The organism is Chromohalobacter sarecensis, from assembly GCF_023061135.1.
Lineage (GTDB): Bacteria > Pseudomonadota > Gammaproteobacteria > Pseudomonadales > Halomonadaceae > Chromohalobacter > Chromohalobacter sarecensis.
Map to the genome: position 1 here is coordinate 1 of NZ_JAKGAN010000005.1, position 112,946 is coordinate 112,946.

108 protein-coding genes (1 of these 108 running past the window's edge) are annotated in these 112,946 nt (G+C 61.5%); 57 read left to right on the forward strand and 51 right to left on the reverse strand.

The features are described 5' to 3' along the window. Positions 1–7,129 (reverse strand): Ig-like domain-containing protein (locus L1071_RS09110; protein ID WP_246973150.1); only part of this gene is annotated, 7,129 nt, incomplete at its 3' end. A 589-nt stretch (positions 7,130–7,718) separates the two neighbouring features. Between L1071_RS09110 and L1071_RS09115 the strand changes: the two genes are divergently transcribed. From L1071_RS09115 to ruvX, 4 genes are all read left to right on the forward strand, one after another. Next, positions 7,719–8,453: a CvfB family protein gene (locus L1071_RS09115; protein WP_246973154.1), complete on the forward strand. Its 735-nt coding sequence runs from the start codon at positions 7,719–7,721 to the stop codon at positions 8,451–8,453. Between the two features lie 78 nt (positions 8,454–8,531). Beyond that, complete coding sequence (gene gshB, locus L1071_RS09120; protein ID WP_246973158.1) at positions 8,532–9,485, forward strand: glutathione synthase; 954 nt, start codon at positions 8,532–8,534, stop codon at positions 9,483–9,485. A 117-nt stretch (positions 9,486–9,602) separates the two neighbouring features. After that, positions 9,603–10,160: a YqgE/AlgH family protein gene (locus L1071_RS09125; RefSeq protein ID WP_246973166.1), complete on the forward strand. Its 558-nt coding sequence runs from the start codon at positions 9,603–9,605 to the stop codon at positions 10,158–10,160. After that, positions 10,160–10,606 carry a Holliday junction resolvase RuvX gene (gene ruvX, locus L1071_RS09130; RefSeq protein ID WP_246973173.1) on the forward strand — a complete coding sequence of 149 codons (447 nt, stop codon included), beginning with the start codon at positions 10,160–10,162 and terminating at the stop codon, positions 10,604–10,606. Before L1071_RS09125 ends, ruvX begins: the two co-directional genes overlap by 1 nt. A gap of 56 nt (positions 10,607–10,662) precedes the next feature. Here the strand turns inward: ruvX and L1071_RS09135 are convergent, their stop codons facing one another. Both L1071_RS09135 and L1071_RS09140 read right to left on the reverse strand, forming a co-directional pair. Beyond that, positions 10,663–11,985, reverse strand: coding sequence for an APC family permease (locus L1071_RS09135; RefSeq protein ID WP_246973176.1), 1,323 nt, complete (start codon positions 11,983–11,985; stop codon positions 10,663–10,665). A 65-nt stretch (positions 11,986–12,050) separates the two neighbouring features. After that, a complete protein-coding gene (locus tag L1071_RS09140; RefSeq protein WP_246973179.1) occupies positions 12,051–12,860 on the reverse strand; it encodes a carbon-nitrogen hydrolase family protein in 810 nt (269 codons plus the stop codon). Positions 12,861–12,982: 122 nt separating this feature from the next. Between L1071_RS09140 and L1071_RS09145 the strand changes: the two genes are divergently transcribed. After that, complete coding sequence (locus L1071_RS09145) at positions 12,983–13,810, forward strand: helix-turn-helix transcriptional regulator (protein WP_246973181.1); 828 nt, start codon at positions 12,983–12,985, stop codon at positions 13,808–13,810. Between the two features lie 32 nt (positions 13,811–13,842). On the opposite strand, the gene pyrB is transcribed toward L1071_RS09145, so the two are convergent. After that, the gene (gene pyrB / locus L1071_RS09150; protein WP_246973189.1) at positions 13,843–14,874 is read right to left on the reverse strand and encodes an aspartate carbamoyltransferase; all 1,032 of its coding nucleotides are present in this window, start codon (positions 14,872–14,874) and stop codon (positions 13,843–13,845) included. A gap of 165 nt (positions 14,875–15,039) precedes the next feature. Here pyrB and L1071_RS09155 point away from each other — a divergent pair, with 165 nt between their 5' ends. Next, positions 15,040–15,894, forward strand: a complete 855-nt coding sequence (locus tag L1071_RS09155; RefSeq protein ID WP_246973193.1) for an SDR family oxidoreductase — start codon at positions 15,040–15,042, stop codon at positions 15,892–15,894. A gap of 38 nt (positions 15,895–15,932) precedes the next feature. On the opposite strand, the gene L1071_RS09160 is transcribed toward L1071_RS09155, so the two are convergent. Beyond that, entirely contained in the window at positions 15,933–17,381 is a 1,449-nt protein-coding gene (locus tag L1071_RS09160) for an aldehyde dehydrogenase family protein (protein ID WP_246973195.1), read from the reverse strand. A gap of 153 nt (positions 17,382–17,534) precedes the next feature. Between L1071_RS09160 and L1071_RS09165 the strand changes: the two genes are divergently transcribed. Together L1071_RS09165 and L1071_RS09170 are read left to right on the forward strand one after the other, a co-directional pair. After that, positions 17,535–18,716, forward strand: a complete 1,182-nt coding sequence (locus L1071_RS09165; protein ID WP_246973198.1) for an iron-containing alcohol dehydrogenase — start codon at positions 17,535–17,537, stop codon at positions 18,714–18,716. Continuing rightward, positions 18,703–19,692 (forward strand): glycine betaine ABC transporter substrate-binding protein, encoded by a 990-nt coding sequence (locus tag L1071_RS09170; RefSeq protein ID WP_246973200.1) that lies wholly within the window; start codon positions 18,703–18,705, stop codon positions 19,690–19,692. The genes L1071_RS09165 and L1071_RS09170 overlap by 14 nt, the downstream gene beginning before the upstream one ends. An 8-nt stretch (positions 19,693–19,700) precedes the next feature. Here the strand turns inward: L1071_RS09170 and betI are convergent, their stop codons facing one another. From betI to uraD, 3 genes are all read right to left on the reverse strand, one after another. Next, positions 19,701–20,312: a transcriptional regulator BetI gene (gene betI, locus L1071_RS09175; protein ID WP_343315732.1), complete on the reverse strand. Its 612-nt coding sequence runs from the start codon at positions 20,310–20,312 to the stop codon at positions 19,701–19,703. A gap of 78 nt (positions 20,313–20,390) precedes the next feature. Beyond that, complete coding sequence (locus L1071_RS09180; RefSeq protein ID WP_246973211.1) at positions 20,391–21,221, reverse strand: IclR family transcriptional regulator; 831 nt, start codon at positions 21,219–21,221, stop codon at positions 20,391–20,393. A 110-nt stretch (positions 21,222–21,331) separates the two neighbouring features. Continuing rightward, positions 21,332–21,856, reverse strand: a complete 525-nt coding sequence (uraD, locus tag L1071_RS09185) for a 2-oxo-4-hydroxy-4-carboxy-5-ureidoimidazoline decarboxylase (protein WP_246973227.1) — start codon at positions 21,854–21,856, stop codon at positions 21,332–21,334. 127 nt (positions 21,857–21,983) lie between these two features. Between uraD and uraH (L1071_RS09190) the strand changes: the two genes are divergently transcribed. Both uraH (L1071_RS09190) and L1071_RS09195 read left to right on the forward strand, forming a co-directional pair. Then, positions 21,984–22,340, forward strand: a complete 357-nt coding sequence (gene uraH, locus L1071_RS09190; protein WP_246899754.1) for a hydroxyisourate hydrolase — start codon at positions 21,984–21,986, stop codon at positions 22,338–22,340. Between the two features lie 50 nt (positions 22,341–22,390). Then, complete coding sequence (locus L1071_RS09195) at positions 22,391–23,134, forward strand: GntR family transcriptional regulator (RefSeq protein ID WP_246973229.1); 744 nt, start codon at positions 22,391–22,393, stop codon at positions 23,132–23,134. A 46-nt stretch (positions 23,135–23,180) separates the two neighbouring features. Here L1071_RS09195 and hepT read toward each other — a convergent pair whose 3' ends face one another. Both hepT and mntA read right to left on the reverse strand, forming a co-directional pair. After that, positions 23,181–23,588 carry a type VII toxin-antitoxin system HepT family RNase toxin gene (gene hepT, locus L1071_RS09200; protein ID WP_246973232.1) on the reverse strand — a complete coding sequence of 136 codons (408 nt, stop codon included), beginning with the start codon at positions 23,586–23,588 and terminating at the stop codon, positions 23,181–23,183. A 49-nt stretch (positions 23,589–23,637) separates the two neighbouring features. Then, positions 23,638–24,039 carry a type VII toxin-antitoxin system MntA family adenylyltransferase antitoxin gene (mntA, locus tag L1071_RS09205; protein WP_246973235.1) on the reverse strand — a complete coding sequence of 134 codons (402 nt, stop codon included), beginning with the start codon at positions 24,037–24,039 and terminating at the stop codon, positions 23,638–23,640. A gap of 212 nt (positions 24,040–24,251) precedes the next feature. Here mntA and L1071_RS16265 point away from each other — a divergent pair, with 212 nt between their 5' ends. After that, positions 24,252–27,713 carry a DEAD/DEAH box helicase gene (locus L1071_RS16265; RefSeq protein WP_246973238.1) on the forward strand — a complete coding sequence of 1,154 codons (3,462 nt, stop codon included), beginning with the start codon at positions 24,252–24,254 and terminating at the stop codon, positions 27,711–27,713. Between the two features lie 64 nt (positions 27,714–27,777). On the opposite strand, the gene L1071_RS09215 is transcribed toward L1071_RS16265, so the two are convergent. The 3 genes from L1071_RS09215 to L1071_RS09225 all read right to left on the reverse strand — a co-directional run bounded on the left by L1071_RS09215 (position 27,778) and on the right by L1071_RS09225 (position 31,545). Continuing rightward, complete coding sequence (locus L1071_RS09215) at positions 27,778–29,232, reverse strand: NCS1 family nucleobase:cation symporter-1 (protein WP_246973240.1); 1,455 nt, start codon at positions 29,230–29,232, stop codon at positions 27,778–27,780. 41 nt (positions 29,233–29,273) lie between these two features. Beyond that, entirely contained in the window at positions 29,274–30,644 is a 1,371-nt protein-coding gene (locus L1071_RS09220) for an NCS1 family transporter (RefSeq protein WP_246973243.1), read from the reverse strand. 169 nt (positions 30,645–30,813) lie between these two features. Further along, the gene (locus L1071_RS09225) at positions 30,814–31,545 is read right to left on the reverse strand and encodes an aspartate/glutamate racemase family protein (protein ID WP_246973256.1); all 732 of its coding nucleotides are present in this window, start codon (positions 31,543–31,545) and stop codon (positions 30,814–30,816) included. A 278-nt stretch (positions 31,546–31,823) separates the two neighbouring features. Between L1071_RS09225 and puuE the strand changes: the two genes are divergently transcribed. From puuE to chrA, 4 genes are all read left to right on the forward strand, one after another. Beyond that, positions 31,824–32,765, forward strand: a complete 942-nt coding sequence (gene puuE, locus L1071_RS09230) for an allantoinase PuuE (RefSeq protein WP_378110208.1) — start codon at positions 31,824–31,826, stop codon at positions 32,763–32,765. A 17-nt stretch (positions 32,766–32,782) separates the two neighbouring features. Further along, positions 32,783–33,628, forward strand: coding sequence for a bifunctional allantoicase/(S)-ureidoglycine aminohydrolase (locus tag L1071_RS09235; protein ID WP_246973272.1), 846 nt, complete (start codon positions 32,783–32,785; stop codon positions 33,626–33,628). Positions 33,629–33,652: 24 nt separating this feature from the next. Continuing rightward, entirely contained in the window at positions 33,653–34,138 is a 486-nt protein-coding gene (locus L1071_RS09240) for an ureidoglycolate lyase (protein WP_246973275.1), read from the forward strand. 91 nt (positions 34,139–34,229) lie between these two features. Next, positions 34,230–35,444, forward strand: a complete 1,215-nt coding sequence (chrA, locus tag L1071_RS09245) for a chromate efflux transporter (RefSeq protein ID WP_246973291.1) — start codon at positions 34,230–34,232, stop codon at positions 35,442–35,444. A gap of 63 nt (positions 35,445–35,507) precedes the next feature. On the opposite strand, the gene trhO is transcribed toward chrA, so the two are convergent. Beyond that, complete coding sequence (trhO, locus tag L1071_RS09250; RefSeq protein ID WP_246973293.1) at positions 35,508–36,470, reverse strand: oxygen-dependent tRNA uridine(34) hydroxylase TrhO; 963 nt, start codon at positions 36,468–36,470, stop codon at positions 35,508–35,510. Positions 36,471–36,733: 263 nt separating this feature from the next. Between trhO and L1071_RS09255 the strand changes: the two genes are divergently transcribed. Beyond that, positions 36,734–38,770, forward strand: a complete 2,037-nt coding sequence (locus L1071_RS09255) for a TonB-dependent receptor family protein (protein ID WP_246973295.1) — start codon at positions 36,734–36,736, stop codon at positions 38,768–38,770. Positions 38,771–38,850: 80 nt separating this feature from the next. Beyond that, complete coding sequence (locus L1071_RS09260; RefSeq protein WP_246973299.1) at positions 38,851–39,018, forward strand: hypothetical protein; 168 nt, start codon at positions 38,851–38,853, stop codon at positions 39,016–39,018. A 100-nt stretch (positions 39,019–39,118) separates the two neighbouring features. Here the strand turns inward: L1071_RS09260 and serA are convergent, their stop codons facing one another. After that, positions 39,119–40,369, reverse strand: coding sequence for a phosphoglycerate dehydrogenase (gene serA, locus L1071_RS09265; RefSeq protein WP_246973302.1), 1,251 nt, complete (start codon positions 40,367–40,369; stop codon positions 39,119–39,121). Positions 40,370–40,684: 315 nt separating this feature from the next. Here serA and L1071_RS09270 point away from each other — a divergent pair, with 315 nt between their 5' ends. Genes L1071_RS09270 through djlA form a run of 4 tightly spaced genes read left to right on the forward strand, consistent with a single transcriptional unit; the run spans position 40,685 to position 44,635 of the window. Then, the gene (locus L1071_RS09270; RefSeq protein ID WP_246973305.1) at positions 40,685–40,990 is read left to right on the forward strand and encodes an exodeoxyribonuclease VII small subunit; all 306 of its coding nucleotides are present in this window, start codon (positions 40,685–40,687) and stop codon (positions 40,988–40,990) included. Further along, positions 40,977–41,870, forward strand: a complete 894-nt coding sequence (gene ispA / locus L1071_RS09275) for a (2E,6E)-farnesyl diphosphate synthase (RefSeq protein ID WP_246973308.1) — start codon at positions 40,977–40,979, stop codon at positions 41,868–41,870. The genes L1071_RS09270 and ispA overlap by 14 nt, the downstream gene beginning before the upstream one ends. A 19-nt stretch (positions 41,871–41,889) precedes the next feature. Continuing rightward, complete coding sequence (dxs, locus tag L1071_RS09280; protein WP_246973325.1) at positions 41,890–43,833, forward strand: 1-deoxy-D-xylulose-5-phosphate synthase; 1,944 nt, start codon at positions 41,890–41,892, stop codon at positions 43,831–43,833. A 25-nt stretch (positions 43,834–43,858) separates the two neighbouring features. Beyond that, positions 43,859–44,635 carry a co-chaperone DjlA gene (djlA, locus tag L1071_RS09285; protein WP_246973343.1) on the forward strand — a complete coding sequence of 259 codons (777 nt, stop codon included), beginning with the start codon at positions 43,859–43,861 and terminating at the stop codon, positions 44,633–44,635. Positions 44,636–44,720: 85 nt separating this feature from the next. Here the strand turns inward: djlA and uraH (L1071_RS09290) are convergent, their stop codons facing one another. Beyond that, on the reverse strand, positions 44,721–45,128 hold the full coding sequence (gene uraH / locus L1071_RS09290) for a hydroxyisourate hydrolase (protein WP_246973356.1): 408 nt from the start codon (positions 45,126–45,128) through the stop codon (positions 44,721–44,723). 186 nt (positions 45,129–45,314) lie between these two features. On the opposite strand from uraH (L1071_RS09290), the gene L1071_RS09295 reads away from it, so the two are divergent. Genes L1071_RS09295 through L1071_RS09310 form a run of 4 tightly spaced genes read left to right on the forward strand, consistent with a single transcriptional unit; the run spans position 45,315 to position 49,036 of the window. Next, positions 45,315–45,986, forward strand: a complete 672-nt coding sequence (locus tag L1071_RS09295; RefSeq protein WP_246973359.1) for a heavy metal response regulator transcription factor — start codon at positions 45,315–45,317, stop codon at positions 45,984–45,986. Beyond that, positions 45,986–47,386, forward strand: coding sequence for a heavy metal sensor histidine kinase (locus tag L1071_RS09300; protein ID WP_246973362.1), 1,401 nt, complete (start codon positions 45,986–45,988; stop codon positions 47,384–47,386). Before L1071_RS09295 ends, L1071_RS09300 begins: the two co-directional genes overlap by 1 nt. 41 nt (positions 47,387–47,427) lie before the next feature. Then, the gene (locus tag L1071_RS09305) at positions 47,428–48,030 is read left to right on the forward strand and encodes a class I SAM-dependent methyltransferase (RefSeq protein WP_246973365.1); all 603 of its coding nucleotides are present in this window, start codon (positions 47,428–47,430) and stop codon (positions 48,028–48,030) included. 22 nt (positions 48,031–48,052) lie between these two features. Further along, entirely contained in the window at positions 48,053–49,036 is a 984-nt protein-coding gene (locus L1071_RS09310; protein WP_246973367.1) for an alpha/beta fold hydrolase, read from the forward strand. A 9-nt stretch (positions 49,037–49,045) separates the two neighbouring features. On the opposite strand, the gene L1071_RS09315 is transcribed toward L1071_RS09310, so the two are convergent. Further along, positions 49,046–49,624 carry a TetR/AcrR family transcriptional regulator gene (locus L1071_RS09315; protein ID WP_246973371.1) on the reverse strand — a complete coding sequence of 193 codons (579 nt, stop codon included), beginning with the start codon at positions 49,622–49,624 and terminating at the stop codon, positions 49,046–49,048. A gap of 168 nt (positions 49,625–49,792) precedes the next feature. On the opposite strand from L1071_RS09315, the gene L1071_RS09320 reads away from it, so the two are divergent. The 3 genes from L1071_RS09320 to L1071_RS09330 all read left to right on the forward strand — a co-directional run bounded on the left by L1071_RS09320 (position 49,793) and on the right by L1071_RS09330 (position 50,963). Further along, entirely contained in the window at positions 49,793–50,167 is a 375-nt protein-coding gene (locus L1071_RS09320; RefSeq protein ID WP_246973378.1) for a DMT family transporter, read from the forward strand. Continuing rightward, positions 50,164–50,484: a DMT family transporter gene (locus L1071_RS09325; protein ID WP_246973381.1), complete on the forward strand. Its 321-nt coding sequence runs from the start codon at positions 50,164–50,166 to the stop codon at positions 50,482–50,484. Before L1071_RS09320 ends, L1071_RS09325 begins: the two co-directional genes overlap by 4 nt. Positions 50,485–50,633: 149 nt before the next feature. Next, positions 50,634–50,963, forward strand: coding sequence for a hypothetical protein (locus tag L1071_RS09330; RefSeq protein ID WP_246973385.1), 330 nt, complete (start codon positions 50,634–50,636; stop codon positions 50,961–50,963). Between the two features lie 114 nt (positions 50,964–51,077). Here the strand turns inward: L1071_RS09330 and L1071_RS09335 are convergent, their stop codons facing one another. Beyond that, positions 51,078–51,932: an outer membrane protein OmpK gene (locus tag L1071_RS09335; protein ID WP_246973388.1), complete on the reverse strand. Its 855-nt coding sequence runs from the start codon at positions 51,930–51,932 to the stop codon at positions 51,078–51,080. Positions 51,933–52,044: 112 nt separating this feature from the next. Further along, positions 52,045–53,307, reverse strand: a complete 1,263-nt coding sequence (locus tag L1071_RS09340; RefSeq protein WP_246973391.1) for a NupC/NupG family nucleoside CNT transporter — start codon at positions 53,305–53,307, stop codon at positions 52,045–52,047. Between the two features lie 314 nt (positions 53,308–53,621). Here L1071_RS09340 and L1071_RS09345 point away from each other — a divergent pair, with 314 nt between their 5' ends. Next, positions 53,622–54,128 carry a DUF421 domain-containing protein gene (locus tag L1071_RS09345; protein WP_246973394.1) on the forward strand — a complete coding sequence of 169 codons (507 nt, stop codon included), beginning with the start codon at positions 53,622–53,624 and terminating at the stop codon, positions 54,126–54,128. Positions 54,129–54,137: 9 nt separating this feature from the next. Here the strand turns inward: L1071_RS09345 and L1071_RS09350 are convergent, their stop codons facing one another. The 3 genes from L1071_RS09350 to ribA all read right to left on the reverse strand — a co-directional run bounded on the left by L1071_RS09350 (position 54,138) and on the right by ribA (position 57,412). After that, positions 54,138–55,988 (reverse strand): ABC transporter ATP-binding protein, encoded by a 1,851-nt coding sequence (locus L1071_RS09350; RefSeq protein ID WP_246973404.1) that lies wholly within the window; start codon positions 55,986–55,988, stop codon positions 54,138–54,140. Between the two features lie 33 nt (positions 55,989–56,021). Further along, the gene (gene trhA, locus L1071_RS09355) at positions 56,022–56,705 is read right to left on the reverse strand and encodes a PAQR family membrane homeostasis protein TrhA (RefSeq protein ID WP_246973419.1); all 684 of its coding nucleotides are present in this window, start codon (positions 56,703–56,705) and stop codon (positions 56,022–56,024) included. 77 nt (positions 56,706–56,782) lie between these two features. After that, positions 56,783–57,412: a GTP cyclohydrolase II gene (gene ribA, locus L1071_RS09360; protein ID WP_246973421.1), complete on the reverse strand. Its 630-nt coding sequence runs from the start codon at positions 57,410–57,412 to the stop codon at positions 56,783–56,785. Positions 57,413–57,632: 220 nt separating this feature from the next. Here ribA and hemE point away from each other — a divergent pair, with 220 nt between their 5' ends. From hemE to L1071_RS09400, 8 genes are all read left to right on the forward strand, one after another. Beyond that, positions 57,633–58,694, forward strand: a complete 1,062-nt coding sequence (gene hemE / locus L1071_RS09365; RefSeq protein ID WP_246973425.1) for a uroporphyrinogen decarboxylase — start codon at positions 57,633–57,635, stop codon at positions 58,692–58,694. Further along, positions 58,666–59,154 carry a thiol-disulfide oxidoreductase DCC family protein gene (locus L1071_RS09370; protein ID WP_246973428.1) on the forward strand — a complete coding sequence of 163 codons (489 nt, stop codon included), beginning with the start codon at positions 58,666–58,668 and terminating at the stop codon, positions 59,152–59,154. Before hemE ends, L1071_RS09370 begins: the two co-directional genes overlap by 29 nt. Before the next feature lie 41 nt (positions 59,155–59,195). After that, positions 59,196–59,564 (forward strand): VanZ family protein, encoded by a 369-nt coding sequence (locus tag L1071_RS09375; RefSeq protein ID WP_246973432.1) that lies wholly within the window; start codon positions 59,196–59,198, stop codon positions 59,562–59,564. Positions 59,565–59,642: 78 nt separating this feature from the next. Then, the gene (gene speE, locus L1071_RS09380; protein WP_246973435.1) at positions 59,643–60,506 is read left to right on the forward strand and encodes a polyamine aminopropyltransferase; all 864 of its coding nucleotides are present in this window, start codon (positions 59,643–59,645) and stop codon (positions 60,504–60,506) included. Positions 60,507–60,631: 125 nt separating this feature from the next. Next, positions 60,632–61,660: an amino acid ABC transporter substrate-binding protein gene (locus tag L1071_RS09385; RefSeq protein ID WP_246973438.1), complete on the forward strand. Its 1,029-nt coding sequence runs from the start codon at positions 60,632–60,634 to the stop codon at positions 61,658–61,660. Positions 61,661–61,741: 81 nt separating this feature from the next. Continuing rightward, positions 61,742–62,920 carry an amino acid ABC transporter permease gene (locus L1071_RS09390; RefSeq protein ID WP_246973441.1) on the forward strand — a complete coding sequence of 393 codons (1,179 nt, stop codon included), beginning with the start codon at positions 61,742–61,744 and terminating at the stop codon, positions 62,918–62,920. 1 nt (position 62,921) lies between these two features. Next, positions 62,922–64,031 carry an amino acid ABC transporter permease gene (locus L1071_RS09395; protein ID WP_246973444.1) on the forward strand — a complete coding sequence of 370 codons (1,110 nt, stop codon included), beginning with the start codon at positions 62,922–62,924 and terminating at the stop codon, positions 64,029–64,031. Between the two features lie 98 nt (positions 64,032–64,129). After that, positions 64,130–64,858 (forward strand): amino acid ABC transporter ATP-binding protein, encoded by a 729-nt coding sequence (locus L1071_RS09400; RefSeq protein ID WP_246974479.1) that lies wholly within the window; start codon positions 64,130–64,132, stop codon positions 64,856–64,858. 21 nt (positions 64,859–64,879) lie between these two features. On the opposite strand, the gene L1071_RS09405 is transcribed toward L1071_RS09400, so the two are convergent. Further along, positions 64,880–65,344 (reverse strand): hypothetical protein, encoded by a 465-nt coding sequence (locus L1071_RS09405; protein WP_246973447.1) that lies wholly within the window; start codon positions 65,342–65,344, stop codon positions 64,880–64,882. A gap of 264 nt (positions 65,345–65,608) precedes the next feature. On the opposite strand from L1071_RS09405, the gene L1071_RS09410 reads away from it, so the two are divergent. Continuing rightward, complete coding sequence (locus tag L1071_RS09410; protein ID WP_246973450.1) at positions 65,609–66,043, forward strand: host attachment protein; 435 nt, start codon at positions 65,609–65,611, stop codon at positions 66,041–66,043. 100 nt (positions 66,044–66,143) lie between these two features. Next, positions 66,144–67,985 (forward strand): methyl-accepting chemotaxis protein, encoded by a 1,842-nt coding sequence (locus tag L1071_RS09415; protein WP_246973459.1) that lies wholly within the window; start codon positions 66,144–66,146, stop codon positions 67,983–67,985. A gap of 80 nt (positions 67,986–68,065) precedes the next feature. Here the strand turns inward: L1071_RS09415 and L1071_RS09420 are convergent, their stop codons facing one another. Further along, a complete protein-coding gene (locus L1071_RS09420; protein ID WP_246973462.1) occupies positions 68,066–68,992 on the reverse strand; it encodes a LysR family transcriptional regulator in 927 nt (308 codons plus the stop codon). Positions 68,993–69,151: 159 nt separating this feature from the next. Between L1071_RS09420 and L1071_RS09425 the strand changes: the two genes are divergently transcribed. After that, a complete protein-coding gene (locus L1071_RS09425; protein WP_246973465.1) occupies positions 69,152–69,928 on the forward strand; it encodes a ferredoxin--NADP reductase in 777 nt (258 codons plus the stop codon). A gap of 71 nt (positions 69,929–69,999) precedes the next feature. Here L1071_RS09425 and L1071_RS09430 read toward each other — a convergent pair whose 3' ends face one another. The 3 genes from L1071_RS09430 to L1071_RS09440 all read right to left on the reverse strand — a co-directional run bounded on the left by L1071_RS09430 (position 70,000) and on the right by L1071_RS09440 (position 71,692). Beyond that, positions 70,000–70,398 carry a YkvA family protein gene (locus tag L1071_RS09430; protein ID WP_246973467.1) on the reverse strand — a complete coding sequence of 133 codons (399 nt, stop codon included), beginning with the start codon at positions 70,396–70,398 and terminating at the stop codon, positions 70,000–70,002. Between the two features lie 147 nt (positions 70,399–70,545). Beyond that, positions 70,546–70,821, reverse strand: a complete 276-nt coding sequence (locus L1071_RS09435) for a hypothetical protein (protein WP_246973470.1) — start codon at positions 70,819–70,821, stop codon at positions 70,546–70,548. Between the two features lie 121 nt (positions 70,822–70,942). Beyond that, on the reverse strand, positions 70,943–71,692 hold the full coding sequence (locus L1071_RS09440) for an NAD(P)H-dependent oxidoreductase (RefSeq protein WP_246973473.1): 750 nt from the start codon (positions 71,690–71,692) through the stop codon (positions 70,943–70,945). Between the two features lie 87 nt (positions 71,693–71,779). On the opposite strand from L1071_RS09440, the gene L1071_RS09445 reads away from it, so the two are divergent. Continuing rightward, the gene (locus L1071_RS09445) at positions 71,780–72,724 is read left to right on the forward strand and encodes a LysR family transcriptional regulator (protein ID WP_246973475.1); all 945 of its coding nucleotides are present in this window, start codon (positions 71,780–71,782) and stop codon (positions 72,722–72,724) included. Here the strand turns inward: L1071_RS09445 and L1071_RS09450 are convergent. Beyond that, positions 72,668–73,543: an EamA family transporter gene (locus tag L1071_RS09450; protein ID WP_246973478.1), complete on the reverse strand. Its 876-nt coding sequence runs from the start codon at positions 73,541–73,543 to the stop codon at positions 72,668–72,670. The two genes, L1071_RS09445 and L1071_RS09450, sit on opposite strands and share 57 nt — an antisense overlap. A gap of 340 nt (positions 73,544–73,883) precedes the next feature. Here L1071_RS09450 and L1071_RS09455 point away from each other — a divergent pair, with 340 nt between their 5' ends. After that, the gene (locus tag L1071_RS09455; RefSeq protein WP_246973481.1) at positions 73,884–75,155 is read left to right on the forward strand and encodes a D-alanyl-D-alanine carboxypeptidase; all 1,272 of its coding nucleotides are present in this window, start codon (positions 73,884–73,886) and stop codon (positions 75,153–75,155) included. Positions 75,156–75,171: 16 nt separating this feature from the next. Here L1071_RS09455 and L1071_RS09460 read toward each other — a convergent pair whose 3' ends face one another. Then, a complete protein-coding gene (locus tag L1071_RS09460; RefSeq protein WP_246973484.1) occupies positions 75,172–75,885 on the reverse strand; it encodes a GntR family transcriptional regulator in 714 nt (237 codons plus the stop codon). A gap of 187 nt (positions 75,886–76,072) precedes the next feature. Here L1071_RS09460 and L1071_RS09465 point away from each other — a divergent pair, with 187 nt between their 5' ends. Next, the gene (locus tag L1071_RS09465; protein ID WP_246973487.1) at positions 76,073–77,488 is read left to right on the forward strand and encodes an amidase; all 1,416 of its coding nucleotides are present in this window, start codon (positions 76,073–76,075) and stop codon (positions 77,486–77,488) included. A gap of 31 nt (positions 77,489–77,519) precedes the next feature. Here L1071_RS09465 and L1071_RS09470 read toward each other — a convergent pair whose 3' ends face one another. The 4 genes from L1071_RS09470 to L1071_RS09485 form a co-directional block, all read right to left on the reverse strand. Beyond that, positions 77,520–78,308 (reverse strand): amino acid ABC transporter ATP-binding protein, encoded by a 789-nt coding sequence (locus L1071_RS09470; protein WP_246899682.1) that lies wholly within the window; start codon positions 78,306–78,308, stop codon positions 77,520–77,522. Continuing rightward, entirely contained in the window at positions 78,301–78,966 is a 666-nt protein-coding gene (locus L1071_RS09475) for an amino acid ABC transporter permease (RefSeq protein ID WP_246973490.1), read from the reverse strand. Before L1071_RS09475 ends, L1071_RS09470 begins: the two co-directional genes overlap by 8 nt. A gap of 24 nt (positions 78,967–78,990) precedes the next feature. Next, positions 78,991–79,632, reverse strand: a complete 642-nt coding sequence (locus tag L1071_RS09480) for an amino acid ABC transporter permease (protein WP_246973492.1) — start codon at positions 79,630–79,632, stop codon at positions 78,991–78,993. Between the two features lie 81 nt (positions 79,633–79,713). Beyond that, a complete protein-coding gene (locus L1071_RS09485) occupies positions 79,714–80,637 on the reverse strand; it encodes a transporter substrate-binding domain-containing protein (protein ID WP_246973494.1) in 924 nt (307 codons plus the stop codon). Positions 80,638–80,887: 250 nt separating this feature from the next. On the opposite strand from L1071_RS09485, the gene pdxR reads away from it, so the two are divergent. Next, complete coding sequence (gene pdxR / locus L1071_RS09490) at positions 80,888–82,348, forward strand: MocR-like pyridoxine biosynthesis transcription factor PdxR (protein ID WP_246973496.1); 1,461 nt, start codon at positions 80,888–80,890, stop codon at positions 82,346–82,348. Between the two features lie 83 nt (positions 82,349–82,431). On the opposite strand, the gene L1071_RS09495 is transcribed toward pdxR, so the two are convergent. Further along, on the reverse strand, positions 82,432–83,748 hold the full coding sequence (locus tag L1071_RS09495) for an aspartate aminotransferase family protein (RefSeq protein WP_246973498.1): 1,317 nt from the start codon (positions 83,746–83,748) through the stop codon (positions 82,432–82,434). Between the two features lie 318 nt (positions 83,749–84,066). Here L1071_RS09495 and katG point away from each other — a divergent pair, with 318 nt between their 5' ends. From katG to L1071_RS09510, 3 genes are all read left to right on the forward strand, one after another. Then, positions 84,067–86,220, forward strand: a complete 2,154-nt coding sequence (katG, locus tag L1071_RS09500) for a catalase/peroxidase HPI (RefSeq protein ID WP_246973516.1) — start codon at positions 84,067–84,069, stop codon at positions 86,218–86,220. Between the two features lie 372 nt (positions 86,221–86,592). Further along, positions 86,593–87,345 carry a sulfite exporter TauE/SafE family protein gene (locus tag L1071_RS09505; RefSeq protein WP_246973518.1) on the forward strand — a complete coding sequence of 251 codons (753 nt, stop codon included), beginning with the start codon at positions 86,593–86,595 and terminating at the stop codon, positions 87,343–87,345. A 39-nt stretch (positions 87,346–87,384) separates the two neighbouring features. Beyond that, the gene (locus L1071_RS09510; RefSeq protein ID WP_246973530.1) at positions 87,385–88,146 is read left to right on the forward strand and encodes an SDR family NAD(P)-dependent oxidoreductase; all 762 of its coding nucleotides are present in this window, start codon (positions 87,385–87,387) and stop codon (positions 88,144–88,146) included. An 85-nt stretch (positions 88,147–88,231) separates the two neighbouring features. Here the strand turns inward: L1071_RS09510 and L1071_RS09515 are convergent, their stop codons facing one another. Then, positions 88,232–89,482, reverse strand: a complete 1,251-nt coding sequence (locus L1071_RS09515; protein WP_246973545.1) for a GGDEF domain-containing protein — start codon at positions 89,480–89,482, stop codon at positions 88,232–88,234. A 539-nt stretch (positions 89,483–90,021) separates the two neighbouring features. Here L1071_RS09515 and L1071_RS09520 point away from each other — a divergent pair. After that, a complete protein-coding gene (locus L1071_RS09520; RefSeq protein ID WP_246973548.1) occupies positions 90,022–90,651 on the forward strand; it encodes a LysE family translocator in 630 nt (209 codons plus the stop codon). Positions 90,652–91,251: 600 nt separating this feature from the next. On the opposite strand, the gene L1071_RS09525 is transcribed toward L1071_RS09520, so the two are convergent. Then, the gene (locus L1071_RS09525; protein ID WP_246973552.1) at positions 91,252–91,785 is read right to left on the reverse strand and encodes a 2,4'-dihydroxyacetophenone dioxygenase family protein; all 534 of its coding nucleotides are present in this window, start codon (positions 91,783–91,785) and stop codon (positions 91,252–91,254) included. A 123-nt stretch (positions 91,786–91,908) separates the two neighbouring features. Continuing rightward, entirely contained in the window at positions 91,909–92,802 is an 894-nt protein-coding gene (locus L1071_RS09530; protein ID WP_246973566.1) for a LysR family transcriptional regulator, read from the reverse strand. 173 nt (positions 92,803–92,975) lie between these two features. On the opposite strand from L1071_RS09530, the gene L1071_RS09535 reads away from it, so the two are divergent. Continuing rightward, positions 92,976–93,476, forward strand: a complete 501-nt coding sequence (locus tag L1071_RS09535; protein WP_246973568.1) for a hypothetical protein — start codon at positions 92,976–92,978, stop codon at positions 93,474–93,476. Between the two features lie 85 nt (positions 93,477–93,561). On the opposite strand, the gene L1071_RS09540 is transcribed toward L1071_RS09535, so the two are convergent. Continuing rightward, positions 93,562–94,395, reverse strand: coding sequence for an oxidoreductase (locus L1071_RS09540; RefSeq protein ID WP_246973570.1), 834 nt, complete (start codon positions 94,393–94,395; stop codon positions 93,562–93,564). Between the two features lie 181 nt (positions 94,396–94,576). Between L1071_RS09540 and L1071_RS09545 the strand changes: the two genes are divergently transcribed. Beyond that, a complete protein-coding gene (locus tag L1071_RS09545; protein ID WP_246973573.1) occupies positions 94,577–95,527 on the forward strand; it encodes an AraC family transcriptional regulator in 951 nt (316 codons plus the stop codon). A 39-nt stretch (positions 95,528–95,566) separates the two neighbouring features. On the opposite strand, the gene L1071_RS09550 is transcribed toward L1071_RS09545, so the two are convergent. Then, a complete protein-coding gene (locus tag L1071_RS09550; protein ID WP_246973575.1) occupies positions 95,567–96,064 on the reverse strand; it encodes a TspO/MBR family protein in 498 nt (165 codons plus the stop codon). Between the two features lie 342 nt (positions 96,065–96,406). Here L1071_RS09550 and L1071_RS09555 point away from each other — a divergent pair, with 342 nt between their 5' ends. Next, a complete protein-coding gene (locus L1071_RS09555) occupies positions 96,407–96,997 on the forward strand; it encodes a manganese efflux pump MntP (RefSeq protein WP_246899647.1) in 591 nt (196 codons plus the stop codon). A gap of 150 nt (positions 96,998–97,147) precedes the next feature. On the opposite strand, the gene L1071_RS09560 is transcribed toward L1071_RS09555, so the two are convergent. Together L1071_RS09560 and L1071_RS09565 are read right to left on the reverse strand one after the other, a co-directional pair. Beyond that, on the reverse strand, positions 97,148–99,175 hold the full coding sequence (locus L1071_RS09560) for a pyrroloquinoline quinone-dependent dehydrogenase (protein WP_246973578.1): 2,028 nt from the start codon (positions 99,173–99,175) through the stop codon (positions 97,148–97,150). A gap of 11 nt (positions 99,176–99,186) precedes the next feature. Then, a complete protein-coding gene (locus L1071_RS09565; protein WP_246899644.1) occupies positions 99,187–99,552 on the reverse strand; it encodes a hypothetical protein in 366 nt (121 codons plus the stop codon). A gap of 339 nt (positions 99,553–99,891) precedes the next feature. On the opposite strand from L1071_RS09565, the gene L1071_RS09570 reads away from it, so the two are divergent. Together L1071_RS09570 and arfB are read left to right on the forward strand one after the other, a co-directional pair. Beyond that, on the forward strand, positions 99,892–100,065 hold the full coding sequence (locus L1071_RS09570; RefSeq protein WP_246899643.1) for a hypothetical protein: 174 nt from the start codon (positions 99,892–99,894) through the stop codon (positions 100,063–100,065). Between the two features lie 92 nt (positions 100,066–100,157). Further along, positions 100,158–100,571, forward strand: coding sequence for an alternative ribosome rescue aminoacyl-tRNA hydrolase ArfB (gene arfB, locus L1071_RS09575; RefSeq protein ID WP_246899641.1), 414 nt, complete (start codon positions 100,158–100,160; stop codon positions 100,569–100,571). A gap of 24 nt (positions 100,572–100,595) precedes the next feature. Here arfB and L1071_RS09580 read toward each other — a convergent pair whose 3' ends face one another. Further along, the gene (locus L1071_RS09580) at positions 100,596–101,180 is read right to left on the reverse strand and encodes a gamma-glutamylcyclotransferase (RefSeq protein ID WP_246899639.1); all 585 of its coding nucleotides are present in this window, start codon (positions 101,178–101,180) and stop codon (positions 100,596–100,598) included. A gap of 211 nt (positions 101,181–101,391) precedes the next feature. Between L1071_RS09580 and L1071_RS09585 the strand changes: the two genes are divergently transcribed. The 3 genes from L1071_RS09585 (at position 101,392) to L1071_RS09595 (ending at position 104,802) form a co-directional block, all read left to right on the forward strand. Continuing rightward, the gene (locus L1071_RS09585; RefSeq protein ID WP_246899638.1) at positions 101,392–102,267 is read left to right on the forward strand and encodes a DMT family transporter; all 876 of its coding nucleotides are present in this window, start codon (positions 101,392–101,394) and stop codon (positions 102,265–102,267) included. Positions 102,268–102,377: 110 nt separating this feature from the next. Continuing rightward, complete coding sequence (locus tag L1071_RS09590) at positions 102,378–103,673, forward strand: methyl-accepting chemotaxis protein (protein WP_246973600.1); 1,296 nt, start codon at positions 102,378–102,380, stop codon at positions 103,671–103,673. 85 nt (positions 103,674–103,758) lie between these two features. Continuing rightward, positions 103,759–104,802, forward strand: a complete 1,044-nt coding sequence (locus L1071_RS09595; RefSeq protein ID WP_246973603.1) for a histone deacetylase family protein — start codon at positions 103,759–103,761, stop codon at positions 104,800–104,802. A 455-nt stretch (positions 104,803–105,257) separates the two neighbouring features. On the opposite strand, the gene L1071_RS09600 is transcribed toward L1071_RS09595, so the two are convergent. The 7 genes from L1071_RS09600 to L1071_RS09630 form a co-directional block, all read right to left on the reverse strand. After that, positions 105,258–105,890, reverse strand: coding sequence for a peroxiredoxin (locus L1071_RS09600; RefSeq protein ID WP_246973606.1), 633 nt, complete (start codon positions 105,888–105,890; stop codon positions 105,258–105,260). A 188-nt stretch (positions 105,891–106,078) separates the two neighbouring features. Next, complete coding sequence (locus tag L1071_RS09605) at positions 106,079–106,381, reverse strand: DsrE family protein (protein WP_246973609.1); 303 nt, start codon at positions 106,379–106,381, stop codon at positions 106,079–106,081. Further along, positions 106,378–107,172 (reverse strand): ABC transporter ATP-binding protein, encoded by a 795-nt coding sequence (locus tag L1071_RS09610; protein WP_246973612.1) that lies wholly within the window; start codon positions 107,170–107,172, stop codon positions 106,378–106,380. The genes L1071_RS09605 and L1071_RS09610 overlap by 4 nt, the downstream gene beginning before the upstream one ends. Then, entirely contained in the window at positions 107,169–107,930 is a 762-nt protein-coding gene (locus L1071_RS09615) for an ABC transporter permease (RefSeq protein ID WP_246973615.1), read from the reverse strand. The genes L1071_RS09610 and L1071_RS09615 overlap by 4 nt, the downstream gene beginning before the upstream one ends. Further along, positions 107,927–108,964 (reverse strand): ABC transporter substrate-binding protein, encoded by a 1,038-nt coding sequence (locus tag L1071_RS09620; protein WP_246973617.1) that lies wholly within the window; start codon positions 108,962–108,964, stop codon positions 107,927–107,929. Before L1071_RS09620 ends, L1071_RS09615 begins: the two co-directional genes overlap by 4 nt. Positions 108,965–109,085: 121 nt before the next feature. Further along, the gene (locus L1071_RS09625; protein ID WP_246973627.1) at positions 109,086–109,616 is read right to left on the reverse strand and encodes an NlpC/P60 family protein; all 531 of its coding nucleotides are present in this window, start codon (positions 109,614–109,616) and stop codon (positions 109,086–109,088) included. 81 nt (positions 109,617–109,697) lie between these two features. Beyond that, the gene (locus L1071_RS09630; protein WP_246973637.1) at positions 109,698–110,594 is read right to left on the reverse strand and encodes a LysR substrate-binding domain-containing protein; all 897 of its coding nucleotides are present in this window, start codon (positions 110,592–110,594) and stop codon (positions 109,698–109,700) included. A 121-nt stretch (positions 110,595–110,715) separates the two neighbouring features. On the opposite strand from L1071_RS09630, the gene L1071_RS09635 reads away from it, so the two are divergent. Next, a complete protein-coding gene (locus L1071_RS09635; RefSeq protein WP_246973639.1) occupies positions 110,716–111,594 on the forward strand; it encodes a DMT family transporter in 879 nt (292 codons plus the stop codon). 66 nt (positions 111,595–111,660) lie between these two features. Here L1071_RS09635 and L1071_RS09640 read toward each other — a convergent pair whose 3' ends face one another. Both L1071_RS09640 and L1071_RS09645 read right to left on the reverse strand, forming a co-directional pair. Next, positions 111,661–112,365, reverse strand: coding sequence for a ZinT family metal-binding protein (locus tag L1071_RS09640; protein WP_246899620.1), 705 nt, complete (start codon positions 112,363–112,365; stop codon positions 111,661–111,663). 111 nt (positions 112,366–112,476) lie between these two features. Next, a protein-coding gene (locus tag L1071_RS09645) for a zinc ABC transporter substrate-binding protein (RefSeq protein ID WP_246973651.1) crosses the window boundary here: on the reverse strand, positions 112,477–112,946 show its 3' portion. It continues 508 nt past the right edge of the window; the window shows 470 of its 978 coding nt (coding positions 509–978); the start codon falls outside the window, past its right edge; its stop codon occupies positions 112,477–112,479.

Consider the following 112,946-nt stretch of genomic DNA (forward strand, 5'->3'; position numbering starts at 1 on the left):
TCACACCGTTATCACCGTCCGCGGGTGGCACGGCATCCACGATGGCGGTCACCGGATCGCTGGCATTGCCGGCCGGGTCGGTGGCAACGACGTCGATCGTGTCGCCATCGGCCAGCGGGGTGTCGGGGGTCACCGACCAGGTACCGTCGTCGCCGACGATGACCGGTTCGCCGATCGTATTGCCGTTACCGTCGGTGACGGTCACGGTGCTGCCGTTCTCACCCGTACCACTGATGGTGTCACCGTCGGTGGGATCGACCGTCGGTGCGTCCGGTGCCACGGTATCCAGGGTGAGAGTGTCACCGGAAATTGTGGTGGTATTGCCCGCGGCATCGGTGATCGTCAGCGAGCTGGTGATCTCGCCGTCGGCGAGCGCGCCCAGGTTGAGGGTAAAAGTACCGTCGTCGGCGACATCGGCGCTGGCCGAGTTGCCGTTCACATCGGTGAACGTGACTTCGCCGGTGGCGTCGGTATCGAGATCCTCGACGGTGAAGCTCACCGCTCCGGCCTCGTCGGCGTTGATCAGCCCGTCGTCGTCATTGATGACGAGGGAGGCGGTCGGATCGGCATCGGCGACCGTGTCCACAGTCTCGGTAGCCGGCTCGCTGGCGTTGCCAGCGGGATCGGTGGCCGTGGCCGTGACTTCATCGCCATCGGCCAGCGGGGTGTTGGGCGTCACGCTCCAGGTGCCGTCGTCGCCGACGAGGACCGGTTCGCCAACGACATCGCCATCAGCGTCGGTGAGGGTCACGGTGCTGCCGACCTCGGCGGTGCCGGTGATGTCGTCACCGTTGGTGGGATCGATGGTGGGAGCGTCCGGCGCCACGGTATCCAGAGTGGCGCTGTCGGTGAACTCGGCTGAGTTACCGGCAGCGTCTTCCACGGTCAGCGTGGCGGTGAGTTCGCCGTCGTTGAGGCCGGTGACATCGACATCGTCGAGACTAAAGCTACCGTCTGCGGCGATGGTGACCGTGGCCGGATCGACGGTCACACTGCCGCCGTCTCCGTCGCTGATCACCAGCGAAGCGATGCTCGCGCCGTCCTCGATCTGCCCGGTGAGGGTGACGTTGCCGGCTTCATCAAGCGAAAGCAGCTCGTCGTCACCGCTGACGATGGTCACACTGTTGTCGCCTTCAGCCGGCGGCAGCGCATCCACGGTCTCGGTAGCCGGATCGCTAGCGTTACCGGCGGGATCGGTGGCGGTGGCCGTGACGGTATCGCCATCGGCCAGCGGGGTCTCGGGCGTCACCGTCCAGGTGCCGTCGTCGCCGACGGTGACCGGTTCACCGATCGCGTTGCCGTCAGCGTCAGTGACGGTCACGGTGCTGCCGACTTCGGCGGTACCGGTGATGTCGTCGCCATCGGTCGGATCGATGGTGGGAGCGTCCGGCGCCACGGTATCCAGAGTGGCGCTGTCGGTGAACTCGGCTGAGTTACCGGCGGCATCCTCCACTGTCAGCGTGGCGGTGAGTTCGCCGTCGTTGAGGCCGGTGACATCGACATCGTCGAGACTGAAGCTACCATCTGCGGCAATCGTCACTGTCGCGGGATCGATCTCGAGCGGTACGCCGCCGTTGGTGCTGGTGATCACCAGCGAGGTGATGCTGGCGCCATCCTCGACCTGACCGGTGAGGGTGACGTTGCCGACTTCGTCGGCGTTATAGACGTTGTCGGCGAAAGTGACGTTGTTGTCGCCGACCGCGGGTGGCACGGCATCCACAGTCTCGGTCGCGGGCTCGCTGGCGTTGCCGGCGGGGTCGGTGGCCGTGGCAGTGACTTCATCGCCATCGGCCAGCGGGGTGTCGGGGGTCACCGTCCAGGTGCCGTCGTCGCCGACGATGACCGGTTCGCCGATCGTATTGCCGTCACCGTCGGTCACGGTCACGGTGCTGCCGGCTTCGGCGGTACCACTGATGGTGTCACCGTCGGTGGGATCGATCACGGGCGTATCCGGTGCCACGGTATCCAGGGTGGCGCTGTCGGTGAACTCGGCTGAGTTACCGACCGCATCTTCCACCGTCAGCGTGACGGTGAGTTCGCCGTCGTTGAGGTCGGTGACATCGATACTGTCGAGACTAAAGCTACCGTCTGCGGCGATCGACACTGTCGCGGGATCGATCTCGAGCGGTCCGCCGCCGTTGGCGCTGGTGATCACCAGCGATGCAATGCTGGCGCCATCCTCGACCTGACCGGTGAGGATGACGTTGCCGGCTTCGTCGGCGGAGAGCAGCTCATCGTCGCCGCTGACGATCGTCACGCTGTTGTCGCCTTCGGCCGGAGGAATGCCATCCACAGTCTCGGTGGCCGGCTCGCTGACGTTACCGGCAGGATCGGTAGCCACAGCGTTGACGCTGTCGCCATCGGCCAGCGGGGTGTTGGGCGTCACGCTCCAGATGCCGTCGTCACCCACAAGTATCGGCTCGCCAACGACATCGCCGTCAGCGTCGGTGAGGGTCACGGTGCTGCCGGCTTCGGCGGTACCGGTGATGGTGTCACCGTTGGCCGGATCGATCGTCGGCGCGTCCGGTGCCACGGTATCCAGGGTGAGGGTGTCCCCGGAAACTGTGGCGGTATTGCCCGCGGCATCGGTGATCGTCAGCGAACTGATGACCTCGCCGTCGGCGAGCGCGCCCAGGTTGATGGTAAAGGTACCGTCGGCGGCGACATCGGCGATGGCTGAGTTGCCGTTGACATCGGTGAACGTGACTTCGCCGCTGACGCCTTCATCCAGACCGGTCACGGTGAAGCTCACCGCCCCGGCTTCGTCGGAGTTGATCAGCCCGTCGTCGTCATTGATGACAAGCGTTGCCGTCGGATCGGCATCGGCGATCGTGTCCACAGTCTCGATGGCCGGATCGCTGACGTTACCCGCGGGATCGGTGGTCGTGGCCGTGACTTCATCGCCATCGGCCAGCGGGATGTCGGGCGTCACGCTCCAGATGCCGTCGTCACCCACAAGTACCGGCTCGCCAACGACATCGCCGTCAGCGTCGGTGAGGGTCACGGTGCTGCCGGCTTCGGCGGTACCGGTGATGGTGTCACCGTTGGTGGGATCGATGGTGGGTGCATCCGGTGCCAGGGTATCCAGGGTGGCGCTGTCGGTGAACTCGGCTGAGTTACCGGCCGCATCTTCCACCGTCATCGTGACGGTGAGTTCACCGTCGGGTAGGCCAAAAAGGTTAGTTGTGTACGAGAACGACCCGTCACTGTTGAGGGTGATCGTGTCGACATCGATAGTCATTGGCTCGTCGCCAGCATCACTAGAGATTTCGAGGGAGGCGATGCTCGCGCCGCTCTCGATCTGCCCGGTGAGGGTGGCGGTGTTGGCCTCGGCGGCGTTGTAGACGTCGTCGGCGAAAGTGACGCTGTTGTCTCCCACATTCGGCGCGGTGATATCCACGCTGATCGTATCGGTCACAGGGGTTGCCGGGTTACCGGCCGCGTCGGTGGCGGTCACTTCGATCGTGTTATCACCTTCGCTCAAGGTGACGCTGTCGGTAGGCACATTCCAGTTGCCGTCTGCATCGACGTCGGCCGTGATCGGCTCGCCGCCGTTGACGCTCACGCTGACCGTGGCGTCGGAATCATCCACCGTGCCGGTGAGTGCCGGGCTGGTGTCGTTGATCGGTTCGTCCAGGGCCTCGATCGTAACGACCGGCGCGGTCTGGTCGAGTGTTGCGGTATCGATGACCGTACCGCTGTTACCAGCGGCGTCTTCCACCGCCAGGGTGGCGGTCAGGTCGCCATCGGGCAGACCGGTAAGGTCGGCGGTATAGCTGAACGTGCCATCGCCGTTGAGCGTGATGCCCCCACCGGCAATGGTGAGCAGATCACCGCCGCCGGCACTGGTGATGGTCAGCGATTCGATGCTGGCGCCGTCCTCGATCTGCCCGGTGAGGGTGGCGGTATTGGCCTCGTCGGCGTTATAGACGTCTTCGGCGAAGTTGACGCTGTTGTCGCCGGCATCCGGCGCCGTAGTATCCACGCTGATTGTGTCGGAGACAGGAGTCGCAGAATTGCCGGCCGCGTCTGTGGCCGTGACGCTGAGGGTGTTATCGCCCTCGTCGAAAATGACGCTGCCTTCGGGCAGAGTCCAGTTGCCGTCTGCATCGACGTCGGCCGTGATCGGCTCGCCGCCGTTGACGCTCACGCTAACCGTGGCATCGGGATCATCGACGGTTCCGGTAATGGCCGGGGTGGTGTCGTTGATCGGCTCATCGAGCGCATCGATGGCCACTGTTGGCGCGGCCTGGTCGAGTGTTGCGGTATCGGTGACCGTACCGCTGTTACCGGCGGCGTCTTCCACCGTCAGGGTGGCGGTCAGGTCGCCGTCGGCCAGGCCGGAGAGATCGACGCCGGTGGCGGTCAGGTTGCCATCGGCATCGATGTCGAACTCGGTGACTTCGATACTGCCACCGGCGCCATCAATGATCGTCAATCCGGTAACGGTGGCATCGTCTTCGACGCGCCCGCTCAACGTGATGCTGCTAGCTTCATCGGCGCTGAGGAAATCGTCGCCACCGCTTTCGATCAGGATGCTGTTGCTGCCGTCATCGTTGGCAGGCGGGTTGTCATCCACCGTGGTCATGGCCGACGGGCTGTCGTTGCCGGCGTCATCCGTGGCAATGGCGTTGACCGTGTTGCCGTCGACGAGCGGATCGTCCGGCGTGAACGACCAGGTACCATCGGTGTTGACCGGAATATCCTCGGCGATGACGGTGTCGTCTCCGTCGGTCAGCGTTACCGTGCTGCCGGGTTCTGCGGTACCGGTGAGGGTGTCACCGTTGGTGGGCTCGATCGTCGGGATGTCAGGTGCAACGGTGTCGACGGTCAGATCGAATTGGTCGCTGGCATTGGATTCATTGCCAGCGGCATCAGTGGCTGTGGCGGTAAAGCGATAGTCGCCATCGCTTAGCGCATCTTCAGGCGTGAATGCCCAGTCACCTTGCTCGTCGGCGATTGCGGTGCCGATGGCTGAGCCGTTGGCAAGGATCGTGACCGTACTGCCTGATTCGGCGTTACCACGCAGTGCTGGTCGGTTGTCGTTGGTATCGGATCCGGTGGCCAGGTCGCCCGCTACAGGGTCGACATCGTCGATCGCAGTAGCGATCGTAGGTGCATCGGGAGGGGTGGTGTCGATGACGACTGCATAGGGTTGGCTGGCATCCGATTCCTGCCCGGTCGGGTCGATCGAGGTCGCCATGAAAGTCGTATTGCCATCTGCCAGGCGGCTGAAAATCCTGAAGCTCCAGTTGCCGACATTGTCGACCTGAGTTGTGCCGAGGATCTGCATCTCATTGCCGTCGTCCGCCCAGACCTGGACCGTGTTGGTCGCTTCTGCGGTACCCACCAATGTCGGGGTGGGGTCGTTGGTCATCTCTCCATCGTCGACGTTTCCGGTAACAGGTGCGGCCGTATCCAGCGACGTGATGATGATGGGTTCGGAAGGAGGTAGGGCATCTACCAGGTCTTCATCGACCGTGGCGGTCCCTGGTTCGCTGATGTTGCCAGCCGCGTCGGTGGCAGTGGCGGTAAAGACCGCCCCGTCCTCAAGTGGCGTCTCGGGGGCGTAGGACCAGTTGCCGTTTCTGTCCGCCGTTATTTCCGCGATGGTATCGCCATCGCTGTCGGTCAGCGTGACGGTGCTGTCGGGCTCGGCGCTGCCCGTCAATATCTCGCCATTAGTCGGGTCGACGGCTGGCGCGGCGGGCGGTTGGGTATCGACGATCAGGGTGAATGGGTCACTGGCGTCCGATACATTGCCGGCGGAGTCCGTAGCGGTGACAGTGAAGGCGTAGTCACCGTCGTCGAGGTCGTCGGTGGTGAATGTCCATTCGCCTTGCCCGTTGACCGTGGCGGTCCCAATCTCCTCGCCATCGGCGTAAACCGTGAGGGCGCTGCCCGCTTCGGCGCGTCCGCTCAGGGTCGGAGTGGTGTCGTTGGTGCTGGCTTCCCGGTCGACGGGTCCGGTCTGCGGATCGACATCGTCGCTCACCCCGGAAATCGTCGGCGTGGCCGGGGGCGTGGTGTCGTTCAGGTCGCCGTCGACGATGACGCTACCGGGTTCGCTGACATTGCCCGCGGCGTCGGTCGCGATCGCCTCGATCTCGGTGCCATCGACCAAAGGCTCTCCTGGCTGGAGCGACCAGTTGCCGTTGTCGTCCGTCGTGGTCTGGCCGATAGCGTTACCGTCGCCGTCGGTCAGCGTCACTTTGCTGCCGGGTTCCGCGGTGCCGATCAGCACGCTGCCATTGTTCGGATCGAGGGTCGGTGAATCCGGTGCTGATGTGTCGATCGTCAGCGCATAGTCGTCACTGCCATTCGAGACATTGCCAACGGCGTCGGTGGCGGTGACGCTGAACGTGTAGTCGCCGTCGTCGAGATCGCCGGGGGTAAATGCCCAGTTGCCTTGGTCATCGGCCGTCGTGGTGCCGGTTTGCTCGCCGTTGGCGAAGATCGTCACGGTGCTGCCGGCTTCGGCGCGCCCCGTCAGGCGCGGCGTGGTGTCGTTGGTGCTGTCGCCGCTGGCAAGATCGCCGGTCTGGGGGGCGGCGTCGTCCATGGCAGCAGTGATCGTGGGGGCGTCGGGCGGTGTCGTATCGCCTTCGCCGTTCTCTCCGTCGTCCGGCGGTGTGTTCCCGCCGTCATCATCGTCGCTACCGCCGCTACTTCCACCGCCCGCAGCGATCGCGCCGGCTGCCAGTGCGCCACCTCCAATCGCCGCCCAGCCTAGTGGCGTGACGGCAGCCCCTTCACTTTCTCCACCGGCAACGCTAACCGGTTCGAAGACGCCGAATTCGCCCTGAGGAATGTAGTCGGCGGCAATGACGCCATCACCCCCGGCAGGGCTAAGATCGACCCAGACCAACTCCTGATCGTCTCCGGTCAAATAAAGCTGACTGGCTGCCTCCTCGCTACCATAGAAGTTCTCGATGCGAATTACTTGGCCGTCGCTAGTCTGTACGAGAAGATCATTCCCATCGCGTGATAGAGACGCTACGTCATGCGGTGAAAGACTGAGAAGGATGTGACGTGATTGGGCAAGAGTGACGCTGCCATTATTGACCGCTACCGCGGGCATCTGGGCTATGTCTGCTTGGCGTGTAGCAATCTTGGCAGAAACGGTCATGGTTCCCCCTATGTGTACCGTGAGCAAGTTACGTGTCCGTCTTGCCGCATGACGTTATTAGTTGTCTTCATACCTAAAGCTTAATCTTTATTTTTGTGTTTTAAACAGTGAGTTTTTCGAATCCGTTCAGTGTTTTTTATTGGTCCTATATGACTGTAAGTGTTGTGTGATAATTCTTGTAAGCATTTTGCTATGCAGTTGTGGTTAAGATAGGACTCTATAGCCTGTGGTGTTTGCTGCGGTGTGTGATGTTGGTTTCCTCGTTTTGGCGCATAGTCCTTTTTGTGTAATATTTTTGTTTAAAAATTTAAGAGAATGCTTACATTAATTGTGTCCAATGTGCTGGTCGTAATGTGTTGGGTGTCTTGCATTAAGCCGAGAAAGGTAGATGTCAGATTCTGGATAATCAGTCTGAAAAGTTCTCCCTCGCTGACAGCCAAAATTCCTCCAGCAGCTCATCCCAGTCAGCTAAAGGTGCTACCCCTGACCACCGACCGCCGATTTATACGCCAACCCCCCGCCACGGCCTTTGCTCACGTTGCCGAGCGGCGTCATAATGAGGACATATCTCTCGTCAGTGGCCGCTATCATGTCCCGTTCCCAAGTTCCGTCTCCACGTTCATCCGCCACCGGGCAGCGTGCGTCGAGTGCGACGCGGCCGCCCCTGGGGCGTATTGGCGAGGTGGCGTATCTCAAGGTCGTGGCGGTCAACACGACCGGTGCCTTTCTCGATTGGGGCCAGCCCAAGGATGTGTTGCTGCCGTTCGCCGAGCAGCGCTTTCGTCCCGAGGTCGGCAAGCGGGTGCTGGTGATGCTCTACGAGGACGCTCAGGGGCGGCCGGTGGCGTCGATGCGCCTGGATCGCTTCCTGGCCGATGAGGCGCCGGGGATGACGCCCGGTGACCGGGTCGCGCTGGTGATCGCCGAGCGTACCGATCTCGGCTTCAAGGCGGTGGTCGATCACCGCTATTGGGGCTTGCTGTACGCCGATGACATTATCCATCCGCCTCGGCGCGGCCAGCGGCTGACCGGTTACATCAAGCGTGTGCGTGAAGACGGGCGCCTCGACCTGGCCATGCTGCCGCCCGGCGAGGCGGGGCTCGATGTGGTCGGCGACAAGGTGCTGGAGTTGCTGCGCTGCCACGGCGGGTATGTGGCGTTGGGCGACAAGACGCCCGCTGCCGAGATCAAGGCACGCATGGGCGTCAGCAAGAGCGCCTTCAAGCAGGCGGTGGGGCGGCTCTACAAGAAGCGACTCATCACCATCGAGGAAGACGGCATCCGCCTGACGCGCGAGGCGATAGACGCGCATCAGTCCGGCTGACGCGTCGCTGGCACCTTGGTCTTCCGTTGGTCGCTGCGGCATACTGCGCGCATTCATTCCTGACTTGGAAGACCGATCATGAGCGAGCGCGCCTTGAAGCTCGGCGTGGTGATGGACCCCATTGCCGATATCGCCTACAAGAAAGATACCACCCTGGCCATGCTGTGGGCCGCTCAGCAACGCGGCTGGTCGCTTTATTATCTCGAGCCGGAAGACCTGTACCTGGAAGGCGGGCGCGCCATGGGCCGCATGCGCGCATTGGAAGCGTATCGTGACCCCGAGGCATGGTATCGACTCGAGGCGGTGCAGGCCGCGCCGCTGGCGGAGCTCGACGTGATCCTGATGCGTCAGGACCCGCCGGTTGATGACCACTTCCTCAACGCCGTGCATTTGCTGGGCTTCGCCGAGCGCGAGGGCGTGCTGGTGGTCAATCCCACCCAGGCGCTTTTGACCAGCAATGAGAAACTCTTCGCCCAGCAGTTCCCGCACTGCATTCCGCCCTCCGTGGTCTCTTGCCACGATGCCGTCTTGCGTGACTTCCATGCCCAGCACGGCGATGTGATCTTCAAGCCGCTGGACGGCATGGGCGGTAACGGCATCTTTCATATCACGCCGGAGGGCCGCAACCTGGGCTCGGTCATCGAGCAGCTCACCGAGCGCGGCACGCGCCAGATCATGGCGCAGCGTTATCTGCCCGAGATCAAGGCCGGCGATACGCGCATCCTGCTGATCGACGGCGAACCCGTGCCCTATGGCCTGGCGCGTATTCCCAGCGCCGGCGAGACACGCGGCAACCTGGCGGCCGGCGGACGCGGCGAGGCCCGCGAACTCACCGACCGCGATTACTGGCTCATCGAGCAGGTCAAGCCGGCGATCCTCGACAAGGGTCTGATCTTCGTCGGGCTCGACGTGATTGGCGACTACATCACCGAGATCAACGTCACCAGCCCCACCTGCGTGCGCGAGATCGACGCCCAGCGCGGCACCGATATCGCTGGACTCTTGATGGACGCCATTGCCCGGCGCTTCTAAGCGCCGCTCGCCATCCCAGGAGGGCGAGGTTCGGCGAGTGGAATGATACAATCGCTGCGAAAAGCACCAATTTCGGCGTATGCGAGGGCGAAACGCGCCTCGACGCCCGGGAGGCTCATGCAAAGCTTGAAGCATCATTTTCTGCTGGCGATGCCGCATCTCGACGACCCCAACTTCAAGGGGACGTTGACCTATATCTGTGACCATGACGACAACGGCACTATGGGCGTGGTCGTCAATCGCCCCATGGAGCTGACGCTCGATGCCCTGCTCGAGCAGCTCGAACTGGATGCCTCGGAGTGCCTGCAGCGCGACTTGCCGGTTCACTATGGCGGCCCGGTCCACAAGGATCGCGGCTTCATTCTGCATCGTGGCTCGAACCTGCCCTGGGATTCCAGCCTGCAGGTCGCTGACGATCTGGCCCTGACGACCTCCATGGACATACTCAAGGCCATCGCCGAGGGCCGGGGGCCCGAAGACTTCATCGTCTGCCTGGGCTGCACCGCCTGGCAGGCCGGTCAGCTCGAGGACGAGCTCAAGCAGAATACTTGGCTGACGGTGGAAGGCGACGCTTCGATCCTCTTCGATGTCCACTCGGAGCAGCGCCTGAACGCCGCGGCGGGCATCTTGGGCGTCGATCTGAACCTGATGACGCGCGAGGCAGGACATTCCTGATGGCCGAGGCAGGGCAGCGGCTGGTACTGGCCTTCGATTACGGCACGCGGCGCATCGGCGTGGCGGTCGGCAACGAAATGCTGGGCAGTGCCACGGCCCTGGCGCCGTTGCCTGCGCGTAACGGGATTCCCGATTGGCAGCAGATCGAGGCGTTGCTCGAGGAATGGCAGCCGGATCTTCTGGTGGTGGGGCTGCCGCTCAACATGGACGGCACCGAGTCCGATATGAGTCAGCGCGCGCGCAAGTTCGGTAACCGCCTGCACGGGCGCTTTGGCAAGCCGGTGGAGGTGTTCGACGAGCGTGGTTCCACACGTGCCGCCAAGCGCATCGCCCGCGACGCCGGGCATCGGGGCAACTACCGCGACGATGGCGTGGACGGCATCGCCGCGCAGTTGATCCTGCAAAGCTTCTTCGCTGACGACACCTTCCTGCAACGCATGCCGTAAACGTCCGCGACCGGCCTGGGCCAGTCGCGGGTGGGATAGCTATTAGCCCTGAATGATTAACTCTCCATATTCAATTCCGGCGTCGGTCGGCTGAAGCCACGCGTCAGCCAGGTCAGCCACGCCAGGCCGCACAACAGCCACGCACTGCCCAGCATGATTGCCAGATGATCCAGGCTCGCCATCAACCACAGGATCGCGCCCAGGCCGATCAACGGGCAAATCAGGAACCACAGTGTGTCCAGCCCGCTGCGACGACGCTCCTTCAGGTAGTAGTGGAAGATCACCGATAGATTCACCAGGGCGAAGGCCAGGAAGGCGCCGAAGTTGATGAAGGACGCCGCCGAGAGCACGTCCATGGTCAGCGCCAGCAAGGCAACCAGACCACTGAATACCAGCCCGCCCAGCGGCGTACCGAAGCGGCTCAATCTGCCTAGCCAGCGCTTCGGCAGCACAGCGTCGCGGCCCATGGCATAGAGCAGGCGTGCGCCGCTGGCCTGGGCGGCGATGCCCGAGGCGAACTGGCCGACCACCAGCCCGATCAGGAAGATCGAGACGAAGATATCGCCGCCGATGTTGCGCGCGATCTCGTAGGCCGCGGCATCGGGGTTGGCGAAGTCATATCCCGGCGCGGCGAGCTGCACGAAATACGAGACCACGACGAAGATCAGCCCGCCGATCAGGGTGATCAAGAGGATGGCACGCGGCAGAGTGCGCTGCGGGTCCTTGGTTTCCTCGGTCAGCGTGGTGACGGCATCGAACCCCAAGAAGGAGTAGCACGCCACGGCGGCACCCGCCATCAGCACTGGCAGGGTCGCGGCCGAATCGGCGCCCAAAAACGGCGTCAGGCTCCAGAAGGGCTGGGTGGGATCGCCCAACACGTAATGCATGCTCAGCCCCACGAAGGCGATCAACACCAGGAGCTGCACCAGCATCATCACGCTATTGATCGCGCTGGCTAGCTTGAGGCCGAGGATGTTGATCGTGGTAGTGACGGCAATGAAGGCCAGCAGCCATAACGGCGTGGGAATCGCCGGGAAGGCCGAGTTCAGATAGGCGGCGCCGATCAGCCAGATCACCATGGGCAGGAACAGATAATCGAGCAGGATCGCCCAGCCAGCGATGAAACCCAGGCGGTCGTCGATGGCGTGGCGCACATAGGCATAGGCCGAGCCGGCCACCGGGTAAGCGCTGGCCATGCGCCCGTAGCTGTGCGCCGTGAACAGCATGGCGATCAGCGCTGCCAGATAGGCACCCGAGACGGCGCCCTGCGTGGTGACGGCGAGTACGCCGAAGGTGCCCAGCACGATGATGGGCGTCATGTAGGCCAAGCCGAACAGCACGACCTGGCTCAGTGAGAGGGTCTTCTTCATTTGGTTCATAGTCGCCTCCTGTTGTGGTTGTTGCGACTGTTACTTGGTGGCCGGGAGCCGGCCGGAACTCGGATTTAGAAGTGCCAGTAGCGGCCTCGCTCGGTGTCCTCGCGCTGGCCTTGCAGGCCGATACGGCAGTCTTTCAGGTAGTCGTAATCGCGCCGCGCGTCCGGTAAGCGCTGGGGATCGAGTTGCAGCGTGGTGACGCTTTCCTCGCGGCCGGCGCGAAACAGCGCCTCGCCGTCCGGGGCAACCAGCGAACTCTCGCCGGCGAAGGTCAGTCCCGCACCTTCACCCGCGCGGTTGGTCATGGCGACGAAGTAATGATTGTCCTGGGCACGCGCCTGGGCGGCGCGGGCATGCATGGGGCCATAGGGGTCCATGTTGCCGTTGGTGACCAGCAGCAGGTCGCAGCCGAGTTGTCCCAACGCGCGTGCGGGCTCAGGGAATTCCAGGTCGTAGCAGATCAACAAGCCAACCTGCAGGCCGCGCCATTCGATGCAACCCACGCGATCGCCGGGGGCGACGAGGTCGCGCTCATCGGGCCATAAATGCGCCTTGCGGTAGCGCAGCGCGATGCCGTCCTCCGGTGTGATCAAGACGGTGGTGTTGAAGACGTGCTCGCCATCGCGCTCAAGAAAGCCCAAGGCGAGCGCGGTGTCATGCTCACGGCTGGCGGCGATGAGCGTGGCGAGCTCATCGCCGTCGAGGGTCAGCGTGCGATCATCGACGTGGCCGGGTTCGGCGAAGCCGGTAAGGTGAGTTTCGGGAAAGACGATCAGCGACGTCTCGGGGGCGGCGTCGCGTAGACAGGCCAGGGTGCGCGAGAGATTGTAGGCGATGTCGCCCTCGCGGCCGGCCAGTTGTGCCAAAGCTATCTGCATGAAAGACTCCGAAGCGTCATTGTGGCTGTGCGGTCATTCGGATGCCTTTCAGTATCCGCGATCACACGGGGATGACCATTCCCCGGTGGGGTTACCCCATCAGGGTGAGCGAGGAGAGCGAGATGACGAGCGATGCAGACGATAGCGGGCAGGCGCCGGCACCCAGCGCCCTGGAAAGCGTGGCCTGGCATCGTGCCTTCGGGACCCTGGCGGACAAGCTGGATGGCGCCAATTTCTGGCTGGCCACGGTGCGCACCCTGGGGCGTCACGTCGACTTTGATACCTGGGTGGTGCTGATCTTCCATCATCGCCAGCCGCCGCGCATCCTCGCGGAAAGTGACGAGGACGACGGTGCCGACGAGGCGTTGTTCCAGGATTATCAGCGCGGTCTGTATCTGCTCGACCCGTTCTATATCGATGCCCGAGACCGCGCGCGTGCCGGGTTGTACACGCTGGCTGACGTGGCGCCGCAGTGCTTCCAGCATACCGAGTACTATCAGCGTTACTTCCAGCGCAACATCGTCGCCGACGAGGTGCAGTTCAACTGCCCCCTCGATGCCGAGCGCACGCTATGCCTATCGCTGGGCTCGACCCGTGCTTACACGCCCGAGGCGCTCGGCCTGCTGAGCCTGGTGCAGCCGTGGGTGCTGGCGCTGATGCGCCAGCGCATGCATTTCGAATTCGAGCACGAAGATGGCACGCCGCCGGGGCCGCATCCATGGCATCCGTCTCCCCAAGCACCGCGCGAGCTGGAATCCCACCAGACGCTGACCGAACGCGAGCGCGAGGTCAGCCAGCTCATGCTGGGTGGCAGCTCGACCAAGGAGATCGCCCGGCGCATGGCGATCTCGGTGGAAACCGTGCGCGCCCACAAGAAGCATCTGTACGCCAAGCTGGGCATCAACTCGCAGTCCGAGTTGTTTGCGTTGTTTTGGCAGGCGCGTCGCTGACCTGAGCACGTTTCAGGCAGACGCTCCCGGCCTTATAGCGTGCGGTCGTCCACCCCATAAGTCGGCGGCACGAACCAGCGCACATCCTGGGCATCACGCTCGATGTAATCCTCGACTTGCAGCAGGTTGGCGAAGATCGCCATGCGCACCGGAATGCCGTTGTCGGCCTGGCGGAAGATGGCCAGGCGCGGGTCGCCGTTGAGATCGACATTGAGATCATTGGCGCCAGGGCGGCTGTCACGCGGCAGGGGGTGCATGACCACCGTAGTCGGCGAGCAGCGCTGGTCGAGGAAGGCGCGGTCGACGATAAAGTCCTGAGAAATTCCCGCGAAGGCTTCCGACATCTCCTCGGTGAAGCGTTCCTTCTGGATGCGTGTGGTGTAGATCACGTCGAGATCGCTGAAGTCATTGGCCAGGCTTTCGCGTTGCTCGACGCGATGCCCGCGCGAGGTGACCAGGTCGATCAAATGACGCGGCATTTCCAGGCCCGGCGGTGAGACCAGCGTGATGCGCAGCGGCTCGAATAGCGACAGCAGCTTGATCAACGAGTGCACGGTGCGGCCGTGCTTGAGGTCGCCGGTGAGCAGGAAGTGCGCGCCTGCGAGGCGTTTGCCCAGGCGCGCGAATTCCTTCTCGATAGTGTATAGGTCGAGCAACGCCTGGCTGGGATGCTCGCCGGGGCCGTCGCCGCCGTTGATCACCGGCACGCGGGTGGCTTCGGCGAATTCTGCCACCGCGCCCTGGTCGGGATGGCGCAGCACGATGGCATCGACATAGCCGCCCATTACGCGGCTGGTGTCGTAGAGGGATTCACCCTTGGCCATCGACGAGAAAGTGAAACCGGTGGTGTCGCAGACACTACCGCCGAGACGCGAAAACGCTGCGTGAAAGCTGATGCGGGTACGCGTACTGGCTTCGAAGAATAGATTGCCGAGTACCGCGCCTTCGAGCACGCGGGTCACCTTGCGCCGCTGGGCGAAGGGCTCCATGCGGCCGGCGAGCTGCATCAGGTGCTCGACGTAATCGCGGGACAGGGAATCGACGGAAAGCAGGTGGGAACTCATCGGTAAGCCTCGCAAGTGGCGCAGGGGGTCGCTGCGCGTAGTGTACGCATACGCGTCGTTGGCTTCATCCGCTGCTTGCGTTGATCGGTGCGGTTCGCTTGGCCTGGGCGCTAGCGGCTTCTATGGTTATGAATGCCATATCCCACCATTCAAGGAGCGAATGCCATGGGCGAGCAACATTTCCCCGCGCAGGAACAGTCCGACCAACCCGGCGACGAGCACGTCATGCGTCCCGAGCCCGAGTACATCCGCGATAGTTATCGCGGCACCGGCAAGCTCGACGGCAAGGTCGCCATCATCACTGGAGGTGATAGCGGCATCGGCCGCGCCGTAGCGGTGCATTACGCCCGCGAGGGCGCCGATTGCGTCGTCGTCTATCTCAATGAAACGCGTGACGCCGAGGATACCCAAGCGCTGGTCGAAGCCGAGGAACGCGAGTGCGTCCTGATACAAGGCGACGTCGGTGACCCGGTGCTGTGTCGCCAGGTGGTCGATACGACGCTGGCGACCTTCGGCAAACTCAATATCCTGGTCAACAACGCCGCCGAGCAGCATGACTGGGACGATATCACGCAGATCCCCGATGACCAGTTGCAGCGCACCTTCCAGACCAACGTGTTCAGTCATTTCTACATGGCCAAGCATGCGCTGCCGCACATGCACGAAGGCGACACCATCATCGCCACCTCGTCGGTCAATGCGTTCAAGGGCAACGACACGCTGATCGATTACACGGCGACCAAGGGCGCCATCCAGGGCCTGGTCCGCTCGCTGGCGATGTCACTGGTCGACCGCGGCATTCGTGTCAATGCCGTGGCCCCCGGCCCGGTGTGGACGCCGCTGATTCCCGCCAGTTTCGACGAAGACAAAGTCGCCGGCTTCGGCGGCCAGGTTCCCATGGACCGCGCCGGACAACCAAGCGAAATGGGCCCCGCCTACGTCTACCTCGCCAGCGAGGAATCCTCCTACATGAACGGTCAGACGCTGCATCTCAACGGCGGTGTGATTCTCAATACCTAACGGTATGAACGCCCACGAGTAGCGTGGGCGCTCATGAGTCAGCGGCTGGGCGCCATGACCTGCTTCAATTCCTGATAGGCGGATAGGCCTTCGGGGCCGAGTTCACGACCAATTCCGCTTTTCTTTCCACCGCCCCAAGCCGCCTGGGGCGGTGCCAGTTGGTCCATGTTGGTCCAGATCGACCCTGCGGAGAGTTGGCGGGCAATATCGGCCGCCTTTTCATGGCTTCCGCTGACGATGCTGGCCGCTAGCCCGAAGTCGCTGTCATTGGCGATGGCAATAGCCTCGTCGTCGCTGGCGAACTGGCGTGCGCAGAGGACCGGGCCGAATATTTCTTCCTGCCAGAGGCGGCTTTCGACAGGGACATCGCGAAACACCGTGGGTGCCACGAAAAAGCCCTGGCGAGGAACCTCACGATGTGACGCCTCGCGCACGGGGATCAGTCCCTCATCTTTCGCAAATGCCAGGTAGCGGCTGACTGCGTCGCGCTGCTTGTCGCTGACGAGGGGGCCTAGCGTGGTTGCTTCGTCGAGCGGGTCTCCCATGACGAGGGCGTCGATATGCTGGCTCAATGCGGCGTACAGGTCCTCGGCTATGGCCTGGTGGACCAACAGCCGCGAGGTAGCTGAACATATCTGCCCCGCGTTGGCGAAAATACCGTTCATGACGAGATATGCCGCCTGCGCGATGTCCGCGTCTTCGGTCACGATGATCGGGGACTTGCCGCCCAGCTCGAGCGAGACATTGCGAACGCCGGTGGCCGCAGCGCGCATGACCGATTCGCCGGTCGGGTTGCTGCCGGTGAACGATATTTTGTCGACCCCTGTGTGTTGGGTCAGCGCCTCGCCAATGCTGGGCCCGTCGCCGTTGATTAGATTGAGGACGCCGGGCGGCAAGTCAATGGTTTGAGCAATGTCAGCAATCGCTTGCTCCGGCACCGGCACGACTTCCGAAGGCTTGAAAACCACGGTGCAGCCGGCCGCCAGGGCAGGCGCGATTTTCCAGGCCGCCGTCACCAGAGGAAAGTTCCAAGGGGTGATCAAGCCCACCACGCCGACGGGGTCGAAATAGCGCCGGACCTCGACGCCCGCGACCGATTGCGCGCTCGGCTCGCCCTGGCAGGCGTCCAGTTGCCTGGCGAGATGGGCGTAGTATCGGTAGCAAGCGATCGCATCGTCGACATCCAATTGGCTCTCTGCCAGCGGCTTGCCGCCGTTGAGACTGATTGTTCGGCACAACGCGGTATGTTGATCGGCCAAGCCATCGGCCAGTCCCTCCAGATATTGCCCACGGGCCTCGCCCGATAGTCGTCGCCAAGCGGGCAGTGCTTGCCTGGCGGCGCGCACCGACGCGTCGACGTCACGAGCGTCGCCCGCAGTCAGCTTGGCGATGACCGTTTCCCGGTAGGGATCGATCACATCCAAGCAACGTCCGCCGTAACTCGAACGCCAGTGGCCGTCGATGAACTGTTGGCAAATGTCTCGCATACGAACTCCTCAGGATCGATAATCTGGCCGCTATTGAAATATTTTTCAATAGCGGCCAGTATAAAGCCATCGACGCGTTTTTTGCTACTCGGCCATGACTGAGTCATTAACGTCAAAATCATGATATTCAGCTTTCTAGCGAATGGAGCACCCATGTCCTCAGGTTTTTCTGCACGCGATCATGTCGAATGGGAAATTTCCTACCGTGTCGAATCGGGGCCTGGGGCCATCGCTGCTTTAAATGCTTTTTTTACTCAGCGTCAGATAAAGCGGCCACTGATCGTGACCGACCCAGGCTTTGCAAAGCTCGATCACTTGAGTCGATTGAAAGCGCAGTTGGCCGAAGCAGACATTCTCTGTTCGCAGTACGATGCGATTCACGCCAATCCATCCGACGAAGATGCTCTTGCGGCCGCAAATAGCTACCGTGAGCATGGTGCCGACGCTATCATCGCCATCGGTGGCGGTAGCGCAATGGACGGCGCCAAGGGTGCTGCATTGATCGCTAAACAGAGTCGCTATTCGCTGTGGGATTTCGATTATAACTATGCGATGCCGGAGGATTTGACGCGTGAAGACTTTCCGCCATTGATTACCGTTCCGACAACGGCAGGGACCGGCGCTGAAGGTGACAGTACTGCTATGCTCATCGACACCCGGCGTGGCACTAAAGAGTGTATTCATCATCCGTTAGCACGCCCCGAGAAGATCATTCTCGACCCCAATTTCACGCTTGGATTGCCTGCAAATCTGACGGCATGGACGGGTCTGGATGCTCTGACACATGCGCTGGAATCTTATCTCGTGCCGATGTTCCACCCGATGTGCGATGGTGCAGCGCTTCAAGGGTTGGGATTGGTCTGGGAAAACCTCGAGGAGAGCGTCGAGAACGGTAGGAACCTAGAAGCACGCAGTAATATGTTAACGGGCTCTTTTTTGGCTGGAGTCGGTTTTCTAAAAGGGTTGGGATTGGTGCATGCCATCAGCCATATGGTCGGTGCCGCTTGCCATACGCATCATGGAATGACCAATGCCATCCTGTTGCCTATCATCATGCGCTTCAACCGGCCTGCCCTCGAGCAAAAGTTACCTTCGATCGCTCATGCGATGAGGCTCCGAGATTGCCAGTTCGAGACCTTTCACTCGGCCATCTGTTCGATGCTGGATAGGCTTGACATCCCCAAAGGCCTTTCCGGTATCGGGGTGTCGCACGAGATCGTCGACACCATCTTGGATTCGGTCGAGGGCGATCCCGCTTACTCGACCAATCCTGTGCCTTGCCCAAGAGAAACATTGGCGGCTCTGATTCACGAGGCCATTGATGCCGCACGCTGACGGCATGGGTTTTATCAACCACGATCCGAGAGGAATCATTATGACAAAAATCGTCAAGATACTTTGCACAGCGCTGCTGGGTTTGAGTCTGCCCATGTTGGCCCAGGCGCAATCGACACCGATTCGCATGGTGGTGCCGCCCTGGCCTGGCGTGACAGTTAAAACGGAAATACTGTCACAGCTTCTGGATACCCTTGGCTACTCATCAAAGCAGATCGAGATGGGCGCCACCGTCGGCTACAAGACGATGGAAACAGGAGATAGTGACATCATGCTGGCGGGGTGGATGCCGGCGCAGAAAGAGAGCTACGACGCAGCCATGAAAGCCGGCGCCATCGTCGATGTTGTGAATAACGTCTCAGGTGCAAGAATGGGGTTTGCGGTGCCGGGTTATGTCTATGATGCGGGTATTACCAGTGCCGAGCAGTTGGACCAACCCGAAAATCGCGAACGTTTTGGTGCGGAATACTACTCCATAGAGAGTGGCGCCCAGGCGAGCATTATGGTCCACGATGCTGCGGAAGCTGACATATACGGGCTCCAAGATTGGCAAATTCTCGACTCATCGACTCCTGCCATGCTGTCCGAAGTAGATGCCGCCTATAATGCCAAAAAATGGATTGCCTTCTATGGGTGGACACCGCACTGGATGGCTATTAAATATGATATGCATATTCTGGACGACCCTGAAGAAGTTTACGGTGAGAATCAGGGGCGTAGCGAAGTGCGTACGATCGTTCGTACGGGTTATGCCGACGAGAATTCCAACATCATGCAATTGCTGAAACAGTTTAAGTTGACCGCTAATGAGCAGAGCCAATTCATTAGCGCTTATAGCCTCAATGAACGCCCCAAAACGGAAGTGGCACATGAGTGGCTCGTTCAGCATCCTCAGCGCGTCGCGGAATTCCTCAAAGGAGTAAAAACACGCGATGGTAAGTCCGCTCAGAAAGCTTATGAAGAGAGCCTCCGCTAAATAATGGCCTAATCTCGAAGTAGGCGCTCAGCGATGTGCAAGGAATCCTGCAGCGCCTCTTCGACTTTGAAAGCCTCGGGGTCAAGCGCCCACTCCAACCAATAACCGTCCACCAGTGCTGTCAGAATTCGAGCGACCCCCTTGGAGTCGATAACACGCCCTTCTTCGATGGCAATGGCCTCGACGAGAGATTGCATCTCCTCCCGGTATTCTTCATAAAGTTTCCGGTTGAGACTCGCTAGACTCGGCGTTGCTACGGCGGCACTCCAGAAGCCTACCCAAGAGGCCAGAACCTGCTGGTTGAATATCTCGCCTTTGAAGGCTGAGCGAACCATCAGCGTTAGTCTTTCACGCGCTGAGCATTCCAGCGCTGCATCGCGTTGGTCGCTCTCTCTGCGTAGCTGCTCGGTCAGCTCTTGATAAGCAGACAGCATGAGCGCTTCTTTGGATTGGAAGTAGTGGCTAACAAGCCCTATCGATGAACCGGCTTCTCGTGCGACGCGGGTCATCGTTGTACCGGCATGGCCGTAGCGCGTCACACATTTGAGTGTCGCTTCAATGATCGTCCGCTTGCGTGTTTCGGGTTCAATACGCTGGCGCTGCTTGCTAATTTTCTCGATTCCCGCTGTTGGTTTGCAGAGAGGGCATTATACAGTATGCGATTTCCCTTGACCGTGGGCGGCGGCAAGGTCGCTTCGTCAGTCGGCATCGCTCGGCAGCCGCCCGCCCAGCCTTGCCGTGATCTCGCGGGCGGCGCGACTGACCAGGCCGCCGAGTTCGGCAAGGCGCGCCTCGGGAATGCGCGCGGCGGGGCCGGAGACCGAGATGGCGGCGAGCGGCAGGCCGTTTTCGTCGTGCAGCGTCGCCGCCACGCAGTTGAGGCCGATAGCATGTTCCTCGCGGTCGCAGGCGTAGCCCTGACGGCGGATCTCGCCGAGGGCGTCGCGCAGGCGCGCCGGGGTGTCGAGGGTGTTGGGCGTGACCTTGTCGAGCCCGCGCGTGTGGAGGATGCGCTCGACCTCGTCGCGCGGCAGCCAGGCGAGCAGCGCCTTGCCGACGCCCGAGGCATGCAGCGGGGCGCGTGATCCCAACCGCGTGATCATGCGCATCATCTGCGGTGACTCGCTCTGCGCGAGGAATACCGCCATGCCGTGATCGCGAATGCCCAGGTTGGCGGTTTCCTCGGTCTCCGCCGTCAATTGATGCAGGAAGGGCCGGGCGGTGGCGACAAAATCGCGCGCCTCGAGGAAGGCGTTACCCACGCGGAACGTCTTGGCGTCGATGTGCCACACACCCATCTCTGCATCCTGAGCGATGAAGCCCTGCTGATGCAGCGCCTGCAGCAGGCGGTGTGTCGTTGACGGTGCCAGGCCCACGACCTGGGCAATATCGGAAAGTGCTAGCCCGCCGGGCGCGGCGGCGAGCCCTTCGAGAATACTCAAACCCCGCACCAACGATTGACTGTGGCCGCTGGTGGCTTTGCCGTTGCCGGCGGGGCGTCCGACCGACTTGCGTTTGCTTTCCGTCACGCCAGGCTCTCTCTCATGGAACATTCATGGAAAATTCTTCCATGAATTCCAAGGCCTCGCCAGCCCACCAAAGGCGCACGCCTCGACTCACCGCAGACGCACGCCTGAACTCAGGCGGTATGGGCGTCCAGGCGTAGCCGGGCGATACGATGGATCTGCACGATGGCGGTACGGCGTTCCTCGTCGGGCGTATGCGCGAGCCGGGCCTCGAAGGCGTCAAGAATCTCGCGGCGATGATAGCCTTTGACGGCCATGACGAAGGGAAAACCGAAACGTGCCTTGTAGGCGGCATTCAAACGCTCGAAGCGGGCGAGTTCTTCCGGTGAGCACTGATCGAGCCCCGCGCCGGCCTGCTCGTTAGTCGAAGCATCGGTCAGGCCGCCATCCAACGCGACCTTGCCGGCCAGGTCGGGATGCGCGCGAATGACCTCAAGCTGGTCCTCGGGCGCCGCCGCGTCGAGCACTGCTGCCATGGCCTCGGCAAGGCCCTCGGGAGTGTCGTGATGGGCCGCGAGGCCGCTGTTCCACACCGCCTCGGCGATCCACGGTGAATGTTCGTAAATACCGCCGTATGCTTCCACGAAGGCTGCGCGGTCGAGCGTCGTGGGGCGCGGCGAGAGCAAGGGTTGGCGCATGCGCGTCTCCTGATGCTATGTTGTTCGCAGTTGTTGTATACAAAATCAGGGTAAGGGGTAACGGCGCAGGCGTCCATCTTGCCGCGTCGCCCGCCCCTTGGAGTCATGTCGATCGCAAGGAGACATCATGGGCTATCTCACCACGCACGTACTGGATACCGCGCGGGGCTGTCCCGCCAATGGCCTGCGCCTGACGCTGTACCGGCTCGATGCCGATGCCCGCCAGACGCTAGGCGAGTTCGTGACCAATGACGATGGCCGCTGCGAGGGTCCGCTTCTCGAAGGTGAGGCATTTCGTGTCGGCGAGTACGAGCTGGTCTTCGAGGCCGGTGCGTATCTCGATCGCCAGGAGGGCGCTGCCGCCTCCGGTCCGCGCTTCCTGGATAGTATCCCGATACGTTTCGGCATCGACGACGCGGACGCCCACTACCATGTGCCGCTGTTGTTATCGCCATTCGGCTATTCCACCTACCGTGGTAGCTGAGCCGTGGCCGGCAATGCGATGATCAGCGCAAACGCATTCGGGAGCCGTGAATGAGCGAGTTACCTCGGGCGCATCCTGCCAAGCACACGCGTCGCAACGAGGGCAAGGCCGGCGATGGGGCGCAGCGTCATGACGTCATCTACCGCGCGATCAGCGATGCCATCATCGAGCACCGCCTGCAGCCCGGTGCACGGCTGCGCGAGGACGCCTTGTCGGAGGTGTTTGGCGTGAGCCGCACCGGCATTCGCAAGATCCTGCAGCGCCTGGCGCTGGAGCACCTCGTCACTCTGACGCCACGTCGTGGCGCGAGCGTTTCCCGGCCCACCGCCGAGGAGGCACGCGATGTCTTCGCCGCGCGCCAATTGGTGGAATGCGAACTGATGGCGCAGATCGCTTCGCGCGTCACCGAGAGCGACCTCAAGGCGCTGCGCGACTGCGCCAATCGAGAGCGCCAGGCGCTCAAGGCCGGCAAGCAGAGCGAAGCGATCAAGCTTTCGGCGGCCTTTCACAATCAATTGGCCGAGCTGGCGGGCAACGCCACGCTCAGCGAGTTCGTCGGCCGGCTGTGTTCGCGCTCGTCGCTGATCCTCGCCGTCTACGGCAACACCGGGCATCTCGGCTGCGAATCCCACGATCACGACGAACTGATCCGGCATCTGGAAAGCGGCAACGCCGAGCGCGCCCGCGCCTTCATGCAGCGCCACCTCAAGGCCATCGAAGCCTCGCTCTCCATCGCCGAAGCCCCCGAAGAAACGCCGGATCTGTACGCTATCTTCGACAGCGCCCCGGCGTAAGCCCTCACGGTGCTTAATCTTGCAGGTCCAAGTATGGCCGGCACCTTTACGGTGCCGAGAGCTGTGTCGCGGCGAAGTTGAGCAGGTTCCGGTAGTCACGCTGACGAATGATGTGCTCGACGATTCCGGCATCCAGGTTCAGATAGTCGTGCACCAGCGCGTTACGCAGGCCAATCACCTTTTTCCAGGGCGTGCCGCTATCGTCATGCCCCAGGCCGTGTAGCTTGGCGAAGACCTGTCGAGCATCGCTGGGTACCACGACACCGAGTGACTTCAAGCGTTGCTTGGCGATGCCGATGCAGGCCTCGGTAATCAACTGGAGGTTGCGCTCCGCAGCTCGGTAGAGCAGTGCATTCAAGCCTTCGGGCGTTGTGGCGGCCTCATGCAATAACTCCAACTCCTCGGCGAGGGTGGCGAGATGCTCGCGCATGGCGTCGATGTATTCGGTTTCCACGTAATGATTCCCGTCGATTCAAGCCGTCGATTCAAGCGAAGTCATCGGTTCAAGCGTAGTGCTGCTGATGATATTGATGATCGATCTCCCACATCGAAGTGATGCGATTCTCCTCGCGGATCAGTCGCAAGCGATCGTTGGCTTGCAAGACCTGGCCAGTGCGGATCACGGCGTGGGCGAGGGGCAGCGGCGCCAGGTTGATATCGACGATGGAGAGCTGGTCATTCGTCAGAGCCACTGCCTCCTGCCAGGCTTGCGCCAATAGCTCGGGGCGCAGGCGCCGCTCCAGGGCGTCTTCCTCGAAGTTGCGAAAGGCCACGGCAAGATCGTAATCGCTTTCTTCTGTTGCCGTGCCCTTGGCGCGTGAGCCATAGAGCCATAGCACGGCGATGTCATCGTCATGGGCTGCCAGCTCGGCGATGCGCGGCAGAATGGCTGTCTGGTCGGGCATTTCGGCTCTCTTGTAAAGCGGCGGTGGATGCCAGCGATAGTGTAGCACCGGCAGTGGTTGCCAGGTTCGACCGAGCGTCGCGAGAGAAACGAATATCGCACTCGAACAGTGTCAATGCCGAGAGGCTATTAGAGCCACGCTGTGATCGGGTTGCGAATATAAGGTGAGTTCGCTCCAATAGCGGCTCTGAATCCCTGCATCGAGGAGCCACCGTGTCGGACACCGATCTCGCTCTGACGCTTTACCATGCGCTGACTGACAGCGGCTGGCGGGAGAGCTTCGACCGAGCCTCTCTGGCGCGTGGCGAGGACTATGCTCGGCAGGGGCGAGTGCGCGCAGGCGCGAGACTGGAACGGCAGGATCAATTGCTGGTACTGCGCGCCGAGGTGGCCGGCAGCGGACGCCGTACCTATCTCACCCATCTGGCCGTGGAGCCCGGCAACCCCGAAATGAGGGTGGTCAGTGACTGCAGTTGTCCAGTGGGGCGTCAGTGTAAGCACGCGGTGGCGGTGATCGATAACTTTCTACAAGAAGTTGAAGTCGAAACGGATGGCGTTCCAGAACGCCATGATACGACACAGCTCGAACAGCAGTGGGAAGCATGGCTGGCCGATCTTGAGGCGCCTGATGAATTCGCTCAGTCGGTTGAACGGGTCGAGCCAGCGTACCGCTTGGGGCTGTTCCTGGACGTCAAGGCTAACCCACTGGAGCCGACCCTCAAGGTACTGCCGGTATGGTTACGGCCCTCGAAGCAGCGTCGGGGCAACGCCTGGGTGAAACCGCAGGTCATTCAGATACGTCATGGCGCAGGCCTCGAACCGGCGCCCGAGGGCGGTTGGGACCCTAGGTTGGAAGAGGCGCTTGAACTGCTGCTGTATGGCGAGACTGATATCGGCAGCGGGAGTTATCAGCATCTTTGGGGCGTGGTGTCGCATGCCTTCCAGGCCCGTGCGCTATGGGCGCTGCTCGCGAGCGACGCGCCACCGTTGTTGTTCTACCAGAATCAGACCGGGGCGCAGCTCGAGCCCGGCCCCGATGGCCGACTGACACTGACCTGGGTGCCGGATGCCGAGGGCAACCAGTATCTGCAGGCCGATACCGACCCTGCCGATATGCTTTCGGATGATGCCGTGGTAGTGCGCGCCGGCCGTGAGCTCTGCTATCTCGATCCGCCGCGGGGTGCCTTCGGGCGCATGGAGGGGGCGCCCGAGCTGTTGCGACGGTTGCGCTATTCGCCGCCGCTGCCACCGGAGATGAGTGAATGGCTGGGTGAGCGGTTGAACAAGACGCCGGCACTGGCCGAGAAACTACCCGTCCCGCAGGCGGTGGAGGAACGCACCCTGGAAGATGTGGCGCCGCAGCTCAAGGCCACCATGCGAGTGGCGGAGGGCCAGCTCGGCTATCGTGTCGGTACCCTTGTATCGCGTGGAGTGCGAGTGGGCGCCGCCGTGGTCAGTTTCGATTACCAGGGCGTGGAGGTGGCGCCGGAAGAGGGCGAAACGGCTCAGGTCTTTCGCCATGGCCAGCGGTTGATCATCAAGCGCGACCCCGAGGTGGAACTGGCCCTGGTGCGCACGCTGCCGCATGGCATGATCACCCTCGAGCGGTTGCGCGAGAGCGGGGCGATACCAGGCCATCTGGACCTACCCAACTGGTCGCTGCTGCTGCCGGTGGCCGACACGCCGCCCGCCAGCGACGCCGAGTGGCTCACCCATCTCGCCGGCCCGGAAGGCTGGTGGGAGATGATCGCCAAACTGCGCGAGGCGGGTTGCCTGGTCGAATTCGCCCCGTCATTCCCGCCGGAGCCGCTCTACGTCGAGCCCGAGGCGTGGCATGGTGAGCTGGAACCGGCAGGCAACGGCTGGTTCGATCTGGCGCTGGATATCGAGGTAGAGGGCGAGCGACTAAATCTGCTGCCGATCCTGCGGCGGTTGCTGCAGGATCCAGCCTTTCCGCTGGAGCCGGCTGCTGATGAACTCGAGGACGCCGGTTGGACGCTGGTGTTGGATGAGCAGCGCCGCCTGACGCTGCCGCTGCCTCGGCTGCGTGCGCTGATGGCGCCGATTCTCGATTGGCTGGGTGACGAGGCCGATCCCGAGGCGGCGCTCAAGCTGCCGATCAGCGCCGTTGAGCGGGTGGCGCCACTTGCCGAGCATGAGCGCTGGGCGGGGCGCGAAAACGTTGAGGCCCTGACTCGGCGCCTGCGTGAGCTGCCCGCCAGCCTGCCGGTGCCGCAGGGCTTCGTCGGTGAACTGCGTGACTACCAGGGGCGCGGCATTGCCTGGCTGCGCTTTCTTTCCGAGCTCGATACCGGCGGCATTCTCGCCGACGACATGGGCCTGGGCAAGACCGTGCAGGTGCTCGCCCATTTGCTCGACGAGCGTGCGCGTGGTGCCTTGCAGGGACCGGCATTGGTGATTGCACCGACCAGCCTGGTGGGCAACTGGTGTGCCGAGGCCGAACGCTTCGCGCCGGGCCTGAAAGTTGTGGCGTTACAGGGAGACAAGGCGCAGCGTCACCTCCGGATCGAGGAAGCGCTCCCCGAGGCCGATCTGGCGATCACCACCTACCCGCTGCTTATTCGCGACCTGGAGATGCTGCGCGAGGTTGCCTTCGGTCTGCTGGTGCTCGATGAGGCCCAGGCAATCAAAAATGTCGCCAGCCAGACTGCCCGCGCGGTGCGCGAGCTCAACGCTTCCCGCGCCTTGGCGATGACCGGTACGCCGCTCGAGAACCACCTGGGCGAGCTGTGGGCGCAACTGGATGCGGTGGCACCGGGGGCCTTGGGTAGCCAGCAGTGGTTCGGTCAGCGTTTTCGCACGCCCATCGAGAAGGAAAGCGATGTAGCGCTGCGCGAAAACCTGTCGCGGCGCATTGCGCCGCTGATGCTGCGGCGGACCAAGCAGCAGGTGCTGGGCGAGTTGCCCGAGAAGGTCGAAAGCCGTCGGGATATCACCCTTACCGGCGTACAGCGCGAACTCTACGAGAGCCTGCGCCTGGCCCAGCACCAACGAGTGCAACAGGCCATCGCCGAGCGCGGCCTGGCCGGCTCGGGAATCATAATGCTCGACGCCCTGCTCAAGCTGCGCCAGGTGTGCTGCGACCCGCGACTGGTCAAGCTGGACAGTGCCCGAAAGGTGAACCGCTCGGCCAAGCTGGAGCAACTGCGCGAGCTGCTACCGACGTTGATCGAAGAGGGCCGGCGCATCCTGGTCTTCTCGCAGTTCACCGAGATGTTGGGTCTGATCGGCCAGACGTTGGAGAAGGATGGCATTGCCTACACCACGCTCACTGGCGACACCCCGGGCAAGATCCGCACCCAACGGGTGGCGCTGTTTCAGCAGGGCGAGATCCCTGTGTTCTTGATCAGCCTCAAGGCGGGCGGTACCGGTCTCAACCTGACGGCCGCCGACACCGTGATTCACTACGATCCCTGGTGGAATCCTGCGGTGGAAGCCCAAGCCGCCGGCCGCGCTCACCGCATGGGTCAGCAGAACTCAGTGTTCGTTTATAAGCTGGTGTGCGCCGGTACGGTGGAGGAACGCATTATCGATCTGCAGGCGCGCAAGGCGGATCTCGCGGCCTCGATCCTGGAAGGCGGCGCCGAGCGCACGAGTGACGGCCCATTGTTCGACGAGGAGGACCTGGCGTTACTGTTCGCACCGGTGGCGTAACGTGCTCCACTTAGGCGTCGGCGCCGGCCCAGAGGGCAGGCGCCGTCGCGTTAGGGGTATGTGCTCAGCGCGCTCCCTCGGCAGGCGTCGAGACCTGCCCGCGCATCAGCACGTAGTAGCACGCTCCGCCCAGGCCGGCGCCGAGTAGCCATGCGAAGCCTGCCAGCGCGGCGAGAGCCGGCATCCACACCGAGGCCAGCGAGAACAGCGCGCCGATGGCGAAGGCCACTAGGCCGCGACGGTTCCAGCCGTTGGTGTAGTAGTAAGTACTGCCGGGCGCAGCCGAGAACAGCGCCTGCACGTCCAGATGGCCACGGCGGACGACGTAGTAGTCGATCACGATGATGCCGTAGAACGGGGCGATGACGGCGCCGATGGCGTTGACGAAGCCGGGGATGCCGATCTGGCTGATCACGCTGACCCATAACGCGCCGATGAAGAAGGCGATGACCGCCGTGATCAGCCCGCCGAGGCGGAAGCTGATGCGCGATGGAAACAGGTTGGCGAGGTCATAGGCGGGGGGAATGAAGTTGGCCACCAGGTTGATGCCCACCGTGGCGGCGAAGAAGGTCAGTGCGGCGATAATCGTCAGCGGCAGGCTGTCGACACGCTCGACGATGTCCGAAGGATTGGTCAGCGCCTCGCCGAACAGCGCCAGCGTCCCGGCGGTGATGATCAACGCGATGAACGAGAACACCGCCACGTTGAGCGGCAGCCCGAGCCAGTTGCCGAGCCGCATGGCACGTTCGTTCTTCACGAAGCGTGCGAAGTCGCCGAAGTTGATCACCACGGCGGCGAAGTACGCGATCATGGTGCCGAGCACGGTGAAGAAGGCGCCGATGGCGCTGCTCGTTGCCTCGCTGCTGCCACTGAAGATGTCATCCACCGCGGGCAGTAACGATTCCCCGGCCTGCCACCAGACCACGCCCATCAACACGATCATCACCGCGTAGACTAAGGGTCCCGCCCAGTTGAGGAAGTGTTTGATACGCTCGATCCCCGCCCAGAACATTGCCAGTTGAAAGACCCAGACGATGACGAAGGCCAGCCAGGCCACGCTCGATAGCCCCAGGAACTGGCCGCTCTCCGGTATGCCCAGCGCGGTTAGCAAGAGCGTGACGGCGGTGGAGGCGAAGTAGGTCTGCACGCCGTACCAGAAGATACCGATCACCGCGCGCAGCATGGCCGGTAAATTGGCGCCGTGCACGCCGAGGCTGGCGCGCACCACCACCGGAAACGGAATGCCGTATTTGACGCTGGGCCGCCCGGTCAGGTTGACCAGCACCATGACCACCAGGCCGGCGAGGATGATGGCGGCCATCACCGCCCAGCCGTTGAGGCCGTAACTCAGGAACAGCGAGGCGGCCAGGGTGTAGCCGAACAGGCTCTGGATGTCGTTGGCCCAGACATTGAAGATCTCGAAGGCGCCCCAGCGTCGCTGGTGATAGGGCAGCGGCGCCAGGTCGGCGTTGTAGAGGCTTGCGTCGGGCGCCGTGAGGCGCAGGTCGTTATCGTTCATGGCGGCGCTCTGTGTCGGATGCAGGTTCGTGGATGACGGTGTCATTGGCAAAAGCGCTGGCAGGCCGGCCAGTAGCGCATCATCAGGTAATACGCCAGACCGGCGGGCACGAGGCTTGCGTACCACGAGATCGCCGAGACATTGAGCGCCACCAGCGCCCCGATCAGCGTGGCGATGAAGGCGGCGTAATTGATGCCGCGATAGGGACCGCGCGTGTCATAGAGCTTGTCGATATCCAGCGTGCGTCGGCGGATGAGGTAATAGTCCACCGCCATGATCGCGAAGATCGGCCCCAGAAACGCCGAATAGGTCTGCACGAACAGTTGCAGCCCGGCGGCGGAGCCGTCCTTGACCAGTTCCCAGGGGAAGGTGGCGAAGGCCAGCAAGCCGACGATCACCGTGGCGCTGCGGAACTTCAGCTTGAACACATCCATCAGCACATAGGTCGGCGGCACCACGTTGTTGAGCACGTTGGTAGTGACCTGGGCGAAGGCGATGAACAGCAGGGTGGTGATCAGCAGCGGCGGGTTGTCGACGGCATTGGCGAACACTTGGATGGGGTCGGCGACGCCGGTGGCCCCGGAGACCATCAGCCCGATCAGGCCCATGAACAGCGTGCAGGGCAGGATCGACATGGCGTAGATGGTGGCCAAAAGCCCCGGCCCTGTGCCGTGCCTGAGTTCGCGTGAGTAGTCGCTGGCGTTGAGGATCATGGTGCTGTAGATGCCCAGGAACAGCATCGTCGCGCCCCAGAACGGCAGCCCCCATGTGCCCTCGATGTTTATGAGCTGCTCGCCGAGCACGTCGCCGTATTTGTTGATCACGCTGACGAACATGTACACCAGCGAGACCAGAATGAAACCGCTGCCGATGTTCTCCAGCCACTTGATGCCCTGGAAGCCGAACACCGACAGGGCGATCTGCAACAACTGGAAGGTGATGAAGTAGAACACCAGATTGTCGAAGCCCAGCAGCGTCGCCGACACGGCGTTGAGCGCGCCGGCACCGATCCAGCTCTGAAAGCCGTACCAGACGATGGCCGGTACCGCGCGTACCAGGCCGGGCAGGCGCGTGCCGGTGAAACCGAAGGCGCTGCGTGCCTGCACCATGAAGGGAATGCCGTACTTGTAGCCGGCCGCACCGTTGATTGCTAGCGCCACGCCGATCACGAAGCAGCCGATGGCGATGGCCAGTGACGCCTGCAATAGGTTGAGCGTGCCGACGATGCTCGAGCCCATGGCGAAGGTGCCGATGGATACGCAGCCGCCGAACCAGGCCAGCAGATAGGACGTGCGCCCCATGATGCGTGTTTGCTGGGGCGCCAGGGATTCTTCCCCCGGTGCCTTGCCGGGAGATTGGGCGGTACCAGGCGCTTCCGCTTTCGCGTCCGGCGAGGTGGATTCGCTTGTCATGACGCTTTCCTCGGGCGGGACCGGATCCCGCTGTTTGTTGTTGTGCGCTCCCGATGATGGGAACGTCCGAGTGGTGTAGCGTGCTGTTTGTCTATTTTTCTATCTGTTGGGCATCGTGGTTATCGGTGTGATGCAGTAACGCGACTCCTCCCATAGGCGGGCATTAACATTAGCGTGATAGATGCGCGAACTGGCCGGTGAACGCCTTGGGGCGCGGAAAATCCAGATCGCCATGCTTGCTGGTGCCGAGGCCCAGGCCGACCAATGCCTCGGCCAGCTTCACGGCGGCGGTGACGCCTTCGATGATGGGAATGCCCACCGCCTCCTCGATGGTGGCGCGCAAATCGGCCATGCCGCCGCAACCGAGCACGATGGCGCCGATGCCGTCTTCGTCCCGGGCGCGTCGGCAGGTCTCGATCACCCGCGTGAGCGCCGCATCGCCATCGTCTTCCAGGTCGAGCACGGGGATCTCCGCCGCGCGCACGCGGCGGCAGTGATGCGTGAAGCCATAGGCTTGCAGCAGATGCTCGGCAATGATTCCGGTGCGCCCCAACGTCGTGACCACCGAGAAGCGTGTGCTGATCAGGCTGGCCACATGGAAACCGGCCTCGGCGATGCCCAGCACCGGGGCGCGGGTCAGCTCGCGTGCTGCCATCAGCCCGGGGTCGCCGAAGCAGGCGATGATGTAGGCGTCGCTGCCCTCGCGCTCGCCCTTGGCGATTTCCTCGGTCACGCCCACCGCGCTGATCGCCTCGTCGAAATGCCCCTCGATGGAGACCGGGCCGCTTTCCGGCTGCGTGGCGACGATCCGCGTGCCCGGCGCCGCGATGCGGCTGGCGGATTCACCGATGCGCGTGGTCATACCGGTACTGGTGTTGGGATTGATGAGGTGCAGGCGCATAAAAATCCTTGAGCGCGAGGTATAGCCTCGGACGCGGTATTTTTTTGTCTACAAAATTTCTAGTATTGAATACAAAATAAGTCAATGCCTGAGCGTCGCCGCGCCAAGCAGGCGCTAAGCCACCGGCAATCTATATCACCGGTTGACGGCGGGCTAATCGAGATCTTGTAGGCGAGAAAACGTCGCGATAGGGATTCCCGGTGATCCGCCAATGGATTGATTTTTTGTATACACCAACGCACGCTAATCGTGTGATACAACAAGAAACGGGAGTGTTTATGGGCATGGCATCATCCTCCGATCCGTCCGCCGTTTATCCGCGCGATCTCATTGGCTATGGTCGCACGCCACCGCAAGCGAACTGGCCGGGTGGGGCGCGCATCGCCGTGCAGTTCGTGCTCAATTACGAAGAGGGCAGCGAAAACAGCGTGCTGCATGGCGACAGCCACTCCGAACAGTTTCTCTCCGAAATCGCCGGCGCCGACGCCTATCCGGATCGCCACCTGAGCATGGAGTCGATCTACGAGTACGGCTCGCGGGCGGGGGTGTGGCGCGTGCTGCGCGAGTTCGAACGACGCGGGCTGCCGCTGACTGTGTTCGGTGTCGCCATGGCGCTGGAACGTCATCCCGAGGCGGCGCATGCCTTCAAGGAACTCGGCCACGAGATCGCCTGCCACGGCTATCGCTGGATTCACTATCAGAATGTGCCGGAAGCCGTCGAGCGCGAGCATATGCAGCGCGCCGTCGAGATATTCCGAACGCTCTACGGCGAGGCACCGCTGGGCTGGTATACCGGCCGCGACAGCCCCAATACGCGGCGTCTGCTGCTCGATCAGGGCGGCTTTCTCTACGACAGTGACTACTACGGCGACGACCTGCCGTTGTGGACCGATGCTCAGGACAGTCAGGGCCAGACGCATCGCCACCTGATCGTGCCCTATACGCTGGATACCAACGATATGCGCTTCGCCTCGCCCACCGGGTTCGATCACGGCGAACCGTTCTTCCAGTATCTGCGCGACGCCTTCGACGTGCTCTATGAAGAAGGTGCCGAGACGCCGAAGATGCTGTCGATCGGGCTGCACTGCCGACTGATCGGTCGCCCCGGGCGCTTCCGCGCGCTGCAGCGCTTCCTCGATCATCTCGAGGCCCACGACCGGGTGTGGATAACCCGGCGTGTGGACATCGCCCGCCACTGGGCGGCGGAGCATCCGGCTTGAACAAGGAGAGACGAGGCATGCCACAGCACACTGATACATCTCAGAATACCTACTACGCCCCCCATGGCGGGTTGCCGCCGCAGAGCCAGTTGATTCATGGTCGAGCGGTGTTCACCGAGGCGTATGCGGTGATCCCGAAAGGCGTGATGAGCGATATCGTCACCAGTTTCCTGCCGCATTGGGAAAAGACGCGGTTGTGGATACTTTCGCGGCCGCTTTCCGGCTTCGCCGAGACGTTTTCGCAGTACATCATGGAGGTCTCGCCCGGTGGCGGCAGCGAACGACCGGAGCCGGATAGCGGCGCCGAGGGCGTGCTGTTCGTGGTCGAGGGCGAGATGACGTTGACCCTCGACGGCCAGGCGCACGCGATGACACCGGGCGGTTACGCCTTTCTGCCACCGGACGCCGACTGGCAATTGCGCAACGACAGCGATGCGCCGGTGCGCTTCCACTGGATTCGCAAGGCTTACGAGCAGGTCGAGGGATTGGACGTGCCTGAGGCGTTCGTCACCAACGAGAACGACATCGCGCCGATCGCCATGCCGGACACCGATGGCAAATGGGCCACGACGCGCTTCGTCGATCCGCAGGATGTGCGCCACGACATGCACGTCAATATCGTCACCTTCCAGCCGGGTGGGGTGATCCCCTTCGATGAGACTCACGTCATGGAGCATGGCCTCTACGTATTGGAGGGCCGCGCGATCTACCATCTTAATCAGGATTGGGTCGAGGTCGAGGCCGGCGACTACATGTGGCTGCGCGCGTTCTGTCCGCAATCCTGCTACGCCGCCGGGCCGGGGCCGTTTCGCTATCTGCTCTACAAGGATGTGAATAGGCATATGAAGCTGCGCTTGAGCTGAGACAATATCCTCTGAGGAGAACGCATGCTCGAACTTACCGCCCAACCGCTGACCGACGAGGCTTTCGCGCCGTTCGGCGATGTCATCGAGCGTCATGATGCCGATAGCTTTCCCATCAATAATGGCCGCACGCAGCGTTATCACGACCTGGCGCGGGTCGAGACACTCGGCGAGGGCGCTCGGCCGATCATCAGCCTTTTCGTCAGCCAACCCGTGGCACTGCCGCTGACTCTCACGTTGCTGGAGCGTCATCCGCTCGGCAGCCAGGCCTTCATGCCGTTGCACGGCGAGCGCTTCATCGTCGTCGTCGCGCCGCCGGGGGAACGTATCGAACCCGACGACGTGCACGCGTTTGTCACCGATGGTCGCCAGGGCGTCAACTATCGCGCCGGGACCTGGCACGCCATTCACTCGGTGCTCGATGTGGAAGGCGAGTTCCTGGTGGTGGATCGTGCCGGCGAGGGCAACAACTGCGAGGAATACCCGCTGGACGCGCGGGTGAGTTTATAAGCAGGTATCCACACCGTGGTGGTGTTCAACGGTACGGCCATGCACGGTGATCGCTTATTGTGTTCATAAAGCCCGACCAGGGGACTCGCTGATGCCGGACGCGCGCCATTCCGTTGAGCGTCTCAAGGAAGTCTTTTCCGCCTTTCTGATACTGGGCCTGACGTCCTTCGGTGGGCCGATTGCCCACCTGGGCTATTTCCGTGCCGAATTCGTCACGCGGCGCCGTTGGCTGTCGGAGGAGGACTACGCCGACCTGGTGGCGCTGTGTCAGTTTCTCCCGGGTCCGGCCAGCAGCCAGGTCGGCTTCGCCTTGGGGCTATTGCGAGGCGGGGGCTGGGGAGCCGCTGCCGCCTGGACGGCCTTTACGCTGCCCTCGGCCATCGTGCTGGTGCTTTTCGCGTCAGGTGCCGCGGTTCTCGATGGCCCGATCAGCGAGGGCATCCTGCATGGGCTCAAGGTGGCGGCCGTGGCGATCGTCGCTCACGCTGTCTGGGGTATGGCGCGCAAGCTTTGCCCCGACCAGCGGCGCGCCGGCATCGCGCTGGCGGCTGTTCTATTGGTGGTGCTGATCGGTGGGCCGGTGGGGATGGTAACGGCCATCGTGACCGGTGCGGTGGCCGGTATGCTGTTTTGTGGAGACTCAGTGTATCGCGACCAAGGCGGCCCCGTGTCGAGTGAATTGCATTTCCCGGTGTCGCGGCGCGTCGGCCAGATCGCTGCCGCATTTTTCGCCGCGTTACTGATCGGGCTGCCTTGGTTGGCCTGGATGTCGTCGTCCATGGTGGTGTCGATGATCGACGCCTTCTACCGCGCCGGCGCCTTGGTGTTCGGGGGCGGGCATGTGGTGCTCCCGCTGTTGGAAAGCGAAGTCGTCCAGTCAGGCTGGGTGACACCCGATAGCTTCCTCGCGGGCTATGGCGCCGCCCAGGCGATTCCAGGACCGCTATTCACCTTTGCGGCGTATCTTGGTGCCGAGATGGGGGCTTTGTCCGTGCCGCTTGTCGGCGCGGCGTTGGCGCTCATCATGATCTTCTTACCGGGACTCTTGCTGCTGGTGGCCGTGCTGCCTTACTGGAACCGCTTCCGGCGTCTGGAGCGCGCGCAATCACTGATGCGTGGCGCGAATGCGGCGGTGGTGGGTATCCTGGGCGCTGCGCTCTATCAGCCGGTCTGGACCAGCGTGGTGGTCGGCTCTGCCGAGTTTGCCCTGGCATTGACGGGCTTTCTGCTGTTGAGCGTCTGGAAGCTACCGGCCTGGGCGGTGGTAGTGATCCTGGCGGCCGGGGGCGTCGTCATCACGCTGTAGGGGGGGGGGAGAATCAGCGCGAGCCAACGCAGAGATTGGCTCGCGCATCGTTCACGGCAGGCGTTACGCTTCGTGACTCGCCTTGTCGCGACGCGGATCGCGTCCCAGCGGGTGCGGTTCGCCGCGTTGCTTGGCAAGCTCGATCTGGCGTTGACGCTCGCGGGCGCTGGTCCGGGTTTTCTCCGGCAGGTTATCCCAGCAGTGCGGGCAGCTTACGCCGGGTTCGTATTTCGCGGAGGCCATATCGTCTTCGGAGATCGGCCGGCGACAGGCGTGGCACTGTTCGAAATCGCCTTCGGCGAGGTCGTGACGCACGGTCACGCGGTTGTCGAACACGAAGCATTCGCCCTGCCAGCGTGACTGCTCTTCAGGCACTTTCTCCAGATAGCTCAGAATCCCCCCCTTGAGGTGATACACCTCCTCGAAGCCTTCATTGAGCATGAAGCTTGAGGCCTTCTCGCAGCGGATGCCGCCGGTGCAGAACATCGCCACCTTCTTGTGCTTGGCGGGGTCGTAATGCGCTTTGACGTAGTCGGGAAACTCGCGGAATGTCTTAGTCTGCGGGTCGATGGCGCCCTCGAACGAGCCGATTTCCACTTCGTAATCGTTGCGCGTGTCGATGACCAGCACTTCCGGGTCGGCGATGACGTCGTTCCAGTCCTCGGGCTCGACATAGGTGCCAGCCTGCTGGTCAGGGGCGACGCCTTCCACGCCCATGGTCACGATCTCGCGCTTGAGCTTGACCTTGGTGCGATAGAACGGATGCGCGTCGCAGTAGGATTCCTTATGGGCGACCGCGGCCAGGCGCGGATCGGCCCGCAGCCACGCCAGCAAGGCGTCGATGCCCTCGCGGGTGCCGGAGACGGTGCCGTTGATGCCTTCTTGAGCGAGCAGCAGCGTGCCCTTCACATCGTGGGCGCGCATCGTTTCGAACAAAGGCTCGCGCAGGGCCTCATAGTCATCTAGCGTGACGAACTGATAAAGCGCCGCGACCACGATGGCCGGCGCGTCGTGCGGTTGGGTCATGTCTGTCTCCTGGTAATCGTCCCCGTAAAGGACGGACCGGGTGAATCGTTGGCGAGTGCCAAGGGAGGCGTATTTTACGCAATGCTATCCTGAGACGCATCCATGCCGCCGCAACTCGGCGTTTGCCCTATACCGAGAAACACAAAATGGCGATTAGACTTAAGGCGGGTATGCGTGCGATATGCTAATATGTTGCCCCGTTTAATGAACCCGTCCGCCGGCGGCGCCTCGTCATCCGGCAGACCCGACCTGTCGATATCGCCATGACGCATCGTTACCTCAATACCTCCTTGTTGCTGGGCGCCCTGGGCGTTTCCGGCGTTGCCTTCGCCCAATCTTCCGCGCCTGAGGTAATGGAAGTCACGGCCCCCCGCCTCGATCGCGAGCTGTACACCACGCCCGCCGCAGTGTCCGTGATCGAACAAGATGATATCGCCGCAGGGCAACAGCGCGTGCGTCTCGATGAGTCGCTGGTGCGTGTGCCGGGCGTGTTTCTGCAAAATCGTGACAACTTCGCCCAGGGCGAGCGCTTAGCGATTCGCGGCTTCGGCGCGCGGGCGCCGTTCGGGGTGCGCGGAATCACGGTGATGACCGACGGCATTCCCTACACATTGCCCGATGGACAGGCACAGCTCGATGCCATCGACCTCGACAGTGCCGAGCGCATCGAGGTGATTCGCGGTCCGTCGTCAGTACTGTACGGCAACGCGGCGGGGGGCGTTCTCAGCGTGACCACGGCCGATGGGCGCGACGATCAGAAGACACGTCTGGGCGCCGAGATCGGCAGTGACGGCTACCAGAAATATCGCTTCAGCGATGGCGGCGTGAATGGCCCCTGGTCGCATCATGTGAGCGTGTCGGCGCTTAATTTCGACGGTTATCGCGATCAGAGTCAGGTCGAAAAGTATCACCTCAACGCCAAGGTACGTCGTGAGCTAGGCAACGACCGCGCGCTGACGGCCATCGTCAACTTGCTGGATAATCCGCGCTCCGAGGACCCGGGCGGGCTGACACGCGAGCAAGTCGACGCCGACCGCGATCAGGCCGGCGACTTCACCAAAGAATACGATACAGGCCAGAACGTCGACCAGCAGGTGCTGGGGCTGCAGTATGAGGATCTGTCCGCCGGGCCGGGGGAGCTATACGTCAAGGGCTTCTATTTGCAGCGTGACTTCGAACAGCAACTGCCCTATCCCGGCGACAGTCTTCTTGGCTACAAGCGTGACTATTACGGTGGCAGTGCCGAATATCATCAGGATCTGCTCCTAGGTGATCTGCCGCTGCGCTATGTGGTCGGTGTCGATGTGGCGCGTCAGGAGGACGATCGCTGGCGGCGCAACGTCGAGTTCGATGGCACGATCAGCGGTGAAACCGCCGACGAGACTCAGAATGCGACCTCTGTGGGTGTTTTCGCCCAGGGCGATCTGGATCTCACTGACAAGCTGACGCTGTCACTGGGGACCCGTTATGACCGCGTCGATTTCGATATCGACGATGACTTCGACAGTGACGGTGACCAAGGCGGCGACCGTACCTTCCGTGAGTGGAGCGGTTCGGCGGGCTTGAGTTATCGTTACCTGCCGACGCATCAGGTCTACGTGACCACCGGGACGTCGTTCGAGACACCGACGTTCTCTGAATTCGCCAACCCCAGTGGCGTGGGCGGTTTCAATCCGGCCGTTGAGCCGCAGAAGGCGTGGAATCGCGAAATCGGACTACGCGGCAATTTCAACAATGGCGTGGATTACGATCTGGCGCTGTTCTCGGTACGTGTGCGTGACGAGCTGGTGCCTTACAACGAGGAGGGTCGGGACTTCTACCGCAACGCCGGAGACTCCTCGCGCGATGGCGTCGAGCTGGCGCTGGGCTGGCAGATGACGCCGAGCTGGCGCCTCGACAGCGCCTTGACGCTGGCCAAGTACGAGTTTGATGAGTACGACACGCAAGAGGGTAATTATGGCGGCAATCGCATTCCCGGCTTGCCAGAGCAGACGTGGATGAACCAGCTTTCCTGGCAGGGCCTCGACGAGCGTTTCGCGACGCTCGAGACGCAATACATCGGCGACATGGTGGCGGATGACGCCAATGACGTAGACGTCGATGACTATTGGCTGGTCAATTTACGCGTCGGTGATGGCTGGCACCTGGGCGGTGACACCTTGCTCAAGGGGTACGTGGGCATACGCAATCTCTTCGATCGCGAGCACTTCGCCAATGTGCGCATCAATGCCAACAACGATCGCTATTTCGAACCGGCCTCGGGGCGGACCGTCTACGCTGGTATGGAAGTCGCGTTCTAAACGCATCGCGTCATTCGCTCACTGGTGCGTCGCTTCGGCCAGTGGGCAGGTGGATCGATAATCAGAAAGTGAGGGAACGTATGCGCTATCTATTTGCGGTGGTGGGAACCGCGCTGTTGCTGGCGGCACTCGCCGGCTGCACGGTCAATACCTATGACGACGGTCATCGAGAGGTCAAGAAGGGCGTGCCCCAGAGCGGGCCGGCCAGCAACCCGGCGGATGTGTCGCGTTCCGACGAGACGCCTTGACGCCGCGATAGGGGAATCGTTGGATCTAGAGCAGGCCACAAACGCGACGGCCCCTCCGAGGAGGGGCCGTTTGCGTTGGGCCGGTCAGTGCGCCGTGGCGTTACGCTTCGAAGTTGCTCTCGGAGTAGAGCACGCGCAGGCGCAGCGTGTGGTTGACACGCTTGAGCGCTTCTAGCGCCTGGGGGCCATAGGCCTTGTCGACATCGATGACCACGTAGCCGACGCCGCTGTTGGTCTGCAGGTACTGAGCCGAGATATTGATGCCTTCGTCGCCGAGCACCTTGTTGATCTCGGACATCACGCCCGGCACGTTCTTGTGGATGTGCAACAGGCGGTGCTTGTCCGGATGGGCGGGCAGCGCGACCTCGGGAAAGTTGACCGAGGTGATGGTGGTGCCGTTGTCGGAGTAGGTGATCAGCTTCTCGGAAACCTCGATGCCGATGTTCTCCTGGGCCTCCAGCGTCGAGCCGCCGATGTGCGGGGTGAGGATAACGTTGTCCTTGCCGCGCAATGGGGAGACGAATTCATCGTGGGTGCCCTTGGGCTCGACGGGGAAGACATCGATGGCTGCGCCGAGCAGCTTGCCGCTCTCGAGCACTTCAGCCAGCGCCTCGATATCCACCACGGTGCCGCGCGAGGCGTTGATGAAGATGGCGCTCTGCTTCATCAGCGCCAACTGGTCGCGACCGATCATCCAGCGTGTGGACGGCACATCAGGCACGTGCAGGCTGACGATGTCGGCACGCGCCAGCAACTCCTCGAGCGAGCCCACCTGACGCGCGTTGCCCATCGCCAGCTTGGTGATCACGTCGTAATAGAGGACATCGAAGCCCAGCGATTCGGCGAGCACCGAGAGCTGGGCGCCGATGCTGCCGTAGCCGACGATCCCCAGCGTCTTGCCGCGCGCTTCATGAGAATTCTTGGCCGACTTCAACCAACCGCCCTGGTGGGCACGGGTGGATTTCTCGGGGATGCCGCGCAGCAGCATGATGGCTTCGGCGAGGACCAGCTCGGCCACCGAACGGGTGTTGGAATACGGCGCGTTGAAGACCGGAATGCCACGTTCGAGGGCTGCATTGAGATCGACCTGGTTGGTGCCGATGCAGAAGCAGCCCACGGCGGTGAGCCGCTCGGCGGCGGCGAACACGCGCTCGGTGAGCTGTGTGCGCGAGCGCAGGCCGATGAAGTGAACGTCACGGATCTTCTCGACCAGCTCGTCCTCGGACAAGGAAGTGGAGAGCGTTTCGATGTTGGTGTAACCGGCATTCAGGAGGTTGTCCACGGCGGACTGATGAATGCCCTCGAGCAGCAGAATCTTGATCTTGCTCTTGTCCAGAGACGTCTTGGCCATTGTCGGTTCAACCCTTTCGTCGACTGATGCGACGTTTATCTATCGGTATGGTGGTGGCCTGTCCAAGCGGGCGATCCGAGACCCCGAGGCAAGAAAAGGGGGAGGAGGCCGCCCAGCGACAGGGGCCATATCGTAGCATAGGCGGCCTGTTTGAGGATGAATTTGATGCACCTTGCGCATGAACGCGTTTGCATCGGCAACGCTTGCCGGCCACGCCGGGGCAGACGCGTCCCCGGGGCTTGGGTGTATACTGTGGGGCCAACTCTTGGCAAGCCGGGCCGTGGCATCGGTCCGCACGGATGAGCGAGAAGCGCCATGGTGGAAAAGGATGCATCGGTTGGCGATGTCGACCAGCCCGACGGAACGGATGTTCAGGACGCCGCCCCGGAGGATTTCGCGGCGACGTTGGCGCGTCTGGAATCGCTGGTCGCTCAGCTGGAGTCGGGCGAACTGTCTCTGGAAGCGTCATTGGTGGCGTTCGAGCGCGGCGTGCACCTGACCCGCGACGCCCAGCAACGCTTGGAAAACGCTGAGTTGCGCGTCAAGGCGTTGTTGGAGCAGCCTGACGGCAGCTTCCACGAGATGCCCTTCGATGCAGGGGAGGCCGATGGTGAGCGTTGAACCCCTGGCCGAGCGCGACATCATCACGACGGCGCGGGCGCGTACTGAGCAAGTGTTGGCGCAGGTCTTCGAGCGTGCCACACCGGTCGCCGGCGAGCTCGATGCCGCCATGCGTTACGGCGTACTAGGCGGTGGCAAGCGCCTGCGCCCGGTGCTGGTGTATGCCGCTGGACGTGCGTTGGGTGCTGAGGACACCGCACTGGATGCCCCCGCAGCCGCCATCGAGCTGATCCACGCTTACTCGCTGATCCACGATGACTTGCCCGCCATGGACGACGACGACATGCGTCGTGGTCGCCCTACCGTGCATCGTGTCTATAACGAGGCGATGGCCATCCTGACCGGCGACGCGCTGCAAACGCTGGCCTTCGAAGTGCTCGCCGAGGCGCGTCCGCCGCGCCTCGGGGCAATGGTAGGAGTGCTGGCCCACGCCTCGGGACGTAACGGCATGGCTGCCGGGCAGGCGCTGGATCTTTGCGCGGTGGGCGGTCAACTGGATGTCGATGCTCTGGCGACCATGCATCGTTACAAGACCGGTGCGCTGATTCGTGCCGCCGTGCGGCTCGGTGCCCTGACGGCCGTCGACGAAGACGACCCGCGTGTGGCGGCGCTGGATGCCTACGCCGCCGCCATCGGTTTGGCGTTCCAGATTCAGGATGACATCCTCGATGTCACTGGCGACGCTGCGACCCTGGGCAAGGCCACCGGCGCCGACGCGGCGCGTGCCAAACCCACTTATCCGGCTTTGCTCGGCCTGGAAGGCGCCCGTGCCAAGGCGCACGGCCTGCTCGATGAGGCGCTGGACGCTCTGGCGCCCCTGGGCGAGCGAGCCTTTCCTCTGGCCGACTTGGCCCGCCATATGATCGACCGCGATCACTGATCGGTTGTAGACAACGCTTATGAAGCTGTTCGACGAGATTCCTGCCGAACGTCCGGCCACGCCATTGCTCGATACTCTCGAGTCTCCTGCGGCGTTACACGATTTCAATGCGGCACAGTTGCGCGAACTGGCCGACGAGTTGCGTGCTTACCTGCTCTATAGTGTCGGCTGTACCGGCGGCCACTTCGGCGCGGGGCTGGGCGTGGTCGAGTTGACCGTTGCCTTGCACCATATTTTCGACACACCGCATGATCGCCTGGTCTGGGATGTCGGCCATCAGGCCTATCCCCACAAGATCCTCACCGGGCGCCGCGAGCAGATGTCGACCATCCGCCAGTTCGGTGGGCTGGCGGCGTTTCCCAAGCGCGACGAGTCACCCTACGACACCTTCGGTGTCGGCCATTCGAGCACCTCGATCTCGGCGGCGCTGGGCATGGCCCTGGCGGCGCGAACCAAAGGTGAGAAGCGCCGCGTCTGCGCGGTCATCGGCGATGGTGCCTTGAGTGCCGGTATGTCGTTCGAAGCGCTGGCGCATGCTGGGCATGTCGATGCCAATATGCTGGTGATTCTCAACGACAATGAGATGTCGATCTCCGAGAACGTCGGCGGCATGGCCAGTTACCTGGCACGCATCCTGGTCAGCAAGCCCTACACGGTGATGCGCGAGAACAGCAAACGCGTACTTTCGCATCTACCGGGCGCGTTGCAACTGGCGCGCCGTACCGAAGAGCACGTCAAGGGCATGGTCAGTCCGGCGACGCTGTTCGAGGAAATGGGCTTCAACTACATCGGCCCCATCGACGGCCATGACTTGCCGAGCCTGGTGCAGGCGCTCGGCAGCATGGCGAACCTCGAGGGGCCGCAGTTCCTGCATATCAAGACCTGCAAGGGACGCGGCTTTCGCCCCGCCGAGGCCGACCCCATCGGCTACCATGCCATCACCAAGCTCGAGAAAACCGCCAGCGAGCCGCCGCCCAAGGTGGAGCCGCGTTCGCCCAACGAGGCTACGGCCGAGCCCAAGGCCAAACCACGCAAGTATTGCAACGTCTTCGGCGAGTGGCTCTGCGATATGGCGGCGGCAGATACGCGCTTGATCGGCATCACGCCGGCGATGCGCGAAGGTTCCGACTTGATTCGCTTCTCGCGCGAGTATCCCGAGCGTTACTACGACGTGGCGATCGCCGAGCAGCACGCGGTGACGCTGGCGGCGGGCATGGCGTGCGAGGGCATGAAGCCCGTGGTGGCGATCTACTCGACCTTTCTGCAGCGCGGCTATGACCAGTTGATCCACGACGTGTCGGTGCAGGCACTCGACGTCACCTTCGCCATCGACCGCGCGGGCGTGGTCGGCGAAGACGGCCCTACGCACCATGGGGCGCTGGATCTCGCCTACCTGCGCTGCATTCCGGGCATGGTGGTGCTGGCGCCCGCCGATGAAGCCGAGTGCCGCGCCATGTTGAGTGCCGCTTATCATCACGAAGGCCCGGCGGCGGTACGCTATCCGCGCGGCACCGGGCCGGGGAAGGTGCTCGCGCCCGGTCTCGAGGCGCTGCCCATCGGTGAAGCCGAGACACGGCGTACCGGCGCGCAGGATGGCGTGGCGCTGCTGGCATTCGGCAGCATGAACGGTCCCGCCGCCGAGGTTGCCGAAAATCTCGACGCCACGCACCTCAATATGCGCAGCGTGAAACCGCTGGACCGTGACGCCATACTCACGGCGGCGCGCCGACATCGACTGCTGGTGACGCTCGAAGAGAATGTTGTCGCCGGCGGTGCGGGGAGTGGCGTGAATGAACTCCTGGCCGCCGAGGGTGTCCAGGTCGAGGTATTGAATCTCGGCCTGCCGGATGACTTCGTCGAGCATGGCAAGCCCGCCGAATTGCTGACGGCATGCGGTCTCGACGCCGAAGGCATCGAGGCTGCGGTGCGCCGGCGCTGGGACGCACCACACCATAATGACTAACACTTAGCGACAAGACGGAAACTTCATGCTGATCGCCATTTTGATTGGGGCCGGGCTCGGCTTCATGTTCGGTAAATTACCGGGACTGATTATCGGTGCCTTTTTGGGGTATTGGGTCGCGCGGCGTCTGGTACGCCGTGTGGTCGTCTCCAAGCTGTCGCAAATGCAGGGGCAGTTCCTCGACTCGACGTTCGCGGTCATGGGATGCGTCTGCAAGGCGGACGGTCATGTCAGCGGCGACGAGCTGCGTGTCGTCGAAGCGCTTTTCGAGCGCTTGCGTCTGAGTGAGGCGCAGCGCGAAAGCGCGAAAGCGGCCTTCGAACGCGGCAAGGCCGATGACTTCGACCTCGACGCCGAACTGGCCACGGTGCGGCGAGTGACTGGCGGGCAGCGCGCGCTGTTGCAGGTATTCCTGCAAGTCCAGCTCTCGGCCATCGCTGCCGATGGCGAATTGCATCCCGCCGAGCATGACATGCTGCTGCGCGTGGCACGTGGACTGGGATGCAGCGAGGCCGAGATCGAACAGATCGAGGCCATGTTGCGTGGCGGTCAGCAGCAGGCGGGCGGCGGCGCGACATCGCAGCAGGCGCTAACCGATGCCTATCGGGTGCTGGGCGTCGAATCCGATGTCAGCGATGCCGAGCTCAAGCGCGCCTATCGCCGCCTGATGAGCCAGAATCACCCGGACAAGCTCGCCGGCAAGGGGCTGCCCGAAAGCATGCGCGAAATGGCCGAGACCCGAACCCAGGAAATCTCCAACGCCTACGACCTGATCAAGAAGTCCCGCGAGGCGAATGCCTGACCTCGTAGCGGTCTTCGTCCATGACGCAGAGAAGCCCTCGGCCAAGGCCGGGGGCTTCTTGCTTACGGCGGACGACCGGCGCGGTTCAGCTGCCGCGGTAGGTGGAGTAACCGTAGGGGCTCAGCAGCAGCGGGATATGGTAGTGCTGTGAGGTGTCGGTCACCTCGAAAGGTACCGGAATCTCGGGAAAGAAGGTTTGGGTATCGTGCTCGGCGAACCAGTCACCGGTCTCGAAAGTCACGCGGTAGACACCCGTAGTGAAGTCTCGTTCGTCGGGATAGAGCGCCGAGATGCGGCCGGACTCGGCCGTGATGCCGGTGGCCAGAGACTCCCAGCCGCTCTCGGTGCGCTTCTCGAGCTGGACCTCGACCCCTGGCGACGGCTGGCCGGACTGGATGTCGAGCACGTGCACGCTCAGCGGGTTGTCGGCAGCCAACGCCGGGACGGCACCGCAAAGGCCGAGGGCGGCGACCAGCGTTCGGGATACGCGCATGGGAAGATCTCCTGTCGTGATGGAGGTTTCATCCTGGCAGTGTCTTGCCGTCGCCGGCCTGACGGCAGGATTACGACTTTGTAATGGGCAGTCCGCGCGCGACGGGCTAGCCTGTGGCGTCATTTATCGGTCATTTATCGGTCATTTATCGGCCATTTATCGGTCATTTATCGAGAGACATGTTGCATGCGTATCCTGCTGGTGGATGACGAAAGCAAGACCGCCGACTACCTGGCCAGGGGACTGGGCGAGGCCGGGTATCGGGTCGAGGTCGCCCGGGACGGGCTGGACGGTCGGCACCTGATCGAGGAGGCCGACTTCGAGCTGATCATCCTCGACGTCATGCTGCCGGGGCTCGATGGCTGGGAACTGCTGCGGCTGATCCGGCGCCATAGCCAAGTGCCGGTGTTGTTCCTGACCGCCCGGGATGCCGTGGAATACCGGGTCAAGGGGTTGGAGCTGGGCGCTGACGATTATCTCGTCAAACCCTTTTCTTTCGTCGAACTGCTGGCCCGGGTGAGGACGCTGCTGCGCCGCGGTCCGCTGCGGGAGCGGGAGCGCTTCCAGGTGGCCGATCTGCACATGGACGTGCTGAAACGTCGGGTCACACGGGGCGAGACGCGGCTTGCGCTGACCAATAAGGAGTTCGCGCTGCTGCAACTGCTGCTCGAGCGCGAGGGCGAGGTACTGTCGCGGACCTTGATCGCCTCCGAGGTTTGGGGCATGAACTTCGATAGCGATACCAATGTGGTGGAGGTTGCCGTGCGGCGACTGCGGGCCAAGGTGGACGACCCCTTCACGCGTCGGTTGATTCACACCGAACGCGGCATGGGCTACGTGCTGGAGGGCCGCGATTGATGCGCGCGCCGGCCTCTCTATCGATGCGCCTGTCGCTGCTGTTCGCCCTGGTGACCCTGGGGCTGCTCGGTGGCCTCGGGGCCTATCTCTACCATGCTCTGGGCCAACAGATCGCCTGGCGTGACGATCAGATGCTGCAGGGTCGCCTCGAGCGCATGGAAGCGCTTCTGGACGACGGCGAGAGCATCGCAGCGCTGCGTCGCCGGCCGCTGCTCTATGCCAACATGTTGGGCAATCGCGAGAGCCTGCTGTGGATGCTCGACGCGCACGGCGTGCCGCTGATAGAGGTCAATCCGCTGGGCCTGCCGGTGCCCGAGCTACCGCCGGCTCCGGAGGGACGACTCGGGGAACATCCCGCCGTCGAGTCGACACGCCTGGCCTGGCGCAGCTTCGAGCATGACGGGCGTCGCCTGACCCTGGTGGCCGGCAAGACGCTCGATGAGCGCGAGCGAATGCTGGCCGCCTATAGGTTGCGGCTGTGGCTCGCCATGGGGGCGGGTGCGGTGCTGGCCTGTGGGTTGGGCTGGGTCGTCGTACGGCGTGGCCTGCGTCCGGTGAGAAGGCTGGCCACGCGGTCGCGCACGATCGATGTAGCGCATCTGCATTGGCGCCTGGAGGCGAACGACGAGACGACGGAGCTCCGCGATCTGAGCCGCGCGCTCAACCAGATGCTGGCGCGTCTGGAAGAAGGGTTCGCCCAGCTGTCACGCTTTTCCGAGGATCTCGCCCACGAGATGCGTACGCCCTTGGGTAACCTGCTGGGGGCGACTCAGCAGGCCCTGCAGCGGGAGCGCACGGGGGTGGAATACCGCCAGCTGCTGGGCTCTCACGTCGAAGAGTACGAGCGGCTGTCGCGCATGATAGAGACCATGCTGTTCCTGGCGCGCACCGAGCAGTCCTCGAGGACGTTGCCCCGTGAAACGGTCGATCTGCGAGGCCTCGCCGACCAGCTCTGCGACTACTTCGAGGGCATGGCCGACGAAGACGGTCGCGAGCTGGTTAGTGATATGGAGGGTCGGATGACGGCCAATCTCGATCTGCTGCGCCGAGCGCTCGCCAACCTCATCGATAACGCGCTGCGCCATGGACGCAGCGGCACCGAGATCCGTCTGGTGTCGCGGCGAGAGGCTGGGGGCTGGCACCTCGGGGTGATCAATCACGGGGAACTGATTCCCGACGCGGAGCAGGCGCGGCTCTTCGAGCGCTTCTATCGCAGCGATCCGGCGCGATCTCAGTCGGTGGGCACCGGTGGTCTGGGACTGGCCATCGTGCGTTCCGTGGCGCAATTGCATGGCGGGGAGACCTGGTGCGAAAGCGACACGGCCGTCAACGCTTTCTGGTTGTGTCTGCCAGTGAGCGGCGGTTGCGTTGACAGTTGCCCCGTGGGTCGGCAACGCTGAAAGGCGCTAGCGCCCGCGTGGCGCGATACTAGGAGACGCGGATGCCAGCGAGACTGAAGACCTATCGCGCCGTGGCGCACCTGCTGAGCGCACTGGATGCGCTGGGATGGCGAGTGGGATATCGCTATGGTGACCGTCAGTTGCTCGAGGGCGTCATTCTGCCCTCGCTGGCGGCGGGTGTCGGCGCTGGTCATGTGTTGCTGGTGGGGTGCGCCTGGTACACGCGCGACTACCCCGAATTCTTCACCCGGGCACGTGTCTCGACGCTGGATGTCGATCCCGCCAAATCACCCTTCGGGGGCCGGCGCCACGTGGTCGCCGATATGACCGCCCTGGAGCGGCACTTCGCCCCCGCCAGCCTGGACGCCGTGATCTGCAACGGCGTGCTGGGCTGGGGGCTCAACGCGCCCGATGACATCGAAGCCGCGTTTTCGGCGGCGGCGACATGCCTGCGCCCGGGGGGCCATCTCCTGCTGGGCTGGAATGATATCCCGCCTTACAATGCCGTGCCTCCGGAGGCCGTGATGGCGCTCGAGGCGCTGCATCCCGATACGATCCCGGGCCTCGATCAGCACAGCGTGATCGCCCTGGAACGCAATCAGCATTGTTATCAGGCCTTTCGCAAGCCGGAGACCAAGTCATGAGTCGCGCCGCCGGGGACGTACGATGCTGATCGCGGGCTGGGCTGTGCTTTTCGGTGTACTGATTTTTAGTGTACTGCTTGCCGTGGCCTGTCTTCTGGGGCTGCGGCACATGACACATGCCCTGGCCCGCGACGCCGAAGCGCGATTGCCGCCGCGCGGCGGCTTCATCGATACCTCCGGCGGGCGCCTGCATTACGTCGATGTTGGCCAGGGGCCACCGTTGATAATGATCCATGGCTTGGGTGGCCAGCTCCAGCACTTTACCTACGCCTTGATCGAGGCACTGAGCAATGATTTCCGCGTCATTGCCATCGATCGGCCGGGGTCGGGGTATTCCGATGTTACTGACAATGAGCGTGCCCGCTTGCCTTGCCAGGCGCGCGCCCTGCACGAGGCTTGGCGGGCCTTGGGTGTCGAACGCCCGCTCGTGGTGGGGCACTCGATGGGCGGCGCGGTAGCTCTGACGCTGGCGCTGGAGTATCCCCAGGAGGTTGCGGGGCTGGCACTGCTCGCGCCGTTAGTGGCGCAGGTGTCGGATGTGCCACCGGCGATGCGGTTGCTGGCGATTCGCTCGCCACGCCGGCGGCGCTGGATGGCCGAGACGCTCGCCATTCCCCTGACGCGGGTGACCTCTCGGCAGGCGTTGGCGCAGGTGTTCGCACCGGAGGCGGTACCAGCGGATTACGCCACTCGTGGCGGTGGCCTCCTGGCGTTGCGTCCCCAGGCCTTCCATGCGGCTTCCACCGACCTGGCCATGCTCGAGCACGAATTGCCCCGGCAGGTATCTCGCTATGTGACGCTGGGCGTGCCACTGGGTGTCATCTTCGGGGCGCACGACGGGATTCTCGAGCCAGCGCTGCATATCGAGGCGCTACAGCGTTCGTGTCCCGATATGCTCGTGCATGTGGAGCCCGAGGCGGGGCACATGCTGCCCATCATGCGGCCCGATGTCACGGCGGCTTTTATCCGTCGCATGGCGGCGCGGGCCTGGCCCTCGTCCTCCTGACACAACCGCTCAGGCTTCCACTCCTGCCCAAAAGACGGCCCAGGCCCCCTCCAGACGTCGTTCGAAGGTATCGGCGTCGTAGTAGAAATTCTCGGCGAACAGACCATCCATCAGACAGTAGAAGGCGGCGATGAACTGCGCCTCGGGCAGCGCGCGCAGCTCGCCAGCTTGGCGGCCGTCCTCGAAGAGTGCATGCAGGTGGGCGTTGATGCGCCGCTCGTTGTCATTCGAAATGGAGGCGACCTGGGAGGCTACGTCCGTCGGCGGAAAGAGCAGGTAGCGCTTGTAGAACACGCCCTGGTGCTCGCGGCGGATGAAGGTGGCGCACGCGCGGATGAGCCGCTCGAGGCGTTCACGCGTGGGCAAGTCGTGGGAGCGTGTCAGGCTATCGTCGATAAGCGCGACGATGCCGCTTTCGACCTCTTCGAAGATCGCCAGGAACAGCGCCGCCTTGTTGGGAAAATGATTGTAGATCGACGGCTTCTTGATGCCGATCTCGGCGGCGATTTGCGCAAGTGAGGTGCCTTCGTAGCCATGCTGGGCGAATAGGGCGAGACCGGTGTGTTTGAGTTTGTCGCGGGTATGCACTGAACGTCCCTAGGCCTGCGTGAATCTGCTCATGATCGCGGCTTGTGCGCATGATTGCCAAGTCGTGTCGTCAACTCTATACTAACGACCGTTAGTTAGTTTAAGCGCTTCTGGCGTGATAAGCACTGTTGTAAAAAGCGCGACGCGCAGGTGATCGAGGAGGGCATGATGGCAATGCGTTGGCTGATTCTACCGCTGGCGGCGGTGGCCGAGGTCGGTTGGGCGACCGGCTTGAAACTCGCCGATGGCCCCGGCGGCTGGGTGGCGACATTGGTCATGGCGACGTTGAGCTTGCTGCTGGCGGTGCAAGCTGTGCGTTTCTTGCCGGCGAGTACCGTGTACACGGTCTTCGTGGGGCTCGGTGCGGCGGGCACGGTAGCGGCCGATGCTTGGCTGTTCGGCACGCATTTCTCGTGGTCATCGCTGGCGTGTATCGGTCTGATCCTGATCGGTGTCATCGGCTTGCAACAGTTTGCCGGCGAGCCCACGGCCGGTCGGGTGTCTCACGACCCTGATCGCCAGCGCGAAGGAGTGTCTTCATGACGTGGCATTGGTTGGCGTTACTCGGAGCGGGGGTTTTTGAGGTGCTCGGCGTGGTGGGGTTTGCCCGCGTCAGCCAGGGGCGAGCGCTGGCCGGCGGTGTGCTCATGACGCTGGGATTCGGCACGGCGCTCGGCTTTCTGGCACTGGCCATGCGCGGCATCGACCTGGGCGTTGCCTATGCCGTGTTCACGGGTATCGGCACTGTATGTGCCACTCTGCTGGGCATGCTGTGCTGGGGCGAGTCGCGTCATCCGTTGCGGATCGCCTTCACTGCGTTGATCGTGATCGGCGTGCTGGGACTCAAGCTGTTGAACTGAAGCGCTGAGGGAGCAGGCGTCGGCGTGTTAACCCTGTCTCTATCTAGCTGATAGAGAGGAACTATGGAGGCGATAGCACGACTTTAGTTGGTTAATGTTTAGCGGGCTAATAGAATGCGTCTTGTACACCACATACAAGAGGTTTTCATATGAAACGCGCATTAGCCGTTACCGCATTGCTTATCGCCGCCACACCGCTGGTTGCCCAAGCAAGCACCGCCTCGCAGCAAGCTGCCGCCGTCAATCATGAGTCGCTTCAAGTGAGCTCGCAAGCGGCGGATGCCTCGGCGTCACGAACCTTCGATAACGATGCTTTCCGCTATTCCGGCATGAGCGTCGCCATGGCCGACAGTCAGCGTGCCATCAATGACGACGAGCAGACTGCCACACCGTCCTCTGCGTCAACGCAGGATGACAAGAGCTGGTTGGAGACACTGTCCGACAATAATCGCTATCTGGGCGCGCCCGCTGGCTGGTAAGCGTGAACCCTGTGATGCCGACTGGTCGTTGCAGGAATGGTCACACGCTCGGCGCGTGCTGGGGCAGTGTTGGTAGGAGGCGCGTGCCCGCTCGTCGGCGGACACGCAAGCGGGTCAGAACTTGTAGTTGATGCTGAAGTAATGGCCCGGGCCGGAGGTGTCCTGGCGGACGCCGGAGGCATCGGTGTCATCGCGGTAGAAGGCCATGTTGTTGTAGATCTTTAGGCCATAGCCGATGGCGAAGCGGTCGGTATGATAGTAAAGGCCGTTGAACCACTCCAGACTGTTGCTGCTGCGCCCCGGTTGTTCAGCCACGGTATCCGCGCCGAACTTGTAGTCCAGATACCCTTGGTAGGCGAGGAAGTTGCCATTGCCGAAGGTGTAGAATGGTTTGAACCAGTCGGTGGAAGCCATGAAGCCATCCCAGGAACTCTCATCCGGCCCGCCATAGTTCTCGCGCACGTAGCGTGCGGTGAGGTTGAGGCCGATCTCGCCGAACCAGGGCACTTCGACGTCCGAACCGAGGCCCACGTAATGCTCCCATAAGCCACCGCTGGGGCCGTTGTCACCGATGTTGGTCACGGTGGCGATGTACCATTCCTTGACCGGGCCCACGGAGAGATCGCGACCGCTCATGGCGTCCAGCGAGAAGCGCGGCGCGAGCTTGATGAACATGTTATCGCCGCCGTTCTGATCGTCGCTGCTGTCGTCGAGAGCATCGAACATATCGACATACCCGTAAAGATCGACGATGCCAGAGCGTCCGCCGAATTCCATTTCCACGTAGGTATCCTGAGCGTTACGAAACGGCAGGCGGTTGTCCTCGCTGTGCATCAGGTTGAAGGTCAACCAGAGGTTGTCATCTTCGTGAATCCCCTCCGAATAATCCGCCGCCATGGCCGGAGTAGTGCAGACCGTCGTGGCCAAGCACGAGGCCCCAACCCACTTGCTTATTGTCTTCATTGTCATGGTTACTGTTCCCATCTTTATGTTGTTACGTTGCAGTCGAAGTACCTTCCAGGCCCGCTGATGTATCGCGGTCCACGTTTGCCTCGTCTTGTCGCGAGGTCTCCGCTGGCGGTTATGCCAAGCTGATGAAGAAGCCTGCGATGGTGGCCGACATCAGGTTGGAGAGTGTGCCGGCGAGCACGGCCTTGAGGCCGTAGCGGGCGATTTCCTGGCGCCGGCTGGGCGCCATGAGACCGAGCCCGCCAAGCAAAATGGCGATCGAGGAGAGGTTGGCGAAACCGCATAGCGCGAAGGACAGCACGGCAGCGGTGTGCTTGGACATGGCCTCGCCGGTGGCGGCCACGACGGTATCGCCGGAGATATACGGTGCCAGGTTGATGAAGGCGACGAATTCGTTGACGACGATCTTCTGGCCGATGAACGAGCCGGCCAGTGTGGCTTCGCTCCATGGAATACCCAGTAGAAAGGCCAGCGGCGCAAAGAGCCAGCCGAGGATCATCTCTAGGCTCAACGACTCCATGCCGAACCAGCCACCCACGCCGCCGAGAATACCGTTGAGCAGCGCGATCAAGCCGATGAATGCCAGCAACATGGCGCCGACGTTGGCCGCCAGCATCATGCCCGAGGTGGCGCCGGTGGCGGCGGCATCGAGTACGTTGGCAGGTTTGTCGTCTTCTTCAATCTTCTCTTCGGCCTGCGAAATACTGTCATTGGGCGTTTCGGTTTCCGGCATCAACAGTTTGGCGAAGAGCAGCCCGCCAGGCGCGGCCATGAAGGAGGCCGCGATCAGGTATTCCATGGGAATGCCCAGACTCGCGTAACCGGCGAGCACCGAACCCGCCACCGAGGCCAAGCCCCCACACATCACCGCGAACAGTTCCGAGCGTGTCATCGAGGCGATGAAGGGGCGCACCACCAGCGGTGCCTCGGTTTGCCCCACGAAGATATTCGCCGTGGCCGACATCGACTCGGTGCGTGACGTGCCCAGCACGCGCTGGAGTGCGCCACCCAACAGGCGGATGACCCACTGCATGATCTTCAGGTGGTAAAGCACGGCGATCAATGACGAGAAGAAGATGATGATCGGCAAGACCTTGAAAGCGAAGACAAAGCCCACGCTTTCCGGATTGGCTAGATCGCCGAACAGGAAGTTGATGCCATCGTCGGCATACACGATGACCTGGCTGACGCCCTCGGATATCGTCTCGAGAACGGCCTGCCCGAAAGGAGTGTAGAGGACGAAGGCGCCGATGGCAGCTTGAATGGCGAAGGCGCCGCCGACCGTACGGAAGCGAATCGACTTGCGATTGGAGGAAAACAGCACAGCGATAAGGATCAGCGTCGCCATCCCTACCAGGCTCATGATAGCGGTCATATCAGCATCCTGATGACATTCGATTGTGGATTGTTATACAGGGAACGGCATATGCCCGCATGTGGCGGGTCGTTTTGTTATTAGAGTCACAGTGATGTGCTATTAAAATAACATCCGCTATTCGATGTCAACTTCCTTCGCTGGGTGTCGGGCCCGATAAGCAAGGTGCTGGCTGCTTTGTTTTACGTTTCACAGACCGTGTGGACGTATTCAAAAGCAAAAAGACAGCCTAGAAATCGGAGAGGGATGGCCGGCGCAGGATGGACCGCCTACGCTGACAGGCTCATTTCCCAGTCCTTTCCGAGGAGCTCCCCATGCATCCGGTCGTGCACACGCTCATCATCGGCGTTATCAGCTACCTGGTTCTGATCGTCATCATTCGACTATCCGGCAAGCGCACGCTGTCGAAGTGGAACGCCTTCGATTTCGTGGTCACCATAGCCCTGGGGTCGACGCTGTCGACGGCGCTGGTCTCGACCGAGGTCTCGCTGGCGCAAAGCATCACGGCTTTCATACTGATCGTGGCGCTGCAATTCGTCATCACGTTCTCCTCGGTGCGCTCTTCATGGGTCAAGAATCTGGTCAAGTCGCAGCCGACGTTATTGTTCTTCCAGGGACAATTCCGCGAAGAGACGATGGCGCAGGAGCGCGTGGTCGAAGCCGAGGTTTTGGCGGCCATCCGGGAGAACGGCATCGCCGATGTCGAAGCGGTGCATGCGGTGGTGTTGGAAACCGATGGCTCGTTTAGCGTCATTCCCGGGGCTGGCAACAGCGACTCGGCGCTCGACGGCGTCGCGGGCATACCATCGTCGAAGGGCTAGCGAGAGGGCTCAGGGCGTCTCGGTCGTCGCCACCTCGCTTTCCAGAAAGCCGCCGGACTGACGTCGCCACAGGCGCGCATAGAGGCCATTGTGGCGGATCAATTCTGCGTGGCTGCCCTGCTCGACGATGTGCCCACCTTCCATGACCACCAGGCGGTCCATGGCGGCGATGGTGGAGAGCCGGTGGGCGATGGCGATCACCGTCTTGCCTGTCATCAGCCGGTCGAGGTTCTCCTGGATGGCGGCTTCGACATCGGAGTCGAGTGCCGAGGTGGCCTCGTCGAGAATCAGGATCGGCGCATCCTTGAGCATGACGCGCGCGATGGCGAGGCGTTGGCGTTGGCCGCCGGAGAGTTTCACGCCCCGCTCACCGACATGCGCTTCGAAGCCGCCTCGGCCCTGAATGTCGCGCAGCGACTCGATGAAGTCCGCGACATGAGCCCCGCGGGCGGCTTTCCAGGCCATCTCGTCGGTGGCATCGGGGCGTCCGTAAAGCAGGTTGTCGCGTACCGAGCGGTGTAGCAGCGAGGTGTCCTGGGTGACCATGCCGATCTGCGCGCGCAGGCTCTCCTGAGTTACCTCGGCGATGTTCTGGCCATCGATGCGGATCGCACCGCCTTCCAGCTCGAAGAAACGCAGCAGCAAATTGACGAGTGTCGACTTACCGGCCCCGGAAGGACCGATTAGGCCGATCTTTTCCCCCGATTGAATAGCAAGTGACAACTCGTCTATGACGCCGCTGCCCTTGCCGTAGTGGAAGCGAATCCGGTCGAAGACGATTTCACCCCGCTCGACGCGCAGCGGCTGGGCGTCTTGCCGGTCTTCGATCTGGCGCGGCAGCGAGAGCGTCGCCATGCCATCCTGGACCGTGCCGATGTTCTCGAACAGCGCCGAGACTTCCCACATGATCCACTGCGACATGCCCCATAGGCGCATCACCAATCCCAGCGCCACGGCCACTGCACCGACGCTCACCGCCTCGACCAACCACAGGTGGATCGACAGCCAGCCGATGCTGAACAGCAACAGTGCATTGAGTAGATAGAGTAGGCCATAGAGCCCTGTGACCAGGCGCATCTGACGATGCACGGTGACCAGGAACCCCTCCATCCCGTCCTTGGCGAACGCCGCCTCCCGCTGGGCGTGGGAGAACAGCTTGACCGTCTGAATGTTGCTGTAGCTGTCGACGATTCGCCCGGTCATGCGCGAGCGAGCGTCGGCCTGGGATTTCGACACGCGCCCCATGATGGGCACGAAGATGCGCAGCAGCACGATGTACCCCGCCAGCCAGGCCACCAGCGGCATTGCCAGGCGCCAGTCGGCGTTGCCCACCAGGATCAGCGTACCCAGAAAGTAGACGCTGACGTAGTTGAGTACCTCGAACAGCTTGATGATGCACTCGCGCACGGCCAGCGAGGTCTGCATCACCTTGGTGGCGATACGCCCCGCGAACTCGTCCTGGTAGAAGGCCATCGACTGGCGCAGCAGATAGCGGTGCGCCTGCCAGCGGATGCGCATGGGGAAGTTGCCCATGAGCGTCTGCTGCTGAAACAGTGAATGCAGCCACACCAGGCCAGGCAACAAGACCAGCACGATCAACGCCATGCCGGCCAGCTTCCATCCCTGCTCGGCGAGAAAGGTCTCGCGGTCCTGGGCCGCCAGCCAGTCGACGATATTGCCGAGAAAGCCGAACATCCATACTTCGATACCCGCAATCAGCGCCATCAGCACCGTGGCAACGATCAGATAAGGCCAGGCGCCACGCGTGTAATGCAGGCAGAAAGCGACCAGAGTGTCCGGCGGGCGCTGTGGCTCTTGGGGTGGAAACGGGGCGAGACGGTTTTCGAACCAGCGGAACATGCGCATTTCCTGGCAGGGCGACGCCGCCGTGCTTTACGCCTGAAACGGCAGCACGGCGGTGTAGATGGCGAAGTAGTGGCACACGCTGCCACCCAGGACGAACAGGTGCCAGATGGCGTGATGGTATGGAATCGCGGGAATCGCGTAGAACACCACGCCCAGCGTGTAGATGATACCGCCGGCGACCAGCAGCGCGAGACCCGGGGTATTGAGGCGGGCGTCGAGTTCGCCGGCGGCGAGCACGATCATCCAGCCCATCAATAAATAGACGCCCACGCGCAGCATGCCGAAGCGATGTGGCCAGATGATCTTCAGTGCAATGCCGCCCAGTGCCAGGCTCCAGATCGCCGCGAACAGAGCCCACCCCAAGGGGCCGCGCAGGTTGACCAGCAAGAATGGCGTATAGGTGCCGGCGATCAGCAGGTAGATCGCGCAATGATCGAATACCTGGAAGAGACGCTTGAGGCGCGCGCTGCGTAGGCCGTGGTAGAACGTCGAGGCCGTATACAGCAGCAACAGACAGACGCCATAGAGGCTGATGCTGGCGATCTTCCACGGGTCGACCTCGGCAGCCAGGCTGGCCGCGACGATGAGTACCACCATGCCGACGAGGCTCAGCACGGCGCCGATTCCATGGCTGATGCTATGCAGTGCTTCTTCGAGCCCGGAAAAGGAAGCGTCTTGCTGCGACGAGACGGATGGGGACTTATGCGGCATGGCGAACTCCTGAACGTGATACGACGCGCTGACATCGAGACAACATGGGCATCAGTATAGTTCGTCGAATAGCGGTGTCAGCGCTCCCGGTCGCCCTTGCGGGTGGGGGAGAAGTCATCCAGCGCCATCATGTGTCCGAGTTTGCCGACCTTGGTCGCCAGGTACTGCTCGTTGTGGGGGTTGCGCCCCGCAGTGATTGCCAGACGTTCGGCGACACGCACGCCATCGCGCGTCAAAGCGTCGACCTTGCGCGGATTGTTGGTCATCAGCTTGAGCGCTTGCACGCCCAGGTGGTCGAGCATGGGGACGCAGAGGTCATAGCGGCGCATATCCGCACCGAAGCCGAGATGCTCGTTGGCTTCCACGGTGTCGAAGCCCTGATCCTGAAGATGATAGGCGCGGATCTTGTTGAGCAGGCCGATGCCACGGCCTTCCTGGCGCATATAGAGCAGCACGCCGCGCCCTTCGTCGGCGATGCGTTTGAGCGCTTCCTGCAATTGGTAGCCGCAGTCGCAGCGCATCGAGAACAGGGCGTCTCCGGTCAGGCACTCCGAGTGCACGCGCCCCAATACGGGCTCGGATGTCGAGACATCACCCAGGGTCAAGGCAATATGTTCCTTGCCTGTCGCCTCGTCCTCGAAACCATGCATGGTGAAGGTGGCCCAAGGGGTCGGCAGTTGAGAGGCGGCGATGAAGCGAATCGTCACGATAGACCTCGGTGGTGCACATTGCGGTGCGCAAAGGGGAAGCGTCGGGGCGAGTATTCTAGCAGGCCGTGACGCGGGGCTCATCCCGTGAGTGCCGTACGCGGTCACTGCGAGAAAATACGTTGCTAGCAGGCTACTAAATGGGGATGCGTCACCGTGAATCAAGTCGTGGCGCTCGCCATTCGTTACAATGAGGGCAAAATCGATGTATGGAGCTGTCATGTCTTTGCAAAACGACCGTCTACTGCGTGCCCTGGCACGCCAGCCGGTAGACCGCACGCCGGTGTGGATGATGCGCCAGGCGGGCCGTTATCTCCCCGAGTATCGCGAAACGCGCGGCCAGGCTGGTAGCTTCATGGACCTGTGTCGCAACGCCGAGCTGGCGTGTGAGGTGACCATGCAGCCGCTGGAGCGCTACTCGCTGGATGCGGCGATCCTGTTTTCCGATATCCTCACGATCCCGGATGCCATGGACCTGGGGCTTTACTTCGAAACGGGCGAAGGCCCCAAGTTTCGCAAGACGGTGCGCAGCGCCGAAGATGTCGCCGCGCTGCGCGTGCCCGATGCCGAGCGTGATCTCGACTACGTGATGAACGCGGTGCGCACCATTCGCCATGAGCTGGCGGGCAGCGTGCCGCTGATCGGCTTCACGGGCAGCCCTTGGACGCTGGCCACCTATATGATCGAAGGTGGCTCGAGCAAGGATTTCCGCCATGCCAAGGCGTTGATGTATGGCGATCCGGCGGCGATGCATGCGCTGCTCGATAAGCTGGCGCGGTCGGTGACGGACTATCTCAACGCGCAGATTCGCGCCGGTGCCCAGGTCGTGCAGATCTTCGACACCTGGGGCGGGGTGCTGTCGACGCCGGCGTATCGCGAATTCTCGCTGGCCTATATGGAACGTATCGTCGAGGGGCTGATCCGCGAGCACGATGGACGCCACGTCCCGGTGATTCTGTTCACCAAGCAGGGCGGTCAGTGGCTGGAAACCATCGCCGATAGCGGCGCCGATGCCGTGGGTCTGGACTGGACCACTGAGCTGAGCGATGCGCGGGCCCGAGTGGGTGATCGTGTGGCACTGCAGGGCAATCTCGACCCCAATGTGCTGTTCGCCTCGCCCCAGGCGATTCGCGATGAAGTGGCGCGGATCCTGGCCAGCTACGGTAGTGGGCCTGGCCATATCTTCAACTTGGGCCATGGCGTTAGCCAATTTACTGATCCCGATCATGTCACCGCGTTCATCGAGGCGCTGCATGAGTTCAGTCCGCGTTATCATGGCTGAACGCGCCATGCTGCTGGTGCTCGACGCCGAGTGCCCGTTGTGTCGGCGCGCGGCGCATTTCGTGCTGCACCACGCACGAGCGCCAGTGTACCTGGCGAGCCTGCATGACACGCTGGCACAGCGCTTGGGCGAGCATTTTGGCGCCGACCCGAGCCAGCTCGATAGCGTTTGGTTGGTGCGCGGGGGCGAACTGCATCGTGACAGCTCGGCGTTGTGGCGTCTGGCCCAAGGGTTGCAGTGGCCCTGGCGCGGCTTGGCAGCGTTACGCTGGTTGCCGCGTGGGTGGCGCGATGGTGTCTACCATCTCGTCGGGCGCTGGCGCCATCGGCTGGCATCGGCGACCGATTGGTCGCCACAAGCGCATGCGAGCTGGATATCGCACCTGGACGAAGCGACCTGTCGGCGGCTGGACCTGCCCTTCGCCTTGGTGAACGACGACGCGGACACTCCCGTCCATTAGGTCCCCCACCACATGACGACCCGCCACAAGGAGTGTGAGCCATGTCTGTTTCTCTTCGTCCTCTGCGTTGGTTGTGTCTGGCGCTGGCCGGCGTCAGCGTTGCCGTGATCGTCTGGGGGAGCCTGACGCCCGGCGCGGAGATGCCCCAGGATCTGCCCTGGGACAAGTTCAACCACTTCATCGCCTATGGAGGGCTTGCAGCCCTCATGCGGCTGGGCGGTCTGCGTGCGCTGACGGCGCTGGGCCTGGCCATCGGCTGCGGCATTCTCATCGAGGGCCTGCAGGTGGGCGTGCCGGGCCGTAGCGGCGCCGATTGGGCCGATGCGCTGGCCAATACGCTGGGGGCACTCACTGCGGTGGGGGCCTGCCATTGGCTGTTGCCCAGGCGCTTTCTTGTCGCGCGCGGATAGGCTATGTTGCGCGACTTTTCATGAATGCGATTCCGGCCTCTCGAAGGGGCTTTGACGATAGCGATTACGAGGGTTCCCATGACCGAGCGTCTCGACCAAGGCTGGTTCACGGAAGTATTCGACAGCCACGGCAGTGCCTTTTCACTCATGATCAAGGATAAGCTGCACGAGGTACAAAGCCCTTACCAGCATCTAGAAGTCTACGCTACCGAGACCTACGGCAATCTGATGGTGCTCGATGGCTGCGTGATGCTCAGCACACGCGACAACTTCCTCTACCACGAGATGATTGCGCATCCGGCGCTGTTCGCCCATGCCTCGCCCAAGCGCGTGGTGATCATCGGCGGCGGTGACTGCGGCACGCTGCGCGAGGTGCTCAAACATCCCGGTGTCGAAGAGGTCGTGCAGATCGACATCGACGAAGAGGTCACCCGAGCTTCGCAGCGCTACTTTCCCGAGCTGACGGCCTCCAATGACGACTCGCGGGCCACGCTCAAGTTCGAGGATGGCGTCAAATGGGTCGAAAATGCGCCGGCGGGCAGCGTCGATGTCATGATCATCGACTCCACCGACCCCGTGGGCCCGGCGGAAGGGCTGTTCGAGGCCGACTTCCTGGCGCGTTGTCACCGTCTGCTGGCCGACGGCGGTGTACTGGTACAACAGAGCGAGTCGCCGCTTTATCACACTGGCTCGATCATTCGTGAGCTGCGCGCCGACATGCAGCGTGCCGGCTTCGAGAGTGTCGCCACGCTGCCGTTTCCGCAGCCCGTTTACCCCTCGGGCTGGTGGAGTGTCACGCTGGCCGGCAAGAATAACGACGTGACGCGCTTTCGCGAGACCGATGCTGCCACCGTGGAATTCCCGCTGGAGTACTACAGTGTCGAGACCCATCGTGGTGCATTGGCGCTGCCGCCGTTCATGCGTCGTGCACTATCGACGTGATATCCAACGTGTAAATGACGTTAAAGGTACGTGACTTAGGTATATTGGCTGGGATGGCAAGCTCTTTGCTAATGTTGTACGTGGCTCGCGAATAAGCCATCACAATAACGCAAGGAGCTTTTTGCATGCTATACAAGAACAAGTTCATGATTGCCGTTCCTGCCGCCTTGCTGCTGGGTGGGCTGGCGACATCCTCCCAAGCGGCGACGCTCGATGATGTCAAGGAACGTGGCTCCCTCAACTGTGGGGTGAACGTCGGGTTGGCGGGATTCTCGTCACCGGATTCCGACGGCAATTGGCAAGGGCTCGATGTAGAAACCTGCCGTGGGATTGCCGCCGCCATCTTTGGCGATCCCGAGAAAGTCGAATTTACCCCTTTGACCGCGAAAGAACGCTTTACTGCACTTCAGTCGGGCGAGATCGACGTCCTTTCGCGCAATACGACCTGGACGGCGACTCGCGATAATTCCTTGGGTTTGAACTTCACCGTCACTACTTTCTATGACGGCCAAGGGTTCATGGTAGATAAGGACCTGGGCATTGAAAGCCTGGAGGATCTTGACGGTGCTTCCATCTGCATTCAGTCCGGCACCACCCACGAACTGAACCTGGCCGATTACTTCCCCTCGCGTGATATCGACATCAATACCGTCACCTTCGACACACCCGATCAGACCGCCCAAGGATTTGCTCACGGGCGTTGCGACGTACTGACCTCCGACACCTCCCAGTTGAGTGCACTGCGTCTGCAGCTTCCCGAGCCGGATAGTGTCGAGATTCTCGAGACGCTGATTTCCAAGGAGCCGCTGGGCCCGGTGGTCCGCCAGGGCGACGATCAGTGGCTGGATATCGTGCAGTGGAGCATCTTCGCCATGATCAATGCCGAAGAGATGGGCGTTAACAGCGACAATGTCGACGAGATGCGCGATAACCCGCCCAATCCGGGCGTGGCACGCTTGCTGGGCGACGACGGGAACTACGGCGAGCAGTTGGGGCTCTCCGATGACTGGGCCTACAACATCATCAAGGGCGTCGGCAACTATGGTGAAGTCTTCACGGCCACCGTGGGCGAAGACTCGCCTCTCGGTATCAAACGTGGCCTGAATGCCCTATGGAACGAAGGGGGCATTCTCTACGCGCCGCCGATCCGCTGATACGGTTCGTTAAGTACTCGGTTGCAGCACCCCGCATGTTCTGCGGGGTGTCTTCTTGTGCCAGCGTATTAGAGGATCGACATGTCGCGTTCTCCTTCCGGCGATCGGGTTGCGTTGTGGCGTAATCCGACGTTTCGTGCCTATGTACTACAAGGTGTGTTATTAGCGGCGTTAGCGGCGTTAATTGGCTTTATCGTCGTCAATACGATGGCCAACCTCGAAGCACGAGGAATCTCCACGGGGTTCGGTTTTCTCGATGAGCGTGCGGGCTTCTCCATTCCACAGACGTTGATTGAGTACTCTGGCGACAGTACCTATGGGCGTACCTTTGTCGTCGGCCTGCTCAATACCTTGCTGGTCTCGGCGTTGGGGGTCGTCGTCGCGACGATCATCGGCTTCGCGGTGGGGATTGCGAGGTTGTCGCCGAATTGGTTATTGGCCCGCCTCGCGGGTGCCTATGTGGAAATCTTCCGTAACATCCCCCTGCTGGTTCAGATTTTATTCTGGTATTTCGCGGTGCTGCAGGCATTACCCAGCCCTCGCCAGAGCCTCAGTTTTCTAGAAATAATATTTATCAATGTGCGCGGCCTGGTCATTCCCGACCCGCAGCCACTCAGCGGTTTCGCAGCGACGCCCTGGGCCTTGCTCGTGGGCATCGTTGCAGCGATTGCACTGGGTATTTATGCGAAGCGTCGCCAGGTCCGCACCGGCAAGGCGTTGCCGATCTATTGGCTGGGCGCGGGCTTGATCATCGGCATACCGCTAGTGGTGTTCCTGCTCACGGGGTCGCCGCTCGAGTGGTCTATCCCTGAACTGACGGGATTCAACTTCAGCGGTGGCGTGAGGGTGCTGCCTGAGCTGGTGGCTTTGTGGTTGGCGCTGTCTATCTATACGGCTGCCTTCATTGCCGAGATCGTGCGTTCGGGCATCCAGTCGGTTCCCCAAGGCCAGGTCGAGGCGGCCAATGCCCTGAGCCTGCCGGGTAGCATTACGCTGCGCAAGGTGGTGATCCCTCAGGCAATGCGCGTCATCGTGCCGCAATTGACGAGCCAGTATCTGAATCTCATCAAGAACTCCTCGTTGGCCACAGCGATCGGTTATCCCGACTTGGTGGCCGTCTTCTCGGGTACGACCCTCAATCAGACCGGGCAGGCCATCGAGATCGTGGCCATGACCATGGCCGTGTATCTGACGATCAGTCTGGTGGTATCGGCGCTGATGAATGTTTATAACGCGCGTACGTTGCTCAAGGAGCGTTGAGATGGCCGGTGAATCCATGCGTGATGAGATGATTGAAGCGCGGCGTCCACCGAATGCGCATCGGGGCGTCTTGAAGTGGCTACAGCGCAACTTGTTCAACGGTCCGATCAATAGCGTGGTCTCGGTCGTTACCCTTGGCGTGTTGGTCTGGGCATTGTGGCCGTTCGTGCAATGGGCCTTGATCCAGGCCGACTGGCTCGGCGATTCGCGTCAGGCGTGCAGTGGTGAAGGCGCCTGCTGGGTGTTCATCAGTGCCCGGTTCGAGTCGATCATCTATGGCTTTTATCCCGAGGCGGCGCGTTGGCGGGTGGATATCGTCTTCGCGTTGATGGCGGGGTTGCTTGCCTGGTTGGCGATTCCCAAGGTGCCGGGCAAGCGTTGGGCCGCGATTATCGCGGTGATCGGCTTTCCGATAGCGGCGTATGTACTGCTCTTGGGTGGCCATTTCGGCTTGATGCATGTCTCGACCCGCAACTGGGGCGGGCTGATGCTGACCCTGACCGTGGCCACGATCGGCATCGTCGGTTCGTTGCCGATCGGGATCGTGCTGGCCTTGGGGCGGCGTTCGAAAATGCCGCTGGTCAGGGCGGTGAGCGTCGTCTTCATCGAGTTCTGGCGCGGCGTCCCCTTGATTACCGTGCTGTTCATGGCCTCGGTGATGCTACCGCTGTTCGTGCCCACCGAGGTCGAGTTCGACAAGCTCCTGCGTGCGCTGGTGGGCATCATGTTGTTCTGGAGCGCCTACATGGCGGAAGTCGTCAGGGGCGGGCTTCAGGCGATCCCCGGCGGGCAGGAAGAAGCCGGCAAGGCGCTCGGCCTCAACTACTGGCAGCGCATGGGGCTGATCGTGCTGCCGCAGGCCTTGAAGCTGGTCATCCCGGGGATCGTCAACACCTTCATTGCCCTGTTCAAGGACACCTCGCTGGTCTTGATCATCGGATTGTTCGATCTGCTGGCGATCATCCGCGCGGGCCTGACCGACAGTGATTGGCTGGGCTTTGCCACCGAGGGGTACGTGTTTGCCGCGCTGGTGTTCTGGGTGTTCTGTTTCAGCATGTCGCGTTATAGCCAGTACATCGAGAAGCGTCTGCAGACCGGCCACACGAACTGAACCACTACAAGTGGACTACTACGACTGACCCAATAACGATAACGTCGAGGAACTGCATCATGAGCCAAGCGACTGCTACCTCTCACGGCGATACGCCGATGATCGAGATGAAGGGTCTCAACAAGTGGTACGGCGATTTTCATGTGCTGCGCGATATCGACCTGACGGTAAAGCGCGGCGAGCGCATCGTTGTGTGCGGCCCCTCCGGGTCGGGCAAGTCGACCCTGATCCGCTGCATCAACCATCTTGAAAGCCACCAACAAGGCGAGATCGTGGTCAACGGCGTGGCCATGACCCAAGACGTCAAGCGCATCGAACAGATTCGCCGCAACGTGGGCATGGTGTTCCAGCACTTCAATTTGTTTCCGCACCTCAGCGTGCTGGAGAACTGCTGCCTGTCGCAGATATGGGTGCAGAAAAAGCCGCGTGCTGAGGTCGAAAAGACCGCGATGGAGTATCTGGAGCGTGTGCAGATCGCCGATCAGGCGTACAAGTATCCGGGGCAGTTATCGGGCGGGCAGCAGCAGCGCGTGGCGATCGCCCGGGCGCTGTGCATGCGCCCCGAGGTGATGCTGTTCGACGAGCCGACCTCGGCGCTCGACCCGGAAATGATCAAGGAAGTGCTTGATGTCATGGTCGAGCTGGCCCGCGAGGGCATGACCATGCTCTGCGTTACGCACGAGATGGGCTTCGCCAAGACCGTGGCCGACCGCGTCATCTTCATGGATCAGGGGCAGATCATTGAAGAAGCGCCGCCGGAGACGTTCTTCAATAATCCGCGCTCCGAGCGCACCAAGCTGTTTCTCAGCCAGATTCTCGGCCACTAGCGGGGGCGGCGCCCATCAGAGCTAGAGGCTGGGTTCCTGACGTTGGGAGGGAGTGACCGGCTGGCGTTTCGCGGTGGCCGGCTGGCGGGGCTGCGTCACGCGCGCCTGGCCCACCACGCCTTCATCGGGGTCGAGCGGCTTTGCCGTGCTGATCCAAGCCTGTTCTGGGTCGTGCATGGCCGGGCGCCGGTCGATAGCACGGGTCATTACGTCGCCCGGGGCAAAGCCCTCGCGCCGTGCCAGCATATGGTGCGGCGCCATCCACAGCTCGGCGAACAGGCGCACCAACGCCATGGCGAGCAGCAGCGCGCCCCCACCGAGCGCCAGCATCGGCCAGCTTGCCTGCCACGGGAGCCCGCTTGCCGCCGGTGAATGGCGCCATAGCCAGGCACCGCCGATCAACAGCAGACCGATTTGCAGCATACAATGAGAAAAAATCAACGTTCGTCGCGGTAGTGGGCGACGCATCAAGATAAAGTCGCGCATGTCGCTCTCCCTGGCAGATAGCGCTTGTAGCCGGTGATTCCTGTCCAGCGCCGCGATATTAGCAGGTTTGCGTCAGGCGTGAACCTGTCGGTATCACGCCACATGGGTGTCGCGGTGCGCCGTCGCCTGCCGCGAGATTGACAGAAATACGCTGGGTTTCGATGCTTGAAGGGTCGCCGTTCGTGCGACGAGGCGGCCGGATCAACGGCGCAGGAAGCGCCGTCGCCCTGAGATGCCGGTCATCCCCCGATCAAGGAGTCAGACATGAACAAACGTTATATCGTGACTGCCAATGCTTCGCGTGCGCGTATCTTCGCGCATCAAGCCGGCGTGGTTCGTGAAGTCGAGACGTTGATTCATCCCGAGGGCCGTTTGCATACCGGCGATCTGCGTACGGGTGGAAAAGGAGAGTCCGACGATGCGGCGTCGCATTCGCCGCGTCAGTCCGGCAATGACGATGCCACGATGGAAAAGCATGCCGCGTTCTTCGCCAAGGAAGTCGCCGACTATCTCCGCCAGGCGCGCACCCAGGGGAAAGCCGATGAGTTCATCATCGCCGCTGCGCCGCACTTCTTGGGCCTGATTCGTCAGAAGCTCGACAAGCCGACCCAGGCTTGCGTCATCCATACCTTGGATAAGGACCTATCGAGTGCCGACGAGGAAGAGCTAGCCGAGAAGTTTCGACCGCCCCTCAATTGATGTGAAAGTTTGAATCAACATGAATAAGCATCTCGCTTAAAGTTTTTCCCATGAGTGCCGTTAATCAAAGGAGGTATCCCCCAACGATAGGCACTCATTCATGTTTACATCGCTCCAAACCCGGATCATGGTGGCCTGCGTCGCTATGATTCTGGTCGCCTTGGCCGCAATGGGCGGCGTCAATTACTGGCTGGTGAGCCAGCATCAGCGCGCTATCAATACCGATATGCTCGATGGCGTGGCACGTGGCCATGTCGAGTCCATCGAAAATTGGGCCGTGAGCAAGAAGCGCCTGATCGAAGCGCTGCCACCGGCGCTCGACAATGACGATTTCGTTCCGGCCTTGCAGCAGACCGCCGTGGCCGGCGACTTCAGCCAGGTATACGTCGGCTTGCCGGACAAGCGCCTGATTACCAACGACAACTGGCAACCACCGGAAGATTACGACCCTACCCAACGCCCCTGGTACCAGTCGGCCGTCGAGGCCGGTAAGAGCATTGCCAGCCCGCCCTATCTGGACATGGTCACCGATAGTCTCGTGGTGTCTTTCGCCACGCCGATCATCGAGGATGGCGACACTCGAGCCGTGATCGGCGCCGATGTCAGCCTGGCCGATGTCACCGACAACGTGACCTCGATCCGTCCGACTCAAAGCAGCTTCGCATTCCTCGTCAATCAGGACAGCGATATTGTCGCCTATCGTGACACCAATCTGGCCTTGGAACCTTCTACGGCGCTTGACGATAGCCTGACGCCGGAATGGCTGGACACGCTGGCGCGCGAAGGAACCCCCAAAGAAGCTATTATCGATGGCCGAGATGTCCTCTTATATGCTGTGGAGGTGCCGGAAACCGACTGGCGCCTGGTCATCGCGCTGGACCTCACCGAAGCCAACGCTGGCGTGCAAGGCGTACTGCACTCCACGCTCATCGCAATGGTCTTGTCCGGTCTGATTGCTGCCTTGCTGCTGTGGGTGCTGTTGTCGCCGATCTTCCGCCGTCTGCGCCAGGCACGCGATGCCATGTTCGATATCGCTTCCGGTGAAGGCGATCTGACGCGCCGGCTCGAGATCGACGGTCGCGATGAGGTGGCGCAGATCGCCCAAGGGTTCAATGGCTTTGCCGATGCCGTCAACGAGGTCCTCCTCGAAGTACGTGCCAGCAGTACCTCGGTGAGCGAGGCCTCCAGCGAAATCGCCCATGGTAGCCAGGACCTCTCGCGGCGTACCGAGCAGGCCGCTTCCAGCTTGCAGGAAACCTCTACCGCCATGGAACAGATCGCCAGCACGGTGGAAAATACCGCAAACTCTGCCAGCCAGGCCGACCAGCTCTCCCGGGAGGCGACCACGGCGGCCAATCATGGTGGTGATATCGCGCGCAAGGCGGTCAACACCATGGAAGAGGTCAATGCCCAGACGACGCAGATTTCCGATATCGTGCGCTTGATCGACGAAATCGCCTTCCAGACCAACCTGCTGGCGCTCAATGCCTCGGTTGAGGCGGCGCGCGCCGGTGAGCAGGGTCGCGGTTTCGCGGTGGTCGCCAATGAAGTGCGTCAACTGGCGAGCCGCTCGGCCTCGGCAGCCGATGACATCAAGAAGCTGATCGATGCCTCGGTGACCCAGACCCGCGAGGGGACCGATATGGTGCGCCTGGCGGGTGACAGCATGCAGGAAATCGTCACCGCCGTGGCGCGGGTCTCCGATGTTCTCGCCGAGATCAACGCCGCCACGCAGGAACAAAGCCAAGGCGTGACTCAGGTCAACCAGGCCGTCAACGACCTGGATCAAATGACCCAGCACAACGCCTCGATGGTCGAGGAATCCACCGTCGCCGCCGAGCAGATGCGTGACCAGGCTGCGCGTCTAGCCGAGGTCGTGGGCCGCTTCAGTCTGCGCGAAGACGGACAAACGCAAACGCGCCCCGCGTTGACCAAGACCTAGTCGGGATTTCCCCGCGCCACCACGGCCCACCGGCATACGCCGGTGGGCCGTTTTGGTTGGCCGTTTCTACAACGGCGACCCTAGGGAACGGCCGGCAGGTCGATGTCGTCGCTGCGCTGGACGTCGGCAGTCATCTCGCGGCATAGACGCAGGAATTCGCGCATGGCGGTGGTCAGGTACTTGTGCCGGTGCCAGATGAAGGCGAACTGGCGTGTCAGGTCGAGCGCCGGCGTGGCGATGGGCACCAGGCTGCCGCGCCGAAAGGCATCGCGCAGGGCCAGGTGCGAGACGCAGCCGATGCCCAGTCCCGATTCCACTGCGCGCTTGATGGCTTCGGTGTGTTCCAGCTCGAGCAGCACATTGAGCCGTCCACGCCGGTGGCGCATCGCCTGATCCAGCGTACGGCGAGTTCCCGAGCCCTCCTCGCGCATGATCCAGTCCTCGCGCATCAGCGCTTCCAGATCCGCCTCACCGGCGCTGGCCAATGGGTGCCGTGGCGAGCAAAAGACAGTGAGTTCGTCCTCGACCCAGGGTTGCATGACGATGTCCTCGTGCTGGCAGTCCCCCTCGATCAGACCAAGATCCAGCTCGTGATGGGCGATGCGCTCGACGATGGAAGCCGTGTTGCGCACATGGAGGCGTACGCGACTGCCTGGGTGGTGACGCATGAAGTCGCTGATCAGCAGCGTCGCCAGATAGTTGCCGATAGTCAGCGTCGCACCGACATCCAGTGATCCGATGCCGCGCTGGCCTTTGAGCAGTTCTTCGATTTCCTCGCCGCGGTCGAGCAGCGCCACGGCCTTGGGCAGTAACTGAAAGCCCAGCGCATTGAGCTTGAGCCGCTTACCGATGCGGTCGAGCAATTGGCAGTCGAACTGCCGTTCCAGCTCCGCGAGGGCAGTGCTGGTGGCGGACTGCGACATCGCCAAGCGCTGCGCCGCGCGGGACACGCTTTCATGCTGCGCGATGGCGACGAAGACTTCGAGCTGGCGCAGGGTGTAGCGCATGACGATCTCCTGGCGATCTCATCGACCGTTCTATATCGGCTAGATAGATAACCGATATCCATACAATTCATTTAACAGATATATTGGTTCAGTCTTATAATTCGTGCAACTTCAATTTAAGCAAATAATGCTTTCCGGTTATAAGGTAAGGAGTGATTCGTGAGTAAACTGGCACTTGAAGAAGTTCTCAGCGTTCATCACTGGAACGATACCCTGTTCAGCTTCCGCACCACGCGCGAGCGTAGCCTGCGCTTCAAGAACGGCCAGTTCGTGATGATCGGTCTGGAAGCCGATGGCAAGCCGCTGCTGCGGGCCTACTCGGTGGCCAGCCCCAACTACGAGGATCACCTCGAGTTCTTCAGCATCAAGGTGCAGGATGGTCCGCTGACCTCTCGGCTGCAGCATCTCAAGGTCGGCGATCAGATCATGGTCAGCCGCAAGCCGACCGGCACGCTGGTCGTCGATGACCTGCTACCGGGCCGTAACTTGTACCTGCTATCCACCGGTACCGGCCTGGCGCCGTTCCTGAGTCTGATCCAAGACCCGGAAGTCTACGAGCGCTTCGAGAAGATCGTGCTGGTCCACGGCGTGCGTACGGTCAGCGAGCTGGCCTATGCCGACTTCATCACCCAGGAGCTACCGGCTCACGAGTATCTGGGCGAGGAGATCAGCGAGAAGTTGGTTTACTATCCCACCGTGACGCGTGAAGACTTCCACACCATGGGGCGCCTGACCGATCATATCCGTAGCGGCAAGCTCTTCGCCGATACCGGTTTGCCCGAACTCGACCCCAAGCAGGACCGCGCGATGATCTGCGGCAGCCCGGCGATGCTCGACGACACCAGCGCCATGCTCGACGAGCTGGGCTTCAACATTTCCCCGCGCATGGGCGAACCCGGCGACTACGTCATCGAACGGGCCTTCGTCGAGAAGTGATCGACGGCGACGTTACGACGTAACTCAAGAGGCCCCTGACATCGTCAGGGGCTTTTGTGGTTCAGGCTGACTCACAACCACTTGGGCATGGCGTTTTCGGCGCGAGCCTTGACGTCATCGTCGATGTAGACCGATACCGCGATCAGTGCGGCACCGAGCACACTGGCGTCGTCGACATAACCGCCGACGGGGATCAGGTCGGGAATGGCATCCAACGGCGAGATGAAATATCCCAATGCGCCGAGGATCGTGGTTTTCGCCCACATTGGGACATCGGGACGTTGCAACACGAAATAGAGCTGAAGCGCGCGGCGGATGACTTCGCGCCCGGCACGGCGACCGTAGTGAGTAATCTTGTGCCAGAAACGTTGCTCTTGGAACGTGTCGGCGTAATCGGTCGTTTCTCCCGGTACCACATCGGTGGTTTCGGTCAGTGGCGTCTCGTCGATGGGGTCATGGCGTAGCGTCATACACACTCCTCGTGACAGGGTGGGCATCTTCGATGGTGTTAGGCCGATCAAACCAGGGCGGGATACGTCATCATCATGATCGAGACAACCTAAGCTATAGGAGCGCGTCGCTCCCATAGTTTCTTACAACGCATCATCTCATGGGTATTACGACTTGGCACCGCCCTGAAAAGCGATATCCAGTGAAATAGCAGCATCCTTGGGCACATTGACCACCCTCAAGGCGTGTTGCGTCATGTCACGGCGCAATGCCTCGTATTCCTCGTCGCCCGCCATGCGCAGTTCCTCGAGCTGATGCTCGGTAACGTTCTGGCTACCGAGGTAGTTCTTGGCGGTCTTGCGCAGGGCTTCGCCCGTCTCGCCACCCGCGATCATGTGGAACTCATCGGGCTCCATGCCAGCGTTCTCGATGATGATTTCCATTTCGTCATCTCCTTATCTTGAGTAAAGCGCGGCACTTTTATGTGCCGCACGCCTTCAAGATAGGTGCCATGTTGGGTGAGGCTCAAGCGTTATCGGACGACCGGTAGGGCAAATTCCTTGGTCATGTGCGCCACCGCAAGGGGTGCTCGTCCACAGTTTGGCCTTGTGCGTCCCAGTCTTGCCAGCCGGTGAAGGGGATAGCTTCCTCCGTTTGCCAGTGGTTCAGACGTGTTTCCCATTGGTGTTTGGCCTGTTCCAGATGATCGTGGAAGGCAGGTTCGTCTTGATAGCTCAAACCACCACCCTGCACACCGTATGTGATGTGCGGGGAGAGTACGTCGAAACCGACATAATAGAGAGAGCAGAGAATCGGCCACATCAGTGTGGCGATATCGCCGCTTCGACCGCCGGGAGTAAACGTCGCTGCTGGCGCCCCTGTGGTGACCGAACAGAGAGCCCGCTTGCCCTTTAGCGGCCCCCGGTCGTAGCGATTTTTACCCGAGTAAAGCCCGCCATAGACGAATACACGATCGAACCAGCCTTTGAGCATGGCGGGCTGGGCGTGCCACCACAGAGGGAATTGCAAGATAACGAGATCGGCGTGTCGCAGTCGCTCGATTTCTCGCTGAATGTCGCCAGGTAGCGTGTCTGATTGGACATGGTGACGTTGCTCGGTCAGCGCCGAGAAGTAGTCGGGATCTGCACGACCGGCGAAGTGCTCGGGGCGTTCCACGGGGTCGAAGTCTTCGGCGTATAGATCTGAGACACAGACGTCATGCCCCTCACGTGTCAATGCAGTCACGGCGAGGTTGCTTAATGCTGCATTGAATGAGCGTGGCTCGGGGTGGCAGTGCACGATCAAGATATTCATGGGAAAGCCTTGTAACGACATAGGAGGAGTTACGCTAGGCTTTGCATAAGAGAAATAACATTCCCCATTAATTAAAGTGAACTTTGCATGAATGAAAAGAATCTGCCTTGGGATGATCTTCGGATCGTACTGGCCATCGTACGGCAGGGATCTCTAGCTGGGGCCGCGCGAGAACTGGGCGTCAGTCATGCGACGGTATTTCGCCGCTTAGGGGCGCTTGAGTCCCAGCTGGAAGTACGGTTATTCGAGCGTCACCGCATGGGCTATGTGCCAACGCTAGCGGGTGACGATCTAGCGACGACCGCAGCACGTGTCGCGACAGATATCGATGCCGTGGAACGACGCCTCGTGGGGCAGGATGCGAGGTTGTCTGGTACGTTGCGTGTCACCACGACCGACACGCTGCTCATGGGGTTGTTGAGTGATGTTCTTGCAGGTTTCCAGCGTGAATATCCTCACATTGTGTTGGAAGTGGAGGTCTCTAATCGTGAATACAATTTATCGCACCGCGATGCGGATATCGCGATTCGGCCCACGAAATCGCCGCCAGAAACATTAGTGGGTCGCCAAGTGGGGGAAATCGCTCAGGCCGTCTATGTTCATCAGCACCACCTTGAGACAAGCGCTTGGGTAGGGCCCGATTCACACTTGGGATATCCTGCTTTGGAGCGCTGGATGGCTCATGCAGGGGTAGAGGCTGACTGCCGTTACCGTGTCGACAGCATGTTGGGAATGCTGGCGGGAGTGCGTACTGGCATGGGGCGTGGGGTTCTGCCGTGTTACCTCGCCGATAGGGACGACAGCCTCGTGAAAGTCAGTGAGTCGCTGGCCTCCTTGGAGACCCCTCTGTGGTTGTTGACGCACCCCGACTTGCGGCGTACCGCTCGAGTGATGGCTTTTTTCTCCTACTTGGCGGAAGTGTTGGGCACACAGCAAGCACGCTTGAAAGGCGAGGTTTCTCCTTCCAAGTCGACCTCACCACGCGACGAGCACGAGCCCCCCGAGCATGACGGCGATGGCGCCGAGTCGTAACGAAGGCAAGTGTTCCCGGAACCAGTAGCCGGCGGCGAGCACGCCGAGGGGGATCGAGAGCTGGCGCAAGGCGACGACGTGGCTGATGTCGGCACTGGTGGACATGGCAATCAGCACCAGCCCGTAGGTGCCGAGGATCATGGTGCCTGCCAGCCAGGCACGACGCGCGGCAGGAGAGCGGTGCAGTCGTCGTGCTGCATGACGCTCGTTGGGCAATGCTCGTACGAGTGGCCACATCCATAACCAGGTGGTCATGGCTTGCAGCACCATGTAGTGCAGTCCGGCTTGTAGCGGGGTGTAGCCATGCGCGGTCATCAAGCCTAGGGCGTGCTTGTCGATCAGCGAATACCCGGTGGTGCCGACCGCGGCGAGCAAGACGAAGCCGAGCGCAGGAGTGAGGTAACGCGACAGGCGCAAGGCGCGCCAATGGGGCAGGGGCATGACGAGGGCACTGGCAGTGATCAGCGCCATGCCGAGGATGTCTCCGCCATTAAGCGCGCTTGGGGCCAGCCATGGGAGCGCGACCGCGGGCACTAGCAAAACCGGGAGGGCACGTGCCAAGGGGTAGAGAAGACTCACTTCACCGCGTGCATAAGCCCAAGCGAGTCCGCCCATATAGAGCGCCTGGCATGCTCCCGTGGCGATGAGCCAGCCCCAGAAGATGGCGGGCAGCCGCAACGGCGAAGGTCCCCAAAACAAGAGCGGCGCATACAGCGCGCTGCCGGTCGCCATGGCGCGGGCGAAAAAGGCCAGCGATGGCTCACCGCGTTTACCGAGCAGATTCCAGCCGGCATGGAGTACTGCGGATACGGCGATCAAGGTGATGGCGAATGCGCTCAGCGTAGGTCTCCGGCAGGCTCAGGGGGTGTCTAAGTGTGATGGACTCTTTCTGGTATATACCAGTTGAGCGATGGCACCGTCCACCAAGCCTGAAGTGATCGCCTCCGAACGATTAAGTCGCCATGGGCGCTCCTTCTTCGCGTGACAAAAGTTTGTGGAACGTCACGAATGGCGCCCAAAATGTCCATAGGGGCTTTACAGAGCGCGTCTCTCGCTCATAATCCCTATGTTATTGCGCTTTGTGGCGTCGCCATAATAAATGTTGCGGCAAATGTTACGAGTAGACCCACGAGGGATTCCTCCTTCAAGGACATAACAAATGACGTCCCCGCTTTCTTATCATCACGCGCGTGCGTTGCCTGTGTTGCTCACGCTGATCGTTTTCGTGATGGCATTGTGTATGCTTCCTGCGGCTCAGGCGGCGCCCAACCCGCGTTACGCGTCCATCGTCATCGACACCGAGAGCGGCGCTGTCCTGCATGCCGCTAACGCCGATGCGACGCGCTATCCTGCCTCGTTGACCAAGATGATGACGCTCTACTTGCTCTTCGAGGCGCTCGAGGACGACACGCTGAGCATGGATTCGCGCTTGCCGGTATCGCAGCATGCCGCCGCGAAGCCGCCTTCCAAGATGGGCGTGAAACCCGGAGAAACGGTGAAGGTGGAAGATGCCATCAACATCCTGGTGGTCAAATCCGCCAACGATGTGGCGGCGGTGGTGGCCGAGGGGCTGGCCGGTAGCGAGTCCACCTTTGCCGGTCAGATGACCGACAAGGCGCGCGCCTTGGGCATGGCGCACACAACGTTTCGCAATGCCTCAGGGCTGCCCGATGACCGCCAAGTCACCACCGCCCGTGACATGGCGATTCTCGCGCTGCGTCTGATGCAGGATTTCCCGAGCTACTACCCGATATTCGCCAAGACCGAGTTCACGTGGCAGGGGCGGCGCTACAAAGGCCACAATCGACTGCTCGACAACTATGCCGGTACCGATGGCCTCAAGACGGGCTACATCCGCGCTTCGGGCTTCAATGTGGCGACTTCCGCCGTGCATGATGGGCGCCGCCTGCTCTCCGTAGTCATGGGCGGGTTTACCGCTCAGTCACGCGATGCGCATATGAGCGAACTGCTCGATCGTGGCTTCGCCCGCGCCGAATCGGTCGCGCATGGTGACTGGATCGCGAAGGCAGACATTTACGGGGATAGTTTGCAGGCCAGCCCAGCGAGTGACTCAGCGCCCACGCCCGCCGATGACCCCATTCGTGACTTGATCGTCCAGGCGGAATACGAACACGTCGACGCACGCGTGGCATCGAACGGTGCCCGTTCGGCCGTCTCCAACGGTGCTTGGGCCGTGCAGGTTGGCGCGTTCAGCGATCGCGCTCGGGCGCGTCATCAGGCTGACCAAGCCGCCGAATTCCTGCCAGCCGAGCTCGATGGTCGCGTGGCGGTGTCATCGGTGCAAGGCGATGGGGGCATCTTTCGGGCGCAGTTGGTGGATCTCGAGGAAACCCAGGCACGCCGTGGGTGCCGGCAGCTGGCACGCGAGGGTGTGGACTGTGTCGTGGTCGCCATGGGCGCCGGCCAATGAGGCGTCCCGATGGGCCTCACGGCATCGCCACCTCCACGCGCAGACAGATGGCATCGTGTAGCCAGTAATCCTCGTCATACTCGAGGGCGCGCTCCTCACGGTCATGCGTGACGCGTGTCACGCAAAGCCCCGCAGAGCCGCTGTGTACGCCCAGCGTCTCGGCTTCGTCGCCGGTCAGCGCGGTGGGGTAGAGGCGCAGCGATTTGCGCGCCAACACCAGGCCGTACTCGTCCCATAGGCGCTGCCACAGCGATGTCGAGAAATCGCCCTCGGCGAGGCTCGGCAAAAGGTCGTCGCGCAACCAGATACGCTCCAACAATACTGCCCGACCATCGATGTAGCGACGCCGTTTTACATGCAAAACGGCTTGCCCGCAGCTAATGCCGAGTGCTTGTGCCGCTTCAGCAGAGGCCGGTAGGCACCCCACGTCCAACACCTCGGTATGCGGTTGCCGCCCTTGCGCACTCACGTACTGGGTGAAACTTTGATCGTGATTCGGCGAATATTCCACGCGCCTGGGCGAGACGAACCAGCCGCGTCGGTTGCGGCGATGTAGTCGCCCCTCGCTTTCCAACTGAGTCAGCGCCTGGCGCAGCGTGACACGCGTCGTCGCGAAGCGCTCGGCCAGACGGCGCTCGCCGGGTAAGCGACTGGCGGGCGGCAGCTCGCCCGTCTCGATCAGCGTTACCAGGCGGTCGCGCAACTGAAGATAGAATGGATTTTCGGGCATTGATGTTCCCAGGCCGACGCCAACATAGGCCGATGATAAGCGCTGGCGCGAGGTGTGCCCATGGTTCTCGATCACATGGACGCTGCATCGAAATGCCGACTCGCGTTGCCCCGCCGGGGGTGTCGCGTCTAGCCTAGAGCAGACAAGCCAATGAACGTCTTTCACCAAACAAGGATGTGAGGGTGTTATGCAAGAAACCGATTTGGGCATGATGGATGCTGGACAACTGGCGGCGCTTTTTCGGTCCGGCGAGGCCTCGCCGCTGGAAGCCACGCGCGCCTCGCTTGCGCGTATCGAGCGCTTCAACGACGCGGTCAACGCCTATGTGTATGTCGACCACGAAGGCGCCGAGCAGGCCGCCAAGGCCTCGGCGCGTCGCTGGGGGCAGGGTAAGCCGCTGAGCTCTATCGACGGCGTGCCGGTGTCGATGAAGGACTTGACCGAAGTGGCCGGCATGCCGGCCCGCGACGGCTCGTTGACTACCTCGGAGGCCCCCTGCGAAAGCGATGCACCGCCGGTCAGTCGGCTACGTGAGGCGGGGGCCGTCATTCTCGGCAAGACCAACACCCCGGAGTTCGGCTGGAAGGCCGTCACCGACAATCGCGTGTTCGGGGCCACCTGCAATCCCTGGGACACACGGCTCACGCCGGGCGGTTCGTCAGGCGGCGCGGCGGTCGCTGCCGCGCTCAATATGGGCGTGTTGCACCAGGGCGGCGATTCGGGCGGCTCGATCCGCATTCCCGCCGCATTTACCGGCGTTTTCGGCTTCAAGCCGACCTTCGGCTGGACGCCGCAATGGCCGCCCGCCACGGAGCCGACGCTGTCGCATATCGGCCCGTTGACGCGCAACGTGCCTGATGCCGCGCGCATGCTCAACGTGATCGGGCGTTACGATCATCATGACCCCTACGCTACGCGTGGCCAGCCCGACGACTGGGGCGTGGACATGGACTGCGATCTACGTGGCCTGCGCATCGCTTATTCGCCCGATCTTGGCTACGCCCAGGTCGAGCCGCAGATCGCCGCCCGCGTGCGCGAAGCGGCTGAGAAGCTTCAGGCGCTGGGGGCCGAGGTCGAGGAGGTTCACCCCGGCTTCGAGTCACCGATCGAGATCTTCCAGAAGATATGGTTCACCGCCTCGCTGGAGCTCTGGTCGCAGTGCAGCGAGCATGAACGCACCTTGCTCGACCCAGGGCTGGTCACCAATGCGCGCATCGCCGAACGCTGGAGCGCGGTGGACTTCTTCCGTGCTCTGGAGTTCCGGGCTCGGCTGACGCAATGCCTTGAGGATTTCAATCAGAAGTATCATCTGCTGATGACGCCCTCGGTGTCGGTGTCACCGTTCGAGGTCAATCACGAAGTCCCGCCCGGCAGCGGTATGCGCGACTGGGAAGAATGGGCACCGTTCTCGTATCCTTTCAACCTCAGCCAGCAGCCCGCGGCCTCCGTGCCGTGCGGCTTCACCGACACGGGCATGCCGGTGGGTTTCCAGCTGGCGGGTGGCAAGTTCGACGATATCCGCGTCCTGCGCGCCTGCCACGCCTTCATGCAGGCGTATCCACCGCGCTTCCCGACCGTGCCTGATCCGGCTCAGACAGGCTGAGCGAGGTCAATCGGCCATCGCCCTCGTCCGTTCAGGCGGACGAGGGCGTATCGTGGTTTTCGAGGAACTTGCGCACACGATCGGTCTTGGGAGTGGTGAAGAAGGTCTCCGGATCGGCGCGTTCGATGATCAGGCCTTTTTCCAGGAAGACCACCTGATCGGACACCGCGCGGGCGAAGGCCATCTCGTGCGTCACCATGACCATGGTGTATCCCTCGGCGGAAAGGTCCTTGATCACCGCCAGCACTTCGCCCACCAGCTCCGGGTCGAGCGCCGAAGTAGGCTCGTCGAAGAGCATCACTGCTGGTTGCATGGCCAGCGCCCGGGCGATGGCCACGCGCTGTTTCTGGCCGCCCGAGAGCGTATTGGGATAGCTATCATGCTTTTGCGACATGCCCACCTTCTCGAGCAATGCCGTGGCGAGTTCCTCGGCTTCGCGCTTGGACTTGCCCTGCACGTGGATGGGCGCCTCGGTGACGTTGTGCAGCACGTTGAGATGCGGCCATAGATTGAAGCCTTGGAATACCATACCGGTTTGCGCGCGGACCTTGGCCAGCTCACGCACGGGCATGGGACGACCGTCATCGTGGACCCCGATGCGCTGCCCGGCGATATGAATGCTGCCCCGGTCGGGTTTTTCCAGCCAATTGATACAACGCAATAGCGTCGACTTGCCCGAGCCGGACGAGCCGATGATCGTCACTACCTCGCCGGTTTTTACTTCCAGCTCGACATCGCGTAACACTTCGACGTCATCGAAGCTTTTCGAAAGATGGCGGATCGAAACCGCAGCCGTCTCAGACGTGTTTGCTTCAGACATTGTCGAATCCCCGTTTGGCGCTGAAACGCCCGCATTGTTTAATGATGATTTCCATCGTCACGCTGATCGCCCAGTAGAAACCGATCACGACGATGAATGCCTCGGTGGGAATGAAATAGGTACTCGATAAGCTGTTGGCGGCGGCAGTCAACTCACCCACGGTGATGATGACGAGAAAGGCCGTGTCTTTGAGCGCATAGATTAGCTGGTTGCCCAGCAATGGGCGGGTTTGCATGATGATTTGCGGCAGCAGCAGGCGAAAGAATAATTTGCCCTTGGTGAAGCCATGCGCCTGGGCGGCTTCGATCTGCCCCGGCGGAAAGGTCAAGCGATTGCCGCGGAAGATTTCGGCAAAGTAGCAGCCGTGATAGACCGCCAAAGCGCCGACTCCTGCTCCCCAGGCATCAAGGCGAATACCGACGCTTGGCAAGCCGTAATACAGCAGATAGGCGAGGATCAAAAACGGCAGCATGCGCATACCATCGATGAAAATACGCAGCGGCATGGTCAGCCGTTTGCGGCTGCCTTCGAGTAAATAAAGTAGACCGCAGCCGATCACAAAGGCACCCACGATCGACAGGCCAAATATTTCCAGGGTGCTCAGAAAACCGCTCCAGAACTGCGCGCGCTCATCCCAAAGAATTTCCCAATTGCTCATGGTTGTCTCCTCACCGTTTTATCCTCACATGGCCAGCCGGTTGGCACGGCGTTCGGCGAGACGCTGTAGCCATACCAGGCAACCGATTATCGCCATGTAGAGCGCGCCGGCGACGAGAATGGGCGGCAGCGGTTCATAGGTCACCGCCGAAATGCGATTGGTCACGCGGGTCAGGTCGACGATGCCGATCACTGCGATGGCGGGACTGCCCTTGATCAGAAAGGACATCTCGTTGACCAACCCTGGCAAGCTGGTGATCACCATCTGCGGCAGCATGATGCGGCGAAAGGTGACCCATGGGGTCATGCCCGTCGCCATGGCCGCTTCGCTTTGCTCGCGAGAGAAATTGCGAAATGCGCTGCGCCAGATCTCGGCATTGAAGGCGGTGGTATTGAGCGTCAACGCCAGGATGCCGGCGACGCTGCGATTGAGGTCGAGCCCCAGATCGGGGGCGCTGAGAAAGATGAAAAGTGCCAGGGTCACCAATGGTGTGGCGCGGGCCACGCTGACGTAGAGCACTAACAGTTGATCGATGATGGGAATTCGTGCGAGGCGAATCAGGGCGATCACCAAGCCTGCCACGACCCCGATAGCAATCGAGACAGCGGAAATCCAGACGGTGGTCCAGGCCCCTTCCAGCAACATGTTCCAGGCGCTGGCATTCATGACAGAGTCCCCGAGTTAAGGAATGGGTGCGGCGCCATGGCCAGGCCACAGCGCTGCAGTACACAGGGATGCGGCAAGCACTCAGTCGTCGAGGCCGGCCAGTTCGTGGAATTGCTCGACGCTGGTCAGCGGCTTCTCGGGAAGATCCGTGAAGCTTTCGCCGAACCATTTTTCCTGCAGCTCGGCGAGGCGGCCGTTTTCCTTGAGGTGGTTCAGGAAGTCGGCCATGTACGCCAGCAGCTCGGGGCTATCCTTGGGAATCGGCCAGGAGACGTAGCCAGCCCCGGAAACCGCCGGGCCTTTGGCGAAGACATCCGGCTTGGAGGCCACCAGCGTATTCACCGGCACCGCTGAATCGATAACGTAATCCAGGCGCCCATTGGCCAGATCGGCAAAGGCTTCGGGATAAGATTCGTACTGCACGACCTCGCCGAGTTCGCCGCCGTCGTCCTCGAGCATCGTCTCTAGCTCGGGCAGGCGCGAGAGCAGTACGCTGCCGGCTTGAACGCCGACTTGCTTATCGCTGAGATCATCGACATCGCTGATGCTGTCATCGTTGGCGCGTTTGATGGCGAAATGCTGAGCGGAGGCGTAGGGCGGGGTGTAGTTGAATACGCGTAAGCGTTCATCGGAGACGGACGCGCCGGTCAAGGCCATGTCGTACTGGTCGTTGGAGACCGCCGCCAACAGGCCGGTCCACGGCAGGATTTCCTGACGAATCTCGAAGTCGGCGTAATCGCGCAACTCTTCGAGGATATCGGCGTTGAAGCCCTTGGCATCGCCGCCTTCGATGAAGTTGAAGGGCGCGTAGTTATCCTCGGTGGCCACCTCCATGTAGCCGCGTTCCTGGATTTCCTCCAGGTCCGCCGCCAAGGCGGGTAACGACAGCGACATCAAGGTGCCGGCCAGGGTAGCGGCAATCGTCTTGGAGAAACGGACCTTGGGGAGGCGGTAGTGGGGAGTGGAACCTGTAGTGCGACCTGCGTTGCGAGTCGTGGAAAGCATCATAATCACCTTCGCTGTTGCTGTTGTTGTTGAGATCATTGGCTGAGACCAAAGACGGCTCGCCATGCGGAGCAATCTCGAACGTGGTGATTCCACCCTAAAGAATTCGACGTTGGTCGCTATAGAGCCAGTTGGGAGACGCCGGTTGGCCAGATGTTTCGGCGCCTAATGATGTGCCCCGTCAGCGAGCGTCGTGTCATGGCCTGACCCTTGCATCTATTCCGGTGTAATGCCTCATCGGGAGAGAACGATGCTCGACCATTATTTCCATCTCGATTTCGATACTCAGCGCGGACTGCAGGAACAACTGCGCGAGTCGCTGCTCGATGCTATCCACACCGGGACCATTCCCGCCGACGAGGCGTTACCGTCATGTCGCCGTTTGTCCCTGCAATTGGGGATCTCGCGCAACACCGTGGCATTGGTGTACGAAGGCTTGGTCGAGGACGGCTATCTGGTCAGCCGGCCGCGTAGCGGTTACTACCTGCACGACGCTTATCACGACAGCGATACCCTGGCGCTGGCTCAAGCGACGCGCCAGACGACAGTGGATGCACCATCCTGGAGCAAACGCTTCACACATCGCCCCAGCCACTTGCAGGGCGTGCTGCGTCCCAGCAACTGGATGCATTACGAGTTCCCCTTCGTGTATGGGCAACTGGATACGCGGCTGTTTCCCCTCGAACAATGGCGCGAGACCTCGCGACGCCTGCTGGGCGCGAACCGCGAGCGTCACTGGCTCAGCGACCGCTACGATCAGGACGACCCAATGCTGGTCGAGCAGTTGCGCACGCGGGTGCTGCCCAAGCGTGGCATTCATGCGCAGAGCGATGAAATTCTGGTGACGCTGGGCTCACAAAACGCCTTGTTCTTGATCGCGCAGTTGTTGTTCGACCGGCAAACGCGTGTCGCCGTCGAGAATCCCGGGTATCGCGAGGCGGTCAATGTCTTCCTGCGCCAGGGCGCCCAACTTCACTACCAGCACGTGGACGGCGAAGGCATGCAGCTCGATGCCGAGACGCCACGCTGCGACTATCTCTACGTGACGCCCAGCCATCAGGGGCCGACCGGCGTTACCATGAGTCGCGCGCGTCGCGAGCGGTTGATTCAGCAGGTCCAGCGCTTCGACCAGATCGTGCTCGAGGACGACTACGATGCGGAAGTGAATTTCGACCACCAGGCCCAGCCGGCCCTGAAAGCCAGCCGTGTCGGCGATCGGGTGATCTACATGAGTAGCCTGTCCAAACCGCTTTCGCCGGGACTACGACTGGGCTATCTGGTGGCCGATGCCGAGCTGATCGATGAACTACGCGCGCTGCGGCGGCTGATGTATCGTCACCCGCCCTCGGGGCTACAACAGCAAATGGCGCAATTTCTCGCTCAGGGACATTACGATCGATATCTGCGGTTATTCGCTGACGAGATGCGCCTGCGCTGGGAAACGATGAACGAGGCCATCAAGACGCATATGCCCAGCTGCCGGCGCGTTGGTGGCGACCATGCCAGCGTGTTCTGGTTGGAAGCCCCGCAAGACGTGGATACCCAACGCCTGGCTTGGCAGGCCGCGCAAGATGGCGTACTCATCGAACCGGGTTTTCAGCACTTCTTCGAGCGCGTGCCGCCGCGTAACTTCATGCGCCTGGGGTTCGGCGCCATCGATGCCGAGCGCATCGAACCGGGGATCGAACGCCTGGCGCAAACGCTGGAGTAGCGGCGTACTCACGACTGCGCCGGGCACAAGGCCCGGCGCATGCTATCCAGCATTGGCGACGGCGATGCCGCCACCCTGGCGGGTCAAGCGGCGTGCTTGGTCGACATCTCGCCCAGCACTTTATCCAGAATCGCCAGCCCCTGCTGGGCCTCCGCCTCGCTGACGATGCATGGCGGTACCACATGAATGCGGTTCTCGGCCACGAACGGCAGCATGCCCTCGGCGAGCAGGGCGTGCTTGATCTCGCCCATCGCACTCGCTGAAAGCGGCGTGCGATGTTCGCGGTCGCTGACCAGTTCCAGAGCATGGAAGACGCCCAGCCCGCGTGTCTCGCCGACGATGGCATGCTCGCGCGCCAAGCGTTCGAGGCCCTGGCCGAGCGTGCCCTTACCGATGCTGGCGGCGTTCTCTACCACACCTTCCTCGTGCATGGCGTCCAGGGTCGCGACGATGGAGGCCATCGCCAGCGGATGCCCGGAGTAGGTAAGCCCGCCAAAGAACATGTGCTCGTCGAAATGCCGACTGATGGCCTCCGAAATCACCACGCCGCCGGCCGGCACGTACCCGGAGTTGACGCCTTTGGCGAACGCGATCAGGTCCGGCGAGACCCCGTAATGCTCGAAGGCGAACCAGCGCCCGGTGCGTCCGAATCCGGCCATCACTTCATCGAAGATCAACAGGATACCGAACTCATCGGCCAGCGCCCGCACACCCTTCAAGTAGTCCGCTGGGGGCGTCAGCACGCCGGCTGTGCCGGGGATCGGCTCGAGCAGAATGGCGGCGATGGCGCCGGGGCCCTCGCATTCGATGACCCGGCGCAGGTGCTGCAAGGCGCGCTGGCATTCCTCCTGCTCGTCGTTGGCCCAGAAGTCGCTGCGATACAGGTAGGGATTGAAGAAGTGCGCATGGCCTCGCGCGAACTCGTTGGGCACGCGGCGCGGGTCGCCTGTGGCGACGATGGCCGACCCGGTATTGCCGTGATAGGAGCGATACGCCGAGAGGATCTTGTCGCGCCCGGTGAAACTCCGCGCCATGCGGATGGCGTTCTCGTTGGCGTCTGCCCCCGCGTTGGTAAAAAATACCTTGGAAAAGCCCTGCGGCGCGCGTTCCACGATGCGCTTGGCGGCCTCGCCCCGAGCCAGATTGGCATGCGCCGGCGCCACCGTGGTGAGTGTCTCGGCCTGCTCCTTGATTGCGGCGATGACCTTGGGATGCTGATGGCCGATGTTGGTATTCACCAATTGGCTGCTGAAATCCAGATATTCCTTGCCCGCGTAATCCCAGAGACGGCAGCCCTGGCCGCCGGCGATCACCAGTGGATCGAGCTGGCCCTGTTGGGACCAGGAATGGAAAACATACTGGCGGTCGAGCTGGCGAACGAGGTCGTTGGTCGAGGTCATGAGCGAAGCCCTGTCGGTCGGCGAAGAACGATGTCGGTTATCACACAAGCTTAGGCAGCGTTCCCCATGCCTAGATAGAGCCAGAAACACGCCGACCTCGTGACAGCGGCATCTCTCATCATGCACGGCTTTACTGAGTAATAATTTATTTTTATTGGGTGGTTATAAAAATACAAATTTTGGCTATCGTGAGGATGCTTTATAAATAGCAACGTCAATAACGCATGGCTGTCACGTAAAAGTGAGCATGGTAACTAAAGTGCTGGCCATACGTTTTTTGAGTATCGCCAAGGCCAAAAGCACGAAGGGGAAAGAAATATGAGCGGAAAATGTCCGGTAATGCATGGTGGTCATACCTCCACAGGCACCTCCAATAAGGATTGGTGGCCGGAAGGTATTAACCTGGAGATCTTGCACCAGCATGATCGCAAGTCTAATCCGATGGATCCTGACTTCGATTACCGTGAGGAAGTCAGAAAGCTCGATTTCGACGCGCTCAAGCAAGACGTTCACGCGCTGATGACCGACAGTCAAGCCTGGTGGCCGGCCGACTGGGGCCACTATGGCGGCCTGATGATCCGCATGGCATGGCACTCTGCGGGTACCTATCGCCTGGCCGATGGGCGTGGCGGTGGCGGGACTGGTAGCCAGCGTTTCGCCCCGCTCAACTCCTGGCCAGATAACGCGAGCCTTGATAAGGCGCGTCGTCTACTGTGGCCGATCAAGAAGAAGTACGGCAACAAGATCAGCTGGGCCGACCTGATGATCCTGGCCGGCACTGTTGCTTATGAATCCATGGGGCTGCCGTCCTACGGGTTCTCTTTCGGCCGTGAAGATGTCTGGGAGCCGGAAAAAGACATTTACTGGGGCGATGAGAAAGAGTGGTTGGCGCCTTCCGACGAGCGTTACGAAGATGTCGATACCCCAGAAACCATGGAAAACCCGCTGGCCGCCGTGCAAATGGGGCTTATCTACGTTAACCCCGAAGGCGTTAACGGGCAGCCCGATCCGCTGAAAACCGCTCAGCAGGTACGTGAAACCTTCGCCCGCATGGCGATGAACGACGAAGAAACCGCCGCGCTGACGGCGGGTGGTCATACCGTGGGTAAATGTCACGGCAATGGTGATGCGTCTGCGCTAGATGCCGAACCCGAAGCGTCCGATGTTGAAAATCAGGGCTTTGGCTGGAGCAACCCGAGCATGGGCGGCAAGGCGAGCAACGCCATCACATCGGGCATTGAAGGCGCTTGGACGACCAACCCTATCCAGTTTGATATGGGCTACTTTGACCTGCTCTTTGGCTATGAGTGGGAACTCAGGAAGAGCCCCGCCGGCGCTAACCAGTGGGAGCCGGTGAACATCAAGGAAGAAGACAAGCCGGTCGATGCCAGCGACCCGTCGATCCGTCATAACCCGATCATGACCGATGCGGATATGGCGATGAAGATGGACCCGACTTACCGGGCGCTCTGCGAAAAATTCATGGCCGATCCGGAATACTTCAAGCAGACCTTCGCCAAGGCATGGTTCAAGCTGACTCACCGTGACTTGGGGCCCAAGCCGCGTTACATCGGCCCGGAAGTGCCGGCTGAAGACTTGATCTGGCAGGATCCGATCCCGGCTGGTAACACCGACTACAGCGAAGAAGTCGTTAAGCGCAAGATCGCGGAAAGCGGCCTGAGTATTAGCGAGATGGTCAGCACCGCCTGGGACAGTGCTCGCACGTATCGTGGTTCCGACATGCGCGGTGGTGCTAACGGTGCTCGCATTCGCCTGGCGCCTCAGAAAGAGTGGCAAGGGAACGAGCCAGAGCCTCTCGCTAAAGTACTCAGTGTTTATGAGAAGATCTCTGCTGATACCGGTGCCAGCATTGCCGATGTGATCGTGTTGGCGGGTAGTGTGGGTATCGAAAAAGCGGCGAAGACGGCGGGCTATGATGTGCGCGTACCGTTCTTGAAAGGCCGTGGCGATGCCTCTGCCGAAATGACCGACGGCGAATCCTTTGAGCCGCTGGAGCCGCTTGCTGATGGCTTCCGCAACTGGCAGAAGAAAGATTACGTGGTCAAGCCGGAAGAAATGCTGCTCGACCGTGCCCAGTTGATGGGGCTGACCGGGCCGGAAATGACCGTGCTACTCGGCGGTATGCGAGTACTGGGCACCAACCATGACGGTACCCAGCACGGTGTCTTCACCGACCGTGAGGGCCAGTTGACCAATGATTTCTTCGTCAACCTGACCGACATGGGCAATGCCTGGAAGCCAGCGGGTAACGGCCTTTACACGATTCGCGACCGGCAAACGGACACCGTCAAGTGGACAGCGTCACGCGTTGACTTGGTCTTTGGTTCCAACTCGCTGCTGCGTTCTTACGCGGAAGTCTATGCTCAGGACGATAATGACGAGAAGTTCGTCAAAGACTTCGTCGCTGCCTGGACGAAAGTGATGAACGCCGACCGCTTCGACGTCGCGTAACACCTCCTTCCTACAGCGTGCATTGCACGCCGGGAACGCGACACGGACGCTTCAAAACGAAGCGTTCGTGTCGCGATACCGTCAGCCCTCCGCTTGATGAACTCGCTCCGATTTACGCCTTCTTGATGTGTACCCTTTAGCACGCCTGTGTTCTGCGGGTAGCGGCGTACTAATGCCAAATACCATGCACAAGGCTAACGCCAAGGCCTGGCACGAGGCTCGGCGTCATGCTGCCCGATGTATACGGCGCCCACAGCCGACCTCGTGACAGCGGCATGTCTCATTGGCGCGCTGGAACTGGCTCTACCGTGACCTGGGCGGGCTGGCTAAGGTCGCCGTAACATTAGCCTATACCCGGATTCAGGAGTCGCCGTGCCGCCTACCTTTCCCATACTTGCCGCTGCGATGAGCCTGGCGCTGCTGGCGGGCATGGTGCGAGGTTATTGCGGCTTCGGCTTTGCCATGCTGATGGCGCTGGGGTTGATGCTGTTCATGGCGCCGATTCAGGCCGTGCCGCTGGCGCTGGTGCTGGATCTCGTCGCGAGCATGGGATTGTGGCGCCGGGCTTTGCGGCATGCCGACTGGCCGTGCCTGCGCTATCTGCTGCTGGGTATGGCGGTGACAACCTTGATTGGCGTGTGGCTCCTGGCCAGTGTGCCGGCCTCGCCGATGCGCATCGTCGTCGCGCTATTGGCGATGAGTGGCGCCGTGGCGCTGCTGTGCCAGCGTGAAACCACCTCGGCCGCGCCCACGACGCATCATCCGGGTGTGACGCTCGGCGCGGGCGGCCTTTCGGGGCTGTGCATGACGCTGGCCTCCGCGGGCGGGCCGCCGCTGATGCTGTACCTGCTGTATCGCCGCATGCCGCCGCTGGTAATGCGCGCCACCGCTATCGTCTTCTTCGCCGCGAGCAGCAGTGCCTCCCTGCTGGGCCTGAGTCTGGCCGGCGCCTTGCACGCCAGCACCTGGCACTGGGCGGCGTGGCTGCTGTTGCCAGCGCTGCTGGGTAATGCCCTCGGCCAGTGGCGCTTCGAGCGCACGCCGCCGCGCTCGCTCAAGACCAGCGTTGCGCCGCTTTTGATAGGGCTCTCGCTTTGGGTGCTGATCCGCGAAGCGCTTGCCTGATCCCCAACACCACTCATTTCCATAATGGAGGAAACTCGCATGACGGATTGTGTCTTCATCACCGGCGCCACCTCGGGCTTCGGCCGCGCCGCCGCATATCGTTTCGCCGCCGCAGGCTGGTCGCTGGTGCTCACCGGGCGTCGCCTGGAGCGTCTGGAAGCCTTGAAGGAGGAGCTTCAAGGCCAGGTCCCAGTGCATATCATCGCGCTCGACGTGCGTGACAGTGATGCCGTCGACGCCGCCGTGGCCGCGTTGCCGGAAGGCTTCAAGCGCGTGCGCACGCTGCTCAACAATGCCGGCCTCGCGCTGGCACCGCAGCCCGCTCAAAACGTCGACCGGCGCGACTGGCACACCATGATCGACACCAACGTCACGGGGCTGGTCAACATCACCCACGCGCTGCTGCCGACACTGATCGATGTCGGCGCAGGCGCTACCATCGTCAATGTCGGCTCCATCGCCGGCCAATGGCCGTACCCCGGTAGCCATGTCTACGGCGCTTCCAAGGCCTTCGTCAAACAGTTCAGCTACAACCTGCGCTGCGACCTGCTCGGCACCGGCGTGCGCGTGACCGACCTCGCCCCCGGCATCGCCGAAACCGAATTCACCCTCGTGCGCACCGGCGGCGACCAGGCCGCCTCCGATGCCCTGTATAGCGGCACTACCGCACTCACCGCCGAGGACATCGCCGAGCAGATGTTCTACATCGCCACACTGCCCCCGCACATCAACTTCAACCGTCTGGAAGTCATGCCCACGCGCCAAGCCTGGTCCGCGTTCGCCGTCGATTACGATGAGTGAGGGACGGAGCAGAGGCATCCCGCCCCGGCCGTGAGGCCGGGGCGGGGAAGGGAGAGTCGGCCACGGGTAACGCCAATCCTATCTATCAGCAAGAACTGCGATACATTACTACCCGATTTCGACCGTCGCGCTTGCCAACGTACAGCGTCTGATCCGCTCGCGTGATCAAGGACTCGAGGTCGGCCTCTTCGGGGTGCGCTAAAGCGATACCGATGGTGACGCTCAGGCAAAGTTCGCTCATCCCTTCCTTTAACGGAAGTTCGGCGACTCTCTTCTTCAAGCGCTCCGCCACGATTTGAGCGTCCTCGGGGCCGGTGTTCGGCAAGGCCACGATGAACTCTTCCCCACCGAAACGCCCTATTACATCAGTGGGGCGGAGAGATTGTGCACAAGCCGCCGCGATCTTGGTCAGCACCCAATCTCCATGGGTGTGGCCCCAGGTATCGTTGATGCTCTTGAAATGATCCACATCGATCATGAAAAGACTGAACGGCACCTTTTCCAATCGCGAGCGCTGCAACAGTGCCTCGGCCCGTTTCATGAAATGACTGCGATTATCGAGGCCCGTCAGAGCATCCCGCTCGGCGACCATGCGCAACTGTGCTTCCAGTGATTTGCGATGCGCTATTTCCTTGAGCAGAAGGCGATTTTGATTACGCTCTTCATGAAGCAGCGCAAATTGCTTGCGCTGCAAGACCTCCAAACGCAGCAAGGCACAGAAGCCCACTACATTAGTCATGATCAATAGCAGCGCGATGCGAAGCGTCACCACCGGGCCAATTTCCGCGAACAGTACCGCAGCGACTAGAAAACCAATGCTTAAATAGAGACTCGCGAACATCGCCACTGTCAGCAGGGTAGGGATCAGGAGGTAGAAAGCTATGGTAGCGACGACCACCGCTGTTACCTGAGTGAAGAGGCTATCGGGGCGCAAGGGAACGATTAAAATGATGCCCGTCGCAAGTATCCAGAGAGGCAAAGCGTGCAACCAGGCTTGACGGGAGTAACTGCCCCAGCGTCCGATAATGAATGCCAGGAACAGGCAGAGACTCACCACCACGGTGCGCATGGTGATCAGTAGATAGTACTCCCTGCTTAAACCGAGAAGGTGGTAGTCCGTAATCGCAAACATCCCAAAGACCAAGGACACCAAGATCAACGAAAGGCAGGATTCAAACCGTCCCCTCGTCTTTATGGACTTGCGATACATCGCTTCGAAGCTATATTCGCTGAACTGACAATCAGTCAATGCACGTAATGCTGTGTTTTTAGTGATGATAAAGCCCCATTGCCTCATGATGTGACCAGCGGCTTGCCGCTTTTCGATGATCCCCAAACTGTTCGATAGCCGCCCACAAGGCTGCGATTGCGATAACGCCTCCTGGCTCTCCAGTACGGAGCATCAACAAGTTATGCTCTTCCGCAGCTGGCGCCAATGGCACCTTGTACTTGATGACGGTCCCCTGTCGTCGTTCATACGACGTATCGCGTCGAGTCGTTATTGTAATTTAATGTAAAAAAAGACGGCCCTTTTCCATACCTATAAAGGTTTACGCGATTTTTATATAAGATCAGCCCGCTGGGCAATCTGAAATTATTTTCAGAAGGTGGCTGGAGTCTCAGAGTTCGATGGCACGGTTATCGTGGGTGTATGGACTGGGTGTCCTTCAAAGCGCGTAGAGAACCGTCTTGCAAATTAATTTTTGAAAACAATTTAGAATGCATGCCCGAATGGGCATCATTGTCGCGCCAAAACCAACAGTGGGCAAAAGCAAGCGGCATCAGGATTCGTATAGTATCCGTATGGTGGGGACGAATGGACTTTGCCGTAGGCAATAGGCATAGTATTTTCATTGCTGCTGAGGAGAGCATCGGATGCCTTTGGAGACCTACTTGGTCTATCTTTCTGCTGTGGCGGTCTTCTTTGCCACGCCTCCTGATACCAGCCAATTGCTAATCATCTCGAATAGTATTCGACACGGCCTGCGGCGTAGCGTCTTCACGGCCTGTGGGGACTTGACCGCCAACTGCCTGCAGATGATTGCCGCTGCTTTCGGTCTCGCAGCGATCATTGCGACATCTGCAACCGCGTTTCTGTGGATAAAGTGGTTTGGTGTGGCCTATCTCATCTGGATCGGGCTTCAGCTCATCCTGTCGAAGGACGAGGGACGGCAAGTTGCTGTCAGTGACACAGGCTCCTCGTTTCGCCTCTTCAGGCAGGGCTTCATAACTTCCATGGCCAACCCGTTTGCTGTCGTGTTCTTCGGTGCCCTCTTTCCTCAGTTCATTGACCCAGGCAGCCCGGTCCTGCCGCAACTTCTCATTCTTGGCCTGACCTATATCGTGGTTGATGGAGCAATCCTCCTGCTATGGGGCTGGTTGGGCGTTCGGGCGGCAGCCGCGCTCCAACGTTATTCGTTAGGCCTCGTAAGCAATATCTGTGGTGGGCTGATGATCCTCGCTGCAACCCTCTTGGCTACAAAGGATCTTCAACCGCGGAGGTGAAGCTGGCACGCCATGATCGATACCAACGTTACGGGTCTGGTCAATGTCACCCATGCGCTGCGACCTGCTCGGCACTGGCGTGTGCCATCGATTACTATGAGTGAGGGGAAAAGTCGCTACGCCAGGCTGTGAGGCCGGGGCGGCTGGGAAGGGGGAATGCAGAGAGTACTGTTTAAAGGTCGGAGGAAGTCCACATCCCTGTGGCTGGTTAGGTGCGGTTATTCTTTTATTAGTCCCCTTTCTTGTGTTTGTGAGGCTTAAGTGAAGGAGTGTTCCCGGGAGTCTTTTTATTGTCCCGTTGACGCTTATCTGGCTTTCTAGTTGATTCGGCAGTTCTTTTTGGGCCTGGTTTGATTCCCATAGATTTCTCCTTTATTGGCATTATTGAGCGGTTAGCGAAAGGACGACTGTACGCTAACGTCGTGACGGCTGTATAAGACGGATGGATACACCACAACCTTGCTGACATACCCACTTCGGATCGTTTCCAACCATTAACCGCCTTTATACCTAACGCTACATTCACTGTAGTCAAAGCGTGTGAAAAAACACGCCGCTGAATGTGTGGCGGCGTGGTGACGGTACGCTTAAAACCGGTAACTAGCGGAAAAGACTGTCGATCAGGTCAGCGCCGAGGCCGACTTTGGCGTAGTGGTCGCGGCAGAGGGCGATGTAGTCGTGTACGTCGAAGTGGCCGCAGGAGTCGCCGTTTTCGTCGAGCCAGATCAGCGGGCCGGTGACGATGAAGAATACGCGCATGGGGTCGGGGTGGTCGTAGGCGACGAGGGTGTGGCCTTCGCCAGGCGTTTCGTAGATGAAGTCGCCGGCGGTGGCGACCCAGTCGTGCTCGAGGTAGCCCCATTTGCCGGAGATGGTGTAGGCGAAGACTTCATGCGGGTGGTAGTGGCGGTTGACCAGGCCGGCGCCCTTGGCCATGAGGACGTCGCACCAGCGGTTTTGCGAGGGCGAGATCCATAGCGGCCGGGAGGAAACGGTCTCGGAAAACGGCACGTAATAGCGCTCGTCCTCGGTGGGCGCGTTGGCGATGTGGACCTCGGGACGTGCATCGGGCTTGAAGCTTTCGGCGATGGGGGCGAGGTCCTTCCAGAATTCGGTGGAGGCGTGGCTGGGCATGTCAGGCTCCTGTGCGTGGTCGGCGATCATGCACAGTGATGCCTGGTTCCGCGCAGGAGATAAAGTAGGCTTTCGCATGAGGCTATGAACGTGCACGGCCATGACAGCCCGCTTCGGCGGATATCAAGATTCGACGCGCTGCTGTTCGGGCACGTCTACGGCCTGGTGTAAGGTGTCGACGAAGCGGGCCAGGGCGGGCGTCCAGGTGGTTGGCTCGGGTGCGGCAAAGTAGGTGTCGATTTCCGCCAGGGACGTCGGCAGGGCAAGGTAGTGAATTCCAAAGCGATGCTGATGAGCGTTGATAGTGCTCAAGGGGAGCACGGTATAGCCCATTCCGGCGGCGACGCAGCCGAGCATGGCGTCCAGGCTTCCGAACTCGAAGATGCGCGCTGCGTTGACGCCATGCGAGGCCAGCAACAGCTCGATGCGCTGGCGATAGCTACAGCCTTGGCGAAACGCGAGGAAGGCGGCGCTCATCAGTTCTTCCGAGGTGGGCATCACGGCCATGGGGTGGGGGCCGACCAGTACGAGGCGTTCGCTGAAAGCCTTGAGCAGATGATAATGGCGATGTTCGAGGCCTCCCGCGATGAATACGCCATCGACTTGGCCTGCCATCAGCATCTCGATGAGTTCTGCCGTGGCGCCTGTGTGTAGCGTGATGTCGACCTCGGGATGGGCAGCATGGTACGCCGTGAGGATCGGGGGAAGGCGTAATGCGGTCGTGGTTTCCATGGCGCCGAGCCGCAGTTGGCCATGCGTCTTGCCGCTGCCCTTGAAGTGCGATAATGCTTCATCATGCGCCGATAGCATGCGCTCGGCATACGCTACCAGCGCTCGCCCGGCGGAGGTCAGGCGCGTCTGGCCAGCCCGGTGGACGAGCTGGGCGTCGAGTTCTTCCTCGAGCTTCTTGAGATGGGCCGTCACATTGGATTGCACCGTATGCATCCTCTCGGCGGCGGCCACGAAGCTGCCGGTTTCGGCCACGGCCATGAATAAACGTAACGATTTGAGTTGCATGCCGTGTCTCCCCGCCAGAAACGAAACTATCTCTAAATACGATAACAAGTATCAAGATAAATCGCTTTCAGGGAAGTAGCCGTAGTGCGTACGCTGTTCTTGCGGCAATGCGCAAGGACACGACGCCTCAGGGCGCACCATGGCCATGGAACCATCCAACCTGGGAGACAGTGATGAACGACATCGACTTAGCCACTCGAGCCGCCGGCATTCTTGATAACAGTCTTTATTCCAACATAGCGACGTCTAAAAACGACGTGCCATGGAATACACCTGTCACCGCATTGCCGGACATGGCTTTAAACTTTTACTGGTCGTCCTGGATTCAGGCGGAACATTCCAAGAATATCGTTTTCAATAGCTCGGTCTTCATGACCTTCTATGATTCGACGCGCGCGAGGGGGACCAACAATCTCATGTGCCTCTACCTGAAGTGCCTGGCGAGAGAGGTGTCGGATGCCAGTGAGGCAGAAAAGGCATTTGCGCTACTCTATCCCGATGACCATGTTGATCTTACAAACTTCTTGGGCGATGGAATAAAGCGGTTCTTCTGTGCCGAACCTCAACAGGCCTGGTTGAACTGCCTGTCTGAAAAAGAGCTTGAGCCGACGACACTAAAGATGAGAACCGAAGTCTCTATCGAAAGCATCAAGCGCGCCATGGCCCAAAATTGAGCCATGGCGCTTCTCGTTAAATTCAATGGCCAATCCGACTTCGAGAGGATTGGTCCTGCCTTGGCGACGAAGCCCCCATTTCGAATTAACCGTCGGTGGAAACGGTCAGAGACTCCCAGGTATCCATTTGCTGCGACATGTCGGATAAACGCCCCCGTACCAACGTGAGCGCGTCACTTCCGAGCAGCAGGTGAGCAGGCGGTGTATCACACTCGATAATCTCCAGCATGGCTTTTGCCGCCTTCTCTGGATCACCGAGTTGCTGACCACTTTTTTCCAGACGGGCCTGCCGGACAGGGTCGAATAGCGCATCGTAGTCGGCAATCTGCCGGGGGGAGCGGCGCATGGAGCGGCCCGCCCAATCGGTTCGGAATGAGCCCGGTGCGACGGCGGTGACGTGGATATTGAACGGTGCCAACTCTTTGCTCAGGGTGTCGGAGATGCCCTCCAGCGCGAACTTGCTGCCACAGTAGTAGGCGATGCCGGGCATCGTGATGAAGCCGCCCATCGATGTGATATTGATGATGTGCCCGGCACGACGTTTCCGAAAGAACGGTAACAGCGCCTGGATCATTTCGACCGCGCCGAAGACGTTCACTTCGAACTGCCGGCGCATCTCTTCGGTGGGTGATTCTTCCAGGATGCCTTCGTGGCCGTAGCCGGCGTTATTGACCAGCACGTCAACGGGGCCGAGGGCGGTTTCAATGTCTTCGACGACGTTGGCGATGGCCGGTGTATCTGTCAGGTCGAGTTGACGTGCGTAGGCATTGCCGGAAGCGTGGGTCTCGAACGCGCGTGCTGCGCTGGCTTGCCGCACGGTACCGATGACTTTGTGGCCGGCGGCTAATGCTGTCTCCGCCAGGGCCTGGCCGAATCCGCTGCTGACGCCGGTTATGAGGATCGTCTTGGTCTGGTTCATGACATTGCTCTGTGTCTGGGTGGTCGATGTCCCCCGTTAGGGAGGCGAAACCATCCTAGGGCGCCTGGTCCCTGAATCGAACGCGAGATCCTCTGAGTTTATTGCCTATTTCTATAGGTGGGATTGTTTATAGGCACGAATTGCGCAGAATGAAGGCACAAAATTATCAGGCCCCAATGCCATGAGTACTGAATCCATCGATAATAGCCCGCGTGAACGACGCATGGTGACTTTGCTGGACCAGATGGCACCTCGGGAAGGCTACAATCTGACGGCATTGCCGGACGTGCGATTCCTGCGATCTAACCGCCCCCTGGCTAGAACCCCCGTGCTGTACGATCCAGGCATCGTCATTGTGTGTCAGGGGCGGAAACGGGGTTACTGGGGCAACCGAACCTACGTCTACGATGCTCAGCATTATCTAGCCGTCTCGGTGCCCGTTCCGTTCACGATGGAGACCGATGCCAGTGCTGAGAATCCGCTGCTGGCGATTTATCTGCATCTCGATATATCGCTGGCGGCTGACTTACTACTCGAGCTGGAAGAAGGGGGGATACCGGCATCTGCGCCACCCTGCGGGATGCTGTCATCGGTGATGGAGCCGGCCCTGAGCGACACCGTGGCGCGATTTCTCGAGATCATGGCCTCGCCCGACGATGGCCGGATTCTCGGACCGGCCATGGTGCGCGAGATCTATTTCCGAGTACTGACCGGGGCTCAGGGCGGGGCCATGCGGGCCGCACTGGATATGGAGGGAAATTTCGGACTTATCTCACGTGCCATTCGCCGCATTCACACGGACTATGCCACGGCTCTGGACGTCCACCAGTTAGCCGATGAAGCCAGCATGAGCGTGCCTAGCTTCCACGCGCATTTCAGGCAGGTGACCCAGACATCGCCAATGCAGTATGTGAAGGCCGTCCGGCTGCATCAGGCACGACTCCTGATGTTCCGGAACGGCATGACGGCTGCTACGGCCTCAACGAATGTGGGGTATGAAAGTTCGTCTCAATTCAGCCGGGAGTTTAAAAGGCTCTTCGAGCGCTCGCCCCGAGTGGAAGTTGCCTGGATGCGCTCGTCTTTCGAGTTGCCACCGCCGATGTCGCCGTCGATCTACGTGTCTTCTCATTGAGCGAAGAAAGTAGCGTCACTCGCAACTGGGCGCCCCCGCTCATCCCAACAGTTGTGGGTTGAGCTGCCAGACGGTGTAGGTCAGCGCCGTGGCCAGCGATACCCAGGCCAGATAAGGCACCAACAGCAGCCCGGCCAGCGGTCGCACGCGCCAGAAGGCGATGAGGGTGGCGAGGATCATGCCCCATAGGAGGATGACCTCGACGAAAGCCAGCGCCCCCTGGTGCCAGACGAAGAACAGCCAGCTCCAGAGTGCATTGATGGCGAGATGCACGATGAACAGCGTCAGTACGCCCTGGTGCCGCTTCCAGCCACCTTCCCGCCAGACCAGCCATGCGGCGATCCCCATCAAGGCAAAGAGCGTCGTCCACACCGGGCCGAAGGCGCCGGCGGGTGGCGCCCAACTGGGCTGCGTGAGTTCGGCGTAGAACTGCGTGGCATCGATTGATGCGATGGCGCCAATCCCGGCGGTAATGAAGCTGACCACTAGCCATCCGATCAGGCCGAGGACTTGGTGGCGAGTCGAAAACGCATGCATGGCGATATCCCTTTGCTCGTCGAAACGTTCCTTAGCGTGTGCGATATGGCAATGATATGCCAAGCGTTTTTCCTGATATCGCGCGCAAACGTCGCAGCGTGTTTGCCTTTCCCTATAAATCGCAAGGGATTGTTAAACCCTGGTTATTCATTCGAAGCATGCTCGCAGAGTATTAACCGCCACGATACTGATCAATCATGGTTAATTTTTGCTTTATTTTCAGGTAGTTATTGTTATTCGGGAGTGTCGGGTATAGGCTGTCCGAAAAGTTGACAAAAATAATGGGGTTTTAAAAGTGAAGCCGGATTAATGGCTTCGCCTGGCGCGTACCATGGAGAACACATGAATCCTGCATCGTTGATTCTATTGGCATTCGCCATGTCGACCGATGCCTTTGCCGCTTCCATCGGCCGAGGCGCCGAGCTGAGCAAGGTGCGCTTCATCAGCGCCCTTCGTATCGGCATCGTGTTCGGCGTGGTGGAGGCAATCATGCCGCTGGCGGGATGGGCGCTCGGCCATGTCGCGATGCAATTCGTCTCCGGAATCGACCACTGGATTGCCTTTGCCATGCTGGCGTTGCTGGGCGGGCATATGATTCGGGCAGGGTTGAAGAAGGATGATACCCGGTCGCCGGCGGATACGGACGCCCAGCCGGGAGACAAGTCCATATGGCTGATCGCCTTCACGGCGCTTGCCACCAGCATCGATGCCATGGCCGTGGGGATTACGCTAGCGCTGACGGATATCAATATTATCGTGGCGTCCCTGGCCATCGGCCTGGCGACGACCTTGATGGTCACCTTCGGCACGCTCCTCGGTCGTGCCATAGGCACCATCGTCGGCAAGTGGGCTGAGGTGCTGGGGGGCTTGATCCTCATCGCCATCGGCGTTGCCGTGCTCTATGAACATCTGGTCGGCGTTGTATCGGCGTGAACGTTTCATAGCCTCTTGGTCGGGGCTACAAGATCCGAAAGCAAAGACGTGAACCAACAAAAACGGGGTGGGCCCATTGGGCCCACCCCGTCTGCTTTCTAAGTTGCTTCTGTCTTGCCTTCTACCGTCTATACGGCTGGCCGTCAGACGTTACTCGTCTTCGTCTTCCGGCAGGGCGTAGACGACGACCTGGTCGCCGACCTGATCTTTCAGGATCGAGTTGCCGCCGGCGATGAAGGCGACATATTCGCGGCCTTCATATTCGTAGACGGCGGGGTTGGCGACGGCAGGTGCTTCGGCTTGGTCTTCCCACAGCTCTTCACCGCTGTCGAGCGAGTAGGCGCGCAGCTTGGCGTCCATCGAGGCACCGATGAAGACCAGGTTGCCGGCTGTGACCGCCGGGCCACCGATGGTGGGCGAGCCCCAGCTTTCGGGCATGAAGAAGCCGTACTGCTGCGAGGAGCCGATCGGACGACGCCATTTCACGTCACCGGTTTTCATGTCGAGCGCGACGACTTCGCCGAAGGGCGGCTCCCAGCACGGCATGCCGAGCCAGTTGCGTGCCACTTCGAGACGCATGCCGTAGGGCGAGCCCGTCTGCGGTGAAAAGCCGCTTTCGTTGCCCGAGCCGCTATCGGCTTTCTCGTAGGCCTCGCGGTCATAGAGCTTGATGGTCTGCACGATGTGCGAGGTATTGACGATAGCCGTCTGGCTGGCAGGGTCGAACGCGACGCCACCCCATTGCACGCCACCGGCGCTGTCCGGGTAGGCCAAGGCGCCTTCGCCCTTGGTGGTGGGCGGCGTGTACATGCCTTCATACGTCAGCTCGTCCCACAGCTTGGAGCATTGACCACCGCCAACCGCATCGGCAAGGCCCCAGATCTTGGGCTTCTCGGACTGGTCGAGCAGCGGGGCAGGCTTGGTCGGGAAGGGTTGCGTGTCTGCATATTCCTCGCCCTCGACGGAGCCGTCGCCTTGCGGAACCGGACGCTCTTCGATCGGCCAGACGTCTTCACCGGTCAGGCGGTTGACGACGAACAGGAAGCCTTGCTTGGTGGCCTGGATCAATGCCGGGATTTCTTCGCCATCCACCGTGATATCCATCAGTGTCGGCGCGGCGTTGATGTCGTAATCCCAGACATCGTGGTGGACCCACTGGCGTGACCAGACGACTTCGCCGGTATCGACGTCAAGTGCGGTGGTCGAGGTCGCCAGGGGCGCTTCCTCGGTGCGGTTGCCGCCCCAATAGTTGGGTGACGGCGAGGAGATCGGCAGGTACACGAGGCCGTTTTCCTCGTCGGCGGACATGTGCGTCCACACGTTGGCGGTACCGCTCTTCTCACGCATCTCTTCGGAAAGAGCTTCGAAGCTCCATTCACGCTCGCCGGTGCGGGCATTGATGGAGAACACGGTGCCGGGAGGCGCCTGCTCGAATTCCCAGTCCTTGCCGGCCCAGCCGAGGATCAGGTGATCGCCCACCACGGTCGGTGGCTGCAGCAGCGACAGCGGCCACTTGGCGTGGGTGTCGTTCCACTGGTTGACGTCGAGTACGCCGTTATCGGCGAAGCTGGTGCACTTCTCGCCAGTGTCGGCATCGACGGCAAAGAGTTGCGCATCCATCGTGCCCAGATAGACGATCTTCTGGCAGGACTCACCCTCGACCGGATCGTCCGCTTCCCAGTAGGCGACACCGCGACTCTTGAGCGCGGGCTGGGTCAGCGCTTCCAGCTTGGACTCGGTGTCGAAGCTCCACTTCTGCTCGCCGGTGGCGGGGTCGAGCGCGAGGATGCGATAAAACGGCGTGCCGATGTAAAGCGTGTCGTTGGCGAAGACCGGTGTCGCGGACCACACGGTGGGCGGTAGATCGCCCGAGCCATCGGATACATCGCCGGTGTGAACTTCCCAGGCTTTTTCCAGATCACCGACGTTGTCGGCATTGATCTGGTCGAGGGGGCTGTATTTCTGCGCGTTGAGCTGGCCGTGAAAGCTATCCCAGGTCGGTGTGCCGGGGACCAGCGGCACCGATTCGGATGAAGCTTGGGATGACGCGCTATCTTCTGCGCTCGAGGCGTCCTGATCAGCGTCCTGGTCCTGTGCCAAAAGCGGCAGCGGCGTCAGGAAAAGCGCCAGCGCCGTGGCCGTGCCCAGGCGTTGCGCGGTGGTTCTCAATGTCGGCATGGGGCGGCTCCTCATGAATGGGCGGGACGGGCGGTACGGTTGGCAAGGGCCATATCGAGAATCAGCCCGATCAGGCCGACTACCATGGCCACGCAGATCCACCATTGGTGCAGGAGGAGCGCCGCGAAGAAGGTACCGGCAAGGGCTAGCAAGATAAGCACGCGCCATACGTTGCGTGCAGCGTTCCCTTTCAGTGCGGGCAAGATGAGCGCCATGACGGCCAGGATGATGGTGGCCAGAATGGCGACAAGCGCGCCAAGTGAGCCATTGACCCCGGTCAGCGGGGTGAAATAGGCATAGAGTGCGATGGCAAGCCCGACGATCGAGGCTACCAGCAGCACAATGGCGCCCAATCTTGGCGTACGAGATTGTGGCATGACGTTGTTGTCTCCTTGTGGGACAGGAATGATCACCTGGCTCTTATTTCGTCGTTAGTAAGCTGGCATTGCGCCAGGCTCAAAGGTTATGAGCGAAATGGTGAGCCGTGGCTACGTCTTTGGTCGTAGCTCTCGGCCCCATTTTAGTCAAAAACGTAAGACTTTTGTGGTCTTGTTTTAAAAATTCTTTTTCTGCTAACGAATTTGAACGGCAATGCGCCTCAGGCGGCACATGGGGCCTTGAAAATCGAGGAGGGCTTGACGCGCACTTATTCTTTTAGCATGCTAATCGAGTAATGCGACAAAACGCCGCATCACCACCACAATCCAGGAGTGGTCATGAAAGTGCTCAACAAGCTGTTCTCGATGCTGGCAACCATCGTCGTCTCTGCATTGCTGCCGTTCTCAATGGTGGCGGAAAGCGAAGCCAATCAAAACGTTAGTGTCCATAATGACACGGCGAACGTCTCCACCCTGAACGCTAAACAGCGTCAGGATGACGAATCCCTGTAAGTTGCGACGATCCCGAGGCACCGCCAATAGTGTAGTCTGTCGCGCATCATTCACGCGTCGTGCTCGGCGCGTCATGCTACGAGGGCTACACCATGCTGAGAATCTCCAATGCGGTGACGCTCGCCGATTGGGAAATCGATATCAGCCAGATTCGGGCGCAGGGCGCCGGCGGCCAGAACGTCAACAAGGTCGCCTCGGCGGTGCATCTTCGTTTCGATATTCCCCACTCGTCATTGCCGCCGTTCTACAAGGAACGCCTGATGGCGCTGTCCGATCAGCGCATCAGCAAGGATGGCGTAATCATCCTCAAGGCGCAGCGCTATCGCACGCTGGAAGCCAATAAGGAAGAGGCACTGGCGCGTCTTAAGGCGCTTATCCAGGAGGCGGTCAAGCAGCACAAGGCGCGCCGCCCCACTCAGCCTTCCAAGGGCGCGAAGCGCCGCCGCGTCGACAAGAAAACCCGCAAGGGAAAGACCAAAGCCTTGCGCGGCAAGGTAGAGACCTAACCCACCCTCAGCCGGCGGGGCGTGTCACGCTGGCTGAGGAGGGAGCGCGAGCAATTCACGCTCCAGGGCGAAGATGTGCGGGTCGTCGTGGCCCATCTCGCGCAGCGCCTGGGCCAAGTTGAGCAGGTAATCGCGATTGGGGCCGCTGGGGCCGTGAGACTCGGCGATCTGTCGGGCGATGGCGGTATCTGGCGCTGGCCCCAGGAAGGCGGCGTTATCCTCGCTGGCGAGATAGACCAACCCCTCGACGCTTTCCTCGCCCTCGACATCATCGAAGTGCAGCGGCGTGGCCACCCGCAGGTAGCCATTTTTCTCGCGCACATCCAGCGGGCCGAGTACGTCCTGGGTGATACGGTAGGCCATGCCGTGGCAGACTGCGTCGGGGCGCTCGGTCAGCGTGGCGACGCGGCCTGGCGCCTGCGGTGTGCCGCGATGGTCGTGCGAGCCCTGCCAGAAGCGCCGTTCCCAGCCGATGATATGCGCAGGCCGGCTCTCCAGAAACGAGAAATCCGCCTTCCAGATCAACGAGCCATAGCCGAACAACCAGATCGCCTCATGGTCGTTGAAATGCGTCATTTGCTGGTTGATCGCGGTGGTATCGAGCGTCATGACTCTCTATGCGTACGTCGAGTGAGTGAACGGGATTCTGTCCCCGATTATGCACGTTTTGGCATCGATATGCGGCCTCCCTTCTCCTTGCACCATCGCGGTGCGCTTGCGATTCGGCTATGCTCAAGAGCCAATTCTTCGGCCGTTTCCATTACACGTAGCGTGGCGCATTGCGATAGGCGCCGCGTGCTTTTGCTTCATGGAGGTGGGTATGTCGTCGTCACTACTGGGAATCTTGATCATGTGCGCCGGGGTGTTGTGCCTCGCGCTGGGCGATGCGATTTCCAAGTGGCTGGGCGCCACCTACGACCCGATTCAGATCATCTTCTTTCGCACCTTGATTTCGCTGCCGCTGATCGCGCTGTTGGCGCGCTTCAACGGCGGTTGGCAAAAGCTCAAGACTCGGCGCCCGGGGGTGCATCTCCTGCGCGGCTTGATCTTCGCCGGCACGATGTTCTGCTTCGTCACCGGCCTGACCTTGCTGCCGCTGGCGGAAACCACTGCCATCGCCTTCGCCGCTCCATTGTTCGTGACGCTGCTCTCCGGTCCGCTGCTCAAGGAGCGCGTCGCACGTTTGCCGTTCATTGCCTCATTGGTGGGCTTCGCCGGTGTGCTGATCGTGGTGCGCCCCGGTGCGTCGGGCTTCCAGTGGGGAGCGCTGATCGTCGTCGGGGCAGCGGTGTGCTACGCACTGATGATGATCACCGCGCGGCGCTATGGGGGTAAGGAAAGCCTGTGGGCGATGGTCTTTTACGCCACCCTGGTGCCGCTGATCGTCAGCGCGGTGTTGTTGCCCAGCGTCTGGCGGATGCCCGAGGGCGTGGCATGGCTCGGCTTTATCGGCTCCGGCGTTGTCGGCGTCGGCGCGGTGTCGTGCATCACGCTGGCGTTTCGTTACGCCCCGGCGGCGCTGGCGGCGCCGTTCGATTACACCGCCATGGTCTGGGCCGTACTGCTGGGCTGGTGGTTGTGGGATGAAGTGCCGGATGTCTGGGTCTTCATCGGTGCACTGGTGATCATCGGTAGCGGTGTCGCCATCGCCTTGTACGAACGAAAGGTGACCATCAAGGCACGTCCCACGACATAACGCGCGATCGGAGAACGAATCTACATCCGCTTGATGTATATCAATATTCACTGAAGCGACTGCGTCACAGTGATGGGAAATATTCCGATCATTGCAGAGGCAGGGCCATCATGTTGATGTCGATCATGCGCCGTTTTTCGGTGCGCGTGCGTATGCTGGGGGCGATCGTCGTCGTGCTGGCGCTTTTGGGAGTGTTGGGGGGCACTGGCATGTGGGGCATTTTTCGGCTCTACGATGCCAGTCTGGGCTTGCTCGATCAGGGGCTCGTGGAAGAGGCGCAGGCCGGTATCATGGCCGCGCGCTTGAGTGAGGTAGCGCAGGGCTCGGTGTTGTGGTTCGGCGTCATGGGGGGCTTGACGGTATTGATCGTTGCGCCCCTGACCTGGCTCAACATGCGCGCGATCTGTACGCCGGTGCGCGAGGCCAAGGCCTACGCCGAGGCGATTGCCGAGGGTGATCTGACCCGCCCCATGGCAGGGGGCGGCCAGGATGAACTCAGCGAGCTGCAGACGGCGTTGGGTGGCATGCGCGATGGACTTGGCGGCATGGTCGCGCAGGTACGCGATGCCAGCGACAGTGTGGCGATTGCCAGCGAGGAGATTGCCTTGGGCAATCAGGATCTGGCCTCGCGTACCGAGCATTCGCTGGGCCATTTGCAGCAAAGCGTCACTTCGATCACCCAGCTGACCTCGAGCGTGCAGCAGACCGCCTACGCCGCGCAACGTTCTGAGGAGCTGGCCACACACACCGCCGAGGCCGCCGTGCGTGGCGGCGACGCGGTCAAGGATGTGGTGACGCGCATGCGCGCCATCGCCGAGGCGGAACAACGTATCGGCGATATCGTCGGGCTGATCGATGACATTGCCTTCCAGACCAACTTGCTGGCTCTGAATGCCTCGGTCGAGGCAGCACGTGCAGGCGGGCAGGGGCGCGGCTTTGCCGTCGTCGCCAGTGAGGTGCGGAATCTTGCCGGGCGTTCTGCTATGGCTGCCAGCGAGATCAAGACGCTGATTCACGACAGCCGCGAAACGGTTGAATCCGGGGTGCAACAAGCCGAGGCCACGGGCGCGACCATTGAAGAAATCGTTACCGGAGTGCAGCGTGTCAGCGAAGCGATCAGCGAGATCAGCGCGGCTACGAGGGAGCAGTCCCAGGGCATCGAGCAGGTTAGCCAGTCGGTAGAGCGCATCGACCGGATGATTCAGCAAAACGCCGCCCTGGTGGAAGAGTCTGCGGCGGCGGCATCATCGTTGCATGACCAATCGACGCGCCTGGCCAGTGTGGTGCATCGCTTCCAGCTCATGGAGGTGCGACAGGACACCTCCACGCCGGCGCCAGATAGCGATGCGGTCTGCCAGGCTTTGCCGGCGCCTCGCGAGACCCAGGCCCACGCCGCTTGGGCATGAGTACGTGCCATCCGGAAGGGTGTCGAGGCGTCTCTCGGCGCGTATCTTGCAGCGTTATCGAGACTGACCCGGAGGAGGCACGATCATGAAGACCTTCTTTCACGCCGAGCAGCGGCGCCATCATCCTCGGCTCTACTTTTCACGCGGCAAGCTGCGCGAACCTCAGGAGATCCCCGCACGCCTCGAGGGGTTGCTGGGCGCCGTTCAGCGGCTGGGGTTCGAAGTGCGGACGCCGCCTGACACTGGACTGACGGCGATCCGCGCTGTGCATCATCTGCCATATCTGCGCTTTCTGGAAAGCGCCCACCGGCGCTGGACCGCGCTTGGGGACGACTGGGGCGACGAGGTCATGTCCAATGTCTTCGTACGCTCGCCCAATGCCTTGCGTGGTGTGCTGGCCGAGGCGGGCCGTTACCTGGCGGATGGCAGTGCGCCGATAGGGGCGGCGACCTGGGCATCCGCGTATTGGTCGGCGCAAAGCGCGATTGCCGCGGCCGATGCGATCAATCATGGGGAGCACTGGGCCTATGCACTGTCGCGGCCGCCGGGGCACCACGCCCGCGCCGATGCTGCTGGCGGCTTCTGCTTTCTCAACAACACCGCCATCGCTGCGCAGCGTCTGACTGCGCGTTACCCACGCGTCGTGGTGCTGGATACCGACATGCACCACGGCCAGGGGGTGCAGGAAATCTTCTATGACCGAGATGACGTGATGTACATCTCGATCCATGGCGACACCACCAACTTCTATCCGGCGGTGACGGGGTTCGAGGACGAGCGCGGATACGGCGCGGGAGAAGGCTACAACCTCAACCTGCCGATGCCGCACGGCTCCCCGGAAGTGATTTTCTTCGAACGTCTGGACGAGGCTCGTCAGGCCATTCGGTTGTTCGAACCGGATGCGCTGGTGCTGGCGCTGGGCTTCGACATTCATGAGCGGGACCCGCAGGCCAAGGTGGCGGTCTCTACGCCAGGCTTTGGCAGATTGGGGCGCGTGGTGGCCGACCTCGATCTGCCAACGCTGGTGGTGCAGGAAGGCGGCTATTATCTCGAGGGGCTGGAAGCCAATGCCGTGAACTTTTTCGAGGGACTGATTCAGGACTGCTCGCGGGGCCGTATCGCTCGATAGGTTTGAATAAGTTTTCTTTAATAAAATGAGGCGTTCACGCTCAAGTTAGCGTGTGGGGTGTCGATATTGTCTCCAGCCGACAAGCTACGTGCGATATCCCGGCTCGACGCAACATCATTTCTTAACATCCCGCTGGTTAACTCGTCGTCATACAAGACGACCGAGACGTGAATCGAGACCTCCATGCGCATCAAAGCCAGTTTTAAGATCGCTATCTTGCTGTTGTTCATCACCTATCGGGTGGTGTGTCTGGTGCGCGCCTGCAGCGTCAAAGGGCGGCGTCGCGTTGGGCGGCACTCCGTTGGGCGGCACTCCGCTGGGCGGCACTCCGCTGGGCGGCACTCCGCTGGGCGGCACTCCGCTGGGCGGCACTCCGCTGGGCGGCACTCCGCCAAACGACGATCGCCCGTGGCCTAGGCCACGGGCGATCGAGGTCACGCTGGCAGACGGGCATGTTACTTCTGCAGCTTGACCATGCGCAGGTACGGCTTTTTCTCGTCCCAGCCTTGCGGGAAGAGTTCCTTGGCCTTCTCGTTATCGACCGAGGGCACGATGATGCAGTCGTCGCCTTCGGTCCAGTTCACCGGTGTGGCGACCTTCTGGCTGTCGGTCAACTGCAGGCTATCCAGTACACGCAGGATTTCCGCGAAGTTGCGACCGGTGCTGGCCGGATAGGTCAGCGTCAGGCGCACCTTCTTGTTGGGGTCGATGATGAAGACGCTACGCACCGTCAAGGTGTCGTTGGCGTTGGGATGAATCATCCCGTACAGCGAGCTGACCTTGCGGTCGGCGTCCGCCAGCAGCGGGAAATTCAGGCCGTGGCCCTGGGTTTCCTTGATATCGCCTTCCCACGCCTTGTGATCGTCCACCGGGTCGACGGAGAGCCCCATGGCCTTGGCGTTGCGCTTTTCGAATTCCGGCTTCAGGCGCGACACTTCACCGAGCTCGGTGGTGCATACCGGCGTGAAATCCTTGGGATGCGAGAACAGGATGACCCAGTTGTCGCCGGCCCATTCGTGGAAGTTGATCGTTCCGTCGGTGCTGTCCTGGGTGAAATCCGGGGCAATATCGCCGAGTTGAAGTGCCATGGCGTCCTCCTTTCACTAATTGGCGCGAAGCATCGAGCATCGCATCACGAACGAGGCATGGGAAACAATGAATGTCGCTAAGCAAATGCATCTTGGGTATTTGCCCATGCGGCGCTTCCCGCGCCCCTCTTCTCAACACATGGTGACGCGTGGCGGCCAACACAAGGGGCAGGGCCGCGTCACGACAATCAAGCGCGAATATAGGCCCAGCCCTGCGCCTGACACTCGGCGAGTGTGACCACCGCTGCATCGACTTCCTCGAGGCCGGCGGTGTTGCTCAGTTTTTGGGCAGTCAGCGTATTGCGGCAGAGCCGTAGCCAGCTATCGCTGGCTGGATCGGGGATGTCCAACGCGGAGGCCACGGCAGCGCCGTTGGCGACGATCAGCACCTCGGCTTCGGGGCGTGCCTTGACCAGATTGAGAGCGTTGCGTCGGGCACGGGCGAGGGCGTCGGCGGTAGGCGCATGCAGCACGACACGCAGGGAACTCATGGCGTCTCCTCCTCGGGAGTGGTGGCAACACCGATATGACGTTCCAGGCGCTGCACATGATCGCGGAAGCCGCTTTGCTCGCGGCGCTGAGCGAGCGGCAGGTCGATGGCGACGATATCACGCACCCTGGCCGGTTCGCCGTTGCCGGGCGTGGCCAGGACCACGACGCGGTCGGCAAGCAGCACCGCTTCTTCGATATCATGGGTGACGAAGATGATCGCTGCATCGCTGCGTTGTCGCAATTCGGTGAGTTCGCTTTGCAGGCGCTGGCGGGTCAAGGCGTCGAGCGCAGAGAATGGCTCGTCCATGAACAGCACCCGTGGCTTCACCGCCAGCGCACGGGCGATGCCCACGCGCTGCTGCTGGCCGCCGGAAAGCGTGCGTGGCCAGCGTTCGGCGAGTTCCTCGAGCCCGACCAGCGCAAGAGGCTCGAGGGCTCGAGCACGACGCTCGCTGCGCGACAGGCCCAAGCCTTCGAGACCTAGCTCAATATTGGCGCGGACGCGCCGCCAGGGAAACAGTCGCGGGGCCTGGAAGACCATCGACCACGCACGGCTCGCCGGTGCATCGGCGGTGGAGAGTTGGACGTCGCCGCGCTGCGGCGTCAGCAGACCGGCAAAGGCACGCAGCAGGGTCGACTTGCCGACGCCCGAGGCACCGACGATGGCCACGAACTCACGCGGCACCACCTCGAGGTCGATATCGTCGAGCACGACGTCATTGGCAAAGCCCAGACGTACGCCGCGCACCGTCAGGACGGGAGCGTCGTGCGTGGACGATGAGACATTCATTGCTGCCACCGTAGCACCCTCCGCTGGACGCGCATGAACAGGAAGTCGAACAGCGCATAGAGAGCGGCGATGGTCAGCATATAGACGACCACCACGTCGGTGGCGAGTAGCCCCGCGGCTTCCATCATACGCTGGCCGATACCGGGAATGCCGAATAGCTCGGCGGCGACTACCGTCATCCAGCCCTGTCCCAGGCCGGCACGCAATCCACCGAGAATACCCGGCGCCGCCGCCGGCAGGCTGATCTTGGCCAACCGCGCGGTGAAACCACCTTGGCCGAAGGCTCGGGCGACCTCGTAGTAACCATCGTCGATGGCGCGCACCGCGCTGTAGCTGGTGAAGTAGTTGATCCAGAACACGCCGATACTGATGATGAAGGCGGCGGCGGTTTCGGTGACACCGAACCAGATGATCGCGAACGGGATCCACGCCAGTGGCGGAATGGGCCGCAGCAGTCGTGCCAGCCAGCTATGCGCGGCGTCGAACCAGGGGAGCAGGGCCGCAGCCATGCCGACGGCAATCCCCAACACGGATCCGATGATAAGGCCGGTGCTGTAATGAGAGAGGCTGGACAGCACGACGTCGAGCCAGATGCCGTCCTGGACCTCCGCCCACAGCACGCCGGGAATCGAGGAGGGCAGGGGCACCAGGTTGCCTGGTAGCCAGCCTATGCGCAGGGCGGCTTCCCAGAGTGCCACCAGAGCGGCGAGACTGACGGCGCTGATCAAGGGGCGTCGGTAGCGTGCGGGACGCGTCATGGCGCTTGGTTCTCCGCCGACGTCATCACGGCGTCATACACCGAGGTATCGAAGAGCGCGTCGACGTCCACGGGCTTCTTCAGCGTGCCGATGCGTCGCTGGAAGTCGGCCATGGTGCGCGTGGCATCGATGATGGCGTGCGGGTCGGCCAGGTAGTTGGACGATGGTGAGGACAGTGCTGTCGTCACCGTCTCTTCGTCGATGAGCCGCTTGCCGACGAAATCGCGTACGTACGGCGCGGCCTGTGCGGGATCGTTCTCGAGCATCTCGGTGGCGCGCACATGCTGTGCGACGAGCTTGCGGATCGCCTCGGGGTGCGCCTTCAGCGCGGACTCGCGCACCGCCAGTACCGCGCCAGGCTGATGTGGCAGCATGTCGCCGCCGCGTGCCACGACCCGAGCGTCGGGATCACGCTGTTGCACCACGCTGAGGATCGGTTCGAGTGTCGAGGCGGCGTCCACTGCACCGGCCAGCAGCGATTGTTGAACCCGCGAGGCGCCCATGGTGACGATATCCACTGCATCGGCGTCGACACCTACCTGCTCCTCTAGCCAGTAGCGCAGTACGGTGTAGGGCACCGAGCCATTGGGGAAAGTAGCGATCTTGGGCTTGCGGCCATGCGTTTCAGTGAAGCGGGCGATGGCAGCGGCTGGATCATTGCCATCGAAGGCGGCGGCAAAGTCGCCACGCGCGATCAGTCCGATCTGTTCCTGAATGCTGGCGGCCAGTACCTTGATGGGCACCCCGGTGGCGCGGGCGACCATGGCGGGGCCAATGCCGACGTTCATCACATCGAGCTTGCCCGACGCCATGGCTTGAACCATGGCGGGGCCGCTGGAAAAGCGCGTTAGCTCAAGATCCAACCCCGCCTCATCGGTCCAGCCGGCGCCTTCCATGACGAACAACTGGGCGACCGGCAGGATGGGCATGTAGCCGACCTCGAGAGTCGTTGTCTCGTCGTCTTGGGCCAAGGCTGCGCACGGCAGCAGGGCCGTCAGCGCAAGGGCACCGATCCAATGAAACAGTCGTCGCATGGCGGGTCTCCGACGGTAAGCGATAGGCTCGCCACTATAGCGACTTGCAGGGCATAACGAAAAAGCCCCGAATAACGATTTGGTTATAAGTATATGCAGGCTAGCCCGCCGTGAGGCTTTCTCACGGCGCCGGGCCAGCCGCGCCCAGGTAGTGTTTACGCCAGTAACGGATATCCAGCGAGGACACCGTCACCTCGCGGCCGCTACCGGGGGCGTGGATCATCTCACGCTGCCCCAGATAGATACCGACATGGGTGGCGCGGTCTCCCGCGCCGAAGAACAGCAGATCGCCCGGGCGTGCCTGGTCGCGATGCTCGAGCGTCTGGTACTGCTGATTGGAGGTGCGCGGCACGTCGATACCCGCCGCACGATAAGCCACTTGCACCAGCCCGGAACAATCCACCCCACTCTCCAGCGAATTGCCGCCCCACTTATAAGGCGTACCCATCGCCTGCTTGGCGCTGGAAATGATCAACGCCCTCTCCATGGAAAGGTCTTCCGCCGTGGTCGGACCGGGATCGTGCGTCTCGATGCGTTGGCTCGACGAACACCCGGCGAGGACGATCAGGCATACGAGTAGCGCCAACACTGCTCGGACACGCGGCGTAAGCCTCTCGATAGAGACTAAATAGATGGCAGGGTAACGCCCCATGCGGACTCCTTCAGGCGGTATGCGATGAGCGACAAGAATGCCAGCAGTGTAGCCAATGATGCTATGGGTGCGAGAGGCGGCTCATGCTGGCGCTGCTTTGTTCAGGCCGACCGTTGAGCGGGCCTGAATGTGGGCTTGCAGGCTCAATGCGAGCTGACGCGTCGCTTCTTTGGGGCGCCCCGGGCTGCGATGCAGAGCGATTTCGGTCATGGGCAGCTCGGGGAGGCCTTCGGCGCTGTCGATGATGCGCAGGTCTGAGCTCAGCATGGAGGGCGTGAGCACCGTGATCGCCAGGCCCGCGCGCACCGCCGCCGTGAGGCCGGACAGACTGGCGCTGGTATACGCGATCCGCCAGGGAAGGCCCACGGCGTCGAGTGCCGCCAGCGCGCGCTCCCTGAAGATGCAGACCCCGTCCTTGGAAACCGCCAGCGGCAGTGGCGAGCGGCGTTGGGTATCATGTCCGGGCGCGCCGGCCCATACCGTAGGCTCTCGGCACAACACCTCCCCGCCGGGGCTCTTGGGCTGACGGGTGGTGATCGCCAGGTCCAGGCCGCCTGCGCGAACGCTTTCCACCAGGTCCACGCTAAGCCCGCAGTCTACTTGAAATTCGACCCCCGGATACTGGGACTCGAACTCGGAAAGCGCCTCGGGTAGATAGATCACGTAATCGTCGGGAATGCCTAGTCGCACCACGCCATCCAGCCGTTGATCGTTGACGTCCTGCCAGGCGAGCGCGTTTTGGCGCAGCATCTGCCGCGCGTGAGAGAGCAAGCGCTCCCCGGCCGGCGTAGGGATCGGCGTTTTTCGCCCGCGCTGCAGCAAGGGCTGACCGAAGGTTTCCTCCAGGCGCTTCATGTGCGCACTGATCGTCGATTGCGCCAGATGCAAGGTATCTCCCGCCGCCGTAAACCCGCCTCTATCCACCACGGTGACGAAGGTCTGGAGCACTACCAGATCCAAGGGACGAATATGAGTCATACAACACCATCACGAATCATGATCGAAATATCGGAAGTCTTCGTTTCCATGATAATTCATCCGGCACCAGACTGCTCGCGACACATACTTAATGCCTATTTGTTACGCACAGGAGCGGGTCATGGCCAACACACGTACATCAGCCGGGTTATTGGCAGGACTCTTGACGGTAACGCTCTGGGCGAGTCTCCCGGTATTGCGCGATTTGATCAATCTACCGCCGATGTTGACGGCCGCAGTCGCCATGGGCGCGGCGGCGCTAATGGCACAAGGCGTCGGGCAGCGAGGCGGCTCGGCAAGCGGGACGTCGTCGTATCGTGACTGGAAGTTCTGGCTGATGGGAATCGGTGGCCTGACGGGCGCGCTGTATTTCTACTTCTCGGCGCTGGGGAAGGGCGATCCGGCGAAGATCACTCTCGTGACCTATCTTTGGCCATTGGGTTTCATGCTCGTCGCGGACGTACTGGCGGGGCGTGGACTCAGGGTGCGTACCTTGCTGGGGTCGGCCGTAGCGTTTTCGGGACTAGTGCCGCTGGTGCTCTCGAACGGCCAGGGTGAAACGACCTCGACGCTCGGCTATGTGGAAGGTATTGCTTCAGGTATCTCCTGGATCATGTTTTCCCTTTATCTGCGAGGGCGCGCCGCATTGTCCTGGATCGAATACAAATACTTGTTTGCCGGCGCCGCCGTTGCCTCCTGGGGGCTGCATTGCCTATTCGAAGTCACCCCCGAACACACGACCGCCATGGACTGGGCGGTAGCGGCGCTCATCGGTGTCGGCCCTTATGGGCTGGCCTTTATTACCTGGGGCTACGCCTTGCTACGCAGTTCCTCCACGTTGCTGGGCGTGCTGACCTATTTCGTGCCCATTATATCTTCCTTGTTTCTGATCCTGGTGGGACGCGCCGCCTTTAGCGTACCGCTAATGATTGCCTTTATCGGCGTGCTGGGAAGCGCGGCCATTACACAGATGACAAGTCGTAGAGAAGAGGTGGCCTAGCGGGATGGCCAAACGAAGCCGCCCTTTCATGAAGGGCGGCGTTGCATGCGTTGTTGGGTGTCAGCGTCAATGCGCCAGCATTTCCTGGGCAATAGCATCGCCATCCAGGTCCGACGGGTAGTACGTCGGCCAGTTCGTGACTTCATCCAGCAGAGCGGCGCGATCATCGCCCCAGTAAAGATGATAGTGGCTGGCATCGGTGGGGTAGATGGCATGATCGCTGAACTGGATGTAGCGAGGCGCATCCGCGTTGCCGCCGTCGCGCTCGAAGATATAGCGCACGCCGCGATTGCCGGCCTCGTACGTGAGGATTTCATAACCGTCGTAGGTGTATTCTCCGGTGCGCTTGTTGCCATCTGCGTAGAATGAGACCTGGTCACCCTCGATCACGATGCGATCGACATCCGTGCGATAACCGGTCGTGTAGTACTGCTTATAGTCGGCAGCCGTCTTGTCATCGCTATGCGCGGCCTTGTGGGCGAATACTTCATCGAGCGTGCCGTCCTCGAGGTAGGGATACACTGACTGCCAGTCACCTTCCCAATCCGATAACGCGCGATCCTCTACCTGGCTGTCATCGAAGTAGCCGGCGTAAATATCACTGTCATGATCATGGGAGTGGTCATGCGCATGATCGTGGCTATGGCCGTGTTCGTGCGCGTGGTCATGCTCATGGTGGTCGTGGGCGTCCTGCTGGGCGACGGCAAGCGGAACGCTCGCCAGCGATAGCAGGCCTAGTGCGAGGGCGGCATGGGCTGAAGAGTGACGCATGATGATCTCCTGGCGTGAATCAATGAGGCGAGTGTAAATCGTTTTGTATGTTATAACATACCTAAAAATGATGCTGCATAGGGTAGCTCGATGCAAATGACCGCTATCCCATCAGTCATCCTGGGTGCACTGCGAGACGGCATCGGCAAGCTGGTGCAGCAACTGCGAGTAAAGCTCGCTCCCCAGCGTGAGGTCGGTGCCGAGCGGGTCGATGACGATGGAAGTATTCACCCCGGTATCGCCGAATACGCTTTTCACCAGTTCCGGATTGTATTGAGGCTCGCTGAACACGCAGTCGATGTCGTGCTTCTCGACGAGGGTGTGGAGTGCCTGGATACGAGACGGGCTGGGTTTGCGTGCATCCCCGAGTGAAATCGCCCCCGCTGCCGCCACATCGAAACGGTTCTCGAAATACTGATAGGCATCGTGAAAGACGATGAAATCGGCATCGTGAGCGTTGGCGAGCTGCTGTTGCAGCGCTTTTGTCAGTGTTGCCAGCTCATCTTCACCGAGGCGTGCGTTTTCCTGATAAGTGGACGCATGTGCCGGATCGAGCTGGGCCAAGGAGTCGGCAATGATAC

Bases quoted from the DNA above. Each gene is read 5' to 3' on its own strand.
- L1071_RS09115 (WP_246973154.1), top strand. From the start codon at position 7,719: ATGTCCCGTTCCCAAGTTCCGTCTCCACGTTCATCCGCCACCGGGCAG.
- gshB (WP_246973158.1), top strand. From the start codon at position 8,532: ATGAGCGAGCGCGCCTTGAAGCTCGGCGTGGTGATGGACCCCATTGCC.
- L1071_RS09125 (WP_246973166.1), top strand. From the start codon at position 9,603: ATGCAAAGCTTGAAGCATCATTTTCTGCTGGCGATGCCGCATCTCGAC.
- ruvX (WP_246973173.1), top strand. From the start codon at position 10,160: ATGGCCGAGGCAGGGCAGCGGCTGGTACTGGCCTTCGATTACGGCACG.
- L1071_RS09135 (WP_246973176.1), bottom strand. From the start codon at position 11,985: ATGAACCAAATGAAGAAGACCCTCTCACTGAGCCAGGTCGTGCTGTTC.
- L1071_RS09140 (WP_246973179.1), bottom strand. From the start codon at position 12,860: ATGCAGATAGCTTTGGCACAACTGGCCGGCCGCGAGGGCGACATCGCC.
- L1071_RS09145 (WP_246973181.1), top strand. From the start codon at position 12,983: ATGACGAGCGATGCAGACGATAGCGGGCAGGCGCCGGCACCCAGCGCC.
- pyrB (WP_246973189.1), bottom strand. From the start codon at position 14,874: ATGAGTTCCCACCTGCTTTCCGTCGATTCCCTGTCCCGCGATTACGTC.
- L1071_RS09155 (WP_246973193.1), top strand. From the start codon at position 15,040: ATGGGCGAGCAACATTTCCCCGCGCAGGAACAGTCCGACCAACCCGGC.
- L1071_RS09160 (WP_246973195.1), bottom strand. From the start codon at position 17,381: ATGCGAGACATTTGCCAACAGTTCATCGACGGCCACTGGCGTTCGAGT.
- L1071_RS09165 (WP_246973198.1), top strand. From the start codon at position 17,535: ATGTCCTCAGGTTTTTCTGCACGCGATCATGTCGAATGGGAAATTTCC.
- L1071_RS09170 (WP_246973200.1), top strand. From the start codon at position 18,703: ATGCCGCACGCTGACGGCATGGGTTTTATCAACCACGATCCGAGAGGA.
- uraD (WP_246973227.1), bottom strand. From the start codon at position 21,856: ATGCGCCAACCCTTGCTCTCGCCGCGCCCCACGACGCTCGACCGCGCA.
- uraH (WP_246899754.1), top strand. From the start codon at position 21,984: ATGGGCTATCTCACCACGCACGTACTGGATACCGCGCGGGGCTGTCCC.
- L1071_RS09195 (WP_246973229.1), top strand. From the start codon at position 22,391: ATGAGCGAGTTACCTCGGGCGCATCCTGCCAAGCACACGCGTCGCAAC.
- mntA (WP_246973235.1), bottom strand. From the start codon at position 24,039: ATGCCCGACCAGACAGCCATTCTGCCGCGCATCGCCGAGCTGGCAGCC.
- L1071_RS09215 (WP_246973240.1), bottom strand. From the start codon at position 29,232: ATGAACGATAACGACCTGCGCCTCACGGCGCCCGACGCAAGCCTCTAC.
- L1071_RS09220 (WP_246973243.1), bottom strand. From the start codon at position 30,644: ATGACAAGCGAATCCACCTCGCCGGACGCGAAAGCGGAAGCGCCTGGT.
- L1071_RS09225 (WP_246973256.1), bottom strand. From the start codon at position 31,545: ATGCGCCTGCACCTCATCAATCCCAACACCAGTACCGGTATGACCACG.
- puuE (WP_378110208.1), top strand. From the start codon at position 31,824: ATGGGCATGGCATCATCCTCCGATCCGTCCGCCGTTTATCCGCGCGAT.
- L1071_RS09235 (WP_246973272.1), top strand. From the start codon at position 32,783: ATGCCACAGCACACTGATACATCTCAGAATACCTACTACGCCCCCCAT.
- L1071_RS09240 (WP_246973275.1), top strand. From the start codon at position 33,653: ATGCTCGAACTTACCGCCCAACCGCTGACCGACGAGGCTTTCGCGCCG.
- chrA (WP_246973291.1), top strand. From the start codon at position 34,230: ATGCCGGACGCGCGCCATTCCGTTGAGCGTCTCAAGGAAGTCTTTTCC.
- trhO (WP_246973293.1), bottom strand. From the start codon at position 36,470: ATGACCCAACCGCACGACGCGCCGGCCATCGTGGTCGCGGCGCTTTAT.
- L1071_RS09255 (WP_246973295.1), top strand. From the start codon at position 36,734: ATGACGCATCGTTACCTCAATACCTCCTTGTTGCTGGGCGCCCTGGGC.
- L1071_RS09260 (WP_246973299.1), top strand. From the start codon at position 38,851: ATGCGCTATCTATTTGCGGTGGTGGGAACCGCGCTGTTGCTGGCGGCA.
- serA (WP_246973302.1), bottom strand. From the start codon at position 40,369: ATGGCCAAGACGTCTCTGGACAAGAGCAAGATCAAGATTCTGCTGCTC.
- L1071_RS09270 (WP_246973305.1), top strand. From the start codon at position 40,685: ATGGTGGAAAAGGATGCATCGGTTGGCGATGTCGACCAGCCCGACGGA.
- ispA (WP_246973308.1), top strand. From the start codon at position 40,977: ATGGTGAGCGTTGAACCCCTGGCCGAGCGCGACATCATCACGACGGCG.
- dxs (WP_246973325.1), top strand. From the start codon at position 41,890: ATGAAGCTGTTCGACGAGATTCCTGCCGAACGTCCGGCCACGCCATTG.
- djlA (WP_246973343.1), top strand. From the start codon at position 43,859: ATGCTGATCGCCATTTTGATTGGGGCCGGGCTCGGCTTCATGTTCGGT.
- uraH (WP_246973356.1), bottom strand. From the start codon at position 45,128: ATGCGCGTATCCCGAACGCTGGTCGCCGCCCTCGGCCTTTGCGGTGCC.
- L1071_RS09295 (WP_246973359.1), top strand. From the start codon at position 45,315: ATGCGTATCCTGCTGGTGGATGACGAAAGCAAGACCGCCGACTACCTG.
- L1071_RS09300 (WP_246973362.1), top strand. From the start codon at position 45,986: ATGCGCGCGCCGGCCTCTCTATCGATGCGCCTGTCGCTGCTGTTCGCC.
- L1071_RS09305 (WP_246973365.1), top strand. From the start codon at position 47,428: ATGCCAGCGAGACTGAAGACCTATCGCGCCGTGGCGCACCTGCTGAGC.
- L1071_RS09310 (WP_246973367.1), top strand. From the start codon at position 48,053: ATGCTGATCGCGGGCTGGGCTGTGCTTTTCGGTGTACTGATTTTTAGT.
- L1071_RS09320 (WP_246973378.1), top strand. From the start codon at position 49,793: ATGGCAATGCGTTGGCTGATTCTACCGCTGGCGGCGGTGGCCGAGGTC.
- L1071_RS09325 (WP_246973381.1), top strand. From the start codon at position 50,164: ATGACGTGGCATTGGTTGGCGTTACTCGGAGCGGGGGTTTTTGAGGTG.
- L1071_RS09330 (WP_246973385.1), top strand. From the start codon at position 50,634: ATGAAACGCGCATTAGCCGTTACCGCATTGCTTATCGCCGCCACACCG.
- L1071_RS09335 (WP_246973388.1), bottom strand. From the start codon at position 51,932: ATGACAATGAAGACAATAAGCAAGTGGGTTGGGGCCTCGTGCTTGGCC.
- L1071_RS09340 (WP_246973391.1), bottom strand. From the start codon at position 53,307: ATGACCGCTATCATGAGCCTGGTAGGGATGGCGACGCTGATCCTTATC.
- L1071_RS09345 (WP_246973394.1), top strand. From the start codon at position 53,622: ATGCATCCGGTCGTGCACACGCTCATCATCGGCGTTATCAGCTACCTG.
- L1071_RS09350 (WP_246973404.1), bottom strand. From the start codon at position 55,988: ATGTTCCGCTGGTTCGAAAACCGTCTCGCCCCGTTTCCACCCCAAGAG.
- trhA (WP_246973419.1), bottom strand. From the start codon at position 56,705: ATGCCGCATAAGTCCCCATCCGTCTCGTCGCAGCAAGACGCTTCCTTT.
- hemE (WP_246973425.1), top strand. From the start codon at position 57,633: ATGTCTTTGCAAAACGACCGTCTACTGCGTGCCCTGGCACGCCAGCCG.
- L1071_RS09370 (WP_246973428.1), top strand. From the start codon at position 58,666: ATGAGTTCAGTCCGCGTTATCATGGCTGAACGCGCCATGCTGCTGGTG.
- L1071_RS09375 (WP_246973432.1), top strand. From the start codon at position 59,196: ATGTCTGTTTCTCTTCGTCCTCTGCGTTGGTTGTGTCTGGCGCTGGCC.
- speE (WP_246973435.1), top strand. From the start codon at position 59,643: ATGACCGAGCGTCTCGACCAAGGCTGGTTCACGGAAGTATTCGACAGC.
- L1071_RS09385 (WP_246973438.1), top strand. From the start codon at position 60,632: ATGCTATACAAGAACAAGTTCATGATTGCCGTTCCTGCCGCCTTGCTG.
- L1071_RS09390 (WP_246973441.1), top strand. From the start codon at position 61,742: ATGTCGCGTTCTCCTTCCGGCGATCGGGTTGCGTTGTGGCGTAATCCG.
- L1071_RS09395 (WP_246973444.1), top strand. From the start codon at position 62,922: ATGGCCGGTGAATCCATGCGTGATGAGATGATTGAAGCGCGGCGTCCA.
- L1071_RS09400 (WP_246974479.1), top strand. From the start codon at position 64,130: ATGATCGAGATGAAGGGTCTCAACAAGTGGTACGGCGATTTTCATGTG.
- L1071_RS09405 (WP_246973447.1), bottom strand. From the start codon at position 65,344: ATGCGCGACTTTATCTTGATGCGTCGCCCACTACCGCGACGAACGTTG.
- L1071_RS09410 (WP_246973450.1), top strand. From the start codon at position 65,609: ATGAACAAACGTTATATCGTGACTGCCAATGCTTCGCGTGCGCGTATC.
- L1071_RS09415 (WP_246973459.1), top strand. From the start codon at position 66,144: ATGTTTACATCGCTCCAAACCCGGATCATGGTGGCCTGCGTCGCTATG.
- L1071_RS09420 (WP_246973462.1), bottom strand. From the start codon at position 68,992: ATGCGCTACACCCTGCGCCAGCTCGAAGTCTTCGTCGCCATCGCGCAG.
- L1071_RS09430 (WP_246973467.1), bottom strand. From the start codon at position 70,398: ATGACGCTACGCCATGACCCCATCGACGAGACGCCACTGACCGAAACC.
- L1071_RS09435 (WP_246973470.1), bottom strand. From the start codon at position 70,821: ATGGAAATCATCATCGAGAACGCTGGCATGGAGCCCGATGAGTTCCAC.
- L1071_RS09440 (WP_246973473.1), bottom strand. From the start codon at position 71,692: ATGAATATCTTGATCGTGCACTGCCACCCCGAGCCACGCTCATTCAAT.
- L1071_RS09445 (WP_246973475.1), top strand. From the start codon at position 71,780: ATGAATGAAAAGAATCTGCCTTGGGATGATCTTCGGATCGTACTGGCC.
- L1071_RS09455 (WP_246973481.1), top strand. From the start codon at position 73,884: ATGACGTCCCCGCTTTCTTATCATCACGCGCGTGCGTTGCCTGTGTTG.
- L1071_RS09460 (WP_246973484.1), bottom strand. From the start codon at position 75,885: ATGCCCGAAAATCCATTCTATCTTCAGTTGCGCGACCGCCTGGTAACG.
- L1071_RS09465 (WP_246973487.1), top strand. From the start codon at position 76,073: ATGCAAGAAACCGATTTGGGCATGATGGATGCTGGACAACTGGCGGCG.
- L1071_RS09470 (WP_246899682.1), bottom strand. From the start codon at position 78,308: ATGTCTGAAGCAAACACGTCTGAGACGGCTGCGGTTTCGATCCGCCAT.
- L1071_RS09475 (WP_246973490.1), bottom strand. From the start codon at position 78,966: ATGAGCAATTGGGAAATTCTTTGGGATGAGCGCGCGCAGTTCTGGAGC.
- L1071_RS09480 (WP_246973492.1), bottom strand. From the start codon at position 79,632: ATGAATGCCAGCGCCTGGAACATGTTGCTGGAAGGGGCCTGGACCACC.
- L1071_RS09485 (WP_246973494.1), bottom strand. From the start codon at position 80,637: ATGCTTTCCACGACTCGCAACGCAGGTCGCACTACAGGTTCCACTCCC.
- pdxR (WP_246973496.1), top strand. From the start codon at position 80,888: ATGCTCGACCATTATTTCCATCTCGATTTCGATACTCAGCGCGGACTG.
- L1071_RS09495 (WP_246973498.1), bottom strand. From the start codon at position 83,748: ATGACCTCGACCAACGACCTCGTTCGCCAGCTCGACCGCCAGTATGTT.
- katG (WP_246973516.1), top strand. From the start codon at position 84,067: ATGAGCGGAAAATGTCCGGTAATGCATGGTGGTCATACCTCCACAGGC.
- L1071_RS09510 (WP_246973530.1), top strand. From the start codon at position 87,385: ATGACGGATTGTGTCTTCATCACCGGCGCCACCTCGGGCTTCGGCCGC.
- L1071_RS09520 (WP_246973548.1), top strand. From the start codon at position 90,022: ATGCCTTTGGAGACCTACTTGGTCTATCTTTCTGCTGTGGCGGTCTTC.
- L1071_RS09525 (WP_246973552.1), bottom strand. From the start codon at position 91,785: ATGCCCAGCCACGCCTCCACCGAATTCTGGAAGGACCTCGCCCCCATC.
- L1071_RS09530 (WP_246973566.1), bottom strand. From the start codon at position 92,802: ATGCAACTCAAATCGTTACGTTTATTCATGGCCGTGGCCGAAACCGGC.
- L1071_RS09535 (WP_246973568.1), top strand. From the start codon at position 92,976: ATGAACGACATCGACTTAGCCACTCGAGCCGCCGGCATTCTTGATAAC.
- L1071_RS09540 (WP_246973570.1), bottom strand. From the start codon at position 94,395: ATGAACCAGACCAAGACGATCCTCATAACCGGCGTCAGCAGCGGATTC.
- L1071_RS09545 (WP_246973573.1), top strand. From the start codon at position 94,577: ATGAGTACTGAATCCATCGATAATAGCCCGCGTGAACGACGCATGGTG.
- L1071_RS09550 (WP_246973575.1), bottom strand. From the start codon at position 96,064: ATGCATGCGTTTTCGACTCGCCACCAAGTCCTCGGCCTGATCGGATGG.
- L1071_RS09555 (WP_246899647.1), top strand. From the start codon at position 96,407: ATGAATCCTGCATCGTTGATTCTATTGGCATTCGCCATGTCGACCGAT.
- L1071_RS09560 (WP_246973578.1), bottom strand. From the start codon at position 99,175: ATGCCGACATTGAGAACCACCGCGCAACGCCTGGGCACGGCCACGGCG.
- L1071_RS09565 (WP_246899644.1), bottom strand. From the start codon at position 99,552: ATGCCACAATCTCGTACGCCAAGATTGGGCGCCATTGTGCTGCTGGTA.
- L1071_RS09570 (WP_246899643.1), top strand. From the start codon at position 99,892: ATGAAAGTGCTCAACAAGCTGTTCTCGATGCTGGCAACCATCGTCGTC.
- arfB (WP_246899641.1), top strand. From the start codon at position 100,158: ATGCTGAGAATCTCCAATGCGGTGACGCTCGCCGATTGGGAAATCGAT.
- L1071_RS09580 (WP_246899639.1), bottom strand. From the start codon at position 101,180: ATGACGCTCGATACCACCGCGATCAACCAGCAAATGACGCATTTCAAC.
- L1071_RS09585 (WP_246899638.1), top strand. From the start codon at position 101,392: ATGTCGTCGTCACTACTGGGAATCTTGATCATGTGCGCCGGGGTGTTG.
- L1071_RS09590 (WP_246973600.1), top strand. From the start codon at position 102,378: ATGTTGATGTCGATCATGCGCCGTTTTTCGGTGCGCGTGCGTATGCTG.
- L1071_RS09595 (WP_246973603.1), top strand. From the start codon at position 103,759: ATGAAGACCTTCTTTCACGCCGAGCAGCGGCGCCATCATCCTCGGCTC.
- L1071_RS09600 (WP_246973606.1), bottom strand. From the start codon at position 105,890: ATGGCACTTCAACTCGGCGATATTGCCCCGGATTTCACCCAGGACAGC.
- L1071_RS09605 (WP_246973609.1), bottom strand. From the start codon at position 106,381: ATGAGTTCCCTGCGTGTCGTGCTGCATGCGCCTACCGCCGACGCCCTC.
- L1071_RS09610 (WP_246973612.1), bottom strand. From the start codon at position 107,172: ATGAATGTCTCATCGTCCACGCACGACGCTCCCGTCCTGACGGTGCGC.
- L1071_RS09615 (WP_246973615.1), bottom strand. From the start codon at position 107,930: ATGACGCGTCCCGCACGCTACCGACGCCCCTTGATCAGCGCCGTCAGT.
- L1071_RS09620 (WP_246973617.1), bottom strand. From the start codon at position 108,964: ATGCGACGACTGTTTCATTGGATCGGTGCCCTTGCGCTGACGGCCCTG.
- L1071_RS09625 (WP_246973627.1), bottom strand. From the start codon at position 109,616: ATGGGGCGTTACCCTGCCATCTATTTAGTCTCTATCGAGAGGCTTACG.
- L1071_RS09630 (WP_246973637.1), bottom strand. From the start codon at position 110,594: ATGACTCATATTCGTCCCTTGGATCTGGTAGTGCTCCAGACCTTCGTC.
- L1071_RS09635 (WP_246973639.1), top strand. From the start codon at position 110,716: ATGGCCAACACACGTACATCAGCCGGGTTATTGGCAGGACTCTTGACG.
- L1071_RS09640 (WP_246899620.1), bottom strand. From the start codon at position 112,365: ATGCGTCACTCTTCAGCCCATGCCGCCCTCGCACTAGGCCTGCTATCG.